119 protein-coding genes and 2 other annotated features (2 of these 121 running past the window's edge) are annotated in these 115,343 nt (G+C 35.7%); of the genes, 17 read left to right on the top strand and 102 right to left on the bottom strand.

From position 1 onward, the window contains the following. The 8 genes from IGL98_RS01380 to trpE form a co-directional block, all read right to left on the bottom strand. Positions 1–486: the 5' portion of a GNAT family N-acetyltransferase gene (locus IGL98_RS01380; protein ID WP_206846950.1), read on the bottom strand. 84 nt of this gene lie to the left of the window's left edge; the window shows 486 of its 570 coding nt (coding positions 1–486); it begins with the start codon at positions 484–486; its stop codon lies beyond the left edge, outside the window. A gap of 81 nt (positions 487–567) precedes the next feature. Continuing rightward, complete coding sequence (gene trpA / locus IGL98_RS01375; protein ID WP_206912530.1) at positions 568–1,335, bottom strand: tryptophan synthase subunit alpha; 768 nt, start codon at positions 1,333–1,335, stop codon at positions 568–570. Beyond that, positions 1,332–2,525 (bottom strand): tryptophan synthase subunit beta, encoded by a 1,194-nt coding sequence (trpB, locus tag IGL98_RS01370; RefSeq protein WP_242590252.1) that lies wholly within the window; start codon positions 2,523–2,525, stop codon positions 1,332–1,334. The genes trpA and trpB overlap by 4 nt, the downstream gene beginning before the upstream one ends. A 245-nt stretch (positions 2,526–2,770) precedes the next feature. After that, positions 2,771–3,361 carry a phosphoribosylanthranilate isomerase gene (locus IGL98_RS01365; RefSeq protein WP_206846948.1) on the bottom strand — a complete coding sequence of 197 codons (591 nt, stop codon included), beginning with the start codon at positions 3,359–3,361 and terminating at the stop codon, positions 2,771–2,773. Next, on the bottom strand, positions 3,358–4,116 hold the full coding sequence (trpC, locus tag IGL98_RS01360) for an indole-3-glycerol phosphate synthase TrpC (RefSeq protein WP_206912529.1): 759 nt from the start codon (positions 4,114–4,116) through the stop codon (positions 3,358–3,360). The genes IGL98_RS01365 and trpC overlap by 4 nt, the downstream gene beginning before the upstream one ends. Further along, the gene (gene trpD / locus IGL98_RS01355) at positions 4,117–5,130 is read right to left on the bottom strand and encodes an anthranilate phosphoribosyltransferase (RefSeq protein ID WP_206846945.1); all 1,014 of its coding nucleotides are present in this window, start codon (positions 5,128–5,130) and stop codon (positions 4,117–4,119) included. 4 nt (positions 5,131–5,134) lie between these two features. Next, positions 5,135–5,707, bottom strand: a complete 573-nt coding sequence (locus IGL98_RS01350) for an anthranilate synthase component II (RefSeq protein WP_206846944.1) — start codon at positions 5,705–5,707, stop codon at positions 5,135–5,137. Further along, positions 5,704–7,068, bottom strand: coding sequence for an anthranilate synthase component I (gene trpE, locus IGL98_RS01345; protein WP_206846942.1), 1,365 nt, complete (start codon positions 7,066–7,068; stop codon positions 5,704–5,706). The genes IGL98_RS01350 and trpE overlap by 4 nt, the downstream gene beginning before the upstream one ends. Before the next feature lie 237 nt (positions 7,069–7,305). Next, positions 7,306–7,533: a binding site (T-box leader), on the bottom strand. Positions 7,534–7,731: 198 nt separating this feature from the next. Between trpE and IGL98_RS01340 the strand changes: the two genes are divergently transcribed. After that, positions 7,732–8,799, top strand: coding sequence for a hypothetical protein (locus tag IGL98_RS01340; protein WP_206912527.1), 1,068 nt, complete (start codon positions 7,732–7,734; stop codon positions 8,797–8,799). A gap of 108 nt (positions 8,800–8,907) precedes the next feature. On the opposite strand, the gene pepT is transcribed toward IGL98_RS01340, so the two are convergent. Together pepT and IGL98_RS01330 are read right to left on the bottom strand one after the other, a co-directional pair. Further along, a complete protein-coding gene (pepT, locus tag IGL98_RS01335) occupies positions 8,908–10,146 on the bottom strand; it encodes a peptidase T (protein WP_206912524.1) in 1,239 nt (412 codons plus the stop codon). Positions 10,147–10,190: 44 nt separating this feature from the next. Next, positions 10,191–11,837: a peptide ABC transporter substrate-binding protein gene (locus IGL98_RS01330; protein WP_206912522.1), complete on the bottom strand. Its 1,647-nt coding sequence runs from the start codon at positions 11,835–11,837 to the stop codon at positions 10,191–10,193. Between the two features lie 384 nt (positions 11,838–12,221). Then, positions 12,222–12,456, bottom strand: a binding site (T-box leader). A 298-nt stretch (positions 12,457–12,754) separates the two neighbouring features. On the opposite strand from IGL98_RS01330, the gene IGL98_RS01325 reads away from it, so the two are divergent. Beyond that, the gene (locus IGL98_RS01325; RefSeq protein WP_206912520.1) at positions 12,755–14,011 is read left to right on the top strand and encodes a MucBP domain-containing protein; all 1,257 of its coding nucleotides are present in this window, start codon (positions 12,755–12,757) and stop codon (positions 14,009–14,011) included. Between the two features lie 79 nt (positions 14,012–14,090). On the opposite strand, the gene IGL98_RS01320 is transcribed toward IGL98_RS01325, so the two are convergent. The 4 genes from IGL98_RS01320 to IGL98_RS01305 all read right to left on the bottom strand — a co-directional run bounded on the left by IGL98_RS01320 (position 14,091) and on the right by IGL98_RS01305 (position 17,830). Continuing rightward, positions 14,091–15,056: a siderophore ABC transporter substrate-binding protein gene (locus tag IGL98_RS01320; protein ID WP_206912784.1), complete on the bottom strand. Its 966-nt coding sequence runs from the start codon at positions 15,054–15,056 to the stop codon at positions 14,091–14,093. A 106-nt stretch (positions 15,057–15,162) separates the two neighbouring features. Continuing rightward, the gene (locus IGL98_RS01315; protein ID WP_069646891.1) at positions 15,163–15,921 is read right to left on the bottom strand and encodes an ABC transporter ATP-binding protein; all 759 of its coding nucleotides are present in this window, start codon (positions 15,919–15,921) and stop codon (positions 15,163–15,165) included. Further along, positions 15,918–16,886, bottom strand: a complete 969-nt coding sequence (locus tag IGL98_RS01310; RefSeq protein WP_206912786.1) for an iron chelate uptake ABC transporter family permease subunit — start codon at positions 16,884–16,886, stop codon at positions 15,918–15,920. Before IGL98_RS01310 ends, IGL98_RS01315 begins: the two co-directional genes overlap by 4 nt. Then, on the bottom strand, positions 16,883–17,830 hold the full coding sequence (locus tag IGL98_RS01305; RefSeq protein WP_206912795.1) for an ABC transporter permease: 948 nt from the start codon (positions 17,828–17,830) through the stop codon (positions 16,883–16,885). The genes IGL98_RS01310 and IGL98_RS01305 overlap by 4 nt, the downstream gene beginning before the upstream one ends. Positions 17,831–18,324: 494 nt before the next feature. Here IGL98_RS01305 and IGL98_RS01300 point away from each other — a divergent pair, with 494 nt between their 5' ends. Together IGL98_RS01300 and IGL98_RS01295 are read left to right on the top strand one after the other, a co-directional pair. Next, positions 18,325–18,774 carry a YueI family protein gene (locus tag IGL98_RS01300; protein ID WP_206844055.1) on the top strand — a complete coding sequence of 150 codons (450 nt, stop codon included), beginning with the start codon at positions 18,325–18,327 and terminating at the stop codon, positions 18,772–18,774. A gap of 15 nt (positions 18,775–18,789) precedes the next feature. Further along, on the top strand, positions 18,790–19,197 hold the full coding sequence (locus IGL98_RS01295) for a hypothetical protein (RefSeq protein WP_206844051.1): 408 nt from the start codon (positions 18,790–18,792) through the stop codon (positions 19,195–19,197). 65 nt (positions 19,198–19,262) lie between these two features. On the opposite strand, the gene gshAB is transcribed toward IGL98_RS01295, so the two are convergent. Continuing rightward, positions 19,263–21,536: a bifunctional glutamate--cysteine ligase/glutathione synthetase gene (gshAB, locus tag IGL98_RS01290; protein ID WP_206912806.1), complete on the bottom strand. Its 2,274-nt coding sequence runs from the start codon at positions 21,534–21,536 to the stop codon at positions 19,263–19,265. Positions 21,537–21,761: 225 nt separating this feature from the next. Here gshAB and IGL98_RS01285 point away from each other — a divergent pair, with 225 nt between their 5' ends. Both IGL98_RS01285 and IGL98_RS01280 read left to right on the top strand, forming a co-directional pair. Beyond that, on the top strand, positions 21,762–22,256 hold the full coding sequence (locus tag IGL98_RS01285; protein ID WP_206844047.1) for a cysteine hydrolase family protein: 495 nt from the start codon (positions 21,762–21,764) through the stop codon (positions 22,254–22,256). Positions 22,257–22,453: 197 nt separating this feature from the next. Beyond that, complete coding sequence (locus IGL98_RS01280) at positions 22,454–23,332, top strand: YitT family protein (RefSeq protein ID WP_206844044.1); 879 nt, start codon at positions 22,454–22,456, stop codon at positions 23,330–23,332. 476 nt (positions 23,333–23,808) lie between these two features. Here the strand turns inward: IGL98_RS01280 and IGL98_RS01275 are convergent, their stop codons facing one another. Continuing rightward, complete coding sequence (locus tag IGL98_RS01275; protein WP_069646899.1) at positions 23,809–24,192, bottom strand: winged helix-turn-helix transcriptional regulator; 384 nt, start codon at positions 24,190–24,192, stop codon at positions 23,809–23,811. A gap of 155 nt (positions 24,193–24,347) precedes the next feature. Here IGL98_RS01275 and IGL98_RS01270 point away from each other — a divergent pair, with 155 nt between their 5' ends. Both IGL98_RS01270 and IGL98_RS01265 read left to right on the top strand, forming a co-directional pair. Continuing rightward, positions 24,348–25,190, top strand: coding sequence for an aldo/keto reductase (locus tag IGL98_RS01270; protein WP_206844042.1), 843 nt, complete (start codon positions 24,348–24,350; stop codon positions 25,188–25,190). Positions 25,191–25,213: 23 nt separating this feature from the next. Beyond that, positions 25,214–26,008, top strand: a complete 795-nt coding sequence (locus tag IGL98_RS01265) for an SDR family NAD(P)-dependent oxidoreductase (RefSeq protein ID WP_206844039.1) — start codon at positions 25,214–25,216, stop codon at positions 26,006–26,008. 64 nt (positions 26,009–26,072) lie between these two features. On the opposite strand, the gene ftsY is transcribed toward IGL98_RS01265, so the two are convergent. From ftsY to IGL98_RS01210, 11 genes are all read right to left on the bottom strand, one after another. Continuing rightward, a complete protein-coding gene (gene ftsY / locus IGL98_RS01260; RefSeq protein ID WP_206844036.1) occupies positions 26,073–27,332 on the bottom strand; it encodes a signal recognition particle-docking protein FtsY in 1,260 nt (419 codons plus the stop codon). Then, positions 27,333–28,160 (bottom strand): Cof-type HAD-IIB family hydrolase, encoded by an 828-nt coding sequence (locus IGL98_RS01255; protein ID WP_206844033.1) that lies wholly within the window; start codon positions 28,158–28,160, stop codon positions 27,333–27,335. Positions 28,161–28,187: 27 nt separating this feature from the next. Beyond that, entirely contained in the window at positions 28,188–31,766 is a 3,579-nt protein-coding gene (smc, locus tag IGL98_RS01250) for a chromosome segregation protein SMC (RefSeq protein WP_206912814.1), read from the bottom strand. Between the two features lie 23 nt (positions 31,767–31,789). Further along, complete coding sequence (gene rnc, locus IGL98_RS01245; RefSeq protein ID WP_206912823.1) at positions 31,790–32,482, bottom strand: ribonuclease III; 693 nt, start codon at positions 32,480–32,482, stop codon at positions 31,790–31,792. Between the two features lie 247 nt (positions 32,483–32,729). Next, a complete protein-coding gene (ndk, locus tag IGL98_RS01240; protein ID WP_206912825.1) occupies positions 32,730–33,137 on the bottom strand; it encodes a nucleoside-diphosphate kinase in 408 nt (135 codons plus the stop codon). Between the two features lie 285 nt (positions 33,138–33,422). After that, the gene (locus tag IGL98_RS01235; RefSeq protein ID WP_206848223.1) at positions 33,423–33,833 is read right to left on the bottom strand and encodes a hypothetical protein; all 411 of its coding nucleotides are present in this window, start codon (positions 33,831–33,833) and stop codon (positions 33,423–33,425) included. Between the two features lies 1 nt (position 33,834). After that, positions 33,835–34,464 carry a hypothetical protein gene (locus tag IGL98_RS01230; protein WP_206912827.1) on the bottom strand — a complete coding sequence of 210 codons (630 nt, stop codon included), beginning with the start codon at positions 34,462–34,464 and terminating at the stop codon, positions 33,835–33,837. A 57-nt stretch (positions 34,465–34,521) separates the two neighbouring features. Beyond that, positions 34,522–35,118, bottom strand: a complete 597-nt coding sequence (locus tag IGL98_RS01225) for a hypothetical protein (RefSeq protein WP_206912829.1) — start codon at positions 35,116–35,118, stop codon at positions 34,522–34,524. A gap of 209 nt (positions 35,119–35,327) precedes the next feature. Next, a complete protein-coding gene (locus tag IGL98_RS01220; RefSeq protein ID WP_083241773.1) occupies positions 35,328–35,516 on the bottom strand; it encodes a hypothetical protein in 189 nt (62 codons plus the stop codon). A 102-nt stretch (positions 35,517–35,618) separates the two neighbouring features. Beyond that, positions 35,619–36,086 (bottom strand): hypothetical protein, encoded by a 468-nt coding sequence (locus IGL98_RS01215; RefSeq protein WP_206912830.1) that lies wholly within the window; start codon positions 36,084–36,086, stop codon positions 35,619–35,621. Positions 36,087–37,239: 1,153 nt separating this feature from the next. After that, positions 37,240–37,794, bottom strand: coding sequence for a hypothetical protein (locus IGL98_RS01210; protein ID WP_206912839.1), 555 nt, complete (start codon positions 37,792–37,794; stop codon positions 37,240–37,242). 957 nt (positions 37,795–38,751) lie between these two features. Here IGL98_RS01210 and IGL98_RS01205 point away from each other — a divergent pair. Continuing rightward, on the top strand, positions 38,752–38,967 hold the full coding sequence (locus tag IGL98_RS01205) for a helix-turn-helix domain-containing protein (protein ID WP_206912848.1): 216 nt from the start codon (positions 38,752–38,754) through the stop codon (positions 38,965–38,967). Positions 38,968–39,194: 227 nt separating this feature from the next. Here the strand turns inward: IGL98_RS01205 and IGL98_RS01200 are convergent, their stop codons facing one another. The 4 genes from IGL98_RS01200 to IGL98_RS01185 all read right to left on the bottom strand — a co-directional run bounded on the left by IGL98_RS01200 (position 39,195) and on the right by IGL98_RS01185 (position 42,027). Next, positions 39,195–39,503, bottom strand: coding sequence for a DUF4176 domain-containing protein (locus tag IGL98_RS01200; RefSeq protein WP_069654188.1), 309 nt, complete (start codon positions 39,501–39,503; stop codon positions 39,195–39,197). Continuing rightward, positions 39,496–40,089, bottom strand: coding sequence for a hypothetical protein (locus IGL98_RS01195; RefSeq protein WP_069654189.1), 594 nt, complete (start codon positions 40,087–40,089; stop codon positions 39,496–39,498). Before IGL98_RS01195 ends, IGL98_RS01200 begins: the two co-directional genes overlap by 8 nt. Beyond that, a complete protein-coding gene (locus IGL98_RS01190; RefSeq protein WP_339099336.1) occupies positions 40,086–41,177 on the bottom strand; it encodes a hypothetical protein in 1,092 nt (363 codons plus the stop codon). Before IGL98_RS01190 ends, IGL98_RS01195 begins: the two co-directional genes overlap by 4 nt. A gap of 529 nt (positions 41,178–41,706) precedes the next feature. Continuing rightward, positions 41,707–42,027, bottom strand: a complete 321-nt coding sequence (locus tag IGL98_RS01185) for a DUF4176 domain-containing protein (RefSeq protein ID WP_206913530.1) — start codon at positions 42,025–42,027, stop codon at positions 41,707–41,709. Between the two features lie 511 nt (positions 42,028–42,538). Here IGL98_RS01185 and IGL98_RS01180 point away from each other — a divergent pair. Continuing rightward, a complete protein-coding gene (locus IGL98_RS01180; RefSeq protein WP_206912427.1) occupies positions 42,539–43,723 on the top strand; it encodes an IS110 family transposase in 1,185 nt (394 codons plus the stop codon). A gap of 25 nt (positions 43,724–43,748) precedes the next feature. Here IGL98_RS01180 and IGL98_RS01175 read toward each other — a convergent pair whose 3' ends face one another. The 13 genes from IGL98_RS01175 to IGL98_RS01115 all read right to left on the bottom strand — a co-directional run bounded on the left by IGL98_RS01175 (position 43,749) and on the right by IGL98_RS01115 (position 51,574). Beyond that, entirely contained in the window at positions 43,749–44,345 is a 597-nt protein-coding gene (locus IGL98_RS01175) for a hypothetical protein (RefSeq protein WP_339099339.1), read from the bottom strand. Then, positions 44,342–44,995, bottom strand: a complete 654-nt coding sequence (locus tag IGL98_RS01170) for a hypothetical protein (protein ID WP_206913513.1) — start codon at positions 44,993–44,995, stop codon at positions 44,342–44,344. The genes IGL98_RS01175 and IGL98_RS01170 overlap by 4 nt, the downstream gene beginning before the upstream one ends. Before the next feature lie 149 nt (positions 44,996–45,144). Continuing rightward, entirely contained in the window at positions 45,145–45,444 is a 300-nt protein-coding gene (locus tag IGL98_RS01165) for a DUF4176 domain-containing protein (RefSeq protein ID WP_339099340.1), read from the bottom strand. Positions 45,445–45,600: 156 nt separating this feature from the next. Then, positions 45,601–46,143: a hypothetical protein gene (locus IGL98_RS01160; protein ID WP_206913501.1), complete on the bottom strand. Its 543-nt coding sequence runs from the start codon at positions 46,141–46,143 to the stop codon at positions 45,601–45,603. A gap of 5 nt (positions 46,144–46,148) precedes the next feature. After that, entirely contained in the window at positions 46,149–46,691 is a 543-nt protein-coding gene (locus IGL98_RS01155) for a hypothetical protein (protein WP_339099341.1), read from the bottom strand. Between the two features lie 131 nt (positions 46,692–46,822). After that, positions 46,823–47,122 (bottom strand): DUF4176 domain-containing protein, encoded by a 300-nt coding sequence (locus tag IGL98_RS01150; protein WP_339099340.1) that lies wholly within the window; start codon positions 47,120–47,122, stop codon positions 46,823–46,825. After that, positions 47,122–47,694, bottom strand: a complete 573-nt coding sequence (locus IGL98_RS01145; protein WP_206848207.1) for a hypothetical protein — start codon at positions 47,692–47,694, stop codon at positions 47,122–47,124. Before IGL98_RS01145 ends, IGL98_RS01150 begins: the two co-directional genes overlap by 1 nt. 161 nt (positions 47,695–47,855) lie before the next feature. Next, positions 47,856–48,443 carry a hypothetical protein gene (locus IGL98_RS01140; RefSeq protein WP_206848206.1) on the bottom strand — a complete coding sequence of 196 codons (588 nt, stop codon included), beginning with the start codon at positions 48,441–48,443 and terminating at the stop codon, positions 47,856–47,858. Beyond that, positions 48,406–49,707 carry a T7SS effector LXG polymorphic toxin gene (locus tag IGL98_RS01135; protein ID WP_339099343.1) on the bottom strand — a complete coding sequence of 434 codons (1,302 nt, stop codon included), beginning with the start codon at positions 49,705–49,707 and terminating at the stop codon, positions 48,406–48,408. The genes IGL98_RS01140 and IGL98_RS01135 overlap by 38 nt, the downstream gene beginning before the upstream one ends. Positions 49,708–49,736: 29 nt before the next feature. Next, positions 49,737–50,447 (bottom strand): DUF4176 domain-containing protein, encoded by a 711-nt coding sequence (locus IGL98_RS01130; protein WP_339099344.1) that lies wholly within the window; start codon positions 50,445–50,447, stop codon positions 49,737–49,739. Continuing rightward, positions 50,447–50,758, bottom strand: coding sequence for a TIGR04197 family type VII secretion effector (locus IGL98_RS01125; RefSeq protein WP_206911958.1), 312 nt, complete (start codon positions 50,756–50,758; stop codon positions 50,447–50,449). Before IGL98_RS01125 ends, IGL98_RS01130 begins: the two co-directional genes overlap by 1 nt. A 22-nt stretch (positions 50,759–50,780) precedes the next feature. Then, positions 50,781–51,218 (bottom strand): DUF5082 domain-containing protein, encoded by a 438-nt coding sequence (locus tag IGL98_RS01120; RefSeq protein WP_010772003.1) that lies wholly within the window; start codon positions 51,216–51,218, stop codon positions 50,781–50,783. Between the two features lie 32 nt (positions 51,219–51,250). Beyond that, entirely contained in the window at positions 51,251–51,574 is a 324-nt protein-coding gene (locus IGL98_RS01115) for a hypothetical protein (RefSeq protein ID WP_242590170.1), read from the bottom strand. Positions 51,575–52,166: 592 nt separating this feature from the next. Between IGL98_RS01115 and IGL98_RS01110 the strand changes: the two genes are divergently transcribed. After that, entirely contained in the window at positions 52,167–52,376 is a 210-nt protein-coding gene (locus tag IGL98_RS01110; RefSeq protein WP_010772000.1) for a helix-turn-helix domain-containing protein, read from the top strand. A 272-nt stretch (positions 52,377–52,648) separates the two neighbouring features. On the opposite strand, the gene IGL98_RS01105 is transcribed toward IGL98_RS01110, so the two are convergent. The 10 genes from IGL98_RS01105 to IGL98_RS01060 form a co-directional block, all read right to left on the bottom strand. Continuing rightward, on the bottom strand, positions 52,649–53,080 hold the full coding sequence (locus IGL98_RS01105; protein WP_069654200.1) for an SMI1/KNR4 family protein: 432 nt from the start codon (positions 53,078–53,080) through the stop codon (positions 52,649–52,651). Positions 53,081–53,136: 56 nt separating this feature from the next. Next, positions 53,137–53,736, bottom strand: a complete 600-nt coding sequence (locus IGL98_RS01100) for an immunity protein Imm33 domain-containing protein (protein ID WP_206911959.1) — start codon at positions 53,734–53,736, stop codon at positions 53,137–53,139. A 164-nt stretch (positions 53,737–53,900) separates the two neighbouring features. Further along, positions 53,901–54,347 (bottom strand): SMI1/KNR4 family protein, encoded by a 447-nt coding sequence (locus IGL98_RS01095; RefSeq protein ID WP_206911960.1) that lies wholly within the window; start codon positions 54,345–54,347, stop codon positions 53,901–53,903. 117 nt (positions 54,348–54,464) lie between these two features. After that, positions 54,465–54,908: an SMI1/KNR4 family protein gene (locus tag IGL98_RS01090; protein WP_206911961.1), complete on the bottom strand. Its 444-nt coding sequence runs from the start codon at positions 54,906–54,908 to the stop codon at positions 54,465–54,467. Between the two features lie 11 nt (positions 54,909–54,919). Beyond that, on the bottom strand, positions 54,920–56,899 hold the full coding sequence (locus tag IGL98_RS01085) for a T7SS effector LXG polymorphic toxin (protein WP_206911962.1): 1,980 nt from the start codon (positions 56,897–56,899) through the stop codon (positions 54,920–54,922). Positions 56,900–56,928: 29 nt separating this feature from the next. Then, on the bottom strand, positions 56,929–57,639 hold the full coding sequence (locus IGL98_RS01080) for a DUF4176 domain-containing protein (RefSeq protein WP_086277484.1): 711 nt from the start codon (positions 57,637–57,639) through the stop codon (positions 56,929–56,931). Next, positions 57,639–57,932, bottom strand: coding sequence for a TIGR04197 family type VII secretion effector (locus IGL98_RS01075; RefSeq protein WP_010771988.1), 294 nt, complete (start codon positions 57,930–57,932; stop codon positions 57,639–57,641). The genes IGL98_RS01080 and IGL98_RS01075 overlap by 1 nt, the downstream gene beginning before the upstream one ends. Positions 57,933–57,955: 23 nt before the next feature. Continuing rightward, positions 57,956–58,393: a DUF5082 domain-containing protein gene (locus IGL98_RS01070; protein WP_206911963.1), complete on the bottom strand. Its 438-nt coding sequence runs from the start codon at positions 58,391–58,393 to the stop codon at positions 57,956–57,958. Between the two features lie 38 nt (positions 58,394–58,431). Next, a complete protein-coding gene (locus tag IGL98_RS01065) occupies positions 58,432–58,794 on the bottom strand; it encodes a hypothetical protein (RefSeq protein ID WP_242590171.1) in 363 nt (120 codons plus the stop codon). Between the two features lie 159 nt (positions 58,795–58,953). Next, positions 58,954–59,244: a hypothetical protein gene (locus IGL98_RS01060; RefSeq protein WP_069654198.1), complete on the bottom strand. Its 291-nt coding sequence runs from the start codon at positions 59,242–59,244 to the stop codon at positions 58,954–58,956. A gap of 104 nt (positions 59,245–59,348) precedes the next feature. On the opposite strand from IGL98_RS01060, the gene IGL98_RS01055 reads away from it, so the two are divergent. Then, the gene (locus IGL98_RS01055) at positions 59,349–59,558 is read left to right on the top strand and encodes a helix-turn-helix domain-containing protein (RefSeq protein ID WP_069654199.1); all 210 of its coding nucleotides are present in this window, start codon (positions 59,349–59,351) and stop codon (positions 59,556–59,558) included. 172 nt (positions 59,559–59,730) lie between these two features. Here the strand turns inward: IGL98_RS01055 and IGL98_RS01050 are convergent, their stop codons facing one another. From IGL98_RS01050 to IGL98_RS00890, 33 genes are all read right to left on the bottom strand, one after another. After that, positions 59,731–60,030: a DUF4176 domain-containing protein gene (locus tag IGL98_RS01050; protein ID WP_206913367.1), complete on the bottom strand. Its 300-nt coding sequence runs from the start codon at positions 60,028–60,030 to the stop codon at positions 59,731–59,733. A 240-nt stretch (positions 60,031–60,270) separates the two neighbouring features. Further along, on the bottom strand, positions 60,271–60,849 hold the full coding sequence (locus tag IGL98_RS01045; RefSeq protein WP_206913369.1) for a hypothetical protein: 579 nt from the start codon (positions 60,847–60,849) through the stop codon (positions 60,271–60,273). A 37-nt stretch (positions 60,850–60,886) separates the two neighbouring features. Beyond that, entirely contained in the window at positions 60,887–62,254 is a 1,368-nt protein-coding gene (locus IGL98_RS01040; RefSeq protein ID WP_339099352.1) for a T7SS effector LXG polymorphic toxin, read from the bottom strand. A 29-nt stretch (positions 62,255–62,283) separates the two neighbouring features. Further along, entirely contained in the window at positions 62,284–62,994 is a 711-nt protein-coding gene (locus IGL98_RS01035) for a DUF4176 domain-containing protein (protein WP_339099354.1), read from the bottom strand. After that, positions 62,994–63,305 (bottom strand): TIGR04197 family type VII secretion effector, encoded by a 312-nt coding sequence (locus IGL98_RS01030; RefSeq protein WP_111248113.1) that lies wholly within the window; start codon positions 63,303–63,305, stop codon positions 62,994–62,996. Before IGL98_RS01030 ends, IGL98_RS01035 begins: the two co-directional genes overlap by 1 nt. 22 nt (positions 63,306–63,327) lie before the next feature. Then, the gene (locus tag IGL98_RS01025; RefSeq protein ID WP_069654196.1) at positions 63,328–63,765 is read right to left on the bottom strand and encodes a DUF5082 domain-containing protein; all 438 of its coding nucleotides are present in this window, start codon (positions 63,763–63,765) and stop codon (positions 63,328–63,330) included. Between the two features lie 32 nt (positions 63,766–63,797). After that, entirely contained in the window at positions 63,798–68,255 is a 4,458-nt protein-coding gene (essC, locus tag IGL98_RS01020; protein ID WP_206911861.1) for a type VII secretion protein EssC, read from the bottom strand. Further along, positions 68,236–69,408 (bottom strand): type VII secretion protein EssB, encoded by a 1,173-nt coding sequence (gene essB, locus IGL98_RS01015; protein WP_206911862.1) that lies wholly within the window; start codon positions 69,406–69,408, stop codon positions 68,236–68,238. The genes essC and essB overlap by 20 nt, the downstream gene beginning before the upstream one ends. Before the next feature lie 13 nt (positions 69,409–69,421). Then, a complete protein-coding gene (locus IGL98_RS01010) occupies positions 69,422–69,682 on the bottom strand; it encodes a type VII secretion protein, YukD family (protein ID WP_206911863.1) in 261 nt (86 codons plus the stop codon). 14 nt (positions 69,683–69,696) lie between these two features. After that, the gene (locus IGL98_RS01005) at positions 69,697–70,191 is read right to left on the bottom strand and encodes a hypothetical protein (RefSeq protein WP_206911864.1); all 495 of its coding nucleotides are present in this window, start codon (positions 70,189–70,191) and stop codon (positions 69,697–69,699) included. 31 nt (positions 70,192–70,222) lie between these two features. Continuing rightward, positions 70,223–73,603, bottom strand: a complete 3,381-nt coding sequence (esaA, locus tag IGL98_RS01000) for a type VII secretion protein EsaA (protein WP_206911865.1) — start codon at positions 73,601–73,603, stop codon at positions 70,223–70,225. Positions 73,604–73,792: 189 nt separating this feature from the next. Further along, positions 73,793–74,089, bottom strand: coding sequence for a WXG100 family type VII secretion target (locus tag IGL98_RS00995; RefSeq protein WP_206911866.1), 297 nt, complete (start codon positions 74,087–74,089; stop codon positions 73,793–73,795). 176 nt (positions 74,090–74,265) lie between these two features. Beyond that, positions 74,266–74,691 (bottom strand): DUF6075 family protein, encoded by a 426-nt coding sequence (locus IGL98_RS00990; RefSeq protein ID WP_206911867.1) that lies wholly within the window; start codon positions 74,689–74,691, stop codon positions 74,266–74,268. Between the two features lie 220 nt (positions 74,692–74,911). Beyond that, positions 74,912–76,687, bottom strand: a complete 1,776-nt coding sequence (locus IGL98_RS00985; RefSeq protein ID WP_206911868.1) for an ABC transporter substrate-binding protein — start codon at positions 76,685–76,687, stop codon at positions 74,912–74,914. A 17-nt stretch (positions 76,688–76,704) separates the two neighbouring features. Then, positions 76,705–77,610 carry an ABC transporter permease gene (locus tag IGL98_RS00980; RefSeq protein ID WP_206844023.1) on the bottom strand — a complete coding sequence of 302 codons (906 nt, stop codon included), beginning with the start codon at positions 77,608–77,610 and terminating at the stop codon, positions 76,705–76,707. Between the two features lie 31 nt (positions 77,611–77,641). Next, positions 77,642–78,604 carry an oligopeptide ABC transporter permease gene (gene opp4B, locus IGL98_RS00975; protein ID WP_010761890.1) on the bottom strand — a complete coding sequence of 321 codons (963 nt, stop codon included), beginning with the start codon at positions 78,602–78,604 and terminating at the stop codon, positions 77,642–77,644. Next, on the bottom strand, positions 78,604–79,548 hold the full coding sequence (locus tag IGL98_RS00970; RefSeq protein WP_206844022.1) for an ABC transporter ATP-binding protein: 945 nt from the start codon (positions 79,546–79,548) through the stop codon (positions 78,604–78,606). The genes opp4B and IGL98_RS00970 overlap by 1 nt, the downstream gene beginning before the upstream one ends. Next, the gene (locus IGL98_RS00965; protein ID WP_206911869.1) at positions 79,548–80,573 is read right to left on the bottom strand and encodes an ABC transporter ATP-binding protein; all 1,026 of its coding nucleotides are present in this window, start codon (positions 80,571–80,573) and stop codon (positions 79,548–79,550) included. The genes IGL98_RS00970 and IGL98_RS00965 overlap by 1 nt, the downstream gene beginning before the upstream one ends. Before the next feature lie 242 nt (positions 80,574–80,815). After that, complete coding sequence (acpP, locus tag IGL98_RS00960) at positions 80,816–81,055, bottom strand: acyl carrier protein (RefSeq protein ID WP_010761893.1); 240 nt, start codon at positions 81,053–81,055, stop codon at positions 80,816–80,818. A 143-nt stretch (positions 81,056–81,198) separates the two neighbouring features. Then, the gene (gene plsX, locus IGL98_RS00955) at positions 81,199–82,197 is read right to left on the bottom strand and encodes a phosphate acyltransferase PlsX (RefSeq protein WP_206911870.1); all 999 of its coding nucleotides are present in this window, start codon (positions 82,195–82,197) and stop codon (positions 81,199–81,201) included. Positions 82,198–82,568: 371 nt separating this feature from the next. Continuing rightward, positions 82,569–84,605 (bottom strand): ATP-dependent DNA helicase RecG, encoded by a 2,037-nt coding sequence (recG, locus tag IGL98_RS00950; RefSeq protein WP_206911871.1) that lies wholly within the window; start codon positions 84,603–84,605, stop codon positions 82,569–82,571. A gap of 123 nt (positions 84,606–84,728) precedes the next feature. Then, positions 84,729–86,402: a DAK2 domain-containing protein gene (locus IGL98_RS00945; protein WP_069646914.1), complete on the bottom strand. Its 1,674-nt coding sequence runs from the start codon at positions 86,400–86,402 to the stop codon at positions 84,729–84,731. Positions 86,403–86,467: 65 nt separating this feature from the next. After that, positions 86,468–86,830: an Asp23/Gls24 family envelope stress response protein gene (locus tag IGL98_RS00940; RefSeq protein ID WP_010761897.1), complete on the bottom strand. Its 363-nt coding sequence runs from the start codon at positions 86,828–86,830 to the stop codon at positions 86,468–86,470. A 221-nt stretch (positions 86,831–87,051) separates the two neighbouring features. After that, a complete protein-coding gene (locus IGL98_RS00935; protein ID WP_206844014.1) occupies positions 87,052–87,771 on the bottom strand; it encodes a LytR/AlgR family response regulator transcription factor in 720 nt (239 codons plus the stop codon). Between the two features lie 5 nt (positions 87,772–87,776). Further along, positions 87,777–89,081 (bottom strand): sensor histidine kinase, encoded by a 1,305-nt coding sequence (locus IGL98_RS00930; RefSeq protein WP_206911872.1) that lies wholly within the window; start codon positions 89,079–89,081, stop codon positions 87,777–87,779. Positions 89,082–89,201: 120 nt separating this feature from the next. Then, the gene (locus IGL98_RS00925; protein WP_206844012.1) at positions 89,202–89,642 is read right to left on the bottom strand and encodes a hypothetical protein; all 441 of its coding nucleotides are present in this window, start codon (positions 89,640–89,642) and stop codon (positions 89,202–89,204) included. Beyond that, positions 89,629–90,864: an ABC transporter permease gene (locus IGL98_RS00920; RefSeq protein ID WP_242590145.1), complete on the bottom strand. Its 1,236-nt coding sequence runs from the start codon at positions 90,862–90,864 to the stop codon at positions 89,629–89,631. The genes IGL98_RS00925 and IGL98_RS00920 overlap by 14 nt, the downstream gene beginning before the upstream one ends. 1 nt (position 90,865) lies before the next feature. After that, positions 90,866–91,756, bottom strand: a complete 891-nt coding sequence (locus tag IGL98_RS00915) for an ABC transporter ATP-binding protein (RefSeq protein WP_206911874.1) — start codon at positions 91,754–91,756, stop codon at positions 90,866–90,868. Positions 91,757–91,774: 18 nt separating this feature from the next. Next, positions 91,775–92,488: an SDR family oxidoreductase gene (locus IGL98_RS00910; protein ID WP_206911875.1), complete on the bottom strand. Its 714-nt coding sequence runs from the start codon at positions 92,486–92,488 to the stop codon at positions 91,775–91,777. A 28-nt stretch (positions 92,489–92,516) separates the two neighbouring features. After that, the gene (locus IGL98_RS00905; protein WP_206911876.1) at positions 92,517–93,440 is read right to left on the bottom strand and encodes a hypothetical protein; all 924 of its coding nucleotides are present in this window, start codon (positions 93,438–93,440) and stop codon (positions 92,517–92,519) included. After that, positions 93,433–94,668 (bottom strand): aminotransferase class III-fold pyridoxal phosphate-dependent enzyme, encoded by a 1,236-nt coding sequence (locus tag IGL98_RS00900; RefSeq protein WP_206911877.1) that lies wholly within the window; start codon positions 94,666–94,668, stop codon positions 93,433–93,435. Before IGL98_RS00900 ends, IGL98_RS00905 begins: the two co-directional genes overlap by 8 nt. Next, positions 94,658–95,407 carry a methyltransferase domain-containing protein gene (locus IGL98_RS00895; RefSeq protein ID WP_206911878.1) on the bottom strand — a complete coding sequence of 250 codons (750 nt, stop codon included), beginning with the start codon at positions 95,405–95,407 and terminating at the stop codon, positions 94,658–94,660. The genes IGL98_RS00900 and IGL98_RS00895 overlap by 11 nt, the downstream gene beginning before the upstream one ends. Continuing rightward, entirely contained in the window at positions 95,400–96,611 is a 1,212-nt protein-coding gene (locus tag IGL98_RS00890; RefSeq protein WP_242590146.1) for a hypothetical protein, read from the bottom strand. Before IGL98_RS00890 ends, IGL98_RS00895 begins: the two co-directional genes overlap by 8 nt. 492 nt (positions 96,612–97,103) lie before the next feature. Here IGL98_RS00890 and IGL98_RS00885 point away from each other — a divergent pair, with 492 nt between their 5' ends. The 3 genes from IGL98_RS00885 to rpmB all read left to right on the top strand — a co-directional run bounded on the left by IGL98_RS00885 (position 97,104) and on the right by rpmB (position 97,930). Further along, entirely contained in the window at positions 97,104–97,235 is a 132-nt protein-coding gene (locus IGL98_RS00885; protein ID WP_277989050.1) for a hypothetical protein, read from the top strand. A gap of 20 nt (positions 97,236–97,255) precedes the next feature. Next, positions 97,256–97,378: a hypothetical protein gene (locus IGL98_RS00880; RefSeq protein WP_277989051.1), complete on the top strand. Its 123-nt coding sequence runs from the start codon at positions 97,256–97,258 to the stop codon at positions 97,376–97,378. 363 nt (positions 97,379–97,741) lie between these two features. Then, positions 97,742–97,930, top strand: a complete 189-nt coding sequence (gene rpmB, locus IGL98_RS00875) for a 50S ribosomal protein L28 (protein ID WP_010761898.1) — start codon at positions 97,742–97,744, stop codon at positions 97,928–97,930. Between the two features lie 44 nt (positions 97,931–97,974). Here rpmB and IGL98_RS00870 read toward each other — a convergent pair whose 3' ends face one another. The 9 genes from IGL98_RS00870 to priA all read right to left on the bottom strand — a co-directional run bounded on the left by IGL98_RS00870 (position 97,975) and on the right by priA (position 108,555). Next, complete coding sequence (locus tag IGL98_RS00870; protein ID WP_206911880.1) at positions 97,975–98,619, bottom strand: thiamine diphosphokinase; 645 nt, start codon at positions 98,617–98,619, stop codon at positions 97,975–97,977. Further along, the gene (rpe, locus tag IGL98_RS00865; protein ID WP_206911881.1) at positions 98,619–99,269 is read right to left on the bottom strand and encodes a ribulose-phosphate 3-epimerase; all 651 of its coding nucleotides are present in this window, start codon (positions 99,267–99,269) and stop codon (positions 98,619–98,621) included. The genes IGL98_RS00870 and rpe overlap by 1 nt, the downstream gene beginning before the upstream one ends. 38 nt (positions 99,270–99,307) lie before the next feature. Continuing rightward, positions 99,308–100,207 carry a ribosome small subunit-dependent GTPase A gene (rsgA, locus tag IGL98_RS00860; protein ID WP_206843993.1) on the bottom strand — a complete coding sequence of 300 codons (900 nt, stop codon included), beginning with the start codon at positions 100,205–100,207 and terminating at the stop codon, positions 99,308–99,310. A gap of 133 nt (positions 100,208–100,340) precedes the next feature. Then, the gene (gene pknB, locus IGL98_RS00855) at positions 100,341–102,530 is read right to left on the bottom strand and encodes a Stk1 family PASTA domain-containing Ser/Thr kinase (protein ID WP_206911882.1); all 2,190 of its coding nucleotides are present in this window, start codon (positions 102,528–102,530) and stop codon (positions 100,341–100,343) included. Continuing rightward, complete coding sequence (locus IGL98_RS00850) at positions 102,527–103,276, bottom strand: Stp1/IreP family PP2C-type Ser/Thr phosphatase (RefSeq protein ID WP_206843990.1); 750 nt, start codon at positions 103,274–103,276, stop codon at positions 102,527–102,529. Before IGL98_RS00850 ends, pknB begins: the two co-directional genes overlap by 4 nt. 15 nt (positions 103,277–103,291) lie before the next feature. Next, the gene (gene rsmB / locus IGL98_RS00845) at positions 103,292–104,656 is read right to left on the bottom strand and encodes a 16S rRNA (cytosine(967)-C(5))-methyltransferase RsmB (protein WP_206911883.1); all 1,365 of its coding nucleotides are present in this window, start codon (positions 104,654–104,656) and stop codon (positions 103,292–103,294) included. Between the two features lie 5 nt (positions 104,657–104,661). Further along, entirely contained in the window at positions 104,662–105,603 is a 942-nt protein-coding gene (gene fmt / locus IGL98_RS00840) for a methionyl-tRNA formyltransferase (protein ID WP_206911884.1), read from the bottom strand. Further along, complete coding sequence (gene def, locus IGL98_RS00835; RefSeq protein ID WP_069646922.1) at positions 105,596–106,090, bottom strand: peptide deformylase; 495 nt, start codon at positions 106,088–106,090, stop codon at positions 105,596–105,598. Before def ends, fmt begins: the two co-directional genes overlap by 8 nt. Before the next feature lie 32 nt (positions 106,091–106,122). After that, positions 106,123–108,555, bottom strand: coding sequence for a primosomal protein N' (gene priA / locus IGL98_RS00830; RefSeq protein WP_206911885.1), 2,433 nt, complete (start codon positions 108,553–108,555; stop codon positions 106,123–106,125). 374 nt (positions 108,556–108,929) lie between these two features. Between priA and IGL98_RS00825 the strand changes: the two genes are divergently transcribed. After that, the gene (locus tag IGL98_RS00825; RefSeq protein WP_206912045.1) at positions 108,930–109,889 is read left to right on the top strand and encodes an IS30 family transposase; all 960 of its coding nucleotides are present in this window, start codon (positions 108,930–108,932) and stop codon (positions 109,887–109,889) included. 63 nt (positions 109,890–109,952) lie between these two features. Here the strand turns inward: IGL98_RS00825 and rpoZ are convergent, their stop codons facing one another. Beyond that, positions 109,953–110,258, bottom strand: coding sequence for a DNA-directed RNA polymerase subunit omega (gene rpoZ / locus IGL98_RS00820; RefSeq protein WP_010766464.1), 306 nt, complete (start codon positions 110,256–110,258; stop codon positions 109,953–109,955). 4 nt (positions 110,259–110,262) lie between these two features. After that, on the bottom strand, positions 110,263–110,877 hold the full coding sequence (gene gmk, locus IGL98_RS00815; RefSeq protein ID WP_069646924.1) for a guanylate kinase: 615 nt from the start codon (positions 110,875–110,877) through the stop codon (positions 110,263–110,265). A gap of 271 nt (positions 110,878–111,148) precedes the next feature. On the opposite strand from gmk, the gene IGL98_RS00810 reads away from it, so the two are divergent. Then, the gene (locus IGL98_RS00810) at positions 111,149–112,597 is read left to right on the top strand and encodes a DUF1958 domain-containing protein (RefSeq protein ID WP_206843980.1); all 1,449 of its coding nucleotides are present in this window, start codon (positions 111,149–111,151) and stop codon (positions 112,595–112,597) included. A gap of 97 nt (positions 112,598–112,694) precedes the next feature. Here the strand turns inward: IGL98_RS00810 and IGL98_RS00805 are convergent, their stop codons facing one another. The 4 genes from IGL98_RS00805 to IGL98_RS00790 all read right to left on the bottom strand — a co-directional run. Continuing rightward, entirely contained in the window at positions 112,695–112,982 is a 288-nt protein-coding gene (locus tag IGL98_RS00805; RefSeq protein WP_206843976.1) for a hypothetical protein, read from the bottom strand. Positions 112,983–113,052: 70 nt separating this feature from the next. Continuing rightward, entirely contained in the window at positions 113,053–113,937 is an 885-nt protein-coding gene (locus IGL98_RS00800) for a YicC/YloC family endoribonuclease (RefSeq protein ID WP_206843972.1), read from the bottom strand. 16 nt (positions 113,938–113,953) lie between these two features. Beyond that, entirely contained in the window at positions 113,954–114,172 is a 219-nt protein-coding gene (locus IGL98_RS00795; protein ID WP_206843969.1) for a YdbC family protein, read from the bottom strand. Next, on the bottom strand, positions 114,172–115,343 hold the 3' portion of the coding sequence (locus tag IGL98_RS00790) for a patatin-like phospholipase family protein (RefSeq protein WP_206912405.1). It continues 523 nt past the right edge of the window; the window shows 1,172 of its 1,695 coding nt (coding positions 524–1,695); its start codon lies off the right edge, out of view — the gene reads right to left on this strand; its stop codon occupies positions 114,172–114,174. The genes IGL98_RS00795 and IGL98_RS00790 overlap by 1 nt, the downstream gene beginning before the upstream one ends.

Here is a 115,343-nt window from a genome sequence, read left to right as displayed (position 1 = left end):
CGGGATATTGCCTTCTACTTTCATACCGATTTTTTCCATTACACGGCCAGATTTAGGATTATCGATATCATGCGTCGCAAAAATACGCATCAGTTTTAACTCTTCAAAGCCTAAACGAAGTAATTCATGCGCCGCTTCTGGCACATAGCCTTGTCCCCAAAATGCCTTGTTTAAAGAATAACCGATTTCTGCAATATTATGCTGATCCACCACACGTAAATCGATCGTTCCGATAAACTTGCCAGTTGCTTTTAACTCGATACCATATTTTCCAAGCGGCGCTGCCATGAAATAATTTGCAATGCTTTCTTTGGTGTCCTTAAAAGACTGATGGATTGGGAAAACATAAGTGACCGTTTCTTCATCGGATGCATATTCGTGCATATCGTTAGCGTCACTTAATGTTACTGGACGTAACTTCAAACGTTCGGTTTCCAAATATTGGTTTTCTGCAAAAATCAAATTACGATTGATAACAATTTCCATAATTCCACCTACTTTTCATACTACTTTACAGAAAGAAATGCTCAGAGGCAAGAGGAAAATAAAAAAATAAGAAATCTAAAATTAGTTACTTACTACTTCTTTGATAAAGGCACTGACTTCCGTTTGTTTTCCTTCACTAAGTAGCTGAACGATTTTGCTACCTACGATCACACCTGCACAACTTTTCCTAAAACGTTCCACATGTTCTTTAGATGATATGCCAAATCCTGCTAAAACTGGTTTATCACTGACTTTTTGAATATAGGCTAAATGCTCGTCTAATGTTTCTTGATAATTTCGACCAGTTCCTGTTACACCATTGACTGCTACTGCATAAATAAATCCTTCTCCCGATTCTACTAATTCCGGGATTCGCTCTTTGGGTGTTGTTAAGGCAACCAATGGAATCAATGAAATATCACTACCATTTAATAATGGTGTTAGCAATTCTTGATGCTCATAAGGTAAATCTGGAATAATCAGTCCTTTGACATCTGTTTTGACCAAATCGTGAATGAATGTTTCTAAACCATAACTAAAAATCGGATTGAAATACGTCATGATCACCAAAGGCGTTTTGGTTTTTATTTGTTTTAGCTGCTGGATTATTTTTTTCAGTGTTACTTTATTTTCTAATGCTCTTAGACCAGCAGCTTGGATTACAGGACCGTCTGCAACTGGATCTGAAAATGGAATGCCTAATTCGATTGCGCTTGCTCCAGAATCTGTCAGTAGCTGAATTTCATCAGCTAGTTGGTTTAGCCCTTGAGCCCCCACCATAATGTATGGAACAAAGATCGTTTCATTTGCTTGTTGTTTTGCCTTTAGTTGCTTCGTTAATGATTTCATTGGGATGCCTCCTGTTCAAATAATTCTTTGATTTGCTGTACATCTTTATCCCCACGGCCTGAAAGGCAAACAATAATTTGTTTATCTGGTCCAAGTTCTTTTGCAACTTTGAGTGCATGACTAACGGCATGAGAACTTTCTAAAGCTGGGATGATTCCTTCTGTTTGGCATAAAACTTTAAAGGCATCTAGCGCTTCTTGATCAGTTACTGATTCATAACTTGCTCTCTGTGTTTCGTTTAAATGACAATGCTCTGGTCCAAGCCCTGGATAATCTAAGCCGGCTGAAATCGAGAAGGCTTCTAAAATTTGGCCATCATCATCTTGTAATAGCTTCATCATCGCTCCATGAAGTACACCTGTTTTGCCTTTGGTGATCGATGCTGCATGCGAGGTTGTCTCTAATCCTAAGCCGGCCGCTTCAACACCGATCAACGCAACCTCATCATTGATAAAGGGATAAAAAATCCCCATGGCATTACTACCGCCGCCCACACAAGCAACGATGGCATCAGGTAATTGGTTTTCTACCTCTAAAAATTGACGTCTTGCTTCAATTCCGATAATGCTTTGATAATCTCGAACGATTTCTGGAAATGGATGAGGACCTAAAACCGATCCCATCACATAATGAGTATCTTCAACATTGGCAACCCAAAAACGTAACGCTTCGTTCACCGCATCTTTCAAGGTTTGACTGCCTGATGTCACACTTTCAACTTTAGCACCTAATAATTCCATCCGGAAAACATTTAGTGATTGACGTGCCACATCGACTGCTCCCATAAAAATTGTACATTCCATTCCAAACAAAGCCGCCACTGTAGCTGTTGCTACACCATGTTGCCCTGCTCCTGTTTCAGCAACGACTTTTTTCTTACCCATTTTTTTCGCTAATAAAATTTGACCGATCGTATTATTGATTTTGTGGGCACCAGTGTGATTCAAGTCTTCTCTTTTTAGATAGATCTTAGCGCCACCAGCAAAATCTGTTAAACGTTCTGCAAAGTACAATGGATTTTCCCGTCCAACGTATTGTTTTAAGTAATAGTTCAGCTCCTTTTGAAATGCCTCATCCGTTTTTGACGCTTCATAAACTTCTTCTAATTCTTTGACGGCATACATCAATGTTTCTGGGACGAATTGTCCTCCAAAATCTCCGTAAAATCCTTGGTTTGGTTGATTATACATGATTTTCCTCCTTATAATTAAAGCTGAACGGGCTCGTTTAGCCTTGACTGAAAAATAGGGAAATATGTTTGTGACGCTTTTTGTCACAGGCATATTTTATCTTTTTTCCGAAAGGCTAGCCCGCGAAGCTAGATAGCATTAAAGCTGAATGAGCCGCTTAACATCGATGAAAAATAGGAAAACATGAGGGTGGCGTTTTTTGCCACATTCAGGTTTTATCTTTTTTCCGAAAGGCTAGCCCATAACTAGGTCGCTTTCTTTAGAAAAGCAATGATTTTTTTGGGATCTTTTACTCCATTTGTTTCAACTCCGCTGGATACATCAACTGCATATGGGTTGAATCTTTGTTTGGCTTGTTGTACATTTTCTGGGGTTAGGCCGCCAGCGATAATGATTTTTTTATTTTTGATAGAGCTTGTATCTAATTGCTGCCAATCGAATACTTCACCATTGCCTCCGACAAATTGTTTGGGTGGGGCATCGAAGAGCAGAAATTCTGCGCTTGTTTCTTTAATGTATTTTTCTTGATCCACTCCGTTAACTGGAATTGCTCTAATTAGCGGAACAGTATAGTTTTCTGTTGTCAAATCGCCATGGATCTGCACCATATCTAGTCCAGCTTGTTGGATGGTTGCTTCCACTTCTGATTGGATCGGCGAAACAAAGACTCCCACTTTTTTAACTTCTTTTGGTACATTCTTCGTGATTTCTTTGACTTCTTCAGGAGTAATCTGACGTGTACTTTTTGCAAAGACAAAGCCAAGATAATCTGCACCATGTGCTACTGCTACGTCTACCTGCTCTTTAGTTTTCAACCCACAAATTTTTACTTTCATCGTAAGACCTGCAATGCTTTGACTTTCGCTTTCGGATCAGTTTCCCGCATCAACCCTTCTCCTACCAAAACTGCTCGATAGTTTTCTTTCACAAGAGCGACTTGTTCACTCGTTGAAAAACCGGATTCACTGATATATACAGCATCTGTTTTTTGTTTTTCCCCTAACGTTTGGCTCACTCCGATCGAAACATCAAACGTTTTTAAATTTCGGTTATTTACGCCAATCAATTGTGCCGATAACGCTTCAGCAATCCGCAGTTCCTCTTTATCATGAACTTCTACTAAAACTTCCAGGCCCAATGCCGTTGCTTTTTTATATAGTTCTGCCAATTTTTGTTTGGACAAAGCCGATACGATCAGTAAAACAATCGTTGCTCCAGCATTTCTTGCACGGATCAGTTGTTTTTCATCAATGATAAAATCTTTGCATAATACAGGAATAGTCACTTCTGATGTTACTTGCCTTAAATCTTCGATCGACCCTTTAAAGAAAACTTCATCTGTCAATACAGAAATTGCTGTGACGCCTGCTTGTTCATAAGCTTTTGCTTGTTCGATCACGTTGACGGATAAATTGATTGCACCTTTAGACGGAGACGCTCGTTTGACTTCTCCGATGATGTGCATTTTTTCAGGACAATCTTTGACTTGCTGATAAAATGAGTATGTTTTTCTCAGTGGCTGAACCGTTTCTAACGGCATTAGGTTCACTTCTTGTTTTTTTTCATTGATAATTTTTTCTAAAAAATCCATTTAGGCAACCTCCTTTTGTACTTGGATCAGCTGTTGTAGTTTATCAAAAGCCGCACCGCTCGCCACACAATCTTTCGCCAATACAATTCCTTCTTGCACAGTTGATACTTTTCCATTGCTGAAAAAACCTAGCCCTGCATTCAATAAAACTGTATCCAAATAGGGACTTGCTTGATTTTTCAAAATCGACAACAGAATCTCAGTATTTTGCTCAGCTTTACCGCCACGAATTGCTTCTATCGGAAGTCGAACAAAACCAAACTCTTCGGGTTCGATTGTATGCATCGTGATCAACCCTTTTTCCAACAAAGCAAAATGTGTCGTTCCAGCAAGAGAGGCTTCATCCAATCCGCCGGAACCATTGACCACTACCGCCCGTTTGCGTCCTAATTCGCCCAATGTTTTCGCTGTTTCTTCCAGCAAGTCTCGTCGATAGGTTCCCATTAATTGTGAGTTCAAAAGCACTGGATTCGTTAACGGACCAATCAAATTTAGGATTGTCGGCGTCCCTAATTCTTTGCGTACTTTCATGACGTATTTCATTTTTGGATGCATATGAGGCGCAAAGAGAAAGGCCAATCCAACTTCATTCAATACCGTACTTAATTTATCTGGTGAGAGAGCAATATCTACACCTAAACATTCAAATATATCCGCACTGCCTGATTTACTGGAAATACTGCGATTGCCATGTTTAGCAACAGTTACGCCCCCCGCTGCCAAAACGAATGCTGCGGTTGTACTAATATTAAAGCTATTTGATTGATCGCCGCCGGTGCCACAATTATCCATGACGTTTTCTTTTTGACAATCAATGGTTACTGCTTTTCGCTGGATCGTTTCAGCTATTCCCGCCATTTCTTCAGCCGTTTCTCCATTACATTTTAGTGCTGTTAAAAAAGCTGCGATTTGACTATCGGTTAGTTGGCCCTCAAAGATTTTTTCTGCTACTTGTTGCGCTTCTATACGCGACAAGTGTTCATTTCTAAAAACTTTTTCAAATAGACTTTTCATGTCGTTATTCCTCCATTAGTTGGATAAAATTTTTAATGATTGTCGTACCGATTGGTGTTCCGATCGATTCCGGATGAAATTGCAGACCAAAAATGGGATAAGTTTGGTGTTCGATCGCCATGATTTCCTGATCGTCTGTCGCTGTTGCCGTGACGATGAATTGTTCTGGTAGTGTTTTTCGATCAATTACTAGTGAGTGATAACGCATAACTGAACCTTCATCGGCGCTTCCTTTAAAAAGTCGACTGACTTTCTCTGTTGTAATAGTGGATTGTTTGCCGTGACGGATTTCTTTAGCCGTTATCACTTTAGCACCAAATACCTCACCGATCGTTTGATGCCCCAAACAAATACCTAATAATGGTTTCTGTTGGTAAAAGTTCTGGATCACTTCTTTTACATAGCCTGTTTCTGCTGGCGTTCCAGGACCAGGTGAAATCACGATTGCATCCGCTTGTTCTGCTAAATGAAACATATCATCTGAATCATTTCGAACGATTACTACATCGTGACCTGTCCCAATCATTTGAGCTAGATTATATGTAAATGAATCATAATTATCGATCAGTAAAATCATTTTCCCACCTCCAAAAGTGCTTTGGCTTTTTGTAGTGTTTCTTCATATTCTTTCGTAGGATCAGAATCAAAAACAATCCCCGCCCCTGCTTGTACGTAGGCTTTATTTTTATGGATGACCATTGTTCTTATCGCAATGGCAAAATCTGCTTGATCATTTTTAGATAGATAACCGACCGCTCCAGCGTAGATACTTCGTTTAACTGGTTCAATTTCGTAAATACGTTGCATCGCTCGGATTTTTGGCGCACCGCTGACTGTTCCAGCAGGCAGTGTTGCCTTTAACGCATCCATCGCGGTCAATCCTTTTTTTAGTTTTCCTGTCACAACTGAAACTAAATGCATTACAAAGCGATACTTCTCAATAATCATATAAACAGGGACTTCAAGTGAGCCCACTTCACTAACTTTTCCTACATCGTTTCGACCTAAATCAATCAACATTAAATGCTCTGCACGTTCTTTTTCATCGGTTAGTAATTCTTGTTCTAAAGTCAAATCCTCTTCCACCGTTTGCCCTCTTTTGCGTGTTCCCGCAATTGGATTTGTTGTTACGATTCGGTTTTTGACACTGACGAGACTTTCTGGTGATGATCCAATCACGTATGTTTCGCCAAAATCTAGAAAATACAGATAAGTTGATGGATTAGTGACCCTTAATCTGCGGTAATAATCGAAAGGTTCTTCTTCAAAATCAGCTGTTAAGCGTTGTGAGGGCACCATTTGGAACATATCGCCTTGCTTGATATATTCTTTTACTTTCGCGACTACTTGTTCAAAGCTTTCCTTGGTAAAATTGCTTTGATAATTTAATTTTTTTAACTGGATTTCCTTTTGTTCTTCTTTGTTTGGTGTTTGCAATTCATTTACTTTCTGTCTGATTGCTTCATTTAAAGCTTCTTCACTTCGTTTTGAGTAAGTATCCGCTTCAACCAAAAAGATTTTTTCACCGACATGATCGAAAATCAAATAAGAATCGAATAGATAAAAGTGGATATCAGGAACATTTAATTCATCAAATGGCAGCTTGCCTAAATCTTCATAACAGGCAATCACATCATAGCCGACATAACCGATTGCACCACCTTGGAAAGGAAGTTCTTTTATGAGTTCTTCTCTCTTCAATACCTGTTTTTCGATTTCTTTTAATGGATCTTTTACTGTATTCGTTTGCCCATTGATCGTGAGTTTTTGACCCAAACAAGTGATTTCAGAAACAGCATCCCAGGCAATGATTGAATAACGTCCTTTGCTTTTGTCTCTAGGAATGCTTTCTAAAAGGCATTTGTTTGTTCCTTGGATTCTTAAAAATGCGGATATCGCCGTTAGATAATCTGCTTGGATTTCTTTGATTAATTGCATGTTAGTTCCTCTTTTCTATTTTTTTTGAGAGTTTGATAGAATATGTGATTATCTAGTAATGAAACTTCTCTCGCTTTGCTCGCCAAGTACTGTTCATCATCTACTCTGGCATAGCCAGTCGTAGTGATTCCTACTACGGTTACTTCTCTCTCCTTAACACACCTTCTATTGTAAACCACTTTTTTCACGCTTTACATTTACAATAAAATAAGCCCCCAAACCACACAAAATCTGTGGTTTGAGGGCGAACAATTCACGGTGCCACCTCAAGTTTGAAAGAAATTCTTTCCTCTTATCAGTCGTCTATCAACGACCTTACTCTATAACGGGAGTTCCCGAAAATGCCTACTGAGATTCAACATTTCGCTCGAAAGTCCATTCACAACCCATCCCTTACTGATTCGCAGTCCCATCAGCTCTCTGAAAAGTTCCAGTGTTGTTACTCCTCTTTCTCAAAGCTTTGCTATTGAGGACAATCATATTAGAATATTCTAATCTTGTCAAGTTTTTTTTATTTATTCCATTAAACTCTATCGTTTAAAAGTTCAAATAAATAACACTCATAATAAGAATATAAATAATCACCGTATAGTTATTCCTTTTAATTTATAGTCTTTTTGTATATACTGAGTAAACATTATAAAACACAAAAGGAGGAATAACATGACATTGTTTAAAAGAATCATCTTTGGAACAGTCAGTCTAACTATTTTAATCGTTACATTTAATTTGATTCATAATAACTTTATTAATAGCAACTATTCTGACTTGTCAAAAGAAGATCAGCAGATTCTTTTAGAATATAATCAGTATTATAATGCCGCAACAGAAAAAGATGTTTGGCAAAATTTCAACTTACAAAAACAGACAATTTTAGCAATTAATAAAAAAGTATTTGGTTCGTCCTATCTAATTAACCCAAAGACAGATATTCATAATCCTTTTGCAAAAGAGATAAAACTTCCAGATGCCTTCCATATAAAGGTGTATCGTATCCCTTATCTTAGCTTAGAAAGAGCAAAATTTATATTTGCTGGAAATTTTAATGGAAAAAATGAAAAGTATAACGTTCACAATAATAATGTATTTTTTACCAAATATTCAGCGGAAGAATCTGTAAACAAAAAATGGAGCTCCTCCCACTATATCACTTTCTTGACTCATGAAGCTTTCCATTATTATGCACAAGAAAAGTGGAAAGATGCATTTTTCCACGGAGAAAATATGTCTGATAAAGAATTAGACTTACTGGATGCACAGTATCAAGTCTTAACAGATATCCAAATGGAATTATTAAAGCCTAATACAGATAAAAAAGTGTTAAATCAGTTTGCCAAGCGCTACGTTGAAGCAATGAAAAATAGAATACAAGGTACAAACAAAAACATTATAGAACATGAGTTAGAAACAGAAACGATGGAAGGAACTGCCGAATATGTTGGGATAAAAGCCTCTCAAATTGTTGGTTATGATTATGGCATTATGTATTTTGATAATCAAAAAAATGTCCCTTTTTATACCGTTATTCCTCTTATAAAAGAAGGGAAAGTTGACCAATCTCGCCTTAGACAGATCGTTTACAGTTCTGGTGCTTTACTTTCTCAACTACTAGAAAAACTTGAAGTCAATGGCTGGCAAGAGAAATTGAATAGTCAAAACGAAAAAAATCCAATCACTCTATATTCCGTTGTAGAAGATTATGTCAATAACTTAAATAAGGAAGATCATTAAATTTGCACAGCTTTTCCAAGAATGAAACTGGCCGTATAAACGTAAATAAGGTAAGACAAAAGCAACTCCGTTGGAGCCTAGCACTTTTGTCTTACCTTATCTTTTGCTTCACTTATTTTCTATGGTTGGAAAGTTTTCTTTAATGATTTCCACAATCGTTTTAGAAGCTAACGCCATTGACTCTAACGTAATAAATTCATATTGCCCATGAAAATTTTCCCCGCCCGTAAATAAATTAGGGGTTGGAATACCCATAAACGAGATTTTCGACCCGTCCGTTCCGCCACGGAAAGGTTGGATATCTGGTTTGATTCCTAGTTTTTCCATTGCTTTAACAGCAAGTTCTACAGGGGTCATATCGTTTTCGATGATTTCTTTCATGTTGTAATACTGGTCCAGAAAGTCAATCGTGATTCGTTCTTTGTCGAATGATTCATTTAGCTTGCTAACAATCTCAGTAAGTTGGTCTTTTCTTTTTTGGAATAATTCCTTATCATGATCCCGAATGATATACGTCAGCTCAGCATGGTCTAAGCTTCCAACAAATTTTGTCAGTAAATAAAATCCTTCATATCCACGTGTTTTTTCTGGAACTTCCGCTTGAGGTAATTGAGCATCTATTTTCTCACCCAATTTGATTGCATTGACCATCGTTCCATATGCTGTTCCTGGATGGACACTTGTCCCTTCGATCATGATCACAGCTTGTGCCGCGTTGAACGTTTCATATTCAAAGCAACCGACTCTGCCACTATCTATCGTATAAGCAAATGCTGCTGGAAAATTCGCCGCATCAAACCGATCTGCACCACGTCCAATTTCTTCATCTGGTCCAAAAGCAAGTAATACTTCTCCATGAGGAATTTCAGGATGGGCCAATAGATACTCAACTGCATCTAAAATTTCTACGATTCCAGCTTTATCGTCTGCTCCTAAAAGGGTCGTTCCATCGGTTGTGATCAAGGTTTGACCGATATACTCTTTAAGATTGGGAAACTCTTCGGTTGTCATGATGATTCCAAGTTTTTCATTCAGTACAACATCTTGACCATCGTAATTGGGAAAAATGTTGGGCTGAATATTCTCAGCGTTATAATCAGCTGTATCCAAATGCGCAATAAACCCAATCGTCGGTATCTTCTCATTTGTGGTTGCAGGTAAAGCAGCTGTTAAGAAACCATTTTTTTCATTGTAGTGAATATCAGAAAGTCCAATTTCTGCTAATTCTTTTTCGATGATTCTTGCAAAGTCCACTTGCCCTGGTGTTGTCGGAACTGTCTGACTTGTGGCATCAGAGCGAGTGTTGACTTTAACATATCGGATAAATCGTTCTAATAATCCAGTCATCGTATACCTCTTTCATTTCAAATTTTTAACCCATATAGTGTTTTTTATTCTTCTAAATAAGCTGTTCTCAGGTTGAAATAGTCGCCGTATAGGTGATAGCTAATCCCTTTGATTTTTGGATTAATCAAATAATTAGACGCACTTTGATAAAGTGGTACTTGAGCAGCATCTTGATCTAATAAAATATCTTCTGCTTTTTTATAATCATCAAATTGCTTATCTGGTGTATTGGCATTAATCGTACGTGCGTCCGTGACTAGTTTATCGTAATCTGCATTTTTGTATGAACCATAGTTATACGCAGATTCCCCAGCATATAAGTTAAAATAAGAATCTAAATCACTACTACCCGCGATCCAGCCAGACAATGAAAGTTCATAGTCTTTATCTTTACGTGTTTGTAATAGATTATTTCTTGGTTGTGCATTGATCGTGATTTCTAAGCCTTTCAAGTTTTCTTGTAATTGACTTTGCACATATTCAGAGATTTTTTTCCCATTATCATCATCAGAAACCAATAATGATAACTTGATTTTATCTCCTAAATCAGCTTTGGCTTTTTCCCATTCAGCTTGTGCTTTTTTCATGTCATGAACCAAATGATCGCCACTAAATTTTCTAAAGTCTTCAGACGTTTCAGGATTTTTGTATAAGTTACTCGGAATCAAACCGTTCAATGGTTTTGAGCCATCGTTAAGCACACTTTTTGTTAATGCATCTTTATCGAGCGATTGCGCAATTGCTTTTCTTAAATGACTATTCGCAAGAGCTGTTCCTTCTTTTTTGTTGAAATCCAGATAATTGTTGGCTACATCTGAATGCGTTACGTAACCCGCATCGTCGCTGTATTGTTGAACGTATTGACCGCTGATTCTAGTCAAATCTAATTCATTTGATTGATATAAATTGATTCCTGTATTTTCCTCTTTGATTGTGTTTACTTTAATTTCTTCTAATTTCACTTTATCAGCATCGTAGTATTCTGGGTTTTGTTTTAATGTCCATGTATCAGATGAAGCATCCCAATCCGTTAAGATAAAGGGTCCGCTGTATATTAAATGGTCACTATCAGCTGCATACTCTTTTCCTTGTTTCTCAACATAAGCCTGATTTTGCGGTGCTAACCAACCAATCGATACGACTGTTAAAAATGATGGTTGCGCCTGTTCTAATGTGACTTCAAATTCTTTATCACTTGGTGCTGAAAGACCGATCTCGTCAATAGATTTCTCCCCATTGCGGATTGCTTTGCTGTTTTTCACGTTGTCTAGTAAATAAGCATTTGGACCTATCGTTGCCGGTGTTACTAGTTTCTTCCATGAATAAAGAAAATCTTGTGCCGTGATCGGCTCACCATTACTCCATTTTATATCGTCTTTGAGTGTAAATTTATACGTTAAGCCATCTTCGCTGATCTCGACTTTTTCTGCCAATCCTGGAATCGGTGTACTATCATCATCAAAACGATACAGCCCTTCAAAAAGATGTTGAACGATCGTAAAGGTGTTTTTATCCATTGTTTGTGTTGTATCTAATGTTGAAAGTGGTGCTGGTGAACTGATTTCGATTTTTTGACTTGTTGCGATTGTCCCGTCTTCGCTTTTAGCCGTTTCTTTTTTGTCGTTGCCCCCGCATGCTGTTAGTAATAATCCCGTTAATACTGCACTTACGACTAATAACTTTTTCTTCATTTTTGTTTCCCCCTTCAGTATCTGTATACATTAACTACTCCTACCTTTTTGTGTAGATGTCAGAAAAGCTGAGTATTGTTCATCATCGAATCACTTTTTTCTTCGTGTTTTACAACAATGAGTTCGAAGCGGAGTGCCGTGATTCACTAGTATGGTGACTTCTCTCCCTTTGGTCGCCAAGTATTGTTCATCATCTACTCTGGCGGAGCCCTGTCATAGGCCTTCCATTCTTTAAGTTTTTGCTCTTAGAATTTGGGAGTTCGAAACGGTGGACCGTGATTCACTAGTACGGTGACTTCTCTCCCTTTGGTCGCCAAGTATTGTTCATCATCTACTCTGGCGGAGCCAGTCGTAGTGATTCACAACAAAAAACTCTCATCCTAATAAAAGGACGAGAGTTTCAACTTTCGCGGTACCACCTTCAATTGACTTACATAATAAGCCCACTCTTTCAGTACAATCATACTGAGACGTTATAACAGGCGCACCTGAATTGATCTTAACGTGTTCGATCAATTTGTTCAAAGGCCATTTTCTTTTCCATATTCACTGTCTCTTCCCACCAAACGAGACTCTCTTTGAGTTATCTGGAAAATACTTTCCTTATCTTCACATTTAATTTTAATAGATAATGTATTATATGGATTGTAGCATAAAAATTTAGTGAGAGTCAACAAAGATTTCTATCCGTTTATTTAATTTACCAGATCCATATAGCCTTCGATCAAGACTTGTAAACGCTCTATTTCCATCACTCTCCTGTGTCGAAAAAACTTAACACTTGAATTACAATCCATTACATTGTTCTCTATTTCTTATAAAATAATGTCTTTTTTCGATAAAAAGCTCACACTTGATAATGGTATACTTTAATTGGTATCAAAATGATTTGATACTATCTAGGAGGAGAAGGGAAAATGAAAAAAAACAAAAGATTTGCTAGTTTAGCATTGGTAACTTTACTAGCGCCAACATTATTGAATGCACAATGTGCACTTGCTGAAGAAACACCATCAGTTCCAGCAGAGCAACAACAAGAGGTCGTACCTGAAAAAGAACAGCCTGAAGCTGAAAAAGAGGTTGAACCTGAGAAGCAACCAGAACCAGAATCAGAAACTAAACCTGAAACACCAGTAGAAGAAACTAAGCCTGAAAACAAACCAGAAAAAGACCCTACAAAAGAAGAAGCTAAACCTGAAGCTGAAAAAGAAGCTGAAAAGAAAGAACAACCTAAAGAAGAAAAAGCTGCTACTAATGTAACAGTGACTGTTAGTCTTATAGATCAGACAACGGGCATTATTCAAAATCTTCCTATTACTGGCGAAGCAGGCTCAACAACTAACATTAAATTGCCTTTACCAGCAGGACAGTATGAATTTGTTTCAACTTCAGATGCGCTGGCAATCCCAATTGCAGACGCTACTGGTCAGTTAGGCTTACAACTAACATTCCCAAGTTCTGCTACAAGTAGTTATGATATTTCTGTTACTGTTAGACAACTTGCTGGGATCGTCGGCGGAAATGTCTTTGTTCTTCACCTCGATGACTTAGGAAACGAACTTACACAAGCAGTGACTATTTTAGGAGGGTTTGTTGGTGAAGGTTATACGACTGAACCAAAAAACATTCCAGGTTATACACTAGTAGAACCACCTCTTAACAATATCGGTACGTTTACAGAAACTGAACAGTCTGTCACTTATCGTTATGACCGTGTACAAACAACCGTTAGTGTAGTTTGTGTCGATGAAAACGGTGTACCATTAGGAGATGTTGTTTCCCAAGCTGGTAAATTTAACGATACATTCACTATTACTGCACCTGAAGTGGCTGGTTATGAATATTTAGGAATTTCTCAAGCAACCTATTCAAATCCTTCTACAACATTCAGTGGAACATATGGTTTAGAAGATCAAAACTTTGTTGCTACGTATAAAAAAATAGTCGAAGTACCTGCTACGCCTGCTGACCCAACACCAAGTATTCAAACAGCAGCAGTCCCTAACCTATTAAATCAAGTTCCAGTTAAAACAGAGAACCCTAAAAAAGAGCATAAAAAGTTACCTGAAACAGGTGAAACTGAAACTAGCTCATTCGTAGTCTCTATGGGTGTAACCTTAATTGCAGCCGTTTATTTCACTAAGAAAAAAAGAGAAGATCAATTTAGTTTATAATCAGTTTTTGATACTCTATTAAAAAATCGGGACATAGGTCGGATAATGACCTATGTCCCGATTTTTTATTTAGTAAAGATTACTTCAACGCTTTTTGTACATCTTCAATCATCAAGTGCGTAGACTCTAATCCACCACCACTTAGGTACCAAACATCAGGTTGTAAAGAAATAACTTTACCATTTTTGCCAGCGTTCGTTTGTTTTACCAATTCATTATTTTCTACATTATCATTCGTATCATCGCCACCGATTGCTTTCGTACGGTCAACAACAAACAAGATATCTGGATTTTTTTCTAAAACATATTCATAAGAAACGCTTTGGCCATGAGTGGATGCTTCGATGGCATCATCTGCTTGCTTGAAGCCGAATGTATCATGAACGATACCGAAACGAGAACCTGTGCCATACGCTGAAAGTTGTCCTTCATTTACTAAGACTACCAATGCTTTTTCATCACTTGCTTCAGCTTTTTCTTTAACATCTGCAATTTCTTTTTCTAAATCAGTAATTTTTGTTTTCGCTTCATCTTTTTTATCGAAAATTTCAGCTAACGTTTCGATGTTTTTCTTCGTAGAGTTCCATGTGTCTTTAGCATCGACTGATAGATAAATTGTTGGTGCGATTTTGCTTAATTTATCTTGGAAATCTCGTTGACGTCCAGAAATAATGATCATGTCAGGTTTCATTTTGTTGATTTTCTCTAAATCAGGCTCTTTGATTCCACCAGCTGATTCTACTTTTTTGTAGTCAGCTAAATATTCAGGTAAATTCTTTGTTGGAGCACCGACAACTGTATCGCCAACACCCAATGCGTCCATTGTATCCAATGAGCCATTATCAAAAACAACGACTTTTTTAGGATTTTTAGGTACTTCTACTGAACCATTTGAATCTTTTACTGTGATTGTTGTTGCTACATCAGAACTTGATTCTTTAGAAGCTGAACCATCTGTCGCTTTTTTCCCGTTGTTACCACACGCACCTAAAGTAAGCAGTGCGATCATTGATACCGTTGCAATTGCTAAGAATTTCTTTTTCATTTTATTTCCCCCAGTTTAATTAATATTTTAAAATTTTTCTACAATAGATTAAAGTTTTTTTCTGCTTTTCTTGTGATCTAGCTTCGAGCGTTAGCTCTCAGCTTTTCTAGTTAAAATACATACAAAATCTTTTTCCTTCAATTTCACAAATTCGGATGTTCATATCATAAAGTTTATTCAAAACTTCGGATTGAATAATATCATCTGTACTACCATGAGTAAATAACCGACCATCTTTCATTGCTACGATCTCATCTGCATAACTAGCTGCAAAATTGATATCATGTAACACAATTACCACTGTTTTGCCAAATTCATCGACTAAGCGACGCAGCGTCTGCATCATTTGGACCGCAAAGTTCATATCTAAATTGTTTAAAGGCTCATCCAGTAAAATATAATCCGTATCCTGAGCTAAGACCATGGCTATATAAACACGCTGTAGTTGTCCACCTGACAAAGTATCAATTAAATCATCGGCCATATCCAACAGCCCTAGATTTTCCATCGCTTCTTCAACTTTTTCATGATCTTCTTTTTTCAAACGCCCTTTACTATAAGGGAAACGCCCAAAATTAACTAACTCTCGAACCGTGATTTTAAGATTGATACCATTTGTCTGTTTTAAAATCGATAATTTTTTAGATAGTTCGCTTTGTTTCCACGTCTTTACTTCATTGTGGTCTAAATAAATCTCACCAGTATCTTTTGGAATCAAGCGGCTCATCATTGAAAGCAGCGTACTTTTCCCTGCCCCATTTGGACCGATAAAAGCGGTCAATTTTTGTTCTGTGATCGGCAATTGAACCTCTGAAACCACAATCTTTTCACCATATCTTTTTGAAACATTTTTGATTTCGATCATCTGCGCTGCTTCCTTTCACTAATAATCTTTCCGACAAAATATACACCGCCGCCAAATTCGATCACAATACTTAACGTCGTATTCAGCTGAAACACTTGCTCTACAAGAAACTGTCCAAAGACTAACAAAAGGATGGACAATAAACTACCGCCTAAAAATAACTCACGATGTCTATATGTACCCATTAACTGATAGCTCATATTGGCAACAATAAATCCGAGAAAGGTCACAGGCCCCACCAAAGCCGTCGATAATCCTATCAAACCACTGATCACAGTCAATAATACAAACTGAAATCTCGGAACATTGATCCCTAAACTTGTTGCTTGCTCATTACCTAAGTGCAAAACATCTAACGCATGACTTTTGAACCATAAAAATCCTACTAATAACGTTATCAAAATTCCAGCAATCAACAGATGCTGACTATTCACATTCCCAAAACTAGCAAATAATTTACCTTGCAGCAAATCATATTCATTCGGGTCCATCACAACTTGCAGGAACGTACTGATACTATTGAAAAATGTCCCTAAAATAATCCCGATCATTAATAATAAAAACAGATCGTTACCACCTTTTTCCAACAAGAAACGAGACAACACAATACTCGCACTCACCATCAATAAAACGTTCAAAAGAAATGTAGTGATTGTTTCATTACCTAAAAGCTGCTGTCCACCTAAAAAGAAAAACAACAAGGTCTGAATAAATACATATAATGAATCCAAACCCAAAATATTCGGCGTTAAAAAATGGTTCTGCGTCATCGTCTGAAAACTGATCGTTGAAAATGTTGCAGCGATCCCCACAAAAACAAAAGCCAGTAATTTTTTCCCTCTAAGCTCTAAAGCAAAAGCCCAATTTCCATAGGTTTTATACGATAAATACAAGGCGCAAACCACAATCACCGCAATCAACAATAAACTAATTTTTACCGCTGCTGACTCGAAGAATTTTTTCATGCTGTTTTCCTCCTCATCAATAATGCGATAAAGATAAAGCTTCCAAGTACGCCAACAACCACGCTGACCGGCACTTCATAGGGTGCAATCACGACACGCGCTAAAACATCACACGCTAATAAAAAGATACTTCCGCCGACCGCTGTGATCGCCAGTGTATTTTTCATATGATCGCCATATCGCATCGACACTAGATTAGGAACGATTACACCTAAAAATGGAATATTTCCCACCATAATCAAGACAACCGCACTAGATAAAGCAACAATCCCTAAACCGAATAATTGGATACGCTGATAATTCAACCCCAGATTTGTTGCCATATCTTCACCCATACCGACGACTGTAAAGCGATACGCAAAAAGATACGTGATGATCAATAACGGAATCGTCAGATAAAGCAGTTCATAATTCCCTTTCATCACAGTAGAAAAATTTCCCTGTAACCAAGAAGACATATTTTGAACCAATTGGAATTGATAGGCAAAAAATGTCGCCACCGAACCTATAATATTCCCAAACATCACACCGATCAGTGGAATCATTACTTGATTTTTTACCGGTAAAAACCGTGTTAAATAAATAAAAATCAATGTACCGCCAAAAGCAAACAAAAATGCGATAAAGGATCGAAATAATAACGGCGCACTGGGGAAAAAAATCATCACGACTAAAATTCCTAAACGTGCACTATCCATCGTACCTGCTGTACTTGGCGAAACAAATTTATTCTGTGTTAAATGCTGCATGATCAACCCAGAGATACTAATTGTACTCCCGGCAATCACCAAACTAATCGTTCGGGGCAGCCGCGTTGTTAACAATACTAATTGTTGCTGTGAATCCCATTGAAATAATTGTGTCAGAGAAATATCTTTCACCCCGACAAAAATCGATAATACAATCAAAAGGAGTAAGAGAACAAATAGGCCTATTTTTTTCATATACTTGCTCCGTTTTTCTACTTGCTGGAATGAAAGCTTCTCAAGAACTGAGCGAGCTTGCTCAACTTTTCTAATTGTCTAGCTTTCCAGACTAGCTCCTCGGAAAAAAGATAAAACCTGCTCGTGCCCAAAAGCGGCACAATTATGTTTTCCTATTTTTCTGTCGGTGCTGAACGAGTCTGTTCAACTTTTCTCTTTGTCTAGCTTTACAAACTAGTTCTTCGGAAAAAAGATAAAACCTGCTCGTGCCCAAAAACGGCACAATCATGTTTTCCTATTTTTCTGTCAGAACTGAACGAGCTTGCTCAGCTTTTCTAATTGAGAATGATTTTCATTCTTACTTATTAGTCTATGCGAAATTACCAATAAAAGCAATACCTTTTTAGCTTTTATTCATTCTCAATTAGCGAGTAAATTCAGTTCTTTCAGGTGTTTCCTGTTTGTTCTATGCTATAATTTGAAGTAAGACTATATGGAAGCAGGTTAGATAATTAATGGCACAAGATGACTTACAGAAACATTTAGACAATGCAATGTATGGCACCCCGCTACTGAAACCAGAAGAACAGCGCAAATACATGGGAACTTTCCGTGAAAGATGTTACTTGACGATGACGATTACACAGATGAAAAATACTGAAGATAAAGCAAATTTCTTAAAAGAACTGACACAGCATCCTGATGCTACTGTCCTATTGAACGGCGCAATGGCTATTGATCTACAATCGGCTTATATTAAGTTGATCAATGAGCGGAAAGTAAAATTCACAGTGGTCAATGACTTTGTTGAGAATACGCCAGATGCTTTAGGTTTAGTTTTAACTGCAAAAGAGGCAGTAAATGAAGAAGTTATCGATATTGAAGAAAAATATCCGAAACAAGCTGCTTCAACTGTACAAACAGAGCAACCTAAAAAAAGTTTTTGGCATAAATTATTTCATTAAATAGGAGGAATTATCATGGTAGAACCACATTTATTGAAACAAGATTTAGCTGATGCATTGAATGTCCATATCAAATTATTACGCGAAGTAGAACAAATCGAAGCGGATCACATGGATGCTTTTACGTTTATGATGCGTAGTTTTGGTTTTATGCTGGATCGATCCCCGAAAGTGCTTTTGGGATCTGATGATGAAGAGTTGAATTATATGATGTTTCAATATTATAGCTTGTTGACTGAACTTAAATATAATTTGATTTTGAATTATCCTTATGCTCACCTGCAAGGTAAGACAATGAGCGATGTGGTCGCTGAGTTTCCAACAACTTATGAACGTGAGCTGAAACAATGGTGGGAAGAGAAAACTGGGTTGGAAGTAGAAGAGACGAAACAAACAATTGCGATCAAAGAATTAGAATATTAAGAACGCCATTTTATGATAACGAAATAGAAGCTTGAAATCTTATGGATTTCAAGCTTCTATTTTTGTTATTTCTCCAACAGCTCTGGATACAACATGTTCAATACATCCATAGTCAGCTGACGTCCCTTACCCGAATGCGGATACGCATGCATATGCATCGCTGGGTTAAAGTTTGCTTCTATAATGCCATAGGTTCGGCTATTCTTCATTCCTTTGACCGATTTATCGGGAATGATCAAGTCGATTCCACAAATTTTTGCCCCCAAGGCTTTAACTGCTTCAACAGCAATTTGTTTGTAGCTTTCGTCAAAATTATCCGTTACGTCGATTGAATCGCCACCAGTACTAACATTGGAGTTTTCCCTTAAATAGACAATCTGATCTTTTTCTGGAACAGAGGTCGTCAATAGATTCTGCTCTTTTAACATCAAACGCTCGACATCACCCAACTGAATCACCTCTAATGGCGAACGGTGATTCGTTCCTCTTAATGGATCAAGATTCTTTTCTGCGACTAACGCTTCAACCGAACGAATCCCGTCACCGACAACATTGGCCGGCACACGCAACATGATTGCCCGCACCTGATCATCTAAAACAAAGAAACGGTATTCTGTTCCTGGCATAAATTCTTCGATCAAAATAGCTGAATCTTCTTTAAAAGCTAATTTCAAGGCTTCTGTATAATCAGCTAAAGATGCTCCTTCTTTAAAAATAGTGATTCCAAGACCATAATTGGTTGTCTTAGGTTTGATGACAAACGCTTTTTCTGAATATTTTACATACGCTTGTTCTGCTTGCTCTATCGCATCAAACTCATCTCCACCTGGTACGGTAAAGCCAGCTTCTGCCAAAACTTTTTTAGTGACGGTCTTATTCTCCATAATCAAAGGAACAATGTAGCTATCTTTACTCGTCATATTCGCATTTTTAACGTATTCGATATGATCATTGTGTTTGAGTTTTAAAAATTGTTCTGCTTCATCTAATATCTCAACTTCCACACCTTTTTGAATGACATCAAACAAAAACAACTGTGTAGAGAGCTCCATATTTCTAAAACCAGCTAATTGATAAGGATGTTCAAACGCCATCCCTTGGTATTCTTTTCCAAAAATGATCCCTAATTCTTGATTAGAATTGCTTTCAATGATCGTCCACATCTTTCCGGCAATCGTTAAATCTGGTGTTCTTAGCTGAGCTCGATGGACTTCTAATGATTTCTTCGCTCTAAACAGCCCTAAAGCTTCGATCATTTCATCCATTTCAGCAAAAATACGATCTCCTTCTGCCAAAAGTTTCACTTGAGCAAACGGATGTCCCAACGCGACTTGTTCATTTAAGAAGTCTCCTGTCGCTACCCAATCATTCGGCGCTTCTTTTTCGTCCGTCCATAATAAATACAACATAAACAAATGAATAAACTCAAGGGCCTCTTCATCCACGCCAAGTGGCGCAAATGGATTTAAATCCAGATTTCTAAGTTCGATGTAACGAACACCAGTCTTAGGCAAATCAGCCATTTGTTTGCCGCCACGTAATCGAACGGCCGAATAAAATTCTTTTTCTTCTGATAATATGCCATTTTCAACCATCCGATGGATATCTGTGATGTACTGTTGCAAAGATTCATAGGATACTTTGACATTTTCATTGTTTTTGTAGCCAAATGCACTGTTTCGCAGACTTCTGACGGGCTCCTTCGGTCGTTCTTCACGTTCAGTAAAGTAACCAGACTCACTGACAGGAGAAGCACCAAATAAATACGTAATCAGCCAACGGTAACGCAAATAGTTACGTGAGACTTTCATATATAAAATATTTTTGAATTCTTCAATCGTTTCGTACTCTATTTGCGCTGAGAAAAGCTGTTGGACCAACTCGATATCGTATTCAAAATTAAAATGAATACCGCTGACCATTTGTTTACGTTTGCCATATTCTCTTGCTAAGTAGCGACGATATAAAATCCCATCATACTGTTCTAGTTTGGCAATTTTTATATCTTCATCTTTTAGCGGTAATTTTGGCGGCATGCTTAGCGGCCAAAGCATCTCATGTTTATTCATCGAACGCAATGCTACATCATGAATAGTTGCCAGATAACGCATCATCTCATTGATAGAATTCGCCACAGGTGTAATTAATTCCATTTGCGTTTCGCTAAAATCAGTTTGAATATACGGATGATATGTTCGATTCCCCAAAACTTCCGGATGATCTGTCTTTGCTAGTTGACCATCAAATGTCGTGCGCTGACTTTCTTTTTCTAATCCAAATCGTGCAGCCATAACATACGGACGTGCACTTTTTTGCTGTAACAACTCTTTAAATTTCATACTGTCGCCTTTCTTCCCTGTTATTATTCCATTACTCATCATTATATAGAAAAAGAGAAGCAAAAAGAATATTTTAGCTTAAATTTTGTCAAAAAGAAAAAAACTTCCTTAATTGGTAAAAAATAGGTCTTTTTAGATTTTTTATTCACTAAAGTATATCCTTTCAAGTCATTTGACTTCATTGTATACTAAAAAGAAAAATAATTTAAAACCGAGGAGCAAATAATGAAGAATAAAGCCTTGATAGTGATTGACCTCCAAAAGGGTCTAGAAAATTTTGGATCTGGATTATTTCGTCTTACGGATATACTAGAAGGTGTAAACCAGCGTATTACAGATTATCGAAATAACCATCTACCCATTATATTTATCCAGCATGAAGATTGCGATCTTGTTGTGGATAGTCCCGACTGGCAATTATTTGATCAACTTGATGCTAAAACAGAAGACTTCTACATTGGAAAAACACATGCTAATTCTTTTTTTCAAACCAAACTAAAAGAACTTTTAGATGAATTTTCAGTCACTGAGCTTGAATTTTGCGGTGCTCAAACAGAATATTGTGTTGATACAACCATCCGCATGGCTCACGGTTTAGGCTATACTTGTTTTATGAAACGTGGGCTGAGTACAACGTTAAACAACGATTTGTTAGGCGCCCAAACGATTATCCAGCATCATGAAAATCTATGGGATGATCGTTTTTTAACTTTTATTTGAGGAAATAGAGACTGTTTTTCAATTCTCTCTAATTTTACCATATTCATCGGCTAAAAAATTAAAATTATCTCATGATATCTTCTAGTCATTCGTGATAGTATAACTAGGGGATATTTGTTGAACTTTTTTATTTTGCTCTTATTTTCTGTTCAAAGTGGAAATACCCCATATTCTATGAAAATGGAGAAACATTTTATATGAAATTTACGAAAAGACAAATCCAAGATACGTTATACGTTACAATTGGTTCTTTTATTTTAGCCGTATCGATCAATTCGATTTTACTGCCAAATAAAATCGTAGCTGGTGGTGCCAACGGTATTAGCGTCGTAATCAACTATCTATTTGGGATCAATCCGGCTTTAGTTTTATATGCGATCAACTTACCTTTATTACTTCTTTGCTTTTTGCTACTTGGAAAAGAAGTTGGGATCAAAACAATTTATGGCAGTTTGATTTATCCTTTTTTTGTGGGAATCACAACGCATTTACCTGTGCTCACCCATAATATTTTTCTCGCAACGATCTTTGGTGGTCTTTTAACTGGGATTGGATTAGGACTAGAATTCAGAGGGAATGCTTCTACAGGCGGAACAGCGATCATCTCTCAAATCGTTAATAAATATTTTAAAATTTCACTAGGTGTGTCGATTTTGTTTGTGGATGGCATCGTGATTTTATCAGCACTATTTGTTTTTAATACTGATACCGTACTATTCTCTCTGATCTGTTTATACCTTATTGGACGTGTGGTGGATATGGTCCAAGTCGGTTTCGTTCGTTCTAAGAATGTTCTGATCATTTCTCCAAAATATGCGGAAATCAAAGAAAAAATCTTAGTTGATATGGATAAAGGATTGACGATGATCCCGATCGAAGGTGGGTATCAAAAAAATCCAAGTATGTTGATGATGACTGTTATCAGCGAAAAGGATTTTGCGAAGATCAAAGAGAACGTCATGGCAATTGATGAGGAAGCGTTTATTGTTTCAATGAATGCGAGTGAGGTTTTTGGTCGAGGGTTTAGTTTGAAAAAAATTGCGGAAGATTATGGGATTGAAGCGAATAATTTGTAATCAGAAAAGCTGAATGCGACTGTTTGCTGTTTAGCAATCTAATAAAAATAAATTTTTCATTCCAGTGTGTACAAAATTCGTTCTCAATGCTATAATTAGTTTGCAGAAAAAAAGCATGAGGTACACTAAACCCCTGAAGAGTTAGGATCTTCAGGGGTTTTTTCGTGGGCTAATGCCGCCATATTTTGTTTCACTTCTTCTTTTTGGTATTTAGCCAATACTCAAATAAAGAGATTAATACTCCTACAAGAAGTGGGCAAAAAAATGCTAAAAGCATGGTACACTTCCATTCAGTCGCAAGACTGGCGGATAGGCGACATAGTAAAATACGCTGTTTTGTTTCAATCGCATTATTCTCATTATTGGTGGAGATATTGCGAGTCAATCCTATTTTTATACTATAAAAATTAAGCATACTAAGATCATTGTGTTCATCCAATAATCTTAGTATGCTTATTTACTATTCAATTGTTGGTTTATCTCTTTTGGTCATCACAATTTAAACTAATTGCTTCACCACTATCAATCAAATGCTCCGCATGTGTCTCTCCCCAAGAACAAAGTAAATCGAGAATTTCTCCTAATGATTCGCCATATTCACTTAAGCTATATTCAACTTTTGGAGGAATTTGGTTATAGGACTTTCGATCAACAATATTATCTTGCTCCAATTCACGTAACTGTTGCGTCAACATTTTTTGCGAAATATTCGGTATCGCTCTAAGTAATTCACTTGTGCGCATGACTTGATGCCTCAAATTGCAAAGAATGATCGGTTTCCATTTACCGCCAATCACATCCATTGTGACTTCTACCCCTATATTATATTTTTTTTCGACTGTTGTTTGGACTGTTTCCATACATGCACATCCTTTCATGAGTTATTTAACCAAAAAAACGCTTAAAAATCAATTAATTACTTTTAGGTGTGTATAGAACTTTAAAGTACGTACTGTTCATTTCAACTAGTAGCTGTTACGATAGATTTACTTTAAAAGCGAAAGGAAGATGAGCATTGATCCATTCATTAACAGACACAATTCTATTAAACAATAAGGTAAAAATGCCAGGATTTGGTCTAGGTGTATTTCAAGTAAGTAATGAAGAGACTGTTTTATCTGTACAAAAAGCAATCGAAGCGGGTTATGTAAGTATTGATACTGCACAAATTTATGGCAATGAAGCAGGTGTCGGCGAAGGTATCAAGCGTGGTCTAGCTTCAACTGGGAAAAAACGTAACGAGTTGTTTGTCACAAGTAAAATTTGGAATCATGGGTTAAACTATGATCAAACGATCACAGCCTTTAACGACAGTTTAGCCTCATTAGGGTTGGATTATTTAGATCTTTATTTGATTCATTGGCCTGGAGACAACGAATTTTTAGAACCTTGGTCAGCATTGGAAGATTTATATCTTAGTGGGAAAATCAAAGCGATTGGCGTTAGTAACTTTGAAATCCACCATCTAAAAACACTCCTTGAAAAAGCGAGAATCATACCGACAGTCAATCAAGTCGAACTTCATCCAAGAATGGCCCAAAAAGAAGTTCGAGCATTTGCAAAAGAAAAAGGAATCCAGACTGAGGCTTGGTCCCCTTTGATGCAAGGCCAACTATTAGAGGATGAAACAATTTTAAAAATTGCAGAAAAATATCAGAAATCAGCAGCTCAAATTATTTTAAGATGGCATGTCCAAAACGATATTATCGTTATTCCAAAATCAGTCCAAGAAGCGCGTATTAAAAGCAATGCAGCGATTTTTGACTTTGAACTAGCAACAGAAGATTTAGCTATGATCGATCAATTAGACAATGGAACCCGAGTCGGTCCTAATCCAGATACATTCTTTTTTGAATAACATTTAGTGAGGAGATAGGCATCATGGAAATGAATATCAAAGGAAAAACAGCATTAGTCACAGGTTCTACTAAAGGAATCGGTAAAGCCATTGCGATTGAACTGGCTAAAGAAGGCGCAAATGTCTTGATCAATGGACGTAATGAACAAGAAGTCACAGCTCTCGTTAAAGAACTAAAAGAACATTTTCCAGAAACCACACCTCGATCCGCTGTTGGCGATATTGTCTCACCAGAAAATCGCCAATTATTATTCGATACATTTCCTCACTTAGATATTCTTGTTAACAACATGGGGATTTTCCAACCAATGGCATATGAAGATATTGAGGATGAAACTTGGGAAAAATTCTTTCGGACAAATGTACTTGCTGCTAATTCACTCGTCAAATTCTATCTACCAAAAATGTTAAGTGCAAACTTCGGCAGAATCATTTTTATTGCTAGTGAAGAAGCAGTCATGCCTTCTGGAGAAATGCCACAATACAGTATGACAAAAACCATGCAGCTTTCTTTAGCCAAGAGTTTGTCTACGTTAACAAAAGGAACGCAGGTAACGGTCAATACGATCATGCCTGGTTCTACAATGACAGAAGGCGTACGTGATATGATCGAAAAAATGTATCCTGATCCAGCAATGACCTTAGAAGAAAAAGAAAAATTATTTATGGCAAACAACCGGCCCCTCTCTCAAATCCAACGCTTGATCGATCCAAGTGAAATCGGACGTTTAACTGCATTCATCAGCAGTCCTTATGCCACAGCTTTCAGTGGTGCAGCAATTCGAATGGATGGCGGTATGGTCCCAACAATATTTTAACGAATAAAAAAACCTTTTGGAAGTCTACTCACAAGTAGTCACTCAAAAGGTTTTTGTTGTTTCTTTAATCTTCGACTTTTAGTAAGCCTTTAAACAATCCAATTGCAAAATCATTTGCATCAAACGGTTCTAAATCATCGATTCCTTCACCTAATCCAACTAATTTTACTGGTAAATGCAGCTCGTTACGAATCGCTAAGACGATCCCACCTTTTGCTGTACCATCCAATTTAGTTAAAACTAAACCAGTGACATCTGTCGTTTCTTTAAATTGTTTTGCTTGTGACATCGCGTTTTGCCCAGTCGTTGCATCTACTACAAGTAATACTTCGTGTGGTGCATCAGGTAATTCACGCTGAATCACGCGCTTGATTTTTTCTAATTCGTTCATCAAATTGACTTTATTTTGCAAGCGTCCTGCTGTATCAACAAGTAAGATATCGGCATTCTCCGTTTTCGCACGTTCTACTGCATCAAAGACGACTGCCGCTGGATCGCCACCAGCATTGCCTCGAACAACTTCGACACCCGCACGTTCACCCCAGACGACTAATTGATCGATTGCTCCTGCTCTAAAAGTATCAGCTGCTGCCATCAACACTTTTTTGCCATCTCGTTTGAATTCATGGGCTAGTTTCCCGATACTGGTTGTTTTACCAACACCATTTACGCCGACAAATAACATCACGGTTAATCCGTCTTTTTGAATATTCAATGCATTATTTTCTTCGATACCTTCTGCTTCGTACAAATCAACCATTTTTTCAATGATCGTATTTTGAACCGCTGCTGGCTTTTTCACATTACGTAATTTTACTTCTTGACGAAGGGATTCTGTAATTTTTATTGCCGTATCAAAACCAACGTCAGCACCGATTAATGTTTCTTCTAATTCTTCAAAAAAATCTTCATCAACCGAGCGGAAATTAGCGAATAATTCATTCAACCGTTCTCCAAAAGTTTTGCGGGTTTTTTCTAGCCCTTTTTCATACTTGTCTTGCACGATGATTTCTTCTTTTTGCTCCTCAATGATTTCAGGATCAACAAGTTCTTCTGCTTGCGTTACAGGGTTCACCGTAATAAGGGGCTCGATTTCCGGTTTTATTTCTACTTCAGGTTCTGATTCTACATCCACTTCCGGTTCTTCTGCATTTTCAAGAGAATCTTCTTGTGTTTGTTCTATTGGTTCTTGCTGAGCTTGTTGTTCTTCTTGAACTGTATCTTCTTCTACGAGTTCTTTTTGTGTTTCATCTGGTTCGATTTCAGCCGGCTGCGTTTCTTTTTCGTTCATGAAGGCTTTTTTTATTTTATCGAAAAATCCCATTTAATTTCCTCCTCTCAATGGTTCTAAAACAAATTTTTCAACAGCTTGTGCGACACCGTCATTGTCGTTTGTATCTGTGATGATGTCTGCCAAGTCTTTTACTCTAGGAACTGCATTTTCCATCGCTACACCAAGTCCTGCATATTCGATCATCGGTAAATCATTTTCTTCATCACCGATCGTCATGATTTCTTCTTGCTTGATTCCCAAATCTCTGGCTAATAATGAAATACCGTATGCTTTCGTAATCCCTTTAGGCATAAATTCTAGTAAATTACTTCTAGTCTTGATGATTTCATAGCGCTCGTAAAACGGACTAGGTATTTTTTTGATTTGCTCATCTAAATACGTTTGATCAACTGCAATAACGGCTTTATTGTAGATTCTATCCGTAGTCAATTGCGCTAATTCGTAAGATTCATATGTCAGTAATTTATTTAACTGGCTATACAACGATTCATGATCCTGTGTTGTTGGTAGCTGCAACACAAGTCCATCAGATAAGATATCTAAAGGTACGTTCAATGATGTAGCTAATTCATACAAATCATGGACATTTTCTAAAGGCATAGAGGCTTTTTCAATGATTTCACCTGTATCGTTTTTTTGAACCAAACCACCATTGAAGGTGATACTGTAATCGCCATTGTCCCGCAAATTCAACGCATCTAAATAAATACCGATTGCGGCTAACGGTCGTCCTGTACAAATGACGATTTTAACACCTGCAGCTTTTGCTTGTGCCAGCGCTTCTTTATTTCTGGCAGATATTTCTTTTTTACTATCTAAAAGTGTGCCATCTAAATCGATAGCGACTAATTTAATCAATCTATCTTATCCCCCAATCCTATACAACTAAGCTTCAGCGACGATCGCGCCGCCTTCTTTGACTTCTTCCAAACGAACAGAAACAATTTTCGACACACCTGATTCCTGCATTGTAACACCATACAATACATCTGCGGCTTCCATCGTTCCCTTACGGTGCGTTACCACGATAAACTGTGTATCGTCTTCAAATTCACTTAAATAATGACCAAAACGCGAAACGTTCGCATCATCTAAAGCGGCTTCGACTTCATCCAAGACACAGAATGGAACGGGTCTAACACGGATGATCGAGAACAAGAGCGCAATCGCTGTTAACGCACGTTCCCCACCGGAAAGTAGGCTCAGATTTTGTAATTTTTTACCTGGAGGTTGCGCTTCGATCTCGACCCCAGTATTCAGTAAATCTTCTGGATTCGTCAAAATCAGCTCTGCTCGACCACCACCAAACATATTCGGGAACACCACTTTAAATTGTGCACGAATCGCTTCAAAGACTTCACTAAAGCGAGCTTTGACTTCTTCATCCATTTCACCCATTGTTTCGAACAATTGCTCTTTGGCATCTAACAAGTCATCACGTTGAGACACTAAAAACTCATGACGTTCATTGACTTGCTCGTATTGTTCAATCGCATTGAGATTGACTGGTCCTAAGCGTTCGATATCACGTTTCAAGCGTTTGACTTCGATTTTGGCCTGCTCTTTATCGATTGTTAGTTCATAATCTTCATTCGCACGTTCAAAGGTCAAACTGTATTCTTCTTGTAAGTATTGCAAAGAGTTATCTAGTTTGATTTCTGAACGGTTTTTCTCGACTTCGATCTTAGTTTGTTCCGTCAATAAATGTTGTTGCTGTTTATTTTCTTCTGCTAGACCAGTGTCGATTTGATCAACTTGGTCTTGTAATTGTTGACGAGCGGTTTTGGCTTCTTGAATGCTTGTTTGCAGCTGGTCTTTTTTCTCGGCTAGTTGTTCTAACTGAACCGCTAAGCTTTCTTCTGTGACCAGATGATCCGTTGAATGATCATTTAATTGTTGTAATTGTTGACGTAACGCTGTTTCTCTTGCTAAGAATTCATCTAACTGGGTTTGTTTTTCTGCTACTTGTTCCGTTAGATGAGCCAATTGTTCCGTTACAACAGCTTGGTCTGCTTGAACTTGATTGAAACGTTCAAATGCTTCTGCTCGTAATGTTTCCATTTGGCTAGCTTCTTGGTCGACTTGTTTCATTTCTTGGTCTAAACGCTCTTTGGTTGCATTCAGTGTTTGTTGTTGTTCTGTTAACTCTTCTTTTCTTGTTTGATACTCGGTTAAGAATTGATGCAATTCACGGGCTTCAAATTCGAAAAGACGTTGTTCTTTCGTTAAACGAGTAATCGTTTCTTCTTGATTTGCCAATTTATTTTGTAATTCTTGTTGCTTCAAACGACTCATTTCACCAGTTGAACGCAATTGTTCTAATTTTTCATTGAGCTGTTTGACTTCATCGGTCAACTGCTGTACTTCTTTTTCGTTGGCGGTTAATTGTTTTTCAACACGTTCCATTTGATCCGTCAAGGTCTGAAGTTCTTGGGTTTGAGAGAACAAGCTACCTTGGTTACCACGCTTATTGGCACCACCTGTCATTGAACCTCCAGAGTTCATGACATCGCCATCTAAAGAAACAACACGATATTGGTAGTTTACTGCTTTTGCTAATTGATTGGCGCTTTCTAACGTTTCTGCTAATAAGGTCACACCTAAAAGATTTTGGATTACATTGCTGACATCCTCTGAAAAGTGGACTAATTCGCTGGCAATTCCTAGAAATCCTTGAACATTGCTAACTCGATCACGAACTGCACTAGAAACGGTTCTTGGTTTAATTGTCGTCAGTGGTAAGAATGTTGCTCGACCGCTATGTTGTTGCTTTAGAAATGTAATTCCTGCACGACCATCTTTTTCCGTTTCTACGACCACATGTTGAGCAGCTCCACCTAAGGCTGTTTCGATTGCCAAAGTATATTCTTTCGGTACATCGATCAATTCGGCTACTGCACCGACGATTCCGGTTAATTGTCCTTTATGTTTTAAAACTGCTCGAACACCTTGATAAAATCCTGAATAATTCTCTTGGATTTCTTGTAGGCTTTTTTGGCGAGCCTTTGCTTGTTGCACCTGATTCATCGCTTGGTACATTTGCTTTTGTTTTACTGCTAGTTGCCCTTGCTTTTGGTCTAACTGATGTTTTAATTGCGTATATTGTTCTCTTTGGTCGGTTAACGCTTGCTCTGATGCTGATAGACTGGTTTCTAGTTGTTCTTTTTCAGCTAAAGCTTCTGCCATTTGTTTTTCCAACGCTTCATGCTTTTGAATAGATTGTTGATTTTTAGCCGTTTCTTGTTGATACTGACGTTCTAAATATTTTAGATCGTTGGTCGTATTGGCTTGTTCTTGCATGACTTCAACATATTGACTACGTAATTCTTCTAGTAATTCTTTTGACGATTTGCTGTATTTTTCAACTTCTAGCTCGGATGCTTTGATTGCTTCAACTAATGATTCACGTTGGGCTTTTTTCTCAGTGACTTTCGCTTGTAAGTCTTGGACTTCTTCACGATATCGAGTGATTTTCTCCGCATTTTCTGCTAAAGATTGTTGATATTCACTGGTTGTTTGCATTGTATGTTTTGAGCGTTCAACTAGGACATTTTTTTGTCCTTCGGTTTGTTTCAATGCTTCTGTGATTTGTAGAAGCTGCTGTTGTTCCGTTTCGATTTGCTCATCCAATTTGTTGCGTTTGCCGCGTAGTTGGAATAGTTCATCCTCTGAATCACAGATTTTTTTGCTGGCAATCTGTAACTTTTCCTCGATTCCTGCAAGTTCTGCTGTTTTTATTTCCCAGACTTCTTTTGCTGCTTCGATTTCTGTCACGGTCAAGCTAACATCAATTTCAGTTAGGCTCTCTTTAAGCTTCAAAAACTCCTTGGCCGCTTCGCTTTGTGCAGCTAGAGGAGTCAGTTGATCTTCTAATTCATAGATGATATCTTGCACTCGACTTAAGTTATCTTCTGTTTCAAACAGTTTTTGTTCTGCTTTTTTCTTACGTTGTTTGTATTTCAAAACACCTGCTGCTTCTTCAAAAATACCACGTCGATCTTCTGGCTTACTATTAAAAATCGCTTCGACTTTCCCTTGTGAAATAATCGAAAATGATTCTTTTCCTAAACCAGAATCCATGAATAAATCGTGAATATCTTTCAATCGGCAGGTTTGTTTGTTGATATAAAAATCACTTTCACCTGTTCTGCGATAGCGACGCGTCACACTGATTTCCGTAAAATCTAGAGGTAAAAAGTGATCACTATTATCTAAGACAACCGTTACTTCTGCAATATTTAATGCTTTACGGCCTTCAGAACCCGCAAAAATAATATCCGGCATCTTGCCGCCGCGAAGGCTTTTGGCTGACTGCTCGCCTAAGACCCAGCGAATCGCTTCGGTGATATTACTTTTTCCACTGCCGTTAGGTCCAACGACAGCTGTAACACCATTTTCAAACTCTATAACGGTACGATCCGCAAAGGATTTAAATCCTGCGATCTCAATTCGTTTTAAATACACGAATAAAACGGCTCCTTCCAAGCTTACTCAGGATTTTGTTTCAGCGCTTTTTCAGCGGCATCCTGTTCTGCTAATTTCTTCGACTTCCCAAAACCCGTCCCGATCATTTTTTCGTTGACATAAACTTCTACAAAAAAGATTCGATCATGGGCTGGTCCTTCTTCATTGACTAAGCGGTATTCAATGGTGACGTCTCCTTGACGTTGCAGGACTTCTTGTAAATGTGTTTTGTGATCCATCTCATGTGAAAAAGCACCGGCATCGATTTTTGGAAAAATGACTTCTGCAATGAATTTCTTGACTGCATCTACTTTTTGATCTAAGAACAAAGCACCTAAGAATGCTTCGAATAAATCACAAAGTAACGCTGGACGTGTCCGTCCGCCAGAATTTTCTTCTCCTTTGCCTAGAAGAATATATTGGTCGAAATGACATTCTTTCGCAAATTTGGATAAACTATCTTCACGAACGATTGCTGCTCGCATTTTCGTCAATTTGCCTTCTGGCATCTCTGGAAATTGTTTATACAAATATTGAGAAACCAATAATTCTAAAACGGCATCTCCTAAAAATTCTAATCGTTCATTGTCAGATAGTTTTAAGTATCGATGCTCATTCACATAGGATGAATGGGTAAAAGCTTGTTCTAATAGGTTGACATCATGGAAAACAATGCCGTAACGTTCTTTTAATTCTGTAGTTAGCTGATTGTCCATTTGCTACATTCCTTTAAGTTTATTTACAACCTTCTCTATTATACTTTTTTTTACGGAATTTTTAAATGGTTAGGGAGAAATTGCGCTAAAATCACTGCTAAATTCATGTTATTTGAGGGATTTCCTATTGATTTTAGGGTACAGTATGAGACTTTTTATAATAAACAAGGGGAATCCTAGTAATTTTTGTCATTTAAAAAGGCAAAAAGCGTTCAAGATCATCCTACTATCTTGATACGCTTTTACTTTAATTCGGTTCGTTAAAAAATCGCTTGATCTCAACCATAGCCGATTCTGGTGAATCTGACGCATGGATAATATTTTCGTAACTATTAGCACCGTAATCTCCCCGAATCGTTCCCGGTTCAGCTTCTAAACAATTTGTTGCGCCAACCATTTTACTAACCGTTTTAATGACGCTGTTTCCTTCTAAAACAAGATAAATAACTTCTGATGAAGTCATGTACGTTATCATATCTTCAAAGAAATCAAATTTCCTCACATGTGCGTAATGTTCTTCTGCTAATTCTCTGGACATTGTTGCTACTTTTAATTGAGTAAGCTTTAATTGCTTTTTCTCAAATCGCTGTAGGATTTCTCCAACTAATTTACGTGAAACGCCATCTGGCTTGATGATAACGAGTGTTTTTTCCATATGATCTCTCTCCTTTTTTTTCAAGCGAATAAGTTTGTAAGCGCTTAAATTTAAGATTATCACGCTTTAGAATTCACGTCTAGGCTACAAATGACAAAAAATGTTTTTTCTTTGTGATTGGTAGATAGTTTTGTGAAACTGATCGAATATCTAAGCGCGATTAAACACAAATAGTTATGAATAATTAACTTTTTTCTCTCTATAGATTTATATTATTTTACATACTAATCTAATCATTCTTATTGAGGCTCGTCTCACCGAACTCTGTATATTACATTTCTCTTTTTAATGTGTTAAAAACTTTTCCGCATAATCATTATAACTTGGTTGTTCCTTAGTATTCATGGCATAAACTAGAGTGCCATCTAGATAATCATCACTATCTATTTTCAAAAATAACGCTAAATCGGTATTATCTTTTTCCGGAAATAGTATAGAATATTTTTCATTATCAATCGTTAAACCATAATATTTAACGCCATTTTCAATTCCTATAACATTTTGTTTGTAGTCTAGTTTTTCATTTTCTTTATCGTTTGAAATATTTATTTCGTTGGCTTTAATTTCTATAGAATACACATTATCCGTCGCATCTTCCGCTTTCCAAGTTTTCTGAATCTCTTTTGACCCTGAACAACCCACCATAATAATCAGAGTTATGCAAACTAAAAGAAAAATTTTGTACTTATTTTTCATATTAATACCTTCCTTCTATAAATTGGGGATTGTACTTACTTTTTAATTCTTTGTTTATCGTATACTTATAATTAATCTCTTTGGATTTGTACGCAACTTCATTTGGTGAATAGTACGCATTATCGTAATAAACCGCAAAGAGGAATGCCAACATTTGATAGTTCTTATCTAATGTATTTATTGTGTAGGTGCTCTTATTATCGTAGGATATATTGTCTTTTTCAATCAGGCCTACTTGAATGTCCTCAGAGTCATACATTGGAATTTTTAATCCTTTTTTTCCTAGTCCTATTGCATAGAAGTAATACGTTTCATCATTGTAATTCAATTCAAAAAAAGTATAGCCAAACAACCATTTTGTTCTTCTTTCACACAAAGACCCCACCCAAACATTGTTTTCGTTAAATAGTTGAAATGGTAGTAGTCTCACATTTTTAGTATAATCGAAACGGCTTAATGCATCTTTAATAATGGAAAATTGTAATTTGAAATTTTTATTTGCTATTGAGACATTAATCTGTGTTCTTAAATTTATTGGTATTTTAGTCGTACCAATGATTTTATTTTCTTCTCTTAGTTCGTATATTTTTCCAAAGTTGGCTTTTGTTTGAATAAGTCTATTCGTTATCATTAGATTTCTCCTTTTGGCGTCTTCCTAGATATACATTTCAAAATCAATGGATAAGTATCAACTCTCATCATACTTACCTGATTTCATTTGCTTTTTTAAAATTCGAAATGCTTTCTGTTGTGCAAATGGATGGACAGAATAATGCATTAGACTAGTTACAAAACTTACTAATAGTAATAGAATCGTATTTTCTGTTGACAGCCTGTTAATTGAAAGTGAATATAAAAAAAACATACCGTATCCCAATAAAAATATAAATTGTACCCATACCAGTAGCTTTAAATTACTTGAGTTCCTGAGAACTTTCATTACTTCTTCTTTTTTGAAATTTTTTTTAATTCGTTTTCCTCTGGATTTCTCTACAAATAGATTAGCTAAAAGTTTTCCTATAATCCATCCTACTCCAAAAAGGCAAAGAACAGTTAAGTAAATCGGCATAAAAGAAACAAATTTAAACTGTTTGGCAAGTAGTGGAATTATTAACAGTCCTCCTACCATGCTTATTGACCACGTACTGGATTTAGAATAGCTTCCTCTTGCTTTCTCAGTAAACGGACCATCAAATTCTTGGATAAACAATTCACTTTTGGATAAATCAAAGTAAATAGATTTATCTGTATCTATTTTCAGTAATGGTACACTTTTATCATTCAACTGAGTTCTCCCACTTTTTCTTAATAATAAATTCCCAAAAACTCATCTTACTTTATATAGATATATTTTTTTCTACTATTATGTTTAAAATTTTTATCATGAATATACTCACCAAAAATATTACTGGCTCCACCCTCATGACAATTCGATAAGCAGAAAAAAACTATCTATTTTTCTATTAAATCATTCTTTTTAGTTTATCAACTTTATTATTTTTCCTTTTTCTTTTTAAAGGCTAGATAATAAAATATTGCTGGGAATGCTATTAAACTTACGAGACTTCCCGCACCATAAGATTCAGATAAATCCATTCCTTTTACCAATTGATTGATTGCCCCTAGTGTAAATAACACCGCAATTACTAATGCCCATTTACGTTGTACCTTTTTTTCATTCATTTTTTTAGTCTCTCCTTTTAGTTGTTTTCTTTTATTAAATTTTAGAGTACTTGCATTTTAATCTGTATAAATTGCTCCCTGATCGATCTTTCTTTTGATTTTTCATTCCACCATTGCTTGGTACCAACTTTCAAGAATTATAGAATATATCTCATCATTTGATTTATTTAATTGTGAATCCATTATATTAGTTTCTATTTTTTTGTCATTCTGTAAATTTAAAACTAAAAACTCTTGATTCAGGGTTTTACTTAATTTGATATCTAATACTTCTTTCCATTTCAGAAATTTAACGTTCCACATACAAAATTCAAGTCCCTCTTCATAAACAACAAGCTTCTTGTTTCCGAACCTGATCAACATATTAAGAGTTTGTACACCTAATACTATAAGCATTAAACATATTAAAATTGGAATAATTGCAAAAAATGGTGCTATTTGGATAGCTGCAATTGTCAAAAAAGGAAAAGTAAATAACATAGGTAGTAATAACAAAAGTGGTACAAAAATAGTGATAAAATTCTTCTTAATCACAACTAGTTCAGTTCGGTTATCTCTAGCTTTCTTCATATTTCATCTGTGTCTTTCTCCCTTCAAAAACTGTTTCACCGGTGCGCTTGTTAACCTATTTTTCTCTTACTACAAATTTTCAAGCATTCATATTTTCTGCTTGATATCCTTAACCAAAGAATTGATAATTCTTACTTATATAGCATATAACGACAAACAAAAAATAACAAGTCTATCAGCTATTTTTTCTGATTGACTTGTCCTTTTTTATGTACAGTAAGTTCATCATTATACTTTTGGATGTCAGATACTACTATACCGATTGCTCAAAATCATTACTTTTATAACTGTTTTGAAGGCCATCAGGCTTACTAACTATTTAGATAAAACCTCATTTTAATATTACAACTGTATCATAGATTAAACTCTTTTTTGATATTTTTCTACTACGTTTAACCATCGTATGAGATTATTTTCCCATACAAGCAAGATTGAGGAAAAAGGTAATATACCCATTAGACTTATAACTATTATTTCGCTACCAATTTGGTGACCAATTAATTCCCCATTCTGGTTTACAAAATATGCTACAAGAATTATTGCTACAGTACACCCTACTACCACGATAGTTAAAAGCCAGGCTGTTAACTTTTTCCAAATGGTGACTTTCTTATTGTTAAAAATATTCCATATATTATTTTCTTTTATAGCATATCCTAGTTCTTTTTTGTAGCCGGAACAGCTGATCTTACATTTTTATACAGCGTATTATTAATTAACTTAGTTAAAAGAAATACTTCAAAAATCCACATTATCACTATTAAGGTCAGCGTCACATAAGTGTATCTTCCAGATAAAAAACTTTTTTTAGTAAAAAAAGATATACTGCTGATTATTATAAAAAGTGAAATCAAAATTATAGAACTCCACCAATTATTTTTTTTAGTTTTTTTACTGTCTATATACTGACTATTCGGTGATTTCATAGGGATTTTTTTCTTTACATCAAAATAAATCGTTTCGCCATTAACCTCTCACATGTAAATCAATTCCCTAAGTAGCAATATTTATCCTCCTTACCAAAGTTTGAAATTATCTAGATTCTAATCAGCATGTGCAAATCCTTAATATATTGAAGTCTCCGAGTAATCGTCAATTTTTGTTTACATACAAACTGTCCCTAGTTGACACATGTTCATAATTATTTTCTCCATCAACTTATTGTTTTTATTAGTTTTTTTGTAATTGTAAAATATATAAATGGCTCATAAAATGCAGCAACACTAACAAATACACATAACCAGGAAAATAGAAGAAACAATAGTACATGCATAAAATAAAATAAAGTGGTACATATTATACCTAGAAAAAAGAATACACATGTTAGCTTTATTAAACCTTCTAAATTGCTCATTCGTCTTTTCTCAACAATTTCTTTTAATTTGTCACACGAAAAAGATATCTGATTTTTTTCAAGCATCTTCTTCTGATGTTTTTTTGAAAAAAATATCAGAAAAAGTGCTGTAAATATAGCAAATAAGTATGTTACAACTATTAGTAATGATATATTTTCAACATTGTCATATAATAATTTTCCGAGTACGCAATTACCCAATAATGTAGTAACTAATGCAATAATTCCAAAGTTACTTTTTACTGTTGCAACGTTGTTAGTATTACTATTTAGCTTTAGTTCAGCTAATTTTTTCTCTTTTTCATTATAAAAAATCATATGACCATCCGTGTCACTATATATTTTTTGATACATATCTCATCACCTTTTTTCATTTTGATTCTTGAATTTTGTATATTCTAAAGAAATTCTTATCTACAAAATTTTGTCATATGAATATCTTATCAAAAAATAAAAATTATATTTAATTATGATTATCAATCATAAATATCAGGTATGAATTTCTTACTTATACAGCATATAATGACAAGCAAAAAAGAACAACCCCATCAGGTTTTTTTCTGATTGAATTGTTCTTTTGATATAAAGTAATGTCGTCATTATTACTTTTCTATCTACTTTAAAAGTGGCTCTCCATTCTGCTTATTTAATAAAATTCAACTTAATTAAATTTTTTCTTTACTTCTCAAAATGCTAATCTGGCTTTCCATTTTTTGTAAAGTTTGCGAAAAATCTTTGTGAAAATTAGTATATAATTTTGAACAAACATAGTATTCCCTCATTACTTTATCCTTATCGAGTGGTTGGAGATTTTCAGTAAAAAATTGGTTAAGCAAGTTTAAAATAAGATTCCATGAAGTAAGTTGTTCTAACGTATTTGCAATAGTATGAACGTCTTGTTGTGGAATGTTTGGTAACGGCTGATTATTCTGTTTAGCAATGATTAGTTTTTTCTTCTAATAATTCTCCTTTGAATTTTTCTGTAAACTTGGAGAATTTCTTGAATTATGATATGATTTACTTGTCTAAAGTAGAGATTTAATTCAAGAAATTCGTTTCTTGTTTATTAAAGCTCTGCTTCTTTTTTGCCTGTTTATTTTAAACCCTTCTAACACTCCTCTCACTTTATCATTCGCAAAAAAGAATTTTTTATTCGCTTTAACGAATATATAATACCATAAAATGAATAATCAGTCAAAAACTAAATTTTATTTACAGAACTATTTATTCGTTTAAGCGAATTTATTATGTTGACTAATGAATATAAGAATTTTATACTAAAGAGACAAATAAAATAGGAGGTCCTCACAAATGCCAATTATATATAATCGTTTATGGAAATTATTAATTGATAAAGGAATGACAAAAACCCAATTACGAAAAGAAATAGGGATAGGAACTGCAACTCTAGCAAAAATTTCTGCAAACGAGAAAGTTTCGATGGATGTTATTGAAAGGATTTGTGTTGCTCTTGATTGCCAACCTGAGGATATTATGGAGTTTATTTCTGAGAACAAACGAGACTGAGTTTGTTCAACATTGCTTGGTTCTGTACTGATGTGTCCTAATTATTCTTAAATAGCAAAAAGTCAGAATTAAGAGAATTTCTTCTCCATTCTGACTTTTAATTATTTGAACTCATAAGTCCTAGTTGAAAAACCTAGAGGAGTTTCCTCTAAGTTTCATCACCATTGATTTAATTCTTTGGATTTTCTTCACCAAGATTAGTTTACAAAAAAACATTAAAACTTATTTTAATCTTCAACAACTAGTTTTGGATAAGTAATTGTTTCTATATTCTTATCATAATTATCTGCAAAATCAATTTCCTGACTGTTTCTATAACCTTCAAATATTACTTCATCAATATCTTCTATATTAAAGAAAACAAATTCTTGGCTTCCATCTATTCCTTGCGGATATAATGTTGCTGAATAATCAAAATACCCTATTTTACCATTTTGATTGAAGAGTTGGGCTCTACCTACAATCATTAAAAGAACATCGCCTTTTTTTAATCTTACGATAGAACCAATTGGCAATATATAGTTGTTCTCACTCATCATACATACCTGCTTTCATTTGTTTTTTTAAAATTCTAAATGCTTTTTGTTGTGCAAATGGATGGGCTGAAAAATGTATACCACTTACAGCGAAACATAGTGCAAATATGCCTATAATTCCTTTCACAGAAGTTTTTTCAATAAAAGGTAAGATTATTAAAAATATACTATATCCAAATATAAATAATAATTCTGTCACCGCTAAAATTCTTAAATTTGATGAATTATTTAAGATTTTTTGGACATCTTTTTTGGTGAATTTTTTTTCAATATATTGCCCTTTGGACCTATCTATCAAATAAACTGTTAACAGCTTTCCCATAAGAAAACCCACACCAGAAATGCAAAGGATATTTATATAGTTTGGAACTAAAGATACAAGATTAAATTGTTTTGCAATCAGCGGAATTAAAAACATTCCTATAAAAGCAGATATTCCCCATGTTTGAGATTTAGAATAACTCTTCCCAGATTTTTCAGTATATGGGCCTATAAATTCTTGAATAAATAATTTACGCTTCGATAAATCAAAATATACTGATTTATCAGTATCAATTTTCAGCAAAGCAACCGATTTATTCTTCAATTAAATGCTCCTCCTAATGAATTACCAATATTTGAAAACCATTTACTAGTGCCTTGCTTGATATCATCAACAGTTTTTGAAACTTTAGAAGATATGTCATCAATAGTTTTTTTAGCTTTACCTGTTTCTACCCAGTCATAAATCTCAGAACCTACATACCCAATTCCTATACCAACTACTGCACCAAAAGCTGTTCCTAAGACAGGTACAGGGATGGCTGATCCTAGAGCCGCGCCAATCTGCCCACCAACGGCTGCTCCACCTGATCCAATTACCGAATGAGCTATTGTATTTTTTATTGCCCTTGCCTGATCATTGTGCTGAGTCATTTGATCATTATAGTCAAATGCTGCCCCTGCTACTGTTCCAACAATTCCTAAACCTTTACAAATTTTGCTACCAGAGACAGCATTAGAAGTATTTATTAGATCATCTCCCGCACTTTCTAAAGCCCGTGCTCGTTTGCCTATTCGCGATAATTCATTAGGAGATATACTTCTGCTTCCCATTTGCAAAGCATCAACTCTCATGTTTTTACCAGTCATTTTAAGTCCTTGTAAAACACCATCACCTATAGCTTGTCCATAGCCTAAATTTTCAACTGACTTATTAAATGCGGTATAACTAATCCCATTATTAATATCATTTATCCGTTTCTTCACATCTGGATCGTCCACTCCATACTTCGCAATCATTTCTGATGGCGTCATTGAGTTCAGATCTTTTTCTTTCGTTTTTCGTTGCTTTTCATCTGCTTCAGTCACCTTTTTTTGGAACGCTTGAACATTATCTGCTAAAGCAGTACTATTCGCAAATGCAAGGAAACGAGGATCGGTATAGCCTAATCCTCCGACTTTCTGTGCTGCTTTAATTTGCGTGCTTAAAGACTGAATCATGTCTTCATTAGCCGAATTGCCTTGCTTACTATCGAACTGATTGACTTTTTGAATGATTTCATCCGCATATTTCTTCGTCGCATCCGCTACTTGATTAAAGTCACTCTTTGAGGCGGATAATGAAATTAGATCAGAAATACTGCTATAAACGGACTGGAAACTCTTCACTTGTTCTTGATAGGTTTGTTTCATCTTGTCAATTTCTGGATTAGTATAAAATATAATTAACACTCTAATTTTGCACGTTTGTCTACACCCTGAAGAGGCTAGGACATAACTTTACAAGTCATATCCTAGCCTCGAGGAATCCGAGTGAACGGTAGTAGCAGAGTCAACTCTTTCAGAAAACTCCGCAATTTCCGCTAGCCTTTCTTATTTCTCGAAGTTAAACAATTCTGTCAAAATCTCTTTTTTATATTGTGAACGAAAATATAAAACGACTTTCTCATTATAGTTTTTTATATAGACATGTAATTTATTTTCTTTTACTTTTTATCAATTTATTTGCTAAGTAAGTTCAACGTATCAACACTATTTAATCAAGTTTATCCATATGCCTAAGTACTTTAGAAACCTATAGTACTTCACTGAGGTTTCCTTCTAGTAACTTTTCTTTAATGCTGATGTAGGTTTTTCCATTCTCACTATAGACTATCCACTGATAGAAACTCCTATAAATTTTGATAAAGTGTCTAAATACATTTAATGTTTTATAATTGACCTATTGTTGCTCCCCTTCAGAAACCTTTCCCTTTAGAATATGTTTATTATCTTCTCTCCATTCACACAAAGCTGTCAAAATTCTATCTTCATTCTCTCCTATATATCCTTCGTAAATTACAGAACTAATATCTTCAGCATTGAAATAAGCAAATTTCTCTAAATTGATTAAACCAGTCACCTGATTAACAGCAGCATAATCTAGATAACATTCTTCGTTGTTAATACGAATAATTGGTTGTCTCGCCACAATCATTAATGGAACAATACCTTCACTTAAATAAACGACACTGCCTATTGGTAATAATGTTTGATTTTTCATATTATTTCTCCGTTCTTATTATTAAGTATTCACTTACTTTTTTGCTCAAAATATTGTTACCGTTAAAAAAAAGCAAAAGTGCAATTAAAATTATCAATAAAGCAAACAATCTTTCTTGAACTAAAAAAGGAAGTATAATTGTAAAAAATATTATCAATCCTAATAAACATGTTAATGGAAAAATATTTTTTATAGTAATTATCCTTGTATATTATATTTAAGGTTTTAATCTTCCGATTTTAGTGGATAACCTTATGAACCATTGTTATTTTTCATTAGGTATTAACTCAATAAATTTGAGATAATATAATTACTGGATTGAGAGGCTATGTCGTTTTCTCCTTGAGTCTATGAGCTCGTCATCGAAAGACTGACACCTCTCTCTGTTTAGCTGTTTACGAATGAGTTAGATGTTGAAAGCCTTCTGGCTTTACTCCGTATCTAGAACAAGGTAGTAACGCTTTTCAGTTGAGTGGATTTCAATCCAAATCCTTATGAAGGCGGTATAATTATGTTCTACATTGGAATTGATATTGGGAAACGTTCCCATGTTGCTTCAATCATGAATGATGAAGGAAAGGTTGTTCTTAAAGGATTTTCTTTTCCGAATACCATTGAAGGTGGAGAAAAATTACTTGGAAAAATTCATGATTTTTCTTCTTCATCAGATGATTTTACTGTAGGTATGGAAGCTACCGGTCATTATTGGTTAACGGTTTTTTCATACTTACATGAAAAAGAGTTTTTAATTCATGTTCTTAACCCCCTCCAAACGGATGGGTGGCGTAAAGGGACAGAAATTCGTAAACGTAAGAATGATATTATTGATTCAGTTTTAATTGCAGATCTGATTCGCTTCGGTTCCTTTGTTGAAACGACACTCTCTGATGAAAATATTTTTTCTCTTAAACAGCTTTCCCGTTATCGTACTTACCTAGTTGGGACAGCGAGTGACTTTAAACGTAAAATCATTGCCGTATTAGACCAAGTTTTCCCTGAGTATGACTCAGTATTCGGTAAATCAGGTGTTTTTGGTAAAGCATCAAAAGAAATTTTACTTGAATTTAGTTCTCCTGAAACACTCCATGATATCTCTGCGAATACTCTTGCGAAACTACTTAAAGAAGCGAGTCACAATCGTTTAGGGATAGATAAAGCCAATGCCTTAAAAAGTGCTGCGAGTCGATCTTTTGGTATTACTTTTGCTCAAGAGACCTTTACTTTCCAATTACGATCAATGATTGAACAACTTAAATTTCTGGAAGCCCAAATTAAAGATACTGAAACTGAAATCAAAAAAATCATGGTTACTCTGCATTCTGTCATTGAAACGATCCCAGGGATCGGACCAATCAATGGCGCTACTATTCTTGGGGAAATTGGAGACATTAGTAAATTTTCCAATCCTACAAAATTAGTCGCATACGCTGGTCTAGACGCGACTGTTTCTCAGTCTGGTCAATATCAAGCAACACATAACGTTATGAGTAAACGTGGTTCCCCTTATCTTAGAAAAGCCTTATTTTCAGCTGCTTTAATTGCAGTACAACATGATCCTGTTCTTAAAGCCTTCTACGAAAAGAAACGTTCTGAAGGGAAACACCACCTCACAGCTCTTGGAGCAGTTTCCAGAAAGTTATGTTACATCGTTCATGCGATTCTCAAAAAGAACGAACCTTACGAAATACGAATGTAACTCAAAAAAATACCTTTGCTTTCTCTTATTTGTTATGCACTTTTTTGTTATTAAATTTTGGACTAATTCTTTTATTCTTTACTTGACTTCTTATAGTTAGTCTTTCTTTAGAAATATTTATTTCATGTCCTTCACCAATTAAATCCAAATCACCATTACAGAAATACTCTAAATTTGATATAAATTTTTTTTTTCTATATTTTGATACCAGAAAAAAAACTAAAATAAAAACCATCCAAAAAATCATAAGATTAAAAATACCCGTTACTATATTTATAGGGGAATTAATTTTTCCAAATATCCAAGACATATCTATGCTGTGCCTCAAAATTGCGCTTATTATTAACCCTATAGAAATACCAATATAATTGTGTTCTGATTTTTTTTTCATGGCTTTCTTCATTTCATCTTTAGAGAATATTTTATTTCTAAAATCTATATTTGATTTATAGATTTTCCGACTAATTTTATGTTTTCCCAATCCGATTATTCCTGAATTTTGTCTTATCAGATATTCTTCATTTTCTTGGGTTAATAACAATACCCAACCTACTATTACTTTTTTATTATCAAAAGAGATATTATAAAGTTCACCTTTTTTGATTTCCGAATTATTTATCATGAAAAAACTCCTCCAAAAAAAATCGCCAACTTTATTAGATACTTTATTCCATCCAGAAACAACCGCATTGTCCACATTATCTTCGAAATTTTTACACCTTTGAAATTATCTCGAAGCCAGTCATTTGCAAAACCTATACCAACAGCTATAGCTATTCCTCCAACGACACCTACACCTATAGGATTAGCTAATACTCCAGCGCTTACTAATGCTGCAGACCCTAATTCAATCGCACCAGTAACACCCACGGAAGCAATACCAGTTGTAATTCCCTTACCCCATGCTTCTTTAGCAGTATCTCCTTGCCACATATCTATCCCTACACCAATAAATGTGCCACCAACTTCACTAAATCCTCTACCAATACCTTTCGCGAAACCTGTAGCTGTATTTTTAGCAGCTTTCCTTACAGCTGAGGTTGCTCCAGAAGTTTGTCCCAAAATTCTTCCATCAGGTAAGGTAATAGAATATCGATTTGACCAAATTGCATTTGACAGCTTATCTCCATACTTTGCTCCAGCTTTTTCAAAGCCTTTCTCAATTTTATCTCCTCCTATTGTAGTGCCAATAGTAGTACCTATACCAATAGAAGTGTTACTAATCCCGTTGTTAATATCATTTATTCGCTTCTTCACATCTGGATCGTCCACCCCATACTTCGCTATCATTTATGATGGCGTCATCGAGTTTAGATTTTTTTTCGTTTTTTATTGCTTTTCAACTGTCTTCTTTAAATAAATAGTAGTCACCAGAACGCGACTGGTAACTACTACGATTTACTTTCTCTTTTAGTGGATTACTAAAGCGTTTCTTTAATTGACAATTTCTTATATGTGGTAGACTTTAATTGTTGTTTAATATTTTTTTGTAATTCTTGTTCTTCTTCAGAAATATATCCTGTAAAGTGAATCGTTTTAATATCTTCACTATTAAAAAAATAATTTCCCTCATTGAATTGACCTTGGGGATAGAAACAACCCGCATAATCAAAATAACCTACAGTTCCATTATTGTCGTATAATGGGAAACGAGCAGTTATCATTAGCTCTTGCTCTCCATCATTCAACGTTACTACAGTTCCAATTGGTAACAATTCCATTATAATTTACCTACTTTCATTTGATTTAATAATTGTTTCAAGGATCTAGTTACTCTTCTATGTCTGATAAAGTTTGAGCTTCTTACAAAAAGATAATAACAAACATTTAAAGTCTAAATAGAAATCCAAATAATTTAATCTTCTTTGATTAGATAATTATTGAAGTTCTATTATATTTTTCAGTTTTTTATATACTTTATTTCTTCTTATAAAATCAAATTGAAGCCATATGTTTATCAATAATGCTATTAATAATATTGACAACAAAGCGTCAGCGATAGAATTATTATTGTATAAGTCTCTATAGTTAGACAAGGTAAATGCAATTAAAACTATATAAGAAATTACTTGTGGAGTCATCAATTTTTCTCCTCTTGAAACAAAAAGTAACACATCTTCGCTATCAGTTATTTCTTCAATTTTTTTACCTACAATTTCTTTTTGTTTTTTTAAAAAAACAGGTAATAAACCTAAGCAAGCACCCACTATGGTCGTTATTACAACGAGCAAGATAGGGGCAAATGATATAGTTTCTTTTTTCAAAATTTTAAAAAAAGGATAAAAAACCAATGCTAAAAATGCATAATTACTATTAAAAGTATTGAAATCAGACAAAATGACTTTTTTTGAAGAAAGCTCATAATAAATCGCAGTATCCTTGATTAATCCTTTACAGATAAATACATAATTTTTATCCATTCTGTTTACCCGTTAAATAAATTACTAACCCATTTTCCAGCAGCATTTACTCCATCTCCTATAACTTTTTTAGTCGAATCATATATATCATCTATTTTATCATTTACAAGACTGCCAACAACAATACCAGCAACTATAGCCCAACCTCCTGTTAATCCTAATCCAGCAATTGCAAGTCCAATTCCAACACCTGCGATTGCATGGGCACCAGTTTTTGCTAAAGCATCTGTGCTATTCTCACCGCTGTAAACTTGTGAACCATAATCAATTACTGACCCAATTATTGGAAAAGCTTTCCCTGCTGAACCTGCCAGTGAACTAGTGGCTTTTGACCCCGCGTAAAATGCCGATGCTACTTCTGTTCCACCAAAGTACCTCGTTCCTACATTGTATAGACCAGCCGCTAGATTATCACCATATTTAGCTAGATATTCTTCTGTAAGACTTAATGATGTATCCGTTAAGAATCCATTGGCTGTAAGTTGATTGTTTAGACTGTTCAGCCGCTTCTTCACATCTGGATCGTCCACTCCATACTTCGCAATCATTTCTGATGGCGTCATTGAGTTTAGATTTTTTTTCGTTTTTTATTGCTTTTCAACTGTCTTCTTTAAATAAATAGTAGTCACCAGAACGCGACTGGTAACTACTACGATTTACTTTCTCTTTTAGTGGATTACTAAAGCGTTTCTTTAATTGACAATTTCTTATATGTGGTAGACTTTAATTGTTGTTTAATATTTTTTTGTAATTCTTGTTCTTCTTCAGAAATATATCCTGTAAAGTGAATCGTTTTAATATCTTCACTATTAAAAAAATAATTTCCCTCATTGAATTGACCTTGGGGATAGAAACAACCCGCATAATCAAAATAACCTACAGTTCCATTATTGTCGTATAATGGGAAACGAGCAGTTATCATTAGTTCTTGCTCTCCATCATTCAACGTTACTACAGTTCCAATTGGTAACAATTCCATTATAATTTACCTACTTTCATTTGATTTAATAATTGTTTCAAGGATCTAGTTACTCTTCTATGTCTAATAAAATTCATATTTTCCATAAGTGGCAATAAGAAACAGCATAGTATACTTAAACAAAGTAACGAAGTATAGTTTGATTTATCAAAGAACATAACCGACATAAAAATGAAAAAGAAAATCCATACCAGTAATAATGCTATTTTTATTTCTTTTATTTTTTTTAAATTTATTAAACAATCTTCAATTTCTTGTATACTCAAATTTATTTTAGTTAATTGATTTGAGGAATACGAACGGTGGATCAAAAATAAGCATATACAGCCTAAAATTAAACCAAAGAAACAGGCAAGAAAGTAATTTATTCTAATGCTTCCAAAAACATTATTATTTAAAATCAAATTTAACGGAGCTAGAAATAATCCAACAAATCCCCACTTTTTATCAAAATTCTGATTTTTCAATATATAAAACTGTTGAGATTTCCCTTCGTAGTAAATAGCTGTATTGTTTTCTTGATTAATATACAAATAAGTATATCTTTCTTTTTCTTTGGTAATTATTTCCATAATGAATCTATCCAATCTACTCCTGCTTTTATTGCATTTCCAACAGGTTTTTTCAATTTATCATAATGTATAATCAACATCTGTATTTATTACGAAACCAGCAACTTCTGTTACACCACTTAAAATTGTAAAAACTACGATTACATAGTTAGCTCTTTTATTTATAATTTATTTTTCTCTATAATCGAAAAAGTTTTAGTTTTATTAAAATAATTAATAAACACAAACAAAATCGTAACTAGCATGCTCGAAACAGTAATACCTACAAAATACATCCATGTTCTATTAAAGTAAAAAGAAACACAAATAAATACTAGGAACATACACGCAACAATCAAAAATTTAAGTTGATTGGATAACAATTTTTTCCCGTTTTTCAAACATTCTTCTATTTCAGATGTAGATAATTCAAGTATTTTGAGTGACTGAGAAGATTGGAAAAATTTATTAATAAGTTGAATAATACAACCTAACAGAATTCCTGAAGCAATCGCTGCTAATAACAGTAGCAAAAAATTTCCGTCTACTGATTGATACTTTAATGACCTTGTTGCTGCCATTGCTAACACAGTTAAAATATAAACTCCAGAAGGTATTTTTTGTTGGCTTTTAAAAAAATGATTCTTAGTTAAATCATAATACAAATTATTTTCTCCATGAAATTTATTGGTTATTAAGATATAGTTATTTTCTAAAAGCATAGTAAGCTCCTTATTTGAATAAATTTCCAACCCATTTTCCAGCAGCATTTACGGCATTTCCAACAACTTTTTTAGTGGTATCGTACAAAGGGTCTACAATAAATTCATTAATGAGCCATGCTGCTCCAACACCTGCGACTACCGCCAGTCCACCTGACAGCCCCAAGGCAGCTACACCTAAGCCAACACCTACACCAGTAATAAAATGAGCTCCAGTTTTTGCTGCTGCGTCATTGGCGGATTCCCCATTAGCAACCATGCTACCATAATCAATTACGGAGCCAATAATTGGCATAGCCTTACTAGCTGCTCCTGCAATTTTTGATCCAGCATAAAAACCAGAAGCCACTTCAGTTCCTCCAAAATATTTTGTACCAGTATTGTATAAGCTAGTTGCTAATAGATCACCATTATTTGTTAACCATTCTTCAGATAAACCCATTGCAATATCTTGATTGATTGGAAAAACTATATTTTCCATACCATCTTTTAGTTTGTTTAGTGCGGTATAACTAATCCCATTATTAATATCATTTATCCGTTTCTTCACATCTGGATCGTCCACTCCATACTTCGCAATCATTTCTGATGGCGTCATTGAGTTCAGATCTTTTTCTTTCGTTTTTCGTTGCTTTTCATCTGCTTCAGTCACCTTTTTTTGGAACGCTTGAACATTATCTGCTAAAGCAGTACTATTCGCAAATGCAAGGAAACGAGGATCGGTATAGCCTAATCCTCCGACTTTCTGTGCTGCTTTAATTTGCGTGCTTAAAGACTGAATCATGTCTTCATTAGCCGAATTGCCTTGCTTACTATCGAACTGATTGACTTTTTGAATGATTTCATCCACATATTTCTTCGTCGCATCCGCTACTTGATTAAAGTCACTCTTTGAGGCGGATAATGAAATTAGATCAGAAATACTGCTATAAACGGAATGGAAACTCTTCACTTGTTCTTGATAGGTTTGTTTCATCTTGTCAATATCTGATTTTGCTTTGGTCAAGACTTCTTCGCTAAGGACTGCTGAATCAGAGGTTTCTCCTGTTGTCCCTTTAAAATCCTGATACGCTTGGCGTAGCTCCATTTCAACGGCTAGATAACTACTTTTCAATCCAACAATTACGGCATTCTGGTTATTATTGATATCCGCTGATATAGCTTGTCCTACTTTACCAGACATTGCGTTACTGTTAATTATACCATTCATTGCGTTTTTTGCAGTATTTAATTGACTTTGCGCTGTCTTAGAAAGCTTTTGATACTCTTCTACTGCTTTCTTCATTTCTGCTGTATCGACATAAAATCCCATAATACACTCCTTTCCATGCGTTTACCCTATTATTCTTGTTCTGACAACTCAGACAACACTTCAAAATAAGCAATCGTATCTTCTGGTTTCATATACGCTGTTGAAACTTGTTGCTTGGTTACCTGAGTCGCTCGTAAACCATCGAAAGCAAACGCTTCTTCATACTCATTTGTAGGACTTTCCGCAATGACCCGTTTGATCATCATATTCGAAATCAAAATAGGATCATTCCCGGGAATCTCACCATAAGGCCATAAATGACCCAGATAATCTACAATGTATTGCTCAAACCCACTCATCAAAGAAATCTTCCGACCGCTTAACGTGACAACTGCGCCTAGCTCTTCCTTTTTAAAGAGTTCCGCTAGTTCTTCTGTTAACATACTTTCATCTAATTCGACCGTTGTTCCAACAGGATAAATCGGCGCAAAGGCAACATCGATTTTCCCCATATACTGAAGAAACTGTTCATTGGTCAGTTCTACTTGACTCGTTTGACGATCAAGCACCACACGTTGAGTATCATGATCAAAAGAGACCGTCAATTTAGCACCAACCATTGGCTTATGTTCGAATTGTTCTTCTTCATTACGATAGGCTTTATAAATTCCTTTTAACAAAGGAAAGTTTGTTCCTAATAAAACGCCAGTTGTAATCAACTCATTCGTTACCTCAAAAAGTAAAGAATCATCATTTGCTAGAACCTCTTCAAAGAACTTTTTTGTATCGTAACTCGCCATTAGTTGAACCTCACTTTAGATGTTTTTTGCTCAAATAATGTTGTATTTTGTTCAAATGATTTAGATGCTTGCTTGTCTTCGCTGACAATATGTTCAGCAACTTTTTTCATTTTTTGCGTATCTGTTTTCGAAACATTTTTGAAGGATTCTACTGTATTTGCAAGTTTCTTTTGGGTTTCTATTATTTTTTTGAATCGCTTCAATGTTGTTTTTCCTAAATTGTTGATGGTTGGTTTTGAAATGCTTGATACTGTACTCTCTGCTTTGTTAACCGCACCATCCCAGACTTGTTTATCAACACCTATTGCCATAGTTCATCTCTCCTTTTTCTTACTAAAAAATAGAGGCTAAAAAATTTTTTGCCATATCAAAGGCGCTTCCGACAGCACTCATCAAATCACCTTGCTCTAACTCTTTCTTTGCTATTTCTGCATCTAGTTTGGATAAATTTTGTTGATGCTTGTTTTCTTCTTTATGCAAAGCTGTCCCCATTTTTTTAGCCTTCTGATCGAATTTTGTACGAAGCGTACCTTTAAACTGTCCCGTACTCAATTTTGTTGAGTATTGATTGACTTCATTTTCGAATTTGGAGAAGGACGACATTGACTTATTTAACGCTCGTTTTGCTTCTTTCAATCGTTCTAATTTTTTTTGATTTCGATCATAATTTGCTTGTCGCTCATTTGCGATACGTTGCCATTTTGTTGCTTCCTGTCGATTTCGACCATTACTCTCTTGTCGCTTTCTTTCTGCTGCATCGTCTTTACTCATCGTTTTACCTCCTTTTACACTTAAACTATCAATTATTCACTAACCAACTTCACTCGACAAGCATTTCGTCCAACAAAGAAATGTGACTCATCTAGTTCAACTGTTGGTTCACTATAGCCTGATTTCACATTGATAAATCCTTGATCCGCCAAACGTGTACCAATCATCCCTGCTGGGATATTCGTACGTAGTCGTTTATTAAAGTCATCGAAGCTATTTTCAATTTGTTTTTGATTGCCTTGGAAAATAAAGTAAATCTTCACTTTCGCGGCTTTTCTTAGGTACACGTCAATGGCATCATTGGTAATGAATGTCTTATCTCCAAATACATGCGCCTCTGGAACATAGACAAACATTGGTTCTGGATCTGTTGCGTCCTGACGAACTTCTTCCGTTATTTAATTCGTTCAGTTTTTATTTTTGATACAAAACAAAAAAGCCCAGACACATAAATCAACTTGTAGTAAACCAAAAAAAGTTAGATTTTTTAGTCTAATTTTTTTGGTTTACTTGCTAATTTGTTCTAAGCTTTTAAACAACATTTCTATTTCATTAAATTTTTTCTTTGCCTCTCAAAATGATAATCTGGCTTTCCATTTTTTGTAAGGTTTGTGAAAAATCATTGTGGAAAGTAGTGAATATCTGAGAACAAGCATGGTATTCACTCGCTATTTTCTTTTTATTAACAGGACGTTTTTGATCGCTAAAAAATTCATTTAGTAGTTTTAAAGTACGCTCCCATGAATTTAGTTGTTCCAACAGATCATGCAGAGAATATACCTCCTGATAACTTATCATTTTAATCGGTTGATTATTTTTTGTCTTTACACTTTGATTTTCAATAATTCTCCTCCTTTTTTCAGAATTGATGCTTATACAAACACCACTTCTTTTTTTATTATACTATATGATGTTCTTATAAACAACACTAAAAAGGGAGAGAATTCTATGGAAAGAAAAGTAGAAATTCGTTTGAAACAACTAGTTGAAGATAGGGGAATCTCTTTAAGAGAACTTGCTCGTTTATCAGATATCGAGCCTTCAATTGTTAATAAATTGGCTAATAATAAAAGAGAGAAAATTTATTTGCCACATATTGAGAGGATAGCCGATGCTTTGGACATTGATGATATAACTGAAATAATTCGGTTGAAATGAGTAGGAAATGCTGTGTAAACACCATCATTTGGGAACTTACACTGTTTTTATAGTAAGAATTTTACTTTTTAATACTGCTCTCTGGCTTAGTTTTTAACCATTAGATTATTTAGAATCTATAAAATACATTGAACTTGTTCTGATGTATTTCAATAAGTCTTTTATTATTTAAACAGTTCTCTTATCGAAAATTTGATTATCCTACAATTATGCACAAAAAATGGTATCAGCATTTTTTGCTGATACCATTTTACTAGACTTATTGAGACTGATTAATCTATTAACTTCAGATAATATTCATCATCTTCCGAAATCTTTTTTAAAAATTCTTCTAGCGAGTCGGCTATCTTAAATTCATCATAATAAATTTCATTTCTCTCATTATTAGATATTTTTATTGAAATCATCGCGGTTTCATTCGCTTCGAAAAATACCAATTCATTTTCTAAATCATCATAAACTTCAATATCTGGAAAAAATTCATAATCATTTTGTTTTAATTTAAAATCTCTTATAGAATAAGGATCCATTATACGGTTGATATTATATTCAGAGCCTTTTATAAAACCATAACCTACACTCAAAAAGAATTCCTTTAGTTCTTTAGGAATTTCTAATTCTAATGCCGTTTCTACTTCAATTATGTCTTCCATTTTTATATTGTAAAAAATATTCCCACTATTATCTTCGCTACATTTAATCATAAGTCGTTATTCCCTTATTTCATCGTAAATAAGTATAGCTTTTGCTCATATATTTTTTATAGAACTGGTTCATCATTTTCATTCATTACAGTTTTTATTTCATTATTTTCATAAATTACCATATATTCATCTGGGAGAGCCAGAACTTGAATTATCTCAGGTTTTTGTTTTAAAAGTTGATAAGCATATAAGGCATATAGATCTTCTTCTGAATTATCCTCTTCTATACTACCTATATACCAACCTGAATCACCTAGTTCCACATCACTAGATCTTTGCATATACATTGTATCGAAAGTTAAAATATTTTTTTGAAGTATGATTTTATCGCTAAAACTAATTGATTTGCCTTCTAAGTTTAGTTTTCTCAAAAAATGACCTTGTTCTAACTGTACCCATAGTGCCAAGGTTAAATCTTTAGTCTTATCTTCAAAAGGATTTTTGCTAGTATCATTTGTTAGTATAACGAATGAGTCTTTATTTATTTCTTCTAAAAAATAAATTGACCAGCCAATTTGGAATGAAAATCCATTTATTAACTCTTCCTCATTCATATTTTTTAGGATGTAGAACAGGCTTAACAATTGAGGCTCTAACTCTTTTTCTACAGTAGCTATAAATTCTTTATTTCCTATTTTTTGCTTAAATTCTCTCATTCATTTCAACCTACTTCTGATGAGTATTTACAAAGATTCCAAGACTTTTTTCTAATTCTAATATTATCTCATCAGCAGAGAATCCCCTTACCGTAGATTCTCTATTTTTACTCTTTAAAAACTATTACATAAAATATAAGCAGAGACATAATAATGATGATTATTTAATCTTTGATAGTAAAACTTTTTAAAAATCCATTAAATGTGTCTGCTACCCAATATACATTTTCTTCATCTGAAGAGCCTTCTAGTTCTTGTGCATCATCCCAAAAATAAACTCCCTTTTCATCTCCAATGGTTATCATAATAAATAAACCTGAATTATATTCAGTACCAATTATAAAGCTTGATGGCGGAAGTTCATCTTCATATTCAAAAAACCAAGTTTCTAAATCAAAATTTTCATTTTCACTTATTCCAAGTAATGAACCCAAAACTATTTCTTCTCCTGTATTGTCTAAATGAGTGATTAAATAATTTTTTTTAGGTAACCCTCCGTTATAATTTTCTAAAAACTCTTTATAGTCATCTGGAAATACAATATCAAATTTTTCTTCCAAAGATAAAATATCTACCTCTGATACATAACCAAATCCGTTAATATTATTCATTAATTCGCCTAAATATTTTTTTTATCGAAAATCTATTTTTGAAAAGTCTTTCTAATTTAACATTAAACAACTTAAGCCAAAACATAAGTCACCCCATAACATCATGAACATACAGATTTATTTGAACATCGCAATAAAATCAGTAAAGCTATCAGCAATCCAATAGGTATTTACCTCTTCATCAGATCCATCAAAATTATAAGCATCGTCCCAATAGTATACCCCTGCATTTTCTCCACTACAAATTATCAATATCAATCCTTGAATGATGTCATCACCAATAATGACTGTATCTTCCAATAAATCTTCCAACAAACTATCCATCCAATAATTGATATTAGCTTTTTCTTGACCGGTATCAACACCATAAAAAACATCTATAATTATTTGTTCATTGATATCTTCAACGAACACCCCATTCGATTCATCCTTCTCAACAATCCCTCCATTATTACTTAACAAGAAAGTTTTGTAATCATCAGGCAGAATCAAATTATATTTATTTTCCAACTCGTTTATTTTCTCTTTCGTAGTAACACCGAATTGATTCAATTTAATCATTATCTATTCTCCTACTTTCTTTTTTTAAGTGCCATTCCACCTTTATGTGTGAACTCCTTGTGAATTCCTTTATCTACTTCTTGTAGAGTTTTCAAATCTTGATGGTGATGCCATGTATTATTTACCGCATCTCTAGGTCCATTAGGAGCAAGTTTGTCAGCATTTTTAAAATCATTGGGGTAGTTAGTAAACTCACCTATATTTACTTCTTGCTTTACAAGACCGGCTTCTTTAAAGTCTGGAAATCCATCCGTATATTTAACTGATTGCCCGCTAGAGTTCGTATATACCCAAGTTCCATCTTCTAAAATATCGATTTCTCCACCTTTTTCTAACCATTTTTTGGGATCTCGAGAATTTTTAGGCTTCGTTTCTAGTACCTCTTTGGTAAAATCATCGGATTTTAATTTCTTAGCCACATCATCAACAGCGCCACTACCCTTACTAAAGTTAGCTTTTGCTGCCTTCATATAATCATCCAACGTTCCCTTACCAACAACTTTGACGCTTCCTCCACCTGCAAGAGCTATTTCGTCCATTATTGGCATTGGAATATTCTTCACTTTTGTCATAAAGGCTTTTAAGGCATCATCTCCATACTTCAAGCCTTTATCGACCATCGATGTCACTTTGCCTAGTTTACTCAACGTCGTGGCTTTCGTTGTTGCTTTGAACGCATTTAATCCCTCAGCTATTTTTACGCCTAACTTCGTTCCTTTCAGAGCCGCATTTACTTCTCCGACTCCGACAAACATACTCGCTACATCAAATACATAGCCACCTATCGCATAGGCATTTCCTGTTTTTATATCGTTAACTATAGTATTAACGATTCCTGCGCCCATGTCAAAGGTTTCTTTTAAAGCTTCTCGATGCATTGGGCTAACTGCCAATAACCATGGATTCGTGGCTCCTTGAAGCCCCAAGCCGATTGTTTTTAACGTACTGCCAATCGCCTTTGTATTTTCCCATGCTCCTTTGATATCGTCTAGTTTCCATTGGGGTGTTTGAATACCTCTCGCTGAATCAAGACCCCATTCGACTAATTCAATGCCTAGATGAATTAACTGGCTACCTCCAATAGCTACTGAACTGACCATCTCACCTGCGGCACCAAGGAATCCTTCTCCAAATAGAAGAATATCTTTAAACCCTTTAGGGATAGAAAGATTTTTTGTTCCCTCTACTACATTGCCCCACCAATCGCCGATGCTATCTGACATATTTTGTAGGAAGTTTTCTACTGGGTGATGTTTTGCCCATTCTTCTTGTTTTTCCTTGGCGGCTTTTTCCGCCGCCAGTTTTGCATCTGCTTCTGCCTTAGCAATTTGACTATCGATATCTTTGATTGCTTCTGCTAATTCTGTTTGTGAGACAAATTCCATAAATCTTGGATCTGTATAACTTAAGCCACTCGCTGTTTCAGACATTTTGATTTGTTGAGCTAAAACATTGATGATCTCTTCTGCTGAGCTTGGTGGTTGCTTACTATCAAACTCATTGACTTTTTGAATGATCTTATCCAACTGTTTTTTTGCTTCGTCACAAGCACTTGTAAAGGTACTACTGCTTGGCATAGAGAGCGAAATCAGATCGGCTATATCACTGTACGTTGATTTGATGGTTTGTCTTTTTTCTTTGTGTTCCGTCTTAAATTTATCAATAGCTGTTTTTGCCTTCGTTAAGACATCTTCATCTAACACCGCACTTTGTGAGGTTTCTCCTGTGGTTCCTGCAAAATCTGCATAAGTTTGTTGGAGGTCTGCTTCTACTAACTTATAGCTATTTTTTAAGCCAACAAGTACGGTATTTTTATTATTATTGATATCAGCCGCGATTGCTTGGCCTACTTGACCATGCATCGCATTACTGTTAATGATACCGTTCATTGAACTTTTGGCATTATCTAATTGTTCTTGTGCCGTTTTGGATAGTTTTTGATACTGTTCCAACGCCTTTTTCATTTCGGCTGTTTCTACATGAAAGCCCATAATATGCTCCTTTCTTTACATTTTACTATCTACTCTGTTGTTGTCATTCCAGAAAGTGTTTCATAATAGGAAATCGCATCTTCTGTCGTCATGTACGCTGTAGAGATTTGTTGATTTAATACTTGGGTAGCCCGTAATACATCAAAGGAAAAGGCTTCTTCGTATTCATTCGTATAACTTTCTGCAATTACACGCTTGATCATCATATTTGAAATCAAGACTGGGTCATTACCAGGGATTTCTCCAAACGGCCATAGTCGTCCTAAATAATCGACAATATAATGATCAAACCCTGACATCAACGGGACTTTTCTTCCAGTAAGAGTGACAATTGCTCCTAAATCGCCGTCTTTAAACATCTCTGCTACGCTGTCTGGCAACATACTTTCATCCAGTTCAACGGTTGTTCCAACTGGATAAATAGGCGCAAATGCAACATCAATTTTGCCAATGTATTGTAAAAATTGGGGAATAGTCAATACCACTTGACTTGATTGGCGATCAAAGGTAACCGTTTGTTCCTCATAATCAAAGAATACGCTCAATTTAGCACCGACCATAGGTTTGTGTTCAAATTGCTGATCTAAATTTCGATACGTTTTATAGACTGATTTTAATAATTGAAAATTTGCTCCTAAGAGAACACCCGTTAGAATAAGCTCTTCTGTCACTTCAAAGGTAAGTGATTCATCATTGATCAAAACACCTTCAAAAAATTTCTTTGAATCATAATTTGCCATCACTTAAACCTCACTTTGGTTGTATTTTGTTCAAATGATTTAGATGCTTGCTTATCTTCGTTGACAATATTTTCAGCAACTTGTTTCATTTTCTGTGTATCTGTACTTGAAACATTTTTGAAAGATTCTACTGTATTCACCAGTGTTTTTTGTGTCTCTATCACTTTTTTAAAACGTTTTAGAGTTGTTTTGCCCAATTCATTAATCGTTGGTTTGGAAATACTTGAAACAGCACTATCTGCTTTTGAAACTACTGCATCCCATGCCGCCTTATCTACACCTGTTTTCCCCATCTATAATCTCTCCTCGTATCAGGCTAAAAGATAGAAGCCAAGAAATTTTTTGCCGTATTAAAGGCACTTTCTGCAGCACCAAGCAAATCTCCTTGTTCTAATTCTTTCTTTGCTATTTCTGCATCTAATTTTGCCATATTTCTTTGATAAGAATTCTCTTCTGTGTGCAATGCCGTACCCATTTTGTTTGCTTTTTCATCAAATTTATCTCGAAGTGTTCCTTTAAATTGTCCTGTGCTTAATTTTGTTGGGTATTGCTTCACTTGACTCTCAAACTGTGCAAAGTTCTTCATAGATTTTTCTAATTTGCTCTTTGCTTCTTTTAATCGTTCTAATTTTTTTTGATTTTTATCATAATTTGCTTTTCGCTCATTTCCAATTTGTTGCCATCGTGTTGATTCTCGTCTATTTTGAGCATTCTTCTCCTGACGCTTTTTTTCTGCTGCATCGTCTTTAGCCATCGCTTTTCCCTCCTTGTCACAGTAAATAATTATTTATTTTATTCACTAACCAACTTCACTCGACAAGCATTCCGTCCAACAAAGAAATGAGACTCATCTAGCTCAACTGTTGGTTCACTATAGCCTGATTTCACATTGATAAATCCTTGATCCGCTAAACGTGTACCGATCATTCCTGCTGGGATATTCGTGCGTAGTCGTTTATTAAAGTCATCGAAGCTATTTTCAATTTGTTTTTGATTGCCTTGGAAAATAAAGTAAATATTCACTTTCGCGGCTTTTCTTAGGTACACGTCATTTGCATCATTGGTAATGAATGTCTTATCTCCAAATACATGCGCCTCTGGAACATAGACAAACATTGGTTCTGGATCTGTTGCGTCCTGACAAACTTCTTCCACTACTTAACTCGTATAATTTTTATTTTTTGATACAAAATAAAAAAGCTTAGATCTACAAATCAACTTGTAATAAACCAAAAAAAGTTAGATTTTTTAGTCTAACTTTTTTTGGTTTACTTACTAATTTGTTCTAAGCTTTTAAACAACATTTCTATTTAATTAAATTTTTTCTTTGCCTCTCAAAATAATAATCTGGCTTTCCATTTTTTGTAAGGTTTGTGAAAAATCATTGTGGAAAGTAGTAAATATCTGAGAGCAAGCATGGTATTCATTCGCTATTTTCTTTTTATTAACAGGACGCTTTTGATCGCTAAAGAATTCATTTAGTAGTTTTAAAGCACTCTCCCATGAATTTAGTTGTTCCAACATATCATGCAGATAATATACCTCCTGATAACTTATCATTTTAATCGGTTGATTATTTTTTGTCTTTATACTTTGCTTTTCCATAATTCTCCTCCTTTTTCACGGACGATGCCTATACAAACACCACTTCTTTTTTCATTATACTATATGATGTTCTTACAAACAACACTAAAAAGGGAGAGAATTCTATGGAAAGAAAAGTAGAAATTCGTTTGAAACAACTAGTTGATGATAGAGGAATATCCTTAAGAGAACTTGCTCGTTTATCAGATATTGAGCCTTCAATTGTTAATAAGTTGGCTAATAATAAAAGAGAGAAAATTTATTTACCTCATATTGAGAGGATAGCGGATGCTTTGGATATTGATGATATAACTGAAATAATTCGGTTGAAATGAGTAGAATATAAAAACAGTGTACGTATCCTGATAGCGATACGTACACTGTTTTTGTTATAGTATAGATTTTTTCAATATCTATCTAGGTTACTACTATGCCTACTGTCCTTTTTTAGTTAGCCCTGATATATGGAAGAACTCTCATACTAATTAAATTTTGTTAGCTATTGAATTATACAGACCCTTTATGATAACTTGAATTTTGAATCATGTTATCATACTGCTCCTCAAATTCTTCTTCTTTTTCATTTCTGAATCCTTCAAAAACTACTGTTTCAACATTCTCCTTATTGAAAAAATAAACAGCCTCTGGAGCTAGCATTCCTTGTGGAATCAATACAGCACCATAATCAAAATAAACTTCTTTTCCTTTATCTTCGATAAGACTTCCTCTTGCTATTATCATCAGTTCAGAGTTGTCTCCATCTTTTAGTTTCACTATTGTACCTAATGGTAAAATCTTATTATTCATACTAATTTCTCCTCACTCGATAATTTAAGACTTCATTTTTATATAAAAACTTCATTAATCAGTTATATTTTTAAATATAATTATTCGTTCTATCTACGCATTTTTATTTGTCTTTCTGTTTTTTTTTGATTTTTTTAGCTGTTTTATACCATATTTTTGGATTATTCACTAAAATTACAGTTAATAATCCTGCGATTGCTACTCCTAAAATTAGGGAAAGAAAAAGCTCTTTTATTATTATCATAATTTCAACCTATTATCTTTCTTAAAATTTACAAGGTAGACCATATAAACGGGTATACTGATAAATAAAATCATAGTTGGTATACGAATAAATTCTTGTAAGCTATTAAGATCAGGAATCGCCTGAGATAGTCCCAAAGAAACAAACAATATAACTAAAACTAACACCATGTAATGAAGCCTTTTGTCTAAGAGCATAAAAATCAATGGACTCTTCAAATATCCAGTACTTCTGATTGCATGCATCGCATCTTCAAGGCTAGTATCAGTATAGTCTTCGCTGTTTCCATACATCATACGATTGATGAATAGCGTTATTGTGGTTGCAAAAAAGATAGTAAACACTATCATGCTAATATTATTGATTTCATTACTAATAAATTTCATTTTAAAAAATGAAGTAATCACTCTAATGATAATAAGACAAACAAATAGTCCACCAATTAGATACTTATTTGATTTACTTTTCTTTGCAGATACTTTTATACTTCCGTCTCTAACTGCAACATCTCTTTTTTTATCCCAATATACGCTTCCACCATATTTACTATCTCCCAACCAAATATATCTTCTCATAGAAAAAGACTCCAATCTTAAATATTAACGGTTATAGTTAATTACCAAAAAGTGTACCCCAACTGAAAAACTTATTATCTTTAGAATGAGCTAATTCATCCCAAACTGAGTTTAATACATTTCCAACAACAAAACCTGCTGCTGCACCAACAAGTGTACCTACCACCGGAATAGGGATTAGAGAGCCTATAGCTGCTCCTGCATAGACAGCTCCCACGGAAGAAGCAGCATGCGCGGTACCATCTACTGCAGCACTCGTTGTTCCATACTTATCTTTACGTTCGAAGAACGTTGTACCTCCATCAAATATAGCACCCGCAGCTCCTAGATAGCCGAGGCCTTTAAGACCACTTCCAATTTTACCTGTGCCATTTAAAACTTCATCATAATGTTTTGCATTTTTGACAGCTTTAAATCTATTAACATCACCATTAACTTGTTTCCATGTTTTGAATCCTGATTTTGTACTTTTAACAGAAGATCCATGCCATGTACCATTCTTAATTTTCTTACCACTAGCAATGGTTTCTCTAGCTAAAAGATTGGCTGTAGCTGAGTGACTAATGGCTTCTGTACCATCTTTTAGTTTGTTTAGTGCGGTATAACTAATCCCATTATTAATATCATTTATCCGCTTCTTCACATCTGGATCGTCCACTCCATACTTCGCAATCATTTCTGATGGCGTCATTGAGTTCAGATCTTTTTCTTTCGTTTTTCGTTGCTTTTCATCTGCTTCAGTCACCTTTTTTTGGAACGCTTGAACATTATCTGCTAAAGCAGTACTATTCGCAAATGCAAGGAAACGAGGATCGGTATAGCCTAATCCTCCGACTTTCTGTGCTGCTTTAATTTGTGTGCTTAAAGACTGAATCATGTCTTCATTAGCCGAATTGCCTTGCTTACTATCGAACTGATTGACTTTTTGGATGATTTCATCCGCATACTTCTTCGTCGCGTCCGCTACTTGATTAAAGTCACTCTTTGAGGCAGATAATGAAATTAGATCAGAAATACTACTATACACTGACTGGAAACTTTTCACTTGTTCTTGATAAGTTTGTTTCATCTTATCAATATCTGATTTTGCTTTGGTCAAGACTTCTTCGCTAAGGACTGCTGAATCAGAGGTTTCTCCTGTTGTCCCTTTGAAATCCTGATACGCTTGGCGTAGCTCCATTTCAACGGCTAGATAACTACTTTTCAATCCAACAATTACGGCATTCTGGTTATTATTGATATCCGCTGATATAGCTTGTCCTACTTTACCAGACATTGCGTTACTGTTAATTATACCATTCATTGCGTTTTTTGCAGTATTTAATTGACTTTGCGCTGTCTTAGAAAGCTTTTGATACTCTTCTACTGCTTTCTTCATTTCTGCTGTATCGACATAAAATCCCATAATACACTCCTTTCCATGCGTTTACCCTATTATTCTTGTTCTGACAACTCAGACAACACTTCAAAATAAGCAATCGTATCTTCTGGTTTCATATACGCTGTTGAAACTTGTTGCTTGGTTACCTGAGTCGCACGTAAACCATCGAAAGCAAACGCTTCTTCATACTCATTTGTAAGACTTTCCGCAATCACTCGTTTGATCATCATATTCGAAATCAAAATCGGATCATTCCCGGGAATCTCACCATAAGGCCACAAATGACCCAGATAATCTACAATGTATTGCTCAAAACCGCTCATCAAAGAAATCTTCCGACCGCTTAACGTGACAACTGCGCCTAGCTCTTCCTTTTTAAAGAGTTCCGCTAGTTCTTCCGTTAACATACTTTCATCTAATTCAACCGTTGTTCCAACTGGATAAATCGGCGCAAAGGCAACATCGATTTTCCCCATATACTGAAGAAACTGTTCATTGGTCAATTCTACTTGGCTCGTTTGACGATCAAGCACCACACATTGAGTATCATGATCAAAAGAGACCGTCAATTTAGCACCAACCATTGGCTTATGTTCGAATTGTTCTTCTAAATTACGATAGGCTTTATAAATTCCTTTTAACAAAGGAAAGTTTGTTCCTAATAAAACACCTGTTGTAATCAACTCATTCGTTACCTCAAAAAGTAAAGAATCATCATTTGCTAGAACCTCTTCGAAGAATTTTTTTGTATCATAACTTGCCATTAATTGAACCTCACTTTAGATGTATTTTGCTCAAATAATGTTGTATTTTGTTTAAATGATTTAGATGCTTGCTTGTCTTCACTGACAATATGTTCCGCAACTTTTTTCATTTTTTGCGTATCTGTTTTCGAAACATTTTTGAAGGATTCAACTGTATTTGCAAGTTTCTTTTGCGTTTCTATTATTTTTTTGAATCGCTTCAATGTTGTTTTTCCTAAATTGTTGATGGTTGGTTTTGAAATGCTTGATACTGTACTCTCCGCTTTGTTAACCGCACCATCCCAGACTTGTTTATCAACACCTATTGCCATAATTCATCTCTCCTTTTTCTTACTAAAAAATAGAGGCTAAGAAATTTTTTGCCATATCAAAGGCGCTTCCGACAGCACTCAACAAATCACCTTGCTCTAACTCTTTTTTGGCTATTTCTGCATCTAGTTTGGATAAATTTTGTTGATGGGTGTTTTCTTCTTTATGCAAAGCGGTTCCCATTTTTTTTGCTTTCTGATCAAATTTAGTACGAAGCGTCCCTTTAAACTGCCCTGTACTCAATTTTGTTGAGTATTGGTTGACTTCATTTTCGAATTTAGAGAAGGACGACATTGACTTATTTAACGCTCGTTTTGCTTCTTTCAATCGTTCTAATTTTTTTTGATTTCGATCATAATTTGCTTGTCGTTCATTTGCGATACGTTGCCATTTTGTTGCTTCTTGTCGATTTCGACCATTACTCTCTTGTCGTTTTCTTTCTGCTGCATCGTCTTTACTCATCGTTTTACCTCCTTTTACACTTAAACTACCAACTATTCACTAACCAACTTCACTCGACAAGCATTCCGTCCAACAAAGAAATGAGACTCATCTAGCTCAACTGTTGGTTCACTATAGCCTGATTTCACATTGATAAATCCTTGATCCGCTAAACGTGTACCGATCATTCCTGCTGGGATATTCGTACGTAGTCGTTTATTAAAGTCATCGAAGCTATTTTCAATTTGTTTTTGATTGCCTTGGAAAATAAAGTAAATCTTCACTTTCGCGGCTTTTCTTAGGTACACGTCAATGGCATCATTGGTAATGAATGTCTTGTCTCCAAATACATGCGCCTCTGGAACATAGACAACCATTGGTTCAGGATCTGTTGCGTCCTGACGAACCTCGATTTCGCTGACTAAATCATTTACAAAGGTACTGTAATCTGGTTCAGCAACCATCATGTCAAAGCTTTCCGTAAAGCCGCCGAAACGTTCTGAGCCGTTAAAGACTACTCGTTGTGCTCGTCCTTCAAAATGTTTTAGATTTTCTACAATGACTTTTTCAATATATTCTGTTTGTTGCGGTGAATCGTCTCCAATCACAAAGTAGCCATGTTCTTGTGGGTCAAATCCGACAACATTGGTTGTTTCTTTATCCAAACCAATTGGCAATTGCATATTTTCCAGCATCATTTGTGTTTGTTTTGACTCGTAGAAATCAGCCATTGAAACCACTTTTGCAAGCATCGGAATCTTAATCGGACGTTCACCAGTCCAGTCTTGATCCATTGCTTCTATCTCTTGCTCTAAATGATTTAAGCGGTCAATATCATTTTCGCCATGTGTTGGAAGAAAGACTTGAAGTTCATGTGGATCATCTAATTTGATTTGTGCTCGTCCAATGATTTCTTGTGGAATCAATGCATCTCGCCCAACAACATCTCTGATTGCCCCTTCCTCTACAAGGAATAGACCGATATGAGACGGTATATTGCTTGCCATGCTCATCTTGAAGGTAGATGTTCTAAGAACAGATAAAGCAGCGTACAGACCTACACTAGCCCCTTCTCGTAGCAACTGATTCACAACAGATTCAATTTCTTCTTCTAATGGACTTTCCTTGATGGCATCAAATCCGTCAATGATGGTAATGACTACAGGAAGTTTATTCCCTGATTTTTCTTCATATTGAGATAGACTGGCTACCCCATAATCGGTAAATGCATCTTTTCGCTCTTGAATCTCTTTTCGGATTCGCTTCAAGAATTTTACTAATTTCTCTTCTTCTTCTAAACGCACTAAATCTGCGACATGAGGAAGTTTTTTCAGCGGAAGTAAACCATTTGTACCGAAATCAAATAAATTAAACTGCACTTGACTCGGTGTGTTTAGTCTCGCAAGATTCATCACTAATGTTTGAAGTGCTGTTGATTTACCAAAACCTGGTGAGCCATAAAACGCCGTATGTGTCAGTTCGTTAAAATTAAAGTTGAACACGACTTGCTCTTGTTTAGAAGGAATATCCATAAAGCCAAACGGAACACTTAATTGTCTTGTATCGCTCCATTCCTTCGATAGAATAGGCGAATCAATCACTGTTTCTAGTGGAGGAAGCCAAGGTTTTTCTGGTAATACCGCGTTGGTTTCTTCTGAATACGCTTGGATTGCTTCCACAATGGCATCCAACTGCGTTTTTTCTTCTTCCTTTTTCACAACGGTATCTTCTTCTTGTGACAAATCGGCTGTTAATAATTCGTATTGTCCCAATTGATTGATCAGCCAAATACGTTCATCTACTTTTTCTTCTCGTGAGACAAACGGATCATAATTCGCTCCGCTCCAAGCAGATTGGAATAGTTCATAAATTTCATTGTTTCCGACTTGTAAATACGCACGACCTGGTTGCGTGATCGTTGCCGCATCTGGTGTTTTGATGATTTCATTTGAATCATTGGCATCGGCTACTTTCAACGCTAGTTTGAAACGAGAGTTCGACCAAATTTGGTCATCCACAACGCCACTAGGTTTTTGAGTCGCTAAGATTAAATGGACACCTAACGAACGACCGATTCGAGCCGTTGAAACAAGTTCCGCCATAAAGTCTGGTTCATTGGCTTTTAGCTCGGCAAATTCATCACTGATTAAGAACAAGTGTGGCAATGGATCGCTTGGGTATTTTTTCTTTTCTTCTGGATCGGTAATTGTTTTGCCTTGTTTATATAATTTTGTATAGCCATTGATATGATTCACACCAAATTGGCTAAATTTACGTTGTCGTTTTTGTAACTCTGCCCGAATACTTTGTAAGGCTCTGGCAGAACTCGCGCCATCTAAATTGGTAATAGAACCAAGTAAATGAGGTAAGTCAGCAAATAAATTCGCCATCCCTCCACCTTTAAAGTCAATCGGTAAAAAGCCAACATCTTCTGGCGCAAAGTTCACGGCTAAAGATAAGATATAACTTTGAACGATTTCTGATTTACCCGATCCTGTTGTACCCGCAACTAAACCATGAGGGCCGTGTGCTCGTTCGTGTAGGTTAAGGTAAACAATATCGTCTTTACCACGAACACCTAATGGAACCGCTAATGATTTAGACGTATCTGCTTTTGTCCAACGTGTGCCGATGTTTAATTCATCTACTGCTTTTACATCATATAATTCAAGAAAATCGATTGCTTCTGGGATGGCATTCTTCTCCACTTCAACATGATGTAAGTTCGCCAACCTCTGCAATGCTTCTTCAATTGGATAAGCAGTCGGCAAATGAGTCGGTACAAACGCTTGATTTACATACTCATTATTTTGATTGATCAAAATCGCCGCTTCACTACTTTGGTAATCGATCAACGTCGTCGTTGTCTCAGGCAACATCGGCAGTGCATCTTTCCCCCAAATCACGGTCACACCATACGGACTCATGTCTTCTGCTAAAAATTCATTTAGCCCATGTCCAGATAACCAGCTCTCTTCTAAAATAGAGAATACATAATGCGGCTGGAAACGAATCTTTTCATTGCCATTTTCTTTCAGTTCTTGTCTTCTTTTCGTTAAAATTTGGTAAAACGAGTTAAGCACCATATCTCGTGTTTGGGCATTGTGGATGATCCCTCTTAGATTCAAACTGCGAATCTTCAAATGAGGCAGCCAACGCCACGCATGCCAATTAGTATCATAGTCATTTTCAGGAACCAATGTCACAAATTCAACATCTCGATACGAATGCAGCATTGAAATTTGGAATAAGAGCGTTTGAACAGCTGTCCGTAATACTGGATAATTCCCGGCTAGACCAACCGTTTGATCCATTAAAGGAATAACGATCGGTGCTGCTTCTAATTGTTGATACGGCCAAACAAGCTGCTTCTCTGCTAACGAACTCAATTCGCTTTCTTCATTTGGTTGATATCTCACAGAAAAGCTTGACTTGATTTCTCCCGTTCCCACATGGACTTTTAAGAAATCTTCATTGGTTGTCATGCGCTCATAGATCCGTGCCTGATAATCTTTAGCCATTAAGGCAAGATCATTCATCGAAGGATACATATACGTAAGCGCATGCTCTTGTTCTTGTTGTAAAAGAGAAATACCCCCTTTTTTCTGAATCAGGTATTGTCTATAAGAGCCTTCACTACGTTCATTCTTCTCTTTGGTTTCTTTCTTATTGGTAAAATAACTCGAAACAGAAAAACCTGCCGTTAATAAACTAGCGCCACCCATACTGAGCATCATGATCGGATTTCCGCCACTTAAAAAGCTTGTAGCACCACTTAAAACAACCATTCCTAAAGGAGGGACAAGGGTTCTTAATAGTTCGTTTTTCCCTTCCTTTTCTTTCGGTGTAGGTGTCGTTACTTCTACTTCCATCTTCGGTTCTTTTAGATGGATACGTGGGCTTCGTCTGAATAACGGGAATTCTGAAGGGTATTCAGGTTCGTAGCTTTGTTCAATGATTTCAAAGGGATTCAATTTAAAGTCAGAACCTAAATTTGTGAGCTTCAGCTGATTTTCTCGTACTTCTATAATCAGTTTATCAATTACTAGCTGATCGCCCGTATTAAAGTCGAATTTCCCTTTGGCAACTCGTTGCCCGTTGAAATAAATGGTTTCTTCATTGGCGTAAATATCAACAGTATAATTAGTCGTTTTTGCCTCAATTGAAACAAACGCTGCCGTTGGCAAGCTGATCGCTGAAGAAGCTCTACTAGAAATCGTAAAGTCTTTTTTAGGTTTGTTTGTCGCGATTGTTTGATAGTCCGTTGGTTTTACAATAATAAATTTAGGATTATTTTTTTCGAACGGCTTGTTATCAAGTAACACTTTCTGGCCGTCGTAAGAGACTAAATGTCCATCGATTTCTCGTTCTTGTTTGGCTGTCGTTAATTGATGGTGAGAAAAGACATTACCAAAATAGAAAACATCAACGAAAACATTTGCAGCTGGTTGCATTTGATCATCAATAGGAACAATTGACTCATCTTCTGTTTTATTCGTTTTCAGAATCATCGGTTGCCCCTCCTAATAATTTCATATATTTAGCAATCGCTTCTTCGTATTTCGTCAATAGCTCTTGTTTCTTTTCACCATTCATTTTTGTATCTAGTTTTGTTGCTTCGTACAATTTCGTATAGGCATGTAAAATGAATTGGTTATCGCCTACATTTTGAGCAATATCAAGGGCTTTTTCAAATGAACCTTTTCCTATATAGATCCAGTATAAAAGCGTGTTTTCATTTGATTTTTGAGAAAGATTATTTAAAATCATCTCTTTTTGCTCATTGGATAAATTATCTAATTGGATCGAGCTTACCGCGTACACATATTGTGCACTCTTAGGCAGATTCTCTGGTGTATCTTCTTTCAGCGTGCTTAATACGCCTGAATAGTCATTGGCGATATAATTTGCTTCTGCTGTAATGATTCTTTCTTGTGTAGGTACTTCTTTCAGTGCATAATTCCCCACAAAGAAACCTAAAATAAGCGTTGCAACCAACAATACTAGACTGCCCCATTTAAACAACGTATAGCTTTTTTTGTTTACAAGTTGATTTTGTTTCTCTTGTTTCATTTTTTGGATAACGACTTGTTCACTAATCATTTGATCGATTTCTTCTGGTGAAAGAGCCGCTTGAATATTTTTAGATAGTGGATCTTGTAATGTTCCAGCCCCTTCGATCAACCGTTCAAAATCTAATTTTGGATGAAGAATAAATAGAATCAATGCTCGATACTGTTTTAAAAAGTCTTCTTCATTGGTCACATAGGGGACAACTAAATTCATAAATCCTCTATGTGCAATGGATAACTCTTCTCCAAAAAGAAAAATATTTCTTGGATGGATAAATGGTTGAATCGTTGAATGGATAAACGGCTCAATAAAACGAACTTTTTGCGCTAAGAGCAATCGATTGATTGACGACATTTTCCGTACTGCATCTTCGATCGATACGGCATAATTATCTTTATCATAAGACAAAACTAATTGTTCTTCAGTTGCCTCCAACATTTCTCCCGCTAATAGCGTCTCTCTTTTTTGAAGAACCGCTTGAAACTGATCCAGCTCTGATAAGCGATATTGATTCGCTTGTAGCGTAACTAGTACCTTATCTTTTTGAACTTGGATATCTATTTTTTCTGATATATCTTTTACTTCACTCACGTTTTAGGCCCCTTTACTTTTTCATCATTTCTCTAACAACTAATTGGTCCCCATCGCCTAGTGCATAGTTTGCTAGAAGAACTTCTCCGTTTAACTTAATTGACTTATTTATAATTTCTAACTCAAAGGTTTCTGGTAAAGAGATGTTCAATAATTCTAGTGATTCTCTCAATAGTTCTTTTAAGCGATTTCCAGAAACTTTTATAGGAATCTGTAAATCAATAATTTGTTTGCCCACATGTAACCCAATACCAATAGATGTATCTTTCCTCATAAAATTCTACCTTCCTATCCTTTTTTTACCCATGTAGGAAATGCTCGACCTAATAAAATTCCGAGACCTATAACAAGGAGTCCACCGACTACACAAAATAAAATAAATCCAATATTGTTTCCTTGCTTTAACCCTGAATCTCCTGTATCTAAACTGTCATTCAAGACATATCCGCTTGAGAAAAGAAGGGGTGTTATTTGTTGGTTAACTGTACGTTGTGCTGGTGTTTCTTTCATAAAAATTTCTTTTTGCGCATTTGTAACTTGCTTCATTTTTTCTTCATCTAATTGTTTATCCTGCTCAGACATATCTTTCATAAATAATTGATTAATCGTAAAGGTAGCAGAATTACTCTGACTACCTTCACTTTTATCGTAGATAACATGGTTATTTATTTTCAAGTCGCCAGTATCTGCATGCACAGGAACGCTTTGTAAGAAAATGAACAGGACAGGAAGAAGCAATCCTTTTAAAATCCTTTTAAAATCTATTTTCAGTCTATGTTGCATCGTTTTTCTCCCTTGCAAATAATAGAAAAGATCATGCTTTCACTTTTTTGTCTTCTGGTTTCACCCAAAAATTCAATAGAATACCACTAACTGCTAGTATTACAAGAACCAGATAGCTTACCCAGCCGATGCTGGCTCCGTTTAGTAGAGCTGTGAAGCCATTTTGAATATTTTGTAATGGTGATACTCGATACAATATATTGGCGAATGTGCCTGTCTTAGTAGCTACTCCTAATAAGGGTGTCAGCATAAAGAATAGTCCTAATATTGCGCCGCTAAGATAAAGCGTCAGTAATCTGAACTGTCTCATACAGCCAAGTGTCAGCAGTAATCCCGCAAGTAAAACTAAAAAGGCATAACTAAACCAAGCAATTTTCGCATTCATCCCAACCACAAGGCTCAAATTAAGGGCAAATGCACTAGACAAGGCAACGCTGCTTAGCAGTATCACGAGTACATTTGACGTATTGTACCAAGCTCTGGATGGATTCATTAGTAAGTCTGTTTTAGACACTTTTCTTCGCTTCATGTATTTTTGCATCGCGGTCGCGACCAAAATAATAATAAATGCAGCGATGATTGTTGCATAATATGGAATCAGAGAATTTTGTCTTGTTTTTCCAAAATCGCCTTTTTCTTGAATTGGATTTGATAGGAAGTTAAAGACCGTTGAATTATCCGAACCGCCATTTCTGGTATTGGAAAGAACTTTGTCAAAGGTTTCTGCATACTTCGCATTGTCATTTGTTTTTTCATCCACTTCAGTAACGGTTTTATCTAAGTTCGTTAAAATATCATTTGCATTTGTCTGAACCTTGTTTGTCGATTCTTTCAAGGTCTGAATAATCGGTGCAACGTCTTTGACTTGCGCCGCAGATTCTTCTGTTGATTTAGCTGTTTCTCTTGAACTACTAACTAATGTCTGGATACTTTTCACTAAATTTTCAGTAGTAGAATTGATCGCAGCTGTATCATTCTTATCAGGATGTGCATTTGTGTCCGTGATAACAGACTCTGGTGCTACTCTTTCTGTTTCTTTCCAAGAATTATATGTCGTATCGATCGCTTCGCTTGCTTTGTCGAACCAGTCTTTTAAAATCGAGGCTTCTTGTAACATCATATCTGGTACAGTCATTAAATTTAATGTGCCATATAACGTCATCGCTTCGCCTTCATTTTTATCGGTACTTGTTCCGATTGTGGCGTTTAATTTGTCGATTTGCTCTACAATATCGTTATATAGGCTATCTCCGTTTGCCCTATAATTTTTATAGAGTGACTCTGAAATTTGTGAAACTTTTTTAGTATCCGTGACATTATCATATAGCCAATAAACAGAATTAGGTGTAGCTATTTCATTGAAAGGTTTATCTAGATTACTTGTAACATAACCAGCAAAGCTAACAACGTCTTGTTGTGTCGGATCAGCGTATATAGTGGTTAATTTCTCAGCAGCTGATGTCAAGGTTGTGAACAGGCTAAAAAGTTCAGGTAAATCTTGCTTTAGAGGCTGGTCTTTGTCTATATAAGCAGCCAATTGCCCAGACGATGTTACTGCATTGTTCAATTTCCAGAAGTAACTACATTGATAATATTCATTATGATCACTAGAATCATTCGGATATGTCCATTGTATTTGGGATTCAAATGTGTACGACATGTTAGAATGCACAGGCTCTTTAGGCGGTTCAGTACTTTCAGTGTCCTTAAGTATAATTGCTATCGTTAGCTGTGTTTCATCATTAGAAACAGTTGCGGTATAGTCTGAACCAGATAGATTACGAAGGATTTCTCTTTCTAAATCTTCTCTGATTGTTGCCATATTAATAACTTCGACCCTACCTCCGCTTCCAGTATTAAATATATGTCCAAATTGTATACTCTGATTGGCCCGTTTCAAATCTATATTAACTGTGTTCGTTACATTGAAATTAGATGAAATATCTTCTTTAGGAACCGTTGACAGTATGTTAAATTGATTCCCATTCCCAGCGGTGAGAGTAGGATCATAATGCGTCACCAAATTATATGAAGCACTTAATTTGTCACTTTCTGATGGCGTAAGTAGTCCATCACCTAAAAGTTTTGCTAAGAGAATCGGAAAATCCGTGCTCGAAGGAAGAGCCTGTTCTTGTAATTTTTGAATTTCGTTCTTTACAGCTGTTAAGTATTCTCCGTCTTCCTTAATCTCAGAATCTTTATCAACCGGTGATATTAATTTTGAAATAGCTAGTTTCACTTGGTCTTCTTCCGCAGTTTCTGGATTAGCACTTCTATCGTTGTAGTACTTTTCAGCAACGTCTTCTTTTAAAGCGGTTAATTCAGTTACTTGTTTTTCCAAGTCTGTTATTTCACTTGTTAGCTCTTCGATCCTCTTACTTTGAGTTCCTTTAAATGCATAGGCATTCGTTAAGAAATTTGCGTAAATGCCAGTATCTTTAGATTCTTCAGACCCTTTTGTAAGAAACAGTCCTAATTGATTTTTTATACTATCATCAAAACCATCAAATTGAGCTTTGTATCCCTTCAAATCGTTTTGCCATTGATTTTCTAATTGTTCTTTTTGCAGCTCAAATTGCTCATTGAACTGTTTAATGGATGTGTCCAATTTTTCATTTGCTTCATCTGCATAATCGTTCACAGATTTCTGTACTTCCTCTGTGGATTGGCTATTTGCTTCTAAACCAGTGTTATTACTTTCCATCAACTGCTTCACTGATTGAACAAACGCTTGTTGCTCTGATGTAAACATCTTATTATCTTCATCTAAAATACTTGCCGTATCGATGACACTCGAAAAATTAGTTGGTACTTCTTTAAATGGTAAATAAATTGTTTTTTCCAAATTATTTTTGTGGTTTGTTTCCAATCCAACAATTTGATTGACGTTTTGTTGGGCTTCCGACAGATTCCCTACAATACTTGAAAAATACATTTGGACAATTCTTTGGTTGAAATCTTTTAAAATATCATTCACTTTTCCCTGAATCGCCTGATTGGTTATCTCATTTTGACCTTCTCTTACTTGGTACTCTACTAAAGCTTTTTCAGGATTTATACTTTGCAATGAAAGCAATCGTTCAGAGAAATCTTGCGGAATAATAATCTGCGCATCAAATTGTCCATCTGTAACGCCACGACCAGCAATATCTCTGGTAGTGGTCTCCCACCGGTTAGCGGTATCTTGATTGATCAATGTGACAAAATCGGTTCCTAAAGAGTATTTTTTCCCTTCAAAAAGAGTTCCTTTATCTTCATTCACCAACACATACTGCATTTTCGTTACCTTTTCATTAGATGTCTGTTGGATATTATCACTTTTAAACCCAATATAAGAAAGAATAGATAAGAACAATATGCTGCCAACAACGATCGAAATAATAGGAAGATACTTTTTTAGTTTGTTTTTCAATTTGCTCTTCTCTCCTAATTTAAAAGCTGAAAGGGCTCATTCAGCCTTGAAAGGATAATAGAAAAAAATTGACTGAGATGATCTTTATCTCATTTATTTTTTATCTTTTTCCCTAGCCCGTTCAGCTAAATAATTAAAAAAACGCCCGCGCAATGAATTGCACTGACGCTTTTTTATTTCAAAATTAATTTAGTTTAAACCGAAAGAACCTGCATCTTGTTGATCACGTTGTGCAACTGTATCAGCATATTTGTTCAATTGACTATTGATGCTGATCAATAATTCTTCCATTTTTTTAACGTTTCCTTCTAATTGATTGTATTGTTCTAAATACGATTGAAACGCTTGACCTTTCCATTCTTGTGCGATTTGTTGATTCATTGAATTTACTTTTCTAATCGCATCTTGGATTTGTTGTTGTGATTGTGTATACACCTTCGCTTGTGATTTCAGTTGCTCGGGTGTGACCGAAATTGCTCCTGCCATTATAATCTCTCCTCTATATAATCAATTTGTTTACATCAATAGTATATCGGTCATTTAGTCTGATTGTCAATGTTTTTTAGAAACAAAATTCGATTTAAAGCAAATAATAAACTTCTAATTGATAATTTTTTATATTTTATAGAATAGATATTTTTTTATTTGTAAAATATTTATATTTAATCATCCAAACGTAAACTGATTGCTTGTAAATAAAACTCTCTAAGTTTTTCATCAGAAAATAGATTACTGATTGAATTTAGTTTAATGAAGCACTCCCAGTTTCCCTTTTGTTCATGGTTAAAATCGTAAGCTAGTTTATTCTGATAAGCTAACTCACTAAAACCAAATAGATAATCCTCATATAAGTTAAATGCTAAAACTGTTAAACGAATAGACTCCTCTGTTTGCCAGTCTGCAGAAATAGATTCATGTTTAGCACCCTCTTCTTTTGAATAAATTTCGTTAAAATGAATTCTGGTTATTTCCGCTAGTCCCAGCAAATAAATTAAAGAAAACTCATAGCAATTAAATTCTTTATCTTTAGTATTTTTTTCAAAAAATGTTATATGTTCTTGGTTTTTGAATATAAGATCACGATTCATATTGATATCTCCTATACATTTTTATTCAAACATTTAAATAGGTATAGATTAGTTTTTCTATTTGAATTGATGCAAATATTTATTTTACATTAAGTTTACCATTTTCTAGCTCATAAGACAATGAGCGTAGTAACATTTTTCGATACGTATCAACATCAAAAAGACACCTCCAAGAAATATTGGAAGTGTCTAAATTATCGTCTTCTTTTATTGCAACAGACTAACGTTTTTCAGCTGTTAATTCAATACCATAATAATCTCTAGTATCTTCATAGTTCCAAGTAAATGATTTTACTCGATCATTAATAGGCATGATTTCATTACGATACAATGTTGGAATAACTGGTGCCTCTTCGAACATGTATTTTTGCCATGCATCGTATGCTTCTTTACGTTTTGTATCGTCAAATGAAGCTTTCGAATCGATTGCTTTCAACAGTTTGTCATTTTCTTCTGAAACAAAACGAGAGTAGTTGAATGCTGCATTACGTCCATATAAACCAGCTGGTGATGGTGCACTGTTGACACCCCAAGCAGCTTGGAAAACATCGACTTCTGGATCATCATTTTTAATTTTATCATAGAATGCTTGGAAATCGATTAAACGGCCAGTTGCCAATTTCACATCTAAACCAATTTCTTTCCATTGTTGTAGATAGTAATCTGCTAATGGCTGAGCTGTTTCGCCACCTGCCATTGAAGCAAAGTTGATTTGTAATTTTTCACCTTTAGGATTTTCTCTTAGTCCATCACCATCTGTATCTTTATAACCTGCATCATCCAAGATTTTCTTCGCTTTATCTAGATCGTATTGGTAACCTTTTACCTCTGTATCATGTAACGTTTTGAAGATTGGTGGAATCAGTGTAGTTGCTCCAGTGCGCAAGCCATTGTAGAATTTTTGACCTATTGCGTCATTATCCATTGCGTAGCCCATTGCTTGACGCAATTTCACATCTGCCATTTTGGCATCTGGATTCATAACAGATTCGCCTTTTTCTTTGTCAAAAGTACCAAGTTTGAAACCAATATATGTGTATGCTAATTCTTCACGTCCTAGCATTTGGTACCCTTCTGAATCTTTGTATGTTGGATAGTTATCTGTCGGCATTGAGTAAACCATATCATATTTTTTCGCTTTTACAGCTTCAACGATTGATGCTGTCGGTACGTTTGTAAATACGATTTTATCTAGTTTAGGTTTGCCTTGATAGTAGTGCTCATTTGGTAAGTATTCCACTGACTCTCCTGTTACGATCTTACTCATGTAATAAGGTCCAAATGTTATAGGATTTTTGCGGACTGCGTCACTTTTTTCTTGGTCTTTGATTGGAATATCTTTAAAGACATGTTTTGGCATTGCGTATTGATAAACACCACCACTTAACTGTAACATGCCTGGATTCATTTCTTTATATGTTATTTCGATCGTTTGATCATCTACTTTTTTAATACCAGAAATAGTATCTGCTTTTCCATCATGGTATTCATCCATACCCACAACGTTCATAAAGTCATCATCATAACGAATCCCTGTATATTCTTTATTCCCAATTACTTCATACGGGTAAACCAGATCATCAGCTGTTACAGGTTTTCCATCTGACCACTTAACATCTTTTTTCAATGTGATCGTTGCTTTTTTATTGTCAACGTCTAAATCTAATTTAGCAACCCCGTCATCTGTAATCACGAAGTCTTCATCATACGAGAATAATCCTTCATGAGATGGACGCATATAATAATTATCATACGCATCTTGGTAATAGACTTCTGAAAATAATCCTTTAAACTGAGTATCTGATGCAACTGCAACTTCCAAAGTCCCGCCTTTGATTGCTTCTTTATCATTTTTGACCGTCATTGTAAATTTACTGATATCTTCAGTTTCCACACTCTTATTATCGGAACCTGACTTCTTGCCTCCACATGCAGCTAATGTTACAGCCACCACTGCTGTTAATGTAACTAAACCCAAAAGTTTTTTGCTTTTCACACTACTTCCTCCTCTTCTTAACCTAAACGTTGTCTAGCATCTGCTGAACGCTTAAACGCTTGGCCAATATAATTTATACATAACATCATTACTAAAATTAGTACTGATGCAGGTACCCAGATCCATGTTTTGTTCGCTAAAACGTCACCATTGCTGGCATATCCGATCAATGTTCCAAGACTCGGTACATTTGTCGGCAAACCAAAACCTAAGAACGTTAGTGTTGTTTCGATCCCGATATTTGCCGCAAAGTTGATTGTTAAGTTCGTGATGATCAATGAACTCAGATTGGGCATGATTTCTCGAAACATGATTTTAAAGTCACTTGTTCCTAAGGTTTTTGAAGCACTCACATAATCTCTTCGAACTTCCGATAGTGTTTTACTTCTGAATAGCCGCGCCTTTGCGACCCAGTAAAACGCACTCATGATCCAAACAAAAGACCAAACATTATAATTGGGAATGATCGTAACAAATACAATGATGATCATCATAATCGGTAAGATCATGATAAAATCAACAACACGCATCACCGCATTATCAAACATTCCACCATAATAACCTGAAATAATACCGATACCTACACCGATGATCGATGTCAGGATCGTAATTGCAAAACCGATCACAACAGAATTGCGGGCACCAATGATCAATTGCCCTAGCACATCCCGTCCACCTTCGTCGGCTCCTAGTATAAAGTTCCCACCAGGTTCGGCATATTTATCTAAAATACTGACTGTCATTACTTTGTCTTGATCGGTCAATAAAGCACCGATAAAAACAACCAATAAAATGGCTACTAACAGTACAAGTGAGAAAATCGCTAATTTATCTTTTTTGAATTCTCTTGCGATCATTCGAAATCCCATCGGTGGGATCGTTTCTGGTACAGCAACTGCTGCAGTTTCTTTATTTTTATCCATCTCGTCTCTTCCTCTCCTTAAAATTGATTTTCTATTGAACCCGAATCCGCGGATCTACAAGACTCATGACGATATCTGAAATCAGATTTCCGACGAGCGTTGCAACTCCTAAAATCAATACTAAGGCCGTGATTACTGCATAATCACGTTGTCCGATCGAGTCGATAAATAATTTCCCAATCCCCGGATAGCCAAAGATTTTTTCGATAACTACCGAACCACTGATCAAAGCGGTGATTTCATAACTAAGTTGAGAAACGATTGGTAAAGAAGCATTTCTGAAAATATGTCTTGTATAGACTTTATTTGTCGGTACCCCTTTTGAACGAGCAGTCCGAACATAGTCTAGCGATTGAGAATCAATGACTTCATTACGCAAATACTGGATCGTGATCGCCGTTCCAAGTAAGGCTTGAGAAAGCGCAGGTAAAATCAAATGATAGAATCGATCCCAGATATAAGCACCTGTTCCCGGCTCAACACCACTGGAGATTGAACCTGTCGTTGGAAACCAATCTAAACGATACCCGAAAATAAATAGCATAACCAATGCAAAAATAAATGGCGGTACCGCGAAACTGAAAAAGTTATAAATTACGACAAATTTATCTAAAATAGAATTTTGGTAACGACCTGACAAAACACCTAACGGTAAAGCAATGGCGTACATGATCACAACCGTTACTAATGACAAGAGAATCGTATTGATCGCGCGACTGCCGATCAAGGTTGAAACAGGTAATTTAAAAATAAAACTCTCACCAAAATCGCCATGGAAAACATTAACGATCCAACGCACATATTGCGTTGTCCACGGATCATTCAGCCCTGCTGATTCACGCATTTTTTCAATCACGGCTGGATCTGTATTTGGATTGATCAGCCCAGTAAACGGATCACCTGGCATCATTTTAGCCAACATGAAAATCAATACGCTTAAAATCAAGATTTGAGGGATCATAAAGAGTACACGTCGTAAAATCGTCTTCCACATTAGATTGCACCTCCATCTTTTAACGCTACTTGATGTGTATCGCTGATTGTACGTAAATCATACACCCGGCCATTTTGATCGTAATAATCTTTTTGATGCTCAATATATTCTTTTTCCACTTGACGACGTTGCGCTTTGTGTTCTTCACGATGCGCTACATCGATTTTAGGAATTGCTGATAATAAGCGTTTAGTGTAAATATGTTTCGGATTCGTATAAATGTCTTGACGAGTTCCGATTTCTACAAATCGTCCTTTATACATAATCGCAATGTTATCACACATATGTTTTACAACACCTAGATCATGTGAAATAAACAAATAACTCAAGCCATACTCTTCTTGAATATTTTTCATAAAATTCAGCACTTGAGCTTGAACCGATAAATCCAACGCAGAAACTGGTTCATCTGCAATAATCAGCTTTGGATTGGTCGCAACCGCTCTGGCTACACCTAAACGCTGGCGCTGCCCACCTGAGAATTCATGAGGATATTTATACAACGCATCTTCCGGCATCCCAACGATGTCTAGGAGCCCTTTGACTTTTTTCTTTTCTTCTTGATCACTCAATCGTTCAAAATTACGGATTGGTTCTGCAATAATATCCAATACCCGTTTTTTAGGATTTAAACTAGACATTGAATCTTGAAAAATCATTTGAACATCTTTATTGTATTTCATGGCTTTACGATTATGTGCTTTCGTCACATCTTGATCCTGATATAAAATACTGCCGCTCGTTACCTTTTCTAAACCAATAATCGCTTTTCCTGTAGTTGATTTTCCAGAACCTGATTCACCAACTAACCCATAAGTCTTCCCTTTTTCGATAATAAAATCAACACCATCAACTGCCAGCACATGATCAGTCACTCTGTTAAAGAAACCACTACGGATAGGATAATGAACTTTCAAGTCTTTTATTTGAATAATTTCTGCCATTATACTTCCTCCTGATCGTCTCTAAAATGGAAATGCTGATAACACGTACAACGAACAAAATGTCCTTCTGACACCTCATGCAAAGTTGGTTCTGCTTCATGAGCATCCTCTGGAATCCAAGGAATTCTCGGCGCAAAACGACACCCTTCTCTCGGTAATTTGCTTAATGAAGGAACCACACCTTCTATAACGTGCAACTGACTGTCATCTGAGTTTTCTTGCGGGATCGACTGGAGTAAAGAACGAGCGTATGGATGTTTTGGATTATTAAACAACTCTTCTGCAGTTGCAACTTCAACGAATTGTCCAGCATACATCACAGCCACCTTATCCGCCATTTCAGCTACCACACCTAAATCATGTGTGATCAAAATAATTCCCGAACCCGTTTCTTCTTGTAAATCCTTGAGTAAATCTAAAATTTGCGCTTGAATCGTCACGTCCAATGCAGTTGTCGGTTCATCCGCAATAATAATTGCTGGTTTACATGCAATAGCGATCGCAATGATCACACGTTGACGCATTCCTCCAGATAATTCATGTGGATACTGCTTTCCAACACGTTCAGGATTTGGAATTCCCACTTGTGTCAATAACTCGATTACTCGTGCTTGTTTTTGCTCTGCATTCATATCCGTATGATACGTCAAACTTTCCTTGATCTGATCTTCGATGCGCATCAAAGGATTCAATGCTGATAAGGGATCTTGGAAAATCATCCCAATATCATTGCCTCGAATTTTATTATAAAGTTGTTCGTTAAATGTCGTTAAGTTTAAATCCTTATAAAGAATTTCTCCAGTTACACGAGTATTATTTGCATCGTGTAGACCGATAATTGTTGTAGCCAACGTACTTTTACCACAACCAGATTCACCAACGATCGCTAAAATTTCATTTTTTCCTAATTCAAATGACACATCATCAACAGCATCATAGTATTCATCTTTAATACGAAACCCGGTATGTAGATGCTGAACGTCTAACAATTGATTACCATCACTCACTTTAATACACTCCTCCATGCTCAGATAAATAACTCATTACAATAAAAAACTTATTAAAAAAACCTCTTTTTTTAATAATTATTCTTCGTCTCCTCATTGTAATCGTTTCAAACAATTCATATTCTCATTGTAATCATATTTAGGCAATTGTATATAAAATTTGTAAAAATTGCAACATTTTGGTAATGTAAATTTGCCCAAATAGACAAAAAAGCGGAACAAAACAGGATTTGTTTTGTTCCACTTTTTTTCATTTCAAATTATAAGTTATTCATAATATAATCAACAGCGGCACCAACTGTTTCAATTTGCTCTGCGTCTTCATCAGAAATTTCTGTACCAAACTCATCTTCCAGCTCTAAAACAAATTCCATTACACTAATTGAATCTGCATTCAAGTCATCTTTAATGTTTAATTGATCTGTCACTTTCTCAGCTTCAATATCAAAGTGGTTTGAGATAATCTTCGCTACTTTTTCAAGTACTTCTTCACGAGTCAACTGTATTCACCTCCACTGCTTTTGAAAAGCGTTCCTCACGATTGAGTTAAACGCTATGATACATTGTACTCACAATTGATCGATTTGTCCATCTTTTTTTGCAAAACTATTACAACAGGGTTGCAAACAGGTTGCGGACATATTTATTCTTTTGTTTCATAATAGCTGACAAGCTGAGGTACAACTTCGGTCTTCAGCATTGTATGGATTTGACGAATCGTATAGCGTACAGCCTCAGGTCCTGTTGATCCATGTGTTTTGATGACTGGTGCTTTTAAGCCAAAGAGAACCGCTCCGCCATGTTTAGAGTAATCCATTTCGTCTTTCATACCTCGCAAGGCGTTCTTTAAAAGTAATGCCCCCATCTTGCCTTTGAATCCTTCTGCCAGAATCGATGACTTTAAAAGTCCCATCATGTTTAAAGCTGTTCCTTCAATTGACTTTAACACAGCATTTCCTGTAAAGCCATCTGTCACAACAACATCGGCTGCTCCGCTTAGTAAATCACGCGCTTCTACATTCCCAATAAAATGAATTCCCTCTTCTTCTGAAAGTAATTCAAACGCTTTTTTAGTCAGCTCACTGCCCTTGGTTTCTTCCGCACCATTATTTAAAAGAGCGACACGAGGTTTCGTGATATTTCTGACTTTTTTAGCATAAAAAGAGCCTAACACAGCATATTGAACAAGATGCTCTGGTTTATTATCCGCATTTGCACCTAAATCTAACATATCAAATCCACCATCTGGTTGACCGATCACTGGCAAAGTCGACATCAAACCCGGGCGTTCAACATTTTTGATTCGTCCCACAATAAATAACCCAGCAGCTAGTAACGCACCTGTGTTACCTGCAGAAAAAATCGCATCCGCTTCGCCATTTTTTACGGCTTGTGCAGCTAACACCATCGAAGCTGTTTTCTTGCGACGAATCGCTTTTACTGGTTCATCGTCACTATTGATTTTTTCATCCGTATGGATAATCGTAATATTCGTTTCATCTGTTACATATTTTTTAATTTCATCTTCTTTTCCATAAAGTAAAAACTCAATCTCTGGAAAATCCTGTTTGGCTAACATCACACCTTCAACAATTGCTTGGGGCGCATGATCGCCACCCATTGCATCAACGGCAATCTTCATAACATAGTCCCTCCTAGGTAAATTACAATAAATAGTATAACATATCGAAAAGCGGAACAAAGCGTTTAACTCTCATGAAAATTAGGAATATGACTAGGAAACGCTTTTAGTTTCACAGTCAGATTATCTATTTTCCTTGGGAGTTGCTTTGTGTAGCTAGATCATATCGAAAAGCGGAACGAGTCGTTTCGCTCTTGAGCAACCAAGTAGGTACCTCTCTACATAAACTCATTTTTATTCGTTGTGTGTCAAGGTAATTAGGAAATTTTTTGAAAGATGTTCTTTATCTTTCCAAAGATTTATCTATTTGCCGAAAGAGCGGACTCGTGTAGCTAGATCAGGAAAAGCGGAACATATTTCTCAATCATTTTTCAATCAAAAAACTGCTGCTCATCATCATTTGGCTTAATTTTATCAGCAACACCGCGATATTCCGGTAAAACCCACCATTGCTCTTTTTTCCAAATAACACTAGCTTCTTGCCGTGCCACTTCAAGGATGTTGAAATCGGTCACGATATCGCCAACGGCAAATTGCGGAACACCTGATTGTCTAGCGCCGAACACTTCACCCGGTCCTCGCAATTCCAAATCCTTTTCACTCAGCACAAAACCATTATTCGTTTCTGTCATGATTTTCATTCGCTCAACACCCATCTCATTTTTTGGGTTAGCAACTAAAATACAATAAGAAGCTTCTGAACCTCGGCCGACACGACCGCGAAGTTGGTGTAATTGTGCTAGTCCAAAACGATCAGCATCCATAATCAGCATGACCGTCGCATTCGGAACATTGACCCCGACTTCGATCACTGTAGTAGAAACTAGCAACTGTAAGTTATTTTCTTTGAACTCCTGCATAATCTCTTCTTTTTCCTGATTTTTCATTTTCCCATGAAGCAAACCGACCTGATAAGTTGGATTAAAATAAGCCGACATATGTTCAAATATCTCTGTAGCATTTTTAACATCCAACGCTTCAGATTCTTCGATCAGCGGACAAATCACATATGCCTGATGCCCACGCGCTAATTCTTTTTCCATCCACTCTAAAACAGTATCTAATTGAGGTGGACGAATCCAACGGGTTTCTATCGGAATACGTCCAGCTGGCATTTCATCAATGATCGAGACATCCATCTCACCAAAAGCCGTGATTGCTAGGGTTCTTGGAATTGGTGTCGCAGTCATGAACAATACATCAGGTTTCAGGCCTTTTTCTCTTAATATTCGGCGTTGATTCACACCAAATCGATGTTGTTCATCCGTTATCACTAAACCTAATCGATGAAATAAGACATCCTCTTGAATCAAGGCGTGCGTACCAATAATGATATCTATTTCACCGTTCGCTAGTTGTTCAAGAATCACTCGACGTTCTTTTGTTTTAGTCGATCCAGTTAATAGTGCTGTGCGAACTTCTAAGGGATCATATAATTGCTGAAGACTTTCCATATGCTGTTGGGCCAAAATCTCTGTCGGTACCATTAAAGCGCCCTGAAAGCCAGCTGTCATCGTTGCGTAAAGAGCAATTGCCGCAACAACTGTTTTTCCACTCCCAACATCGCCCTGTAATAAGCGCTGCATATGATTCGAGCTCATTAAATCCCTACAAATTTCGTTCGTTACTTTTTTTTGAGCTGCAGTCAGTTCAAAAGGTAATTTCTGGGTAAATGATTTTAAACGCTCCACATCATACTGAATGTTCAATCCATTTTTTTCTGCTTTTTCTTGTCGCTTCAACCCTTGCATTTTCAATTGAAATAAAAAGAACTCTTCAAATACGACCCGTCGCTTTGCTTGATGACTTTCTTCTGGATTACTCGGAAAATGCATCGCAAACATCGCTTCTTTTCTTGGCATCAAACGATATTTCTCTAGTAGCTCTCCTGGTAAAATCTCTGAAATCAACTCACCATATTTTTCAAATCCAGTGCGAATGAGCTGGATCAAACTACTTTGTCGAACTTTTTTATTTACATGATAAATCGGAGCGAAATCTTCTCCGTCGTTTTTTGCCGCTAAGATTTTCATCCCATTCAATGACTTTCTTTTAGCATCCCATTTTCCATAAACTGCGATTTCTTCGGACATAATGATTTTGTCTTTTAAATAAGGCTGATTAAAGAAGGAAACATTGATTACAGCATGGTCTTGCATCATCCGAAACATCATTCGGCTTTTCTTATAGCCATAACGGCTCACAACTGGTTCCGATACAACTAGCCCTTTTAAGGTAACTTTTTCTTGATCTTGGATTTCATTTAATTCCTTTTCTTGGATATCATCATATCGAAAAGGGTAATAGGATAACAAATCTTCGATCGTTTGAATGCCTAATTCTTTTAAATTTTCTGCACGTTTTGGACCAACGCCAGTCAAGACACCGATATCATCCGATATGTTCACTCATTTTCCTCCTTTCACCATAAAATACGAAATTATTCTCTCTTTTCCTTAGCTAGATTCAATAGATCTCTTTTTCTATAGAAAAAGCCAAACAACAAGTGTCTGGCTTCGATAAGTCATTTATTATTCAGCTGAAAATAAATATGGATAAACCGGTTGTCCACCTTCATGAAGTTCTGTTTCTAGATCTTCGTATTCAGCAGTCAGTGCTTCTACAAATTTTTCAGCTTCTTTCATTGTACCACCCTCACCGACAATGATCGTTACGATTTCTGTATCTTCATCGATCATGCGTTTTAGTGTATCCAATGATGCTTTAAACATATCTGGTTCAGAAACTACGATTTTACCGTCGATCATTCCTAGATAGTCATCTTTTTTGATTTCGACATTATCGATCGTTGTGTCACGTACAGCTGTTGTTACCTGTCCACTGACTACACTTTCGATCATTTCCGTCATGGTTGTTTTATTTTCTTCAAGCGTTTGTTGATCATTGAATGCTAGCATTGCTGTCATCCCTTGAGAGATTGTTTTTGTAGGAACAACCGCTACCGGAATATCAGCCACTTCTGCTGCTTGATCAGCTGCCATGAAGATATTTTTGTTGTTAGGTAAGATAATAACTTGGTCAGCGTTAACTTCTTTAACAGCTTTCAATATGTCTTCAGTACTAGGGTTCATTGTTTGACCGCCGCTAATGATATAACTTGCACCAAGGCTACGGAATAATTCTTGAACACCTTCTCCTGCCGCAATTGCAATAACTGCATAAGGAACACGTGCTTTTTGAGCAACTGCTGCTTGAGCGTCATGTTCAACCAACGTTTCATGTTGTAAACGCATGTTATCTACTTTGATTTTCACTAATGAACCGAATTTTTGACCATAATTCATCACTTCACCAGGATGTTCTGTATGCACATGTACTTTGATGATTTCATCGTCATTTACAACAAGTAATGAATCACCTAATTCATTTAAGTAGTTTCTAAATGTTTCATAATCGAAATCACTGTCCACAGTTGGACCTTCACCGATTTGAACCATAATTTCTGTACAGTAACCGAATTTGATATCTTCAGTCGCCACGTGACCGCTGACACCACGATGATGTTCAGCATTGACCATTTCATCCATCTCACCTGGGCTTGGCTCATAGAGTTCAGTTGCTAAAAATTCTCCAGATAAAGCTTCCAAAAAGCCTTCATAGATAAATAATAAACCTTGACCACCACTGTCGACTACGCCAACTTCTTTTAATACAGGTAAAAGGTCAGGAGTTTTAGCTAAAGCACGTTTCGCACCTTTAACGACCGCTTCCATCACTTCGATACAGTCATCCGTTTCTTTTGCTTTACGTTCACCAGAACGCGCAGCTTCACGGGAAACAGTCAGAATCGTACCTTCTACGGGCTTCATTACTGCCTTATAAGCAGTCTCTACACCATGAGTAAACGCTGCTGCTAAATCTTTTGCATTCAACGTCTCAACATCTGGGATTTGCTTAGAAAAACCACGGAATAATTGCGATAAGATAACACCAGAGTTTCCTCTAGCGCCCATCAATAATCCTTTTGAAAGAATCGTTGTGAGTTCTCCGACTTTTTCAGAACGAGAATCGGCTACAGCCTTCGCTCCACTTGTCATAGATAAGTTCATATTTGTTCCTGTATCACCATCTGGTACAGGGAAAACATTCAATGAGTTGACGTATTCTGCATTCACATGCAGACGACTCGCACCAGCCTGAACCATCTCTTGGAACTGACTTGCACTGATTTCTGTTACATTCACCTAAAAAATCCTCCTTTGAGATTCCTGCAAATAGATGATAGTTCATCTATTTGGCAGCTGGCTACCTAGTCAGGCAACACACGAACACCTTGCACAAATACGTTGACTGAATTAGCTGTCACACCTAATAGTGTTTCAAGGTTATATTTTACTTTTTCTTGTACATTACGAGATACTTCTGAAATTTTTGTTCCATAACTTACGATTGTATATACGTCGACCGCAACGCCATTTTCTTCTTGTCGCACGACCACGCCTTTAGAATAATTTTCTTTGCGTAAGATGCCATTTAAATTATCTTTGATTTGGTTTTTACTAGCCATACCGACGATTCCGTAGATATCTGTCGCAGCACCGCCAACTACAGTGGCAATAACCTCATTGGTAATCTCAATGGTGCCTGCTGGTGTTTTGATTTTTACAGCCATTGATGAAAGCCTCCTTAAAGAGCACAATTGCCCTATTTTCTTCTATAATATTTTAACATAGCCGTACCTCAATGAAAAGGAACTTATCCAGATAATTATAGAGAGTCTCATCGAATTTACCAATAATTGTATAATTTACATCGTTTGAGGGAAAAAGTCAAACTGATTTGAAATAAAAAAAGCAATGCAAACCCTTGATGGTCCGCTTTGCTTTTGAAAACTCATAAGTTTTTCATAGCTCTTACAGAAACGAAACAAGTTTCTCCATTGCTCATTTCGACTATTCTTTCACTTTTTATTATTTTACTGATATGGTTTCGGTTTATTAAGTATGATTTATGGCATCTATAAAAAGAATCGCATTGTTCTTCGATCTCTTTTAAGGCGCCGTAAAATTCAATTTCTCCATTTTCTAAATGAAGAATTATTTTATGTGATGTAGCAGACGATTCAAAGAAAATGATATCTGCAGTATCAATGGAACGGACGGTATCTCCATCTTTTAGCTTAAACAAGTTTTTTTGCTTACCACGATCATTGGTCACCCGTTCATGCGCTAACTGTATACTTTCACAAATCCTCTGCTGAAGATCGTCTTTGTTATCCTTTATGATATAATCCATCGCTTCAATCTTATAAGTAAATGTAAGATAGGACAATTCGCCATGGGTAGTGACAAAAACGATTTTACCCAAATCATCATATTTCCTAATTTCTGCTGCTAGAGTCAACCCTGACATTTCATGCTGTAAATCAACATCAAAGAAATAAAGTCCAGTCATTTTGGGATTACTTTTAACAAATTCCAATACTTCTAATGGATTGCCAGTAGAAAATGCTAACTCCATATCCAAGCTCTCCATCATGATATAATTTTTGACATATGTCTCGATTGTTTGGCGTTGCCTCCAGTCGTCTTCACAAATGATGATAGATAACATTACGTTCACATCCTTTCCGTGTTGTCTATTGTTAATTTTTGAGTAAATAGCTCTTCGTTGATTGATGTAGCTAAACGAACGTTACCTAATGGTGCAATTAAGTCTTGAACATTACTCAGCCCTTCGCCTCTAGCATCTCCTTTAGTAGAAAAACCTCTTTTTTTGAGTATGTGAAATTTAGGTATATCTTTTCTACAGGAGTTTTGAATAACAATATGAACTGCATGTTTATCCTTGTACAATGCAACTGCGAGTTCTCCTTCACCAATATAGTCTAACTCTTCTAACGCGTTATCTAAAAAAATCCCAAGTACCCTAACTAGAATTACTGAGTCTATGGAAAGAAAATCTATTGTTTCATTCACCTCTACTTGTGCATCAATCTCTTTTTCTTGGGCTGAAATCAATTTAGACGCTACAATACTCTTTACTTCTCTTACTTTTATATTCCCTATAGCATCTAGTTTATAATCATTTTGGTCAATAGTCTGTGAAGTCTTTTTAATTTTGTTAAAATAATAATCGTTCAACCCTTCATAATCTTCATCAACAAAAAAATCTTCTAATGAGTTCAGTATATTTTTATAGTCATGGCGAAATTTTCTTACTTCTTTATATTGTTTTTCCATAAGCTCCATATAACGCTGATTTGCTGAATATTCTCTTTCTTTTTGCTGAATTTCATATTTATTTCTCATTGAACTAACATACATAAAAAAAGTAATTAAAGAAACGATTAAATAAATGCCTAAGAAAAACAAATTTAAACCTATTAAATCTACACGATTGTTTGGAACGATTCCAAAAAAGAGTAATATATATATAATAGAAGAAGTTATTATACCAATCACACAAATAAGTATTTTAGTTTCAGCAGATATTATTATTTTACTCCGTATATACTCCAGAAATTTTGCTATACCTAATGTAAGCACCATTGAAAATAGGCAACCAATAATTTGATTTATTATCAAGAAAGAACTATCAGAAAAAAAATTCCTTCCTTCAAAAATCTGCATGTTCATTAACGTCACACAATGATTACTCACCATCAAAATCACCAATGAGTAACTCATTATTCCAATAATTTCTATATATTTTTTTCTTTCGATAAATATCGCTAATAACATTAGCATAAAAATCAGCACTACTTCACCAAGAATTGCGCCCACTAAAGAATAAACCCAACCAACTAGGATAGACAAACATCCTAGTTGTAATATCTCAGTTAGTCTTACTTTCTCCGACGTCAAAATTTTATAATTAAGATATATAAAGACAAATTGAATAGCAATTAAAAATATAACCATATCGTACCCCCAAGTACTTATGTCATCATTCTATAATGAACAATAATACACTACATTATGTTATTCAATTCTAATCTAAAGCTAACTCATCTGTCAAATTTCTCTAATAAAAGAAGTGTGTTAGTAACCTAAATTGGTTGCTAACACACCCTCTACGGTAAAAGGTTCCCCAAAAAAATCTATCTGTGAATTGCTCACAACAATTTCATCAAATTCACAATTATATTGCTTCAATTTTCTTTTGATTCTAGCTAAAATCTTTGAATTCCTATTTTCATTATCTTTTTTTAATACCAAAATGTAATGCTTAGATGCATCAAGATCTTCATCTTGTTCATTCTTGTATACAAATACATTGCCTTCCGCTATATCTTTATAGTAAGCTTCTCCTTTTATCAGGAAAACAACTCTATAATTATTCTTTTTAAGTTCTGATTTTATTTTGTCCAGTAATTTAAATATCGCAAAAAAAATAATTTCTTCTCCATTCGCCTGTTGAATCATTTCAAGCGTTTTATACGGAATTTCAGCGACAAAATTGCTTACCTCAATTTTGAGCATAGTACTTTCCTGATTTAAATGCTTTTTTCAAGATAGTAGTAAGTTTATCTCCACTATAGATGAATACACCGCCTTGATAGACGCTCTTCCCGACTAACGCTAATATGACAGTGGCGCCTAAATTAATACCCATAGCAATGACGAACATAGTCATCGTTGCATCACCTAGCATATATCTTGCATACATAACAATAGGTGATAAAAATGGTAGGTAGGATGAAATCGTGATGACTTGGTTACTCCCTGCTCCAGTTGCCATAATAATTACCATAAATAAAGCAATAAACAGTGGAATAATTAAAATATACATCAGTTGTTGAACTTCTTGAACTGAAGATACCAGTGACCCTAAAATTGCAGCTGTCACGGAATAAATCAAGTACCCTAAGATAAAACAAACCACAGCTAGCACAATTGCTTGACCATTTTTTCCTTCGTTTAAAAACGCAAACATCCCAGTGCTGTCACCAAATAGTTTATAGGAGGCATACGCAGAGATTCCGATAGCAGTACCTTGCGTTAAACCTACCATGCCAATACCAACTATTTTCCCTACTAAATGCTGAACTGGTGTGATTGTCGTCAATAGAATTTCCATTACTCTTGAGCTCTTCTCTACAGCAATATCTTGCGCAACCATCGTAGAAAAAAGCATAACTGCCATATAAAGAATAAATCCTACAACATAGACTAATAGTAATGTTTGTCCAGAACTATCTTGATCTCCATCCAATGACTCCATTGGTAAAATTGTACTTGTATTTAAAAATTCTTGTTGTATTTCATCTAAATTTAACTGATTCAATTTAATTGATTGATTCACGGCAGTTACTAATGTTTGCAACTGTTCAGAAACATTATGCTGCGCGGCACCTTGATAATAAATCCTGCCTTGATACAAACCCGCTTCATTTCTATCTAGCATCAAAACTGTTTTGCTAGCAGCGTTTTTCAAATCTTTCTCAGCCTCCGCCAACGTATTACCACCTTTAACAAAAGAAACATTTAATTCTGCTCCTGCTTCTTGTAACGCAGAAACAACTTGTTTGTCTTTTGACACCACGAGAACTTTCTCTTTTTTTGGCTCTTCGCTCTTAAAAATACCTTCATAATTCATTCCAAAAAAAGTGCCAAAAGCTAATACAAACAGCATAATGATAAACACTTTTGACTCCACTTTTTGTTTATATGTTTCAATTGCGATCGTTAACATGTTTTTCATATTATTCACCTACTCTTTCTAAAAAGATATCATTTAAGGAAATTGATTCAATTCTAAATTGTTGAATATTTTCAGACTGTAAAATAAATTGTTGAATTTTTTTTGCAACAAATTTATCTTGTGTATAAAATGAAACAATACCATCACTTTCCTGATAAGATTCAATAGCGAATTCTCTCTTTAATGCATCTCTTTCAAAATCTGCTTGAATGGTAATTTTTCGTTTATCCACGTTATCCTTAATTTCTTGTAAATTACCACTCAGAAGAACTTCTCCTTTTTTGATCATACAAATATTTTCACAAATTTCTTCTACATTTGCCATTTGGTGAGAGCTAAAAATGATGGTCGATCCACTTTCTTTTAAAAAAAGAATGGCATCTTTTAATTGGTTAGCATTGATCGGATCTAGCCCAGAGAATGGTTCGTCTAGTATAATCAGTTCTGGACTGTGAATGACTGACGCAATAAATTGAATTTTTTGCTGATTTCCCTTAGAAAGCTCACTGATTTTACGATCTATATTTTCTTGGATTTCAAAAAAATTCAACCAAAATTCAATACTTTTTTCCACGTCTTTTTTATTCATATTATGCAATTTCCCAAAAAAAGCTAATTGCTGTTCAACCGTTCTTTTTGGATTTAAACCGCGTTCTTCTGGAAGGTACCCTATTTTCGTCGCATCAAATCTATTGATTGAGTTCCCTTTCCATTTAATTGTTCCTTCATCTGGGGTGTAAATCCCTAAAACATGTCTAAAAATCGTTGTTTTACCTGCACCATTTGCACCTAAGAAACCATAAATTTCACCTTCCGGAATAATTAGGTCAATTTCTTTTAATATTTCTCGTTCATTCATTGTTTTTTTTAGTTGTTTAATTTCTAAGCTCATTTTAATTACCCCTTTCATTTAAACGATTGTATAACCATAGTCCACGATTATATTTTGTCCTCGAATCGCTTTGCTATAGTCTGATAATAGAAAATCGATGGTTCCAACTACATCTTCCAACTGCACAAATTTTTTTAAAGGTATTTTTTTCAATAGTTTTTTTCCTTCGAAAGAGTCCGTCAACAATTTCTCATTACTTTGATTTAAAATATAAGATGGAGAAACAACATTAACTTTAATATCCTTTTCATTATCCACTTCAAAATCCAGTGTTAGATTTTTAGCTAATTGGATAAGTGCTGCTTTTGATGGTCCATAGTCAATTCGTTGCTCATGGCCCACTACGCCATTTTGCGAACCAATAAGTACAATTGAAACCTTCTCCTTAAAAATGGGATAAAGTTCTTTGATCATAACTACAACCGACTTTAGATTTACTGAAAATGTTCTATCCCATGTCTCTTCACTAATACTATAAAAACTCTGAATAGGATTGATTCCTATCGAGAAAATGATAGCGTCCATCTTAACTGACTCTTTTTCAAGCTCTTCTTTCACTTGCTTTATACTCCATAAGTCTGTAACATCAGCTAAAAATTCCTTATATACCGCTTCTTCATTATGGTCACCTTTTACCTTATCAATACCCCAAAATCGATATTTTTCTTTATTCATTTGAATATACGATCGTCCTAAGTAACCGGCAGAGCCAACAATCAATACATTTTTCATACATAGCCTCCCCTTCCTTGTATCCATCTCAAAAGAAAATTTGTATAATCTGTGTTAATCCGTTAATCAGTACGTATGTAATAGCAACAACGTTAAACATAGCTAGTAGTAATTCAGAAGCCTTTATTGACTTATTTTTCCTTCTAATCCATTTTTTAAAAGCGAGCATATAATCTTCGGATTCAATCAATAAATTGATTATCCAGTAACCGTCTGTTTTTATAAATGGAACTAGGTTAATAACAATATTCAAAAGATTTAAGAAAAATAACATTAAAAAAAAATCTGAGGTTTTAAATAGCATTACAGTGCATAGTATTCCACTAATGATCAACTGTGTTTGAACACCTGCAATCATGATTTTTAATTGTTTCCTCTTTGAAAGGTGATCCATAAAGTTAACATTTGTATAGAACATAAATAAGAAAAAATATCTTAGTAAGAAACCAAAACGAAATTTATTCGAAGTAATGTATTTTTGATAATAATAATAATGACCTAATTCATGAAACATAGTAATCGCAATTTGGCTGGCATATAAGCCAAACAACATTAACCAGTTAAATTCAGTCGCCCTCGTTGCATAACTATTGAATCCTTTTTGAAGAAAAATAGGTAGTAGTAACATACCTATTAATGTAAAAAGTTTACACAGCATAAATGCATATCTAGAGCTCATAAAATTTAAAAATGTTGAAAAAAAATGTTTAGGAATACTAAAACCTTTTAATTTGAATTCCAAAAGCTTTCTCTTCCCCGAACCAAAAATAAATTTATCGATTGCCGGATCATTGTGATTATTATCAGGCTCATAGGTTTCTAAATAAGCAATCATTTCATTAGTTGTTTTGACCATCCGCTCATTTTTCGTATTGTAAATATAGACTTCTTCATCACGCTGTACATATTCAAAAAGAAGGTGCTCCACTTTCAATTGTCGTACATCAAGCATATGATTTCACCACCTTAGCGATCAACTTCACTACCTGTGCTATTTTTCTAGAATCTGAATAATACGATGGCATCAGGGTAATCCCATTATCTTCAGATGAATTAAAGTATTGATAACACAAAATTCCTGCCTGTTCTAATGCATCAATAATTAGTTGTAGTGCTAAAGGATTGTTTATCGTTATTGCGAACATACATCCCACTCCTCTACACGCAAGCCCTTGTCCTTTTCCCACTCCAAGAATGGCTTCATTTAATTTTTTTATGTTTTCTGAAACTTCTACTTCATTTTTTTGATAGTAATTCAAGGTTTCGTTTGCACTGATTATTCCAAGCAGATTCCCATTTTGTGTGGAAAAATGTTCCAAGTTTTCATTTTCCAACTTTTTAGTAAGTTCGTTAGATAATAAAACCGTTCCAAAAGGCAAAACACCATTGTTGATTCCTTTGCTAAGATTGATCATATCCGGTTTAAAATCTAGATAATGGAAGAAAAAACGTTTTCCTGTTCGATAAAAGCCTGTAGCTACTTCATCAAAAACAATCGTAATATCATGTTGTTTCAATAATCCACCTAGTTTATTCATAAATGTGACAGAAGGGATTTTCACCCCTGCTGATCCTAAAATAGGCTCAATAATCATTGCACTATATTCATGATGATGTCGCTCAATATACGCTAATAGTTCTTCTTCTTCTGATTTATTTTCTGGAAATTCAATAAATTCCATATTACTTAATTTAGGATTATAGACTTGAGTTACTTCTTGATCCAAGCCGCTCACTGACATACCACCCCAAAAAGTACCGTGGTATCCTTTCGAAAAAGCAAGAGTTTTCACTTTTTTCTTATTGATTTGTCGTGATAATTTCAGCGCTAAATCAGTACATTCAGATCCACTATTTGTATAAATAAGCTGAGTATAACTCCCGTCAACATCAACAAATGTACATAGTTTTTTCGCATACTCTTGATAAAGCGGATGATGAAATGAGTGAATATCTAAATACGTTAGATTCGTTGATAATTGCTCATTCATTTGCTGTTGAATAGCCTCGTACAGCTCTTTTCTATATCCCAAATTCACATTCCATAATCCACTTCTAAGATCAATAAATCGTTTTTGATTTTGATCAAAGATGTATTCCTCCTCTGCTCTTATCGGTACCAATTTATTATTATTTACAGATGAAATATCCCCCATTGGAACTACATAATTATATTTCATTATTTACCATCTCCATCATGACATAGCCCTTATTACATCTTAAAACATGAGCTGTATATCCAAATGTTTCGCATAACTGATTCACTTGTTCTACTGAATAAATATTTTTAATTGAATAGCCTAGTTTTCTTTCTCCAACAGTTGTTTTTGTATAAATGTTATAGATAAACTGTTTTTCTTTTACAAAGTTTCCTGACATAAATAATTGATCATTAATCTTTTCTACAGAAACCTTCTCATGCAACTCCGCTATGCACTCTGGACTGAGAAAATCAAAGAGAATCTTACCTTTACTTGTTAATAATTGTTTTGCATTCTTTAAAAAGGTCGAAAAAAATTGTTCATCAAATAAAGAAACCGATGTAGCGGGAATAATGATGTGAGTATACTTTTCGGAATGTTCGAAATACTGAATATCTTCAATTCCACCGACAAATACACAACTTTTTTCTTCTTCATTTAAAAAAGTCAGCATTTCTTCTTCAGGCTCAATACCATAAATTTCAATGCCCTGTTTTAGTAATGGTTTTAAGATTCGCCCATTTCCCGTGCCGATTTCTAATATCCGGTCATTTTCATCGAAACTAGTTAAGTAATAGTCTAAATCTCCGTTCATATTTTCTTGAGCAATAGCCTCATAATAACTGGCAAATACCGGCTCTTGATAAATATTATTTGTGATTTCTATTTCTTCCTTTAATTTTGATTTGAATGTGCCAAAAAATAGAGTTTCATACACTTAACATCAACTCCTTTTGTTCTTCAATCACTTCGTCTGTTATTTCACTGTCTCTATCTTTAACTAACTCTGTACACCCCTTAACCTGTGCTTCAAATATATCTACAAACAACTGGTTTACTTCAAATGTCCGATTGCTTTGAATATGAAAAGCCAAGTAACCTTCTCTAGTTGATAAAACGATCCACTCACTTGGATATGTCTCTAAACAAATCGCTCCAAATTGATTGTCATTGAACGGTGTAATAAAAGATAATTCATCGTCTTTTAAGGAAAGTGCAAGACTTATCAATAGCGGAAACACTTCATATAAGCCATTTTTTTCTTGTTTTTGATTTAGTCCGCTCTTAGCTAATTCTATTTCTGCAAAAGAACGGCTTACTTCACTAAATAGTTTTTTTGTTCGTCTATAATCTAAGTAAATCCCATCTTCAAATATAAATAATCTTTGTGCTAGTCCAAGAGATAACATATCAGAATAATCAATTATGCCATTTTTACGTTCTTGCCAAGTAATTGTCCCGGTCTGACTAAATATTTCGAATTGTTGATTGAGCATTTCCTCCGACAACTCTTCCAATTCCTCATCTTTAACAAACGTGTTTAAAGAGTCTTTAAACACAACTATACCAGGAATATTCTGCTCTAATTTATTCCACACACTTTGAGACTCTTCAATATATACTCCATGATTGATTGCACAATTCAGATAAATGGACGGATGTATATTAGCTAGGTCTGTCACATGTTCAAAATATAAATGTTTAATTAGGTTCTTTTTAAATATTCTAGGGTAGACTCCTGTAAATAGTGCCATTAAACCATTTTTTAAGATAACTTCTGAAGGCTCATCTACTTTTTCTTTAGAAGCTAATTTTTCTCTATCAATAAATTGTTCCATTGTTTCATTTGATATTTCATTGATAGAAACAAAATGAAACCTTGTTGATTGACTAAATTTATTAAGAAAATCAACAATCTTAGGTAGACGAACAGACTTTGATAAGCTAACAAAAACATAATCTGTATAGTCCTGAAATTCTGTATAATCCATCAAATCAATAAAATTATTTGTATCATAATCATACGTATCAAAACTTAACTCTTCTAGTAAACAGTTCTCATTTAATATATCTGAGAGCTTCACATCGTTTACACTTCTTAATACATGTTTGCTTTCTTCCACTAATGTCATTCCGATCATTTCGATCACTCCTTTTGTTTATCTGTTTTCATTATATGTATGAATTCATGGTGATGCGCACCTTTTCTTAAATCCATTTATTCTTGGCTTTATTGTCTTGTTTTACGTTCAGGAATGCCCAAACGTTAAGTAAAACGAATAGGCTATAGAATTAAGATATGAGGAATAAAGAGAAGTGAATGAATAAATTAGCCTATACTTTAAGTGTGCACAACAACAAACAAAAAATAGAAAGAGAGGAGTTAGGAAATATGAACAAGATTAAATTTGAGGAAACAAACAGTAAAGTACTAAATGGTTTTTGGCAGGGTGTTGGTGTTGGTATTGGTATTGGCGTAACTGTCGGTGGTGCAATTATTTTAACTTAACAAATAGAAATAGAAAAAATCAGGAGGTGACAATTATGAAGTGGATTTTACCAATCATGCTCCCTATCTGGATCTGGCGGTTTTATTAATTAATACAAAAATTGAATCGAAGGAGAAATATATAATGAAAAAAATTGAATTCACAGAAGTAGACAAAAAAGTTTTAAATTCACATGGAACTGATTTTTGGACTGGTGTAGGAATTGGTGCTGGTGTTATTGCAGCGGGCGCAAGACTTGCAGCTGTATTAACTTAATTTACGAGGAGGGAATCAAGATGAGAACTATTAAAATGACTGAATGTACAGTGAAAAATTTAAATTGTGGATGGTGCATGGGTGCTGGTGCACTTGCTGGTGCTGTCGCATCCGTTGGCGTAGGAATGATTATTGTAACTTAACAAGATAAAACACATTGAAAGTAGGTGTTTCTGCATGAACCAAAAATATATACCTGTGCTACTTGGCTTAATCTTCCTACTTGTAGCAGCAACTATTTTGATTAAGCCATTGTCTGTAAAAGCTATAGCAGCTATTGTTACAGTTATCTGCAGTGGTTACTTTTATCAGTTTTGTACTTCATTAGTCCGTAACAAAAATAATTAGCGCAAAAAAAAGTTAGTTGTCACTAAAATCAAGTGATAACTAACTTTTTAATCTCTCTAACCAAAATCCCCTTGCAAAAAACTGCTTTCTATGATAAATTAAATTAGTATGAGCTGAAAATTATCGCTCCGAGATCAAAGCAAAGGAGGAAACTAAAAATGGCAAAAGTATGTTACTTTACTGGTCGTAAGACAAGCAGCGGCAATAACCGCTCACATGCAATGAACGCTACTAAACGTACTGTTAAACCTAACTTGCAAAAAGTTCGTGTATTAATAGACGGTAAACCTAAAAAAGTTTGGGTGTCAACTCGTGCTTTGAAATCTGGTAAAATCGAGCGTGTTTAATAGAACGTAATCAAAAAGCTGAACGGCATGCCGTTCAGCTTTTTTTATTTATCATCCCGACTTTGGATCACAGCGATCATTCCTGTATCGAATGAAAAGCCAGCCGTTTCTCCCACAAACTCATTGCTTGCATAAGAAGTAGGAATCCCAACATCCACGTGATCTAACGTATATTTACTTTCGGTTAACGTCAGGTTTGTAACGGGTGTTAAACAACAGTACGCTAAATAGTTCATCCTTGCTTCTTTTTTTACCACATATTCTCCTGGGAGGTAGTAAGCAATACTATTTTGATGATCTTTTAGTTTTATTTGATGGGCAAACGTTTGAAAACGTGGTTCTAACGGCAACCACAAATTAGCTAGGAAATGATCCAAACGGCCCCCCGTTGCCCCGATAATTGTTATGTCGGCATCAGGAGACTGGTCGACAATCAGAGCCAAAGCTAGTTGGGTATCTGTATCATCTTTTTCCGCTTGCGCCTGAATTAGTTCTTTTGCTTGTTTTTGAACCGTCTGTTGTTCATCATCTGTTAAAGAGTCAAAATCTCCCACTGCTAAATCTAATGGCCAACCATTTTCTAAAATATATAAACTTCCTCGGTCGATTCCCACAATGTAATCAAAATCCTGCGATTTAAACTGCGGCCACTCATTAGGCGAACCGCCTGCCACAAGAAGAATCTTCATTAATCTAGCACAGCTCTCAACGCATCAATACGATCTTTAGGACTTTCTGAATCATAGATATAAGAACCTGCAACAAAAACATTTGCTCCCGCTTCTTTACAGCGTTTCGCTGTTTCTGGAACAATGCCACCGTCCACTTCGATATCGTACGTATAGCCCTTTGTTTCTTTCCACTCTTTTAACTGAGCAATTTTGTCCAAAGAACTTTCAATGAAAGATTGACCGCCAAATCCAGGATTCACTGTCATGATCAACACTTGATCCACTAAATCCAATACATATTCGATTGCAGATAAAGGAGTCCCTGGATTGATCACAACACCTGATTTAACACCTGACGCTTTGATCATTTGAACCGCGCGATGGATATGCGTCGTTGACTCTGCATGAACCGTAATAATATCCGCTCCAGCTTTAGCAAATGCTTCAATGTAGTTTTCCGGCTGAACAATCATCAAATGAACGTCCAACGGTAATTTTGTCACCGGTCGAATCGCAGATACCACGTTAGGTCCTAAGGTAATATTCGGAACGAATTGACCATCCATCACATCTACATGAATGTAGTCTGCTCCTAATTTTTCGACTAATTGAATATCTCTTTCTAAATTGGCAAAATCGGCACTTAAAATCGATGGCGCTATTTTCATTACAGTCACTCCTTTAATTTTTATAGGTTATTTATTTCCTATTTTTTCTTATAAATTGGTCGACGATCTTCTATTTCTAATAAAAATTGCAGATAATTATCATAACGTGTTTGGGCAATCGTTCCTGCTTCTACACGTTTTTTCACTTCACAAACTGGTTCTTTTCGATGCATACACTCCCGAAATTTGCATAAAGATGAAGCTTCTACAAATTCTGGAAATTGTTTCGGCAGCTCTGTTGCTTCCATCTCTAAAAAGTCGATCGAACTAAATCCTGGCGTATCGGCGACTAAACCATCATATAATGGCAATAGTTCTACATGACGTGTTGTATGTTTTCCTCGCCCTAACGATTCAGAAATTTCATCCGTTGCTAATTGTAAATCAGGTGAAATTTTATTTAATAAGGTAGATTTTCCCGCACCAGATTGTCCCATAAAAACAGTTAAGCGCTCTGGAAAATACTGTTCTAGTTTACGAACTGCTTCCTCGTCATTGGCTTTGGTTGCAGCAATTACTGGATAACCAATTTCCTCATATACGTTTTTAACATCTGCCACACTGACTGATTCTGTCTCAGTCAATAAATCGACTTTCGTCAAATAAATGATCGGAGAAATTCCTTTATCTTCTAATGTGACTAAAAATCGATCCATTAAATTGTATGAAAAATTAGGTTCCACCATACTCATAACAATTACTCCGATATCCACATTAGCCACTGGTGGCCGAACCAATTCATTATATCTAGGAAATACTTCAAGTAAATAGCCATCGGTTGGATTATCACTTTCAAACATGACTTCATCGCCAACTAATGGAGTGATGTTTCGATTACGAAAATTCCCGCGGGCTCTCGTTTGAAATGTTGCACCATCTGCATAAATGTAGTAAAAGCCACTTATCGCTTTTCTGATTTGACCTTTCAGAAATGCCACCTCCTCGTTTCTATTGGTTCCATTTTACCATAGGTTGAAGAAAAGCTAAACGCAGGGCTAGAGAAATCGCTTTTTCACATAAAAAAGTGACTAAGACAGCGTTCGTCTTAATCACTTTATGGTACTTACTTATTTAATTATTTCCATCGTTTGTTGGGTCCGTTGCATTTGAGAAATTGACGGTGACAGTTTCTCCTTTAGCAAGAGTTCCCCCAGCACCTGGTGAAGTACTCACTACTTTCCCTTTTGAAGCATCACCAGAACCTTCTGCATACTTCAAGCCACTGCCTTCTAATTGAGACTTAGCCTCTGCTGAAGAAAGTCCTATTAGATTAGGAACACTAACATTACTTGGTCCTGTGCTAACTTTTAACGTAATTTTACCATTTTTAAGATCAAACGTTGCTCCTGCTCCTGGATCCTGTGAAATAACAGTATCTTTAGGCAAATCACTAGCTTCATCCACTCTCGATATTTGATTTTCTTTAATACCTAAATTAGTCAATGCATTTACCGCATTTTGATACGTGTAATTTTCTGCATAACTACCTAAAACAACTGTATTTGATTCAGAACTAGCCGTCGTTTTATCTGGTCCAGAACTTACCGTTAATGTAATCTTACCTTTTTTAGGATTAAACGGATTACCTGCAGCTGGATTTTGAGCAATTACTAAATCTTTAGCTACTGTATCACTTGGTTTATCCACGCGAGTAATCTGACTTTCTTTGATTCCATAACTTAATAACTCAGTCACCGCATTATTATAACTGTAGCCCAAACTTGCGTAATCAGCTAAATAGATATCATCTGGTCCTTCACTAACAACCAAAGTAATCTCATCTGTTTTAGGATCGACTTCTGTACCTTTTTCAGGTGTTTGGCTAATGACTTTATCTTCATCTACTTTAGAGTCTGTTTCTTTCGTGATTTTGATTTGACTCTCTTTGAAACCTAATTTGCCTAATGCTTCGATCGCATCTTTATAATCTTCTCCAGAATAATCATCAAGCTTGATTTTCTTGTTTCCAGAACTTATATAGAGTTCGACTTCACGATTTTTTTTCACTGTAGAATCTATAGCTGGGTCTGTTTTAACTACTTTTCCTTCATCAATCGACTCATCTGGTATTTCTTTCGTCTCATCTTTGACTTTCAATCCAGCATCTTCCAGTATTTTTCGTGCTTCAGCTTCCGTTTTATCTTCTACATTAGGAATCTTGACTTCACTACTGCCTTGTCCTGCAAGATAGAGTCCACCACCGACGAGCAAAGCTAGCACTAACAAAATGATAAAAATGATCAATGGTTTCTTTTTCTTTTTTTTCTTCTTTGCTGCTGCTTCTTGCTGCTCGATTTCTTCATGTTCATTTCGGTCTTCTGAGGGTGTTTCCATCGAATTAAACGAAGAAGGCATCGCCATTTCGTCTGTAATCGGCGTTAAAATTTTTGTTTCACCCATTAAGCCTGTCGGTTGCCATTTTGGTTCATTTAAACGATTCGCAGCCAAAACAGTATATAGATCACGAGACATTTCTTCAGCCGTTTTATAGCGATCAGCTGGGTCTTTCGCTGTTGCATGTAAGACCACATTTTCCAATGATTGAGGAATATTAGGATCAAATGTTTTAACTGAAGGCATCTCTTCTTGGAAATGTTTCAACGCAATTGTAACAGCAGATTCACCGTCAAATGGTACATTACCTGTCAGCATTTCATATAAAATGATCCCAACTGCATAAACATCTGATTGATTAGTGGCCATGCTGCCACGGGCTTGTTCTGGAGATAGATAGTGAACAGAACCTAGCATCGTATTGGTTTGCGTAATCGATGTTTCCGTTAAGGCAATCGCGATCCCGAAATCGGTGATTTTCACAACGCCGCTTTCATCCATCAAAATATTTTGCGGCTTTAAATCTCTATGAATGATTCTATGTTCGTGTGCTAGCGAAACTGCTGATAAAATTTGTTCCATGATATCAACAATTTTTGCATACGGAATTGGATACTGTGTCTGGATAAATCGTTTTAGATCCATCCCTTTCACATATTCCATGACTAAGTATTGCATGCCGTCTTCTTCGCCTACATCATAGACACTGACGATATTTGGATGAACCAATTCAGTAGCGGCTAAAGCTTCTCTTTGAAAACGACGGATGGCTGCTTGATCGTTTTGAAAGTCAAAACGAAGCACTTTGACAGCTACATCACGATCCAAAATCAAGTCATGCGCCAAAAAGACGTTTGCCATACCACCGCTACCGATATTGCCAATAATATGATATCGACCATTCAATTTTCTGCCGATTTCGATCATTGGTTTTCCTCCTCATGTTCGTCAAAATGAATCACTAAAACAGTAATATTATCCGCGCCACCCGCTTCATTTGCTGTCGTGATCAATGTTTCAACTTTTTCATTTAATGGTGTATCTGAAAGTAAAATAGCCAAAATATCCTCTTCTGAAACCATATTTGTCAGCCCGTCTGAGCATAGCAAAATATAATCGTCTGGTACCCAAAGGTGATTTGCTACATCAACTTCTACCATTCTAGGCATCCCTAATGAGCGCGTCAAAACATTTTTTCTTGGATGGTTTGCAGCCATTTCACGCGTGATTTCCCCAGATTTTACTAACTCATTGACCAAAGAATGATCTTCTGTCAGCTGGCGTAATTGATTATTGCGGACTAAATAAGCTCGGCTATCACCAATATTGGCCAATACGAATGATTGGTCCAATAGTACCGCACTAACAATTGTAGTCCCCATCCCTAAATATTCAGGACGAGACTGGCCTTTTTCATAGATCATTGTATTTTCATCTTGGATTTCTTTGATCAGCCATTGTACAGCCTTTTCTGATGTATCGATATGACTTTCTTGCCAGCGCTCACCAAGATTATTGACCGCCATCTGGCTTGCCACATCTCCTGCCTGATGACCGCCCATCCCATCCGCTAAAATGGCTAAAGAAACTCCTGACTGATTCTCAAATAGACCAGCATAATCCTGGTTGGTATTCCGTTTTCGTCCGACATCTGTTTGAAAATTGATTTCCACTATGCTTCACCTCGTTTAACAAACTTTCTGCATACAGCAAATAAAAAATCCATCCGTCCCTAATTGATGCGGGTATAATGTAAGCATTTGGTCCTGCACAGAAGGCTGAACTGCCTCACTGACACTCACATCGATTTTTTTGAATTCTGGATGCTTCTCTAAAAATGCTGCAACTACTTCCTGATTCTCTTCTTCGGCAATCGTACATGTGCTATAGACCATTATACCGCATTGTTTCAATGTTTGGGCAACACTTTCTAGAATTTCTAGTTGAATTTTAGGTAATTGCTCAAAATCTTGCGCTGATTTATTGTATTTAACATCCGGTTTACGACGCATCAAACCTAATCCTGAACAAGGTGCATCCACTAAGATTCGATCAAAATATTCAGCAGGAAATTCTTCCCCTACTTTACGTGCATCTAATTTTTCAGTATCGACAACATCTTTCACATGAAGACGTTCTGCATTTTGTTTAATCAATTTTATTTTATGATCATGAATATCTAAAGACTTAACACGACCACCTTGTGCAGCATCAAGAAAAGTTGCAATATGAGTTGTTTTCCCACCTGGAGCAGCACAGGCATCTAAAACAACGTGATTTTTTTCGATTTGCATTGCTGGTGCCACTAACATAGAGCTCTCATCTTGGATCGTTAATTTACCTGCTGCAAATAAATAATGACCCGCCAAAAAGCCTTTATCTGCCACTACACCATAAGGCGAAACTTGACTGGCAGACGCTTCAATATGATCTTTTTGTAATTCTTCCAGTGCATCTGAAATACTGATCTCTCGTGTATCGACACGCCCGCTAACATGGCTTTTTTCAAAAAGAGATAAGCCTAATTTTCTTGTTTCATCCATGCCCATTTGTTTGATTAACTTTTCTGTCAACCACTTAGGCATACTGATTTCTACAGAAAGGCGTTCAACAGGATCTTTAATATCCTCTAAGCTTGGTGCCCCTTCACGCTGAAATGCACGAAGTACGCCGTTAACAAACTTACCGATCCCCACATTCCCTCTGTGCTTTCCAATTTCTACCGCTTCATTAATGATCGCATGATCCGGAATTTTATCTAAAAACACTAATTGGTAAATCGACAAGCTAAGTAAGTTTTTCACCCAGCTGTCTACTTTTTTAGGATTTGTAATAAACGTTGTCAAATAATACTCCAGTAACAACTTACGGCTGATCGTACCATAGACAAGTTCTGTGAATAAACGGCTGTCTTTTTCTCCTAAAGCAGATTTATTGATCATTTCATTTAATAATAAATTTGAATAAGCGCCGCCATTGTCCACACGTTCAATGGTTCTTAGTGCCACATAGCGAACAGAACTCTTTACTCTTGCTGGTATTTTTTTCCCCATATTGATTAGCCCACCTTATCTGATTCTGCAACTGTTTTACCGACTCCATTTAAGAAATCTTGAATAAATAATTTTCCTTTACCGGATGGCTGAATCGTGTTTATAGAAAGAACCGTTCCTTCTCCACAAGCGATCCATAACTCTTTTTTACCGCGCTTGATAATTGTTCCAGGAGCGTCCTCTGTTGTTTCTTCTAAAGGCGTGACTTCCCATAATTTCCAATTGACCTCATTGTATGTTGTGAACGCTGTTGGCCATGGACGCATACCACGGACTTGATTGTCGATTTGTTCCGCTGTTTTATTCCAATCGATACGTTCTTGTTCTCTCGTAATGTTCGGAGAAAAGGTTACTTGACTCTCATCTTGTGGAATCGGCGTGATTTCATTCGCTAATAATTTAGGTAAAGTATCAAGCAGTAACTCTTTTCCAACGACACTTAGGCGGTCAAACATCGTCCCTACATCATCAGCTTTAGTGATCGGGATTGCTTTTTGCGATAGAATATCACCCGCATCCATTTTCTTCACCATTTCCATGATTGTAACACCCGTTTCTTTTTCGCCTTCGATGATCGAGTAATGAACAGGGGCGCCACCGCGATATTTCGGCAGTAACGATGCATGAACATTAACTGCGCCAAATTTAGGTGCATTTAAAATCTTTTCTGGTAAAAATTGACCGAAAGCAGCTGTCACAATAAGATCAGGCGCAAGTTCGATGATTTTTTCCATTTCAGGTGAGCCAGAGATTTTTTCCGGTTGTAAAACAAGTAAACCATGCTTTACTGCAGCTTCTTTCACAGGCGTTGGTGTTATTACTTTTTTTCGTCCAACTGGGCGATCTGGCTGAGTGACTACGGCTAGGATTTCATAGCCATTTTCAATCAGTCCTTCTAAAATAGGCACTGAAAATGCCGGTGTTCCCATAAAAATTAGTTTAGTCATCTAAATGTTCCTCCATATATGCATCTAAATCTTCTGGTTTAATTGAGTCGATGATTTTATCAATAAATAATTCGCCATTTAGATGATCGATTTCATGTTGAAAAGCTCTGGCGAGATAACCATAAGCTGTTACTTCGATTTCGTCTCCTTCACGATCAAAATAACGAACCGTCACTTCATCTGCCCGTTCGACTGTGCCGTACGTTTCTGGGATACTTAAACAGCCTTCCACATCAATGTCGCTCCCTTTACGCTCGATGATTTCAGGATTGATCAATTCAAATAAACCTGTTTCTTCATCCACTTCAATCACTGCAAGCTGAAAATTTTTACCGATTTGAGGTGCAGCCAAACCGATACCGTCATGAGCGATCATCGTTTCATACATATCTTCCAAAAGAGTAATTGTTTCATCGGTGATCATTGTTACTGGTTTTGCTTTTTGTTTCAGACGTTCATTAGGGTGTATTACTATAGGATAGCGCATAGAATTTCCTTTCTTTTATAAGGGTGAACAGATCATATAAAATTCATCGGCTCAGCATCGATCGACAATTTCAAACCATGTGCTGTTGCTCTTTGGGTGTCAGTCAGTATTTTTTTTAAGATAGTTTGTAAATTTGGTTCGTTTTTATATTTAATGATTACTTGATAAAAGTAACGATTGTTGACCCGCATAATTGCATTTGGTGTTGGGCCAAGTAAAATACTCTGGTCAGATAATCCTTCTTTTAGCTCTTTGACTATTTCAAACATCTGCTTAGCTGCTTGATTTTCTTCTGGGTGGCTGGCTGTGATTTGTACTGTAAAGTAAAACGGCGGATAATCTCCACGATGCCGGACGTACATCTCTTTTTGATAAAAGTCTTCATAATCTTGTGCTTTGGCTAATTGGATCGCGTAATGTTCAGGATTAAAAGATTGAATGATTACTTCTCCAGGCTTTTCTGCGCGTCCTGCCCGTCCACTGACTTGAGTCAATAATTGAAATGTCCGCTCACTGGAACGAAAATCAGGTAGATTCAGTGCAGTATCAGCGTTTAATACTCCGACTAATGTCACATTAGGAAAATCTAGTCCCTTAGCAATCATTTGTGTCCCTAACAAAATATCCGCTTCATGATTGCCAAATGCCGTCAGAATCTTCTCGTGGGCACCTTTTCGTCTCGTTGTATCCACATCCATCCGTAAAACACGACTTTCAGGGAAAAGAGCTTTTAGTTCTTCTTCCACTTTTTGAGTTCCAGTTCCATAATAACGGATCTTATCCCCGCCGCAGTTGGGACAATGATACGGGATTCGTTCTTCATGACCACAATAATGGCATTTCATCGTTTTCGTATCCATATGTAATGTTAACGAAATATCGCAGTTGGGACAAGGTAAAACATAGCCACAATCCCGGCACATCACAAAAGAAGAATAGCCTCGACGGTTTAATAAAAGAACACTTTGTTCCTTTTTAGCCAAACGATCTTGGATTTTTTCTTGAAGTGCTAACGAAAAAGAAGAGGTATTTTTATTTTGAATTTCTTCACGCATATCTACTACATCAATTGTTGGTAATGTCGCCGTCTGATTGGCTCTTTTCGATAATACTAATCGTTCGTAAACATTTTTTTGCGCTCGTGCTCGTGTTTCCAATGAAGGCGTCGCACTTCCTAAAACTACTGGACAATGATGATAGGATCCCCGCCAAATAGCTAGATCCCGTGCATGATAGCGTGGTGTTTCTTCTTGCTTATAACTTGCTTCGTGTTCCTCATCGATAATCACGACACCGAGATTTTCCAAAGGAGCAAAGATAGCAGAACGTACTCCAACCACGACTTGTGCTTCACCACGTTCGATTTTACGCCACTCATCGTACTTCTCACCTTGAGACAATGCGCTGTGCATTACGGCCACCTGTTCCCCAAATCGGCTCTTAAAACGATGAACCATTTGCGGTGTCAATGAGATTTCCGGTACGAGCATCATAGCTGTTTTCTCTTGATTCAACACTTCTGCGATCACTTGCAGATATACTTCAGTTTTCCCACTGCCGGTAATGCCTTCTAACAAATAAGTTTCGCTTGTAGCTTGGTTTACTGAGTTTAGAATTTTATCTACTGCGATTTGCTGTTCATCATTCAAAGCAAGTGCTGTGGTTTTTTCAAACGTATGATCAGCAAATGGATCACGATAGGCTTCCGCTTCGATAAAAGTCAGCCATTGTCTATTGGCTCCGTCATTTAAAACAGCTGTACTAAATCCTAGTTCTTTCATCTCTTTGACCGTAGTCATTTTTTCTAACCCTAGTTGCTGTAAATAATTGATCAACTGCTCTTTTTTTTGTGAGCCTTTTCTAAGCTCTGTTCGTGCTTCTTCCAATTGTTCAAAGTCTTTCAACGCTTGGATATAACGGATTGTTTTCACTCGATTTCGCGTATTCACTTCGTAACGGATGTCGACTTTTTGCTGTTTTCTAAGCTGCATCAACTGCGGTAAAATATTACGAGCCAAAGCGTCTTCCCAAGCGATTTCTTCCAATCCGTAAAATAACTCATCTTGCAACTCTTCATCTAATTCATCTGTTAAATATATGTATTTGCTATAATCTGCACGCATCACACTTGGCAGCATGGTTTGTAAACAAGTAATTTTAAAGGCAAATGTTTTTTCCTTCATATAGTCAGCCAGCTCCAATAGTTCAGTATTGAGTACTGGTTTTAAGTCTAGAACTGAAAGAATTTCCTTCCATTCAAACTGTTGCGCTGCTATCACGTCTTCCGTTACTTCATCTACTGCTAAAACAAATCCTTGCAGATGCCGATTTCCATTGCCGAAAGGAACTTCAACCCGCATACCGACTGTTAATTGTTGTTCTAAATTAAAAGGAATCAAATAAGTAAACGGTTGATCTGTCTGCATCGTTGGGACATCAACAATGACTTGTGCCGCTTTTCTCATAAACATTCCTCCATTCTATAATGATTGATTTTTCATTAGTGCCAAACGATTCGTTCAGCTTTTCTTTGATCTAGCTTCTCGAACCAGCTCTTCGGAAAAAAGATGAAAGTTGCTAGTACCAAATTACGGTACAATCTTCTTTCCCTATTTTTCTGTCAGAGCTAAACGGGTTCGTTCAGCTTTTCTTTGCCTATTGTACTAAAGAATCAAGCATTTGTCTTGTTCCTCTGATTTCTATTACCAAAAATTAAAGCAGCCGTTCGTTGTTTATTTTCTAAACACGCCGATAGTAAAATTAAGCTAGACAACTAAATAAGTCATTTGTGCTACACTCAAAATAGTTCCGACCAAAGAATTATAAGGAGTGAAGACAAATGACCTATACTCATCTTACATCAAATGAACTCGTGATGATAGAAGCTTATTTCAATATGAGCCAACCTGTTACGATGGTTTCTAAGACTTTAAATCGTTCTAGACAGACAATCTACAATGTTTACAACTTCCTAAAACAAGGAAAATCTATCTGTGACTATTACCAACAATATAAAGAAAATAAAACGCGTTGTGGTCGACAACCCATTAGTTTGCCTACAGAACAGCATGATTACCTTCAAACTATGGTGGCTCAAGGGTGGACACCTGATGTGATTATTGGTCGAGCTGAGTTTCCTATTTCATGCTCTGTTAGAACACTTTATCGTCAGTTTAAAGCAAATCAATTTGATTGCTCAAAACTACCAATGAAAGGGAAACGAAAGCCCAACGGGCATAAAGAACGTCGCGGAAAGCAAGCATTTAAACGCAATATTTCAGAACGATCCACTGACTACCCTGATTTCCAACAGGAATTTGGGCATTTAGAAGGGGACACAATTGTTGGCGTTTATCATAAAAGTGCCATCATCACTCTAGTTGAACGCCTTTCAAAAGTGATTATTACATTAAAACCAAATGGTCGGAAAGCATTGGATATTGAAAAAGCGACAACTGATTGGCTACAAAAGATTCCCAGAAATTTGTTCAAATCCGTGACCTTTGATTGTGGAAAAGAATTTTCAAATTGGAAAAACATGAGTAATGTCAATGATATTTCTATCTATTTTGCAGACCCTGGAACCCCCTCACAACGCGGATTAAATGAGCATTCGAATGGGTTATTACGTAAAGATGGGCTGCCTAAAACAATGGATTTTAATCAAGTTGACCAAGCTTTTGTTGCGGCTGTCGCCTCTAAAAGAAATCACATACCAAGGAAATCTTTAAATTATCGAACACCATTAGAAGTATTTTTGAGTTACATAAATGAAAGACAATTGTCTAGCTTAATTTGACAAATCAAAACATATAAAAACTGAGATGAAAACTCTTCATAGTTTCATCCCAGTTTTTATATGTTATAGACTTTTTTCTTCGCGGATGCGATTTTCAAGTTCTTTTTGTTCTTGTTCATGTCTCATTTTTTGTTCTTCTTTTGCCATACGCATTCTTTCGCGTTTTTCTTCTGGGCGAGGATCGTTGATCACTGTTGCAGCGTCGATTTCTTCTAATGCTTGGCCTACGCTTTTTACAGATTCAAAACTTTCTAGTGTTGGTTGTGCACCTTCGTCTAATTCATGCGCACGTTTACTTGCTAGAATCACAAGTGAATATTTTGATGGTACTTCTTTTAATAATGAGTCAATAGATGGTTTTAGCATCATAAGGCTACATCTCCTTCAACATTTTAATATATTTACCAATTACTCGATCAACGCGAAAATGTTCACTCGCGATAATTTCTTTGATTCGTTTCACTGCCAATGGCACTTTATCGTTCACAACAGCATAATCATATAATGCCATCATTTCGATTTCTTCGCGAGCCACACGCATTCTTTCTTCAATCACATCATGATCATCGGTACCACGACCAACGATTCGTGATTTTAGCTCTGATAAATCTGGCGGCGTTAGAAAAATAAATACACCGTCCGGCACTTTTTCTTTCACTTGTTCGGCACCTTGGACTTCGATTTCTAAAAAGACATCTTTTCCCTTATCAAGCGTTTGGTTAACATAAGAAAGAGGCGTTCCGTAATAATTCCCTACGTACTGCGCATATTCCAACATTTCACCAGCTTCGATCATTGCTTCAAATTCTTCTTTTGTACGGAAGTAGTAATCTACTCCTTCTACTTCTCCTTCCCGCATTTTACGGGTAGTCATAGAAATTGAGTACTGAAAATCATTCTCTTCACTATCAAAAATTGCTTTTCGTACTGTTCCTTTACCAACTCCAGAAGGACCCGATAGTACAATTAATAATCCACGCTCTGACATGACGACTTCCTTTCAAAATATGTCTTTTAAGTATTACTTCTATAATGCACTTTTTTTCAGTAATTTTCAAGGCTTTATTGCTTAATATTTTCAAAAAAGGAATATACTCTTCTATCTATCAAAATTGTCACCTCTATTACAAAAATATTTGCAAAAAAAGTATACACTTTATCTACTTTTCAAGTAGAATGAAGTTATTACGCACTTTTATACTCTGGCAACTGACCAACTCACAGAAATTGATGTATAAAAAACGAAGGGATTTAAATTTATGTTCATTAAAAAAAGATTTTGGAAAGCCACAACGGCCTTCTTACTTGCTGCTTGTATTTTACTTGGAGGTTTTGCGCAAACAAGTTATGCAGAAGAAGACCTAATGGAATTTGCAAAAAAATCAGGATACCCTATAAAAGACGGCTATCGGCCAAAAGCCTCGATTGTGATCGATGCTGATTCTGGTCAGATTTTGTGGGAAGAACAGCCTGATCTATCTTGGAGTCCAGCAAGTATCGCTAAAGTCATGACTATGTATTTAGCCTTAGAAGCGATGGAGCAAGGTAAATTCAATTTAGACACGACTGTCACTGCAACTGAAAAATATGTAAATATCTCTCAGATTTACGCATTAAGCAATAATAAAATTGCCTTAGGCGTAGATTATCCTGTTCGAGACTTGTTCTCAATGGTAGCCGTTCCCTCCTCAAACGTTGCCACACTGATGCTAGCAAATCTAGTTTCTGATAATGATGAAGCTGGTTTCATTCGCAAAATGAACGAAAAAGCAGCAGAATTAGGCATGAAAAATACAACCTACTTTAACTGTAGCGGCGCCCAAATCAGTGCCTTTGGAGGATTATATCAAGCGCCAGGCATCGATCCAGAGGGCGATAATAAATCAACTGCTAGAGACTTGGCTATTTTAACGTATAATTTAATCAAAAAATACCCTGATGTTTTACAATTCACCAACAAGCCCGTTGTTACGACTATGGAAAATACACCTTATGCTGAAACCTTTGAAACTTATAATTACTCATTACCTGGCGCAAAATACGGTTATGAGGGAGTCGATGGATTAAAAACTGGCTCAAGTCCAACTGGCGGTTTTAACTATATCGCAACAGCTAAAAAAGGCGATACCCGATTAATTGAAGTTGTTCTAGGCGTAGGTGATTGGTCAGATCAAGAGGGCGAATATGAGCGTCATCTTGCTGGAAATGCGATTTTAGATCATGCTTTTTCTACTTATGAATATAAAAAACTACTTTCTAAAGGATCAAATAAGATCAATGGAAAAGAAATTACCCTAGAACAAGATTTTTACGGATTTGCTAAAAAGGATACTGAACCTAGTTTCACGTTAGCAGATGGGAAATTGTCTTTAAAGAATGAATACGGTCAAGTTTCTCCAAAAATCCCTGTTCAAAGTGTTCGGTACCAAGAAACCAACTCAAAAGCAACGGATGATCCGTCTACCAAAACAGAGAAAAAGAAGCCTGTTCCGTCTTCATCTACAAAAAAAGAAGGACATAATTATCTGGTCACCGGCATCCTAGCTGTCTCAGGTTTGTTGCTACTGATTCTTTCAAAAGTATTTAGGAAACGGATCGCTGGTGTCAGACGAGGTAGCCGAAAAACAGCAACACCCATGACTCGCTTGTTATTTGCTTTAGGAATTATTTTCATTCTTTCAGCAGTTGGTATCTTTATCTTTTTATAAAAAACAAAGAGGATGAGTCAAAACTATTTTTAGTTTTGACTCATCCTCTAAACTTAATAAACGCTTTTGTCTCATCCTCTTTAAATTATTGATTCTCTTAAAATCCCATATTCGATAAAGTATTCACAACACCCATAATTTCATCATGGCGTTTGATTTTTTTATCCACAGGTCCATCCACTTCTTCAACATCCACACGGACAACGAAATGACGGTTCAATGACACAAAGGCATCTTCATTCACACGAATATTAAAAACATCCTCTGTAAATGACACACAAGCATCTTCCCAAACATCAAATGGTTCTTTATCCGAAATGATTTCTCTTTTTACCACAGATTTCCCGCTTAATTCATGGAACGTTACATCATAATACTTTGACATACTTATTCACCTCTTTGCTTTCTTCTCTTTAATTATAGCTTTAAAAAACAGAATCACAAACTATTTTCTATTATTCGACATTTTGGATCTGTTCACGAATTTTTTCAAGCATCGTTTTCATCTGAACTACGATGTTTTTGATCTCGATTGGACTAGATTTAGACCCGATCGTATTGACTTCACGATTCATCTCCTGAATCAGAAAATCTAATTCTCGGCCAACAGGTTCTGGCTGTATCAATAATTCCTTCAGCTTATCCACATGAATTGCTAAACGATCTAACTCTTCATGTATATCCCCTTTTTCAAGTAAAATCGCAAGTTCCGTCAACAAGCGTGCTTCATCAACTTGACTACCAAGCCAATCATTCAATTTCGTTTCAAATTTTTCACGATAATCCTTTTCAAAGATAACCACAAAGCCTTCCAACTCACTCACCAAAGCAATGAAATCTTGGCAATAAGCGGACAGTACTTGCTGAATTTTTTGACCTTCCTGTAAGCGGCTGGCATCGATTCGTTCGACTGCTTTTTTCACACAATCTAGAATCAGCACGCCAAATGTTTCATCTGCTTCCTGCTTTTCTGTCACCTCAACATAATCAGAATTGTTCAACAGTTGGTTGATATTTTGCGCAGGATCAAATTCAGCTTTGGGATAATTAGCGGCTAATTCTTGTTGGACTTCTCCTAACAATTGATGGATGAGATTCCAATGAACTAATACTTCTTTATTACCACTACCCGTCTGCTTGATGTTAATGTAGGCTTCGATCCGCCCACGTTGCAACGTCTCTTTCATTAATTGGCGAATAGCCATCTCATGAGGATTGACCTCTTTGGGCATTCGTAATTGAATATCTAGAAAACGTTGATTGACACTCTTGATTTCAACATCGATTTGATATGTGTCATTTAAAAATGTTTCTTTTCCAAAACCAGTCATGCTTTTCATCGACAGGGTGTCCTTTCTACATAGATTTTATTGCTTTAGATAAGATCTCAAATTCTTCATTCGTTAACGTGATTCCTTTACCCATTTTTTCATGGTCTGAAGACCAATCTCTTAAATCAAATTTTGGCGGACGACCATTCCAACTGACCAAATTGAATTCCTTGCGCCAACCTTGGGTATTTTCTGATAATATTGCGATTTCTTCTACGATTTCATATGAAAATTCTTGTTTCATTATTCATCCACTCCTTGTAATATAAATTCTTTCATTAAAATTTGTAACGTTTGCGTTGGTAATTTATCTAGTAAAAAAGCCAAGCGTTGTGGTTTTTCCTTCTCATCTGCATCCAGTAAATTATTCATTAATGATAGCTGTTGTTTGTCAGAAAGTAAAAAGTAATCTTCATAGTATTTTTTCAACCATTCTTGGATAGAAATCATTCCTATTGTCTCCACCAAATCAACCTTCATCTGTCCACTTTTCTGCAAAATTCCGACTAATTCTTCGATCTTATATAGCTTAGAAGCAGAAATTTCTTGACTCTTTGCTAATAATTCGACTAAAACCAAACCGATATTTTCAGTATACACCCTGTCTTTATAAACTTTACGCAATTTCTTACAGATTTTATTTTGTTGTTCAGTAGAATCACATAAATTTATTTGATAGACGTTTTTAATGTAGACAAAAAAGTCTTGTTGGAATTTCTCAATATTTTTCAGCGTCTCATCAAACGTATACCAATGACCTAAATATTTCCGCCCAATAACTTTCATAGTTTCTAAATAACCTAGCTTGATATTTTGGGCCGAACGAGCCCCATCAAATAAAAGAACCGCTCCCATAGACCACGATGTCTGCAAGTTCAGCATAGTTGCCGTTGCTGGTATTTTGATTGGCTTTGTAATTCCAGGACCTTTAACATCGACCACAATACATTCTGTCGCCCCATTTTCTAGCGCAATATCGATTGGAATATTATTCCGATAACCGCCATCTACATAATATTTCCCATCGATCTGAGTGGCTGCCATAGCTGGAAAAAAAGAAGCAGAAGCCAACAGCCAACTCTGCCATCGATCACTTTGACATGTATTGAAGTGTATATCTTTTTCTTGTAAGCTAGGCAATTCAGTCGTTACTAAATAAAAATCTGATGTCACCTGTCGCATTTTTTCCTGTGAAAAAGTATCGTTGATCAAATTACGTTTTGGTACTGTTGAAACGCCGTTTGATTGGATCGCATTTACAGTAAATGAGCCGATTTGGCTGACCATACCGCTTAATGTATCAGCTGATGCTGCTGTTACTGGAAATGATAAAATTTTTTGAGTATCGATTTTTTCCCACATATTTTTAGCAGCTTCAAAATCATCTTGTAAAATCAATGCACCATTCAACGCAC

Origin of the sequence: Enterococcus sp. DIV0840 (assembly GCF_050527835.1) — a bacterium.
Classification (GTDB): Bacteria; Bacillota; Bacilli; order Lactobacillales; family Enterococcaceae; genus Enterococcus_L; species Enterococcus_L ureasiticus.
This window is presented reverse-complemented; position numbering and strand designations above follow the sequence as displayed.

Coding starts and splice junctions, on each gene's coding strand:
- trpA (WP_206912530.1), bottom strand. CDS start 1,335: ATGAAATCATTAACGAAGCAACTAAAGGCAAAACAACAAGCAAATGAA.
- trpB (WP_242590252.1), bottom strand. CDS start 2,525: ATGTATAATCAACCAAACCAAGGATTTTACGGAGATTTTGGAGGACAA.
- IGL98_RS01365 (WP_206846948.1), bottom strand. CDS start 3,361: ATGAAAGTAAAAATTTGTGGGTTGAAAACTAAAGAGCAGGTAGACGTA.
- trpC (WP_206912529.1), bottom strand. CDS start 4,116: ATGGATTTTTTAGAAAAAATTATCAATGAAAAAAAACAAGAAGTGAAC.
- trpD (WP_206846945.1), bottom strand. CDS start 5,130: ATGAAAAGTCTATTTGAAAAAGTTTTTAGAAATGAACACTTGTCGCGT.
- IGL98_RS01350 (WP_206846944.1), bottom strand. CDS start 5,707: ATGATTTTACTGATCGATAATTATGATTCATTTACATATAATCTAGCT.
- trpE (WP_206846942.1), bottom strand. CDS start 7,068: ATGCAATTAATCAAAGAAATCCAAGCAGATTATCTAACGGCGATATCC.
- IGL98_RS01340 (WP_206912527.1), top strand. CDS start 7,732: ATGACATTGTTTAAAAGAATCATCTTTGGAACAGTCAGTCTAACTATT.
- pepT (WP_206912524.1), bottom strand. CDS start 10,146: ATGACTGGATTATTAGAACGATTTATCCGATATGTTAAAGTCAACACT.
- IGL98_RS01330 (WP_206912522.1), bottom strand. CDS start 11,837: ATGAAGAAAAAGTTATTAGTCGTAAGTGCAGTATTAACGGGATTATTA.
- IGL98_RS01325 (WP_206912520.1), top strand. CDS start 12,755: ATGAAAAAAAACAAAAGATTTGCTAGTTTAGCATTGGTAACTTTACTA.
- IGL98_RS01320 (WP_206912784.1), bottom strand. CDS start 15,056: ATGAAAAAGAAATTCTTAGCAATTGCAACGGTATCAATGATCGCACTG.
- IGL98_RS01315 (WP_069646891.1), bottom strand. CDS start 15,921: ATGATCGAAATCAAAAATGTTTCAAAAAGATATGGTGAAAAGATTGTG.
- IGL98_RS01310 (WP_206912786.1), bottom strand. CDS start 16,886: ATGAAAAAATTCTTCGAGTCAGCAGCGGTAAAAATTAGTTTATTGTTG.
- IGL98_RS01305 (WP_206912795.1), bottom strand. CDS start 17,830: ATGAAAAAAATAGGCCTATTTGTTCTCTTACTCCTTTTGATTGTATTA.
- IGL98_RS01300 (WP_206844055.1), top strand. CDS start 18,325: ATGGCACAAGATGACTTACAGAAACATTTAGACAATGCAATGTATGGC.
- IGL98_RS01295 (WP_206844051.1), top strand. CDS start 18,790: ATGGTAGAACCACATTTATTGAAACAAGATTTAGCTGATGCATTGAAT.
- gshAB (WP_206912806.1), bottom strand. CDS start 21,536: ATGAAATTTAAAGAGTTGTTACAGCAAAAAAGTGCACGTCCGTATGTT.
- IGL98_RS01285 (WP_206844047.1), top strand. CDS start 21,762: ATGAAGAATAAAGCCTTGATAGTGATTGACCTCCAAAAGGGTCTAGAA.
- IGL98_RS01280 (WP_206844044.1), top strand. CDS start 22,454: ATGAAATTTACGAAAAGACAAATCCAAGATACGTTATACGTTACAATT.
- IGL98_RS01275 (WP_069646899.1), bottom strand. CDS start 24,192: ATGGAAACAGTCCAAACAACAGTCGAAAAAAAATATAATATAGGGGTA.
- IGL98_RS01265 (WP_206844039.1), top strand. CDS start 25,214: ATGGAAATGAATATCAAAGGAAAAACAGCATTAGTCACAGGTTCTACT.
- ftsY (WP_206844036.1), bottom strand. CDS start 27,332: ATGGGATTTTTCGATAAAATAAAAAAAGCCTTCATGAACGAAAAAGAA.
- rnc (WP_206912823.1), bottom strand. CDS start 32,482: ATGGACAATCAGCTAACTACAGAATTAAAAGAACGTTACGGCATTGTT.
- ndk (WP_206912825.1), bottom strand. CDS start 33,137: ATGGAAAAAACACTCGTTATCATCAAGCCAGATGGCGTTTCACGTAAA.
- IGL98_RS01235 (WP_206848223.1), bottom strand. CDS start 33,833: ATGAAAAATAAGTACAAAATTTTTCTTTTAGTTTGCATAACTCTGATT.
- IGL98_RS01230 (WP_206912827.1), bottom strand. CDS start 34,464: ATGATAACGAATAGACTTATTCAAACAAAAGCCAACTTTGGAAAAATA.
- IGL98_RS01220 (WP_083241773.1), bottom strand. CDS start 35,516: ATGAATGAAAAAAAGGTACAACGTAAATGGGCATTAGTAATTGCGGTG.
- IGL98_RS01215 (WP_206912830.1), bottom strand. CDS start 36,086: ATGAAGAAAGCTAGAGATAACCGAACTGAACTAGTTGTGATTAAGAAG.
- IGL98_RS01210 (WP_206912839.1), bottom strand. CDS start 37,794: ATGTATCAAAAAATATATAGTGACACGGATGGTCATATGATTTTTTAT.
- IGL98_RS01205 (WP_206912848.1), top strand. CDS start 38,752: ATGCCAATTATATATAATCGTTTATGGAAATTATTAATTGATAAAGGA.
- IGL98_RS01200 (WP_069654188.1), bottom strand. CDS start 39,503: ATGAGTGAGAACAACTATATATTGCCAATTGGTTCTATCGTAAGATTA.
- IGL98_RS01190 (WP_339099336.1), bottom strand. CDS start 41,177: ATGAAACAAACCTATCAAGAACAAGTGAAGAGTTTCCAGTCCGTTTAT.
- IGL98_RS01185 (WP_206913530.1), bottom strand. CDS start 42,027: ATGAAAAATCAAACATTATTACCAATAGGCAGTGTCGTTTATTTAAGT.
- IGL98_RS01180 (WP_206912427.1), top strand. CDS start 42,539: ATGTTCTACATTGGAATTGATATTGGGAAACGTTCCCATGTTGCTTCA.
- IGL98_RS01175 (WP_339099339.1), bottom strand. CDS start 44,345: ATGATAAATAATTCGGAAATCAAAAAAGGTGAACTTTATAATATCTCT.
- IGL98_RS01165 (WP_339099340.1), bottom strand. CDS start 45,444: ATGGAATTGTTACCAATTGGAACTGTAGTAACGTTGAATGATGGAGAG.
- IGL98_RS01160 (WP_206913501.1), bottom strand. CDS start 46,143: ATGGATAAAAATTATGTATTTATCTGTAAAGGATTAATCAAGGATACT.
- IGL98_RS01155 (WP_339099341.1), bottom strand. CDS start 46,691: ATGATTGCGAAGTATGGAGTGGACGATCCAGATGTGAAGAAGCGGCTG.
- IGL98_RS01150 (WP_339099340.1), bottom strand. CDS start 47,122: ATGGAATTGTTACCAATTGGAACTGTAGTAACGTTGAATGATGGAGAG.
- IGL98_RS01145 (WP_206848207.1), bottom strand. CDS start 47,694: ATGGAAATAATTACCAAAGAAAAAGAAAGATATACTTATTTGTATATT.
- IGL98_RS01140 (WP_206848206.1), bottom strand. CDS start 48,443: ATGCTGCTGGAAAATGGGTTGGAAATTTATTCAAATAAGGAGCTTACT.
- IGL98_RS01135 (WP_339099343.1), bottom strand. CDS start 49,707: ATGGGATTTTATGTCGATACAGCAGAAATGAAGAAAGCAGTAGAAGAG.
- IGL98_RS01130 (WP_339099344.1), bottom strand. CDS start 50,447: ATGGCGAGTTACGATACAAAAAAGTTCTTTGAAGAGGTTCTAGCAAAT.
- IGL98_RS01125 (WP_206911958.1), bottom strand. CDS start 50,758: ATGGCAATAGGTGTTGATAAACAAGTCTGGGATGGTGCGGTTAACAAA.
- IGL98_RS01120 (WP_010772003.1), bottom strand. CDS start 51,218: ATGAGTAAAGACGATGCAGCAGAAAGAAAGCGACAAGAGAGTAATGGT.
- IGL98_RS01115 (WP_242590170.1), bottom strand. CDS start 51,574: ATGTTTGTCTATGTTCCAGAGGCGCATGTATTTGGAGATAAGACATTC.
- IGL98_RS01110 (WP_010772000.1), top strand. CDS start 52,167: ATGGAAAGAAAAGTAGAAATTCGTTTGAAACAACTAGTTGAAGATAGG.
- IGL98_RS01105 (WP_069654200.1), bottom strand. CDS start 53,080: ATGATTAAATGTAGCGAAGATAATAGTGGGAATATTTTTTACAATATA.
- IGL98_RS01100 (WP_206911959.1), bottom strand. CDS start 53,736: ATGAGAGAATTTAAGCAAAAAATAGGAAATAAAGAATTTATAGCTACT.
- IGL98_RS01095 (WP_206911960.1), bottom strand. CDS start 54,347: ATGAATAATATTAACGGATTTGGTTATGTATCAGAGGTAGATATTTTA.
- IGL98_RS01090 (WP_206911961.1), bottom strand. CDS start 54,908: ATGATTAAATTGAATCAATTCGGTGTTACTACGAAAGAGAAAATAAAC.
- IGL98_RS01085 (WP_206911962.1), bottom strand. CDS start 56,899: ATGGGCTTTCATGTAGAAACAGCCGAAATGAAAAAGGCGTTGGAACAG.
- IGL98_RS01080 (WP_086277484.1), bottom strand. CDS start 57,639: ATGGCAAATTATGATTCAAAGAAATTTTTTGAAGGTGTTTTGATCAAT.
- IGL98_RS01075 (WP_010771988.1), bottom strand. CDS start 57,932: ATGGGGAAAACAGGTGTAGATAAGGCGGCATGGGATGCAGTAGTTTCA.
- IGL98_RS01070 (WP_206911963.1), bottom strand. CDS start 58,393: ATGGCTAAAGACGATGCAGCAGAAAAAAAGCGTCAGGAGAAGAATGCT.
- IGL98_RS01060 (WP_069654198.1), bottom strand. CDS start 59,244: ATGGAAAAGCAAAGTATAAAGACAAAAAATAATCAACCGATTAAAATG.
- IGL98_RS01055 (WP_069654199.1), top strand. CDS start 59,349: ATGGAAAGAAAAGTAGAAATTCGTTTGAAACAACTAGTTGATGATAGA.
- IGL98_RS01050 (WP_206913367.1), bottom strand. CDS start 60,030: ATGAATAATAAGATTTTACCATTAGGTACAATAGTGAAACTAAAAGAT.
- IGL98_RS01045 (WP_206913369.1), bottom strand. CDS start 60,849: ATGAGAAGATATATTTGGTTGGGAGATAGTAAATATGGTGGAAGCGTA.
- IGL98_RS01040 (WP_339099352.1), bottom strand. CDS start 62,254: ATGGGATTTTATGTCGATACAGCAGAAATGAAGAAAGCAGTAGAAGAG.
- IGL98_RS01035 (WP_339099354.1), bottom strand. CDS start 62,994: ATGGCAAGTTATGATACAAAAAAATTCTTCGAAGAGGTTCTAGCAAAT.
- IGL98_RS01030 (WP_111248113.1), bottom strand. CDS start 63,305: ATGGCAATAGGTGTTGATAAACAAGTCTGGGATGGTGCGGTTAACAAA.
- IGL98_RS01025 (WP_069654196.1), bottom strand. CDS start 63,765: ATGAGTAAAGACGATGCAGCAGAAAGAAAACGACAAGAGAGTAATGGT.
- essC (WP_206911861.1), bottom strand. CDS start 68,255: ATGATTCTGAAAACGAATAAAACAGAAGATGAGTCAATTGTTCCTATT.
- IGL98_RS01010 (WP_206911863.1), bottom strand. CDS start 69,682: ATGAGGAAAGATACATCTATTGGTATTGGGTTACATGTGGGCAAACAA.
- IGL98_RS01005 (WP_206911864.1), bottom strand. CDS start 70,191: ATGCAACATAGACTGAAAATAGATTTTAAAAGGATTTTAAAAGGATTG.
- IGL98_RS00995 (WP_206911866.1), bottom strand. CDS start 74,089: ATGGCAGGAGCAATTTCGGTCACACCCGAGCAACTGAAATCACAAGCG.
- IGL98_RS00990 (WP_206911867.1), bottom strand. CDS start 74,691: ATGAATCGTGATCTTATATTCAAAAACCAAGAACATATAACATTTTTT.
- IGL98_RS00980 (WP_206844023.1), bottom strand. CDS start 77,610: ATGGATAAAAATAAAGAAACTGCAGCAGTTGCTGTACCAGAAACGATC.
- opp4B (WP_010761890.1), bottom strand. CDS start 78,604: ATGTGGAAGACGATTTTACGACGTGTACTCTTTATGATCCCTCAAATC.
- IGL98_RS00970 (WP_206844022.1), bottom strand. CDS start 79,548: ATGGCAGAAATTATTCAAATAAAAGACTTGAAAGTTCATTATCCTATC.
- IGL98_RS00965 (WP_206911869.1), bottom strand. CDS start 80,573: ATGGAGGAGTGTATTAAAGTGAGTGATGGTAATCAATTGTTAGACGTT.
- plsX (WP_206911870.1), bottom strand. CDS start 82,197: ATGAAGATTGCCGTTGATGCAATGGGTGGCGATCATGCGCCCCAAGCA.
- IGL98_RS00940 (WP_010761897.1), bottom strand. CDS start 86,830: ATGGCTGTAAAAATCAAAACACCAGCAGGCACCATTGAGATTACCAAT.
- IGL98_RS00935 (WP_206844014.1), bottom strand. CDS start 87,771: ATGTTATCTATCATCATTTGTGAAGACGACTGGAGGCAACGCCAAACA.
- IGL98_RS00930 (WP_206911872.1), bottom strand. CDS start 89,081: ATGGTTATATTTTTAATTGCTATTCAATTTGTCTTTATATATCTTAAT.
- IGL98_RS00925 (WP_206844012.1), bottom strand. CDS start 89,642: ATGCTCAAAATTGAGGTAAGCAATTTTGTCGCTGAAATTCCGTATAAA.
- IGL98_RS00920 (WP_242590145.1), bottom strand. CDS start 90,864: ATGAAAAACATGTTAACGATCGCAATTGAAACATATAAACAAAAAGTG.
- IGL98_RS00915 (WP_206911874.1), bottom strand. CDS start 91,756: ATGAGCTTAGAAATTAAACAACTAAAAAAAACAATGAATGAACGAGAA.
- IGL98_RS00910 (WP_206911875.1), bottom strand. CDS start 92,488: ATGAAAAATGTATTGATTGTTGGCTCTGCCGGTTACTTAGGACGATCG.
- IGL98_RS00905 (WP_206911876.1), bottom strand. CDS start 93,440: ATGCTTGATGTACGACAATTGAAAGTGGAGCACCTTCTTTTTGAATAT.
- IGL98_RS00900 (WP_206911877.1), bottom strand. CDS start 94,668: ATGAAATATAATTATGTAGTTCCAATGGGGGATATTTCATCTGTAAAT.
- IGL98_RS00890 (WP_242590146.1), bottom strand. CDS start 96,611: ATGATCGGAATGACATTAGTGGAAGAAAGCAAACATGTATTAAGAAGT.
- IGL98_RS00885 (WP_277989050.1), top strand. CDS start 97,104: ATGAAAAAAATTGAATTCACAGAAGTAGACAAAAAAGTTTTAAATTCA.
- IGL98_RS00880 (WP_277989051.1), top strand. CDS start 97,256: ATGAGAACTATTAAAATGACTGAATGTACAGTGAAAAATTTAAATTGT.
- rpmB (WP_010761898.1), top strand. CDS start 97,742: ATGGCAAAAGTATGTTACTTTACTGGTCGTAAGACAAGCAGCGGCAAT.
- IGL98_RS00870 (WP_206911880.1), bottom strand. CDS start 98,619: ATGAAGATTCTTCTTGTGGCAGGCGGTTCGCCTAATGAGTGGCCGCAG.
- rpe (WP_206911881.1), bottom strand. CDS start 99,269: ATGAAAATAGCGCCATCGATTTTAAGTGCCGATTTTGCCAATTTAGAA.
- pknB (WP_206911882.1), bottom strand. CDS start 102,530: ATGATCGAAATCGGCAGAAAATTGAATGGTCGATATCATATTATTGGC.
- rsmB (WP_206911883.1), bottom strand. CDS start 104,656: ATGGGGAAAAAAATACCAGCAAGAGTAAAGAGTTCTGTTCGCTATGTG.
- fmt (WP_206911884.1), bottom strand. CDS start 105,603: ATGACTAAACTAATTTTTATGGGAACACCGGCATTTTCAGTGCCTATT.
- def (WP_069646922.1), bottom strand. CDS start 106,090: ATGCGCTATCCTATAGTAATACACCCTAATGAACGTCTGAAACAAAAA.
- priA (WP_206911885.1), bottom strand. CDS start 108,555: ATGAGAAAAGCGGCACAAGTCATTGTTGATGTCCCAACGATGCAGACA.
- IGL98_RS00825 (WP_206912045.1), top strand. CDS start 108,930: ATGACCTATACTCATCTTACATCAAATGAACTCGTGATGATAGAAGCT.
- rpoZ (WP_010766464.1), bottom strand. CDS start 110,258: ATGATGCTAAAACCATCTATTGACTCATTATTAAAAGAAGTACCATCA.
- gmk (WP_069646924.1), bottom strand. CDS start 110,877: ATGTCAGAGCGTGGATTATTAATTGTACTATCGGGTCCTTCTGGAGTT.
- IGL98_RS00810 (WP_206843980.1), top strand. CDS start 111,149: ATGTTCATTAAAAAAAGATTTTGGAAAGCCACAACGGCCTTCTTACTT.
- IGL98_RS00805 (WP_206843976.1), bottom strand. CDS start 112,982: ATGTCAAAGTATTATGATGTAACGTTCCATGAATTAAGCGGGAAATCT.
- IGL98_RS00800 (WP_206843972.1), bottom strand. CDS start 113,937: ATGAAAAGCATGACTGGTTTTGGAAAAGAAACATTTTTAAATGACACA.
- IGL98_RS00795 (WP_206843969.1), bottom strand. CDS start 114,172: ATGAAACAAGAATTTTCATATGAAATCGTAGAAGAAATCGCAATATTA.